We start from the raw sequence: 113,537 nt of genomic DNA on the forward strand, positions 1-113,537 counted from the left end.
CCAGCAGACCCACAACAAGGTCATCCGCGGCATCCACGGCGTCTGCGAGCGCGCCAACTCCCTGCTCAAGACCACCTTCAAGGCCCTGCGCCGGGTCAGTCTGGACCCCAGCCGCATCACGAAGATCGCCGCCGCAGCCCTCGTCCCGCTCCAGCTCGAGTACGACCGCACCATCTGAACGATCACGCAATGCCATGATCCGTTACTGGGAAAGGCTCAGTAGGTCCGACCGCACAGGAACCTGCGGGTCACTCCCAAGGCGCAACAAGAACCGCAGCACCATCGGCATGGCCGCGTTCATCTCCCTGATGCTGTTGAAAATGCAGTTCGTGAGCACCCGCTTGGCCTCTGGAGCGGCAACCGGATCAAGCAAGCCCTGCAGCAGCGCTGGGATCGCCGCAGGGCACTCCGGGAACTCGGACCATCGGACATCCTCACACCCCACGAGGGCGGGATGGCCATGGCCAGCAACAACCGCCTGCGGGTAATCCCGCAGGAATCGAACTATCGCCGCCTCCTTGGCTGCCAGATCAGTACTGCACACCCGCCGATCCCCCGCTCTGCAGCGAGAAGCCCAGAACTCCCCGTCACTCGCACTCTTGCGCGACCAGGGATCCACACACAAGCGTCAAGCCGCGCCCTTTCTGTTCGACTCCCCAAACGCCCACAGAAGCCGACTTGACGAGTTACGCGCCTGAGGTGTCTACCGGCGCGCCGACCTGCTGGCGGCCCGCCCGACCTGCTCGGCGCACATCACACCCGGCGGGTTCGTCCTGGACCGCCATATCGAGGTGCGGTCCGACGGCGGTGTCCTCGTCGTGGATCCGGCGACGCGCGAGGCGGTGGCGCGGGTCACCGATCAGTTCTCGCGTGCGTTGGGGGGCGCCTCGAAGCCTCGTACGGCGGAATTCGCGGCCGTCGGCCCGGTACACGGCTGATGGGCCTGGCGCGCGCACGCCGTACCGCCGTACGGCATGCGCGCGCCAGGGGTCTGTCAGCCGACCCGCGTGAGCGTCAGCGTCTGCTCGCCGGCCGTCCGGCCGCCGCCGACCGCCGAACCGCTGCTGTCGGTCCAGGCGCGGACCGGAGTGGTCTCGGCGGCGCGGCCTCCGGCGCCCGAGAGCCCGATGACTAGGCCGCTGTACCGGTTGACCAGCTTGAACGTGCCCGTCGGCGCCCCGGAGACATCCTTGCCGGGGATCACGAACCACTGCTGGCCGACGGTCGGGCCGCCCTTGGGCGCCGCAGACACGGTCGGCTTCGCCGCCCAGGCCCGGCCCGCGTTCCTGGCCGAGTCCACGCCGAGCAGCCGGCCGCTCGCGGCGTTGGCGATGCGGTACGAGCCGTCGCCGTTGGACGTGAAGGTCCACTTGCTGCGGTCCGAGCCGTCGGCGGCGGGCAGCGAGGTGGTGGCGCTCGCCGAGGACTGGGCGAGGACCCGGCCCGCGGCGTTCGCGAGGGTGTACTGCGCGCCCGACGCGACGGGTGCGGCGGGCGAGTCGGTCTCGATCGCGGTGTTGTAGTACTCACCGCTGCCGCCGCCCGAGCACTGCCAGGAGCAGTAGTTGCGGAAGTTCTTGCCGACGATGGTGGAGCCCGTCTTGTTCACCGAGTCCAGCATCCACCGGTACCAGGAGCCGGACTTGTAGGCGCCGGTGTCCCCGATCAGCTTCCACTTCTGCGTGGCCAGGTCGTCGGTGACGTAGAAGCGCTGCGGCTCGCTGCTGTCCTGGACGACCGCCTCGGGCGTGCCGATGTACAGGCCGAGGTACGCGTTGTAGGCGATGTTCATCGTCAACAGGTCGGACTTGGCGGGCAGTTCACCTGCCGCCACCTGCTCGGCGACATTGCCGTCGTTCGCCGGGTCGTAGTCGTTCGCGACCGGCGTGTATCCCTTCGGGTTCTCGGCGGTCACCGGCTCCATGTTGCTTTCCTTGCCGCCGACCCCGGGCTGCGACCAGGCGCCGTCGTACCACTTCTGCCAGGAACCGGGCGCCATCTTCGCGGACATCGGGGCGCGCGCCACATGGCCGCGGCTGCCGTCGGTCCAGCCGCCGGAGACCCCGCCCTTGGGGATGGCGCGGGAGTTGTAATAGACGTAGAAGTAGCCGGAGGCGGTGTCCACGAACAGGCGCGCGTCGCCGTTGCCGTAGTGGTAGAGGTCGTGCGGGAAGGCCGCGGTGTCACCGCGCTTCGTGCTGTACGGCGAGGTCAGGACGTGGTCCTTGATGTCCCAGGTCCTTCCCTGGTCCTTGGAGACCGCGTAGTCGATGGCGTCGTAGTGGAGCCCGTCGTCGAAGGGGCTCGGCGTGAACTCGTTGTGTACCAGGCCGTAGTAGTCGCCGGTGTCCGGGTCGATCCACACGCCCATCAGGTCGCAGTAGTTCCGCTGCGAGTAGTGCGAGGTGTCCGGCGCGTACGTGGACTCACGGCCGGTCGGGCTGTTGTTGCAGCGCCAGGTCGTGTCGTCGTTGCGGTCGAGCGCGTTGGCCGGGTTCACCGCGCTGCTGACCTTGGTGTCCAGCTTCGCCGTGTCGAAGTCGCTGCCCGTGTAGAACGACCACTTGCGAGGGTCGTTCGCGGCGTACAGGGCGTGCGCCGACTGGTAGTGGAACGTGCCGTCCTTGTCTATGTACGTGGCAGCGGGGGTGTCGTCGGGGTTGGTCCACTTGCCCAACTGCCCCACGTTCACGGTATAGGCGGGCTCCGCGCTGTCGTCGGCCGCGGCGGGCGACGACAGGGCCGCGCCCGCCATCAGGGCGGCTACCGCGGCGAAGGCGCTCGCGGCTCGTGCTCTGGAACGGGATGGCACAGGTACTCCTCGCTTCAGGAGACGGAGGTGGGGGACGCGAGCGACACACGCCTGCGGGCGGGTCGCCATTCGAGGACCGCCCAGCCGCGGTGCGGCAGTTCGGCCTCGAGTTCTGGGTGGCCGTCGACCTGCGTCATGGAGGTCGGGGCCGGTTCCGCGAGCGGCGCGAGCAGCGTGGCCCGCACCGCGTGGGGGGTTCCGGGCAGGCTGGGACGCAGCCGGCCGGGGTCGGCGCTGCCGTTGGCCACGGCGAGCCGGATCAGGTCGCCGCTGCGGGCGGCGTGCGGGATGAGATGCGGGGAGCCGGACACCAGGGGCAGCCGGGGCTGGCCGCCCTCCAGGAAGCGCACCGTGGCGTGCAGGAGCCGCTGCCCCAGATCGCTGCGGGCGAGGTCGGCGGGTGCCGTGGCGGCGAGCACCGCGACCCGGCCGCCGAGCGCGTTGACGAAGTGGCTGCGCCCGGCGCCCCAGGGCCGGCCGTCCGGCGTACGGATCCGGGTGAGGACCTGGGCGCCCGGCTCCTCTTCGAGGCGCGCGAGTGCGGGCTGGACGTCGACGCTGAGCTGCTCGCCCTGCTCGGCGGCCGAGTGGCGTGCGGCCTGCGCACCTTCGCCGCTCACCCGCTCCATGGCCTGCGAGCCTTCCTCGGTCAACTGCTCGACGGCATACGGTCCTTCGGAGTGCTCGGCGTCACGCCTGTACACCCCCGCGGCCCGTACGCCGAGCAGGGCACCGAATCCACGCTCGGTGAGCCGCCGCGCGGCCACCCCGTCGAGGAGCAGCCCGCCGGCCAGCATCGCGCGCAGCGCTTCGTCGTCGAAGGCGTCGGCGCACCGGCCGAACAGTGCCTGCACCGGGGCCGGTCCCGAGATGACCGGAACGCCGTAGCCGAGCAGATAGTCCGCGGCGGGCGCGGGGTCCACGGCGAGTTCGCGCAGCGCACCCTCGCCGGTCTGCACGTGCGCGGCGGTGTCCGGCCGCCAGGGCAGGCCGACGCCGATCGGTTCCGCCTGTTCCGTGCGGTGCCCGGCGAGCCAGTCGAGCGCGGGCCGCGAGCGCCGCAGCAGTGCGTCGATCCGCGGGAAGCGGTCCGCGTGCCCGGCCGCGCTCGGGTGCACGTTGAGCAACAGGGCGTCCGCGCCCGCGAGTTGCGCGGTCACCATCTCCGACCAGGTCTGCGTGTCCGACTTCGACCAGGCCGTGTGCGGCCAGTTCTCGATCTCCGGCTCGACGGCCACATGCGCGGGACGCAGCACCCGCTGCGCTTCAAGTGACCATAGGGAAGAGGCCAGTTGTCGGGCCGGAACGTCCGAATAGGGCGCGAAGTGCGGGCGCTGCGTGACGCGTCCGCCGATGGACAGGGCCCCGAAAAGGGCCTCCCAGTCGCGCCCTTCGACCGAGTGCAGGGCCGGCGTGGAACTCATCAGGCCGAGCCGGGCGGCTCCGGCCGAGTTCTCCCGTACGGCCGCGGCGAGACCCTCGGCGACTTCGAGCTGCGCCGTACGCCAGACCTGCTGGAGCAGCGCACGCCACGGATGCGGAGGCCCGGGCCGCGTGACGGCGGCCACCACCTCCGGCCGCGTCACCTGCTCTCCCACGAGCGCGGAGAGCCGCTCCATCATCAGCGGCTCGAAGCCGCCGCCCCAGTCCAGCGGGGCGTGGTTGTGGAAGCGGAAGTCGTCCTCCACCCACAGCACGCGAAAGCCAAGGCGGGCGAAGCGCCCGTAGTGCGCGCACAGCCAGTCACGCCAGGCGGGACAGGCGAACGAGGCCTGGGCCGTGGCCGCCTTGCCCGTCGGCGAGACCATGGGGGCGAAGCCGGGCCGGCCGGTCCTGCCGCGGTCCGCGTGCCCGACCGTCACCCACGGGTTGAGGCTGACGTCCAGGCCCGCCTCGGTGAGTACGGAACGGGCCTCGGAAGCCGCCGCGAACCAGCGGTCCTCCTCGGCACCGAGGAGATGTCCGGTGTACTCCTCCTCCGCGCCGAGCAGCAGAACGACCTCACCGACCCCGTTCTCGTCGCACACCTTAGCCAGCGCGGCGGCCCGCTGCGCCAGGTCGGCGCCGGGCCGCAGCTGGTAGCGCAGGTGGTAGCGCGCCCGGGGCCCGCGGATCCCCGCGGGCACGCCGTCCGGCCGTCCAGCTCGTTCCCTTACCACGTGCTCAGCGCCTCCAAGTGGGACCCGTCTTTAATTCGGCTAGGATCCGAAATTAGTAATGCCTAGTCAATAGGTACGTAAGAGATTGTTCTTGCGATCGGGCAGGGCCCCTCGCCGCGCCGGTGACCTCTCGCGTACGTTGACCTGCAGCGCGAGCGAGGACGCGAGGAGAGACCGAGTGACGGCAGATCAGCGGGGACCGGGTGTCCGCACCCCGGGCGGCGACGGACCGCACAAGGCAGGCGGCCGCGCCTCCCTGCGCCGGACCAACCTCGGCCTGGTGCTGCGGCTGCTGCGCGACGCCGGGCCCCGGCCCCGTACGCGGATCGCGGCGGAGACCGGGCTGCCCAAGGCCACGATCACCAATCTGGTGGCCGAGTTGATGGAGCGCGGCCTGGTGCGGGAGGGAGAGCCCACCCGTGACGGATCGATCGGGCGGCCCAGCCGTACCGTGGAGATCGACGGGCGCGCGATCTGCGGCATCGGCGTCGAGATCAGCGCCGACTACCTCTTCCTCATCGCACTCGACCTGCGCGGCGAGGTGGCCGCCGAACAGCACATCCCGCTCGACGTCCGGGGCCTCGGCGCGGACGAGGTGCTCGACCGCGCGGCGGAGGCGATCCGTGACACCCGCCGCAGGCTGCGCAGCCGGGGCATGCACACCGTGGCCGTGACGGTCGCGGCCCCCGGCGTGATCGAGCACCGCAGCGGAGTGGTCTCCTACGCGCCGAACATCGAGTGGCGGGACGTGGACGTCGTCGGCATCCTGACCCGGCGCCTGGGCCCCCGGAGCCCGCGGATCGACCTGGAGAACGATGCCAAACTCGGCGCTCTCGCCGAGTACTTGATCGCGGCCGCGGCCGGCATCCACGACCTGATCTACGTGACCGGAGAGACGGGTGTCGGCGGCGGCATCATCACGGAGGGACGGCTGCTGCGCGGAGCGGCCGGATACGCCGGCGAGATCGGCCATATGCGGCTGAGCCCCGACGGGAAGCTCTGCGCCTGTGGGCGCCGCGGCTGCTGGGAGACCATGGTCGGCCTGCACGCCCTGCTCGACCACGCCGCCGCCCCCGGCGATCCCGTACGGGACGCGACGGTGGACCTGGAGCTGCGGCTCGCGGAACTGCGGCGCCGCGCCGACGCGGGCGAGCCGGCCACCACGGCCGCACTGGAAGCCATCACGGATGGGCTCGCCCTCGGGCTCGCCGCCCTGACGGACATCCTGAACCCGCGGGCCATCGTCCTCGGCGGCTACTTCGCCTATTTCGGCGACCACTTGATCACCCGCGTCCAGAGCGAGCTGACCGAACGCGTGATGGCCCCCGACGCGGGCGGCTGCACCGTCCTCGCGTCCACGCTCGGCTTCAGCGCGGCGGCGCGGGGCGCGGCTTCGCTCGCGCTCGATGTGGTGTACCAGGATCCGGGCGGAACGCTCACAGCCTCGTCGTAGGCACGGGCGGTTGCGCATTTCTGCTCACTGAGCAGCTGTTTCACACAAGACCGCGCAAGAGATCTTGCCCTGGGCGACAAACCCGTGCCAGCCTTCGGGTGCCCGTAGAGAGCCTCCGACCGGCTCGAAACAGCCATGTCCTCAACAGACTCGGGCCGACGTGCGTCCACGTGCAGGGCACTTTCGGCGTGCCGATCCGCGCCGCTTTCCGCGGATCCTCCGCCGCACCCCCAACCCCACGAGGAGGGAACGGTCATGCCCATCAGAGCCGGACGGGCAGGGGCCATGCTCGCCGCAGGAGCCCTGTTCGCCCTGTCCGCGACGGCGGGCCCCGCCCGGGCCGAAACCCCGGACCCGCAAGCGGACGGCACCGTCGTCGACGGTGATGCCCGCTTCCACGTGCTCACCCCCGCATTGATCCGCCTGGAGTACGCACAGGACGGGAAGTTCGAGGACCGGCCCACCGTCAACGCCGTCAACCGCGCCTTCGACGCGCCCGCGTACCCGTCGGAGGTGGAGGACGGCTACCGCGTCATCCGCACCGGCGAGTTCACACTGCGCCACAAGCTGGATTCCGGGCCGTTCACCCAGGACAACACCGAGGTACGCCTTGAGGCCGGCGACCGGCAGGTCACCGGGCATCCGCAGTTCGGCGAGCCACGTCCACCTGCGTGTTCGGTGCGGTCCGCGACACCGAGTTCGGTGTCCTGAGCGGCGGCGCCGAGTACAACTTCCCCGGCGGCACGACCAAGGCGTACGGCCGCGGCGTCACACAGGGTTACGAACAGGAAGGCGCCCGGTCCACGGTCCGCGTACGGGGCGTGCCCGCCGACGGCACGTACACGCTGCGGCTCCGGTACGCCAACGCCCAGGCCTCGGACGGCGGGACGAAGGACCGCAGCCTCTCCGTCGAGGCGGCCGGCACGGCACAGCAGGTCACCATGGAACCGACCGGTGACTGGAACGCGTACGGGATATCGAAGCCCGGTCAAGGTCGACCTGAAGCGCGGCGTCAACGACATCACCGTCGCCCAGCGCGCCGGCGACACCGGCCGCGCCAACATCGACTCCTTCGCCCTCGCCCCGGACGCGGACACCGCCTACCCGACCCCCGCGACCAAGGGCAACACCGCCAACCTGGGCGGCTGGACGCGCGGGCTCGACAACACCCCGGCTGCGCCGTACCAGTTGAACGACGGCGTCCTGTCGAAGGACGGCTGGTATCTGCTCGACGACTCGGCGACCGCGCTGAGCAACGGGGACAGCAAGCACCCCACCCCGCGTACGGAGCGGGCCGAGGACGCGTACCAGGACGGCTATCTGCTGCGCCGCTGGGGCTGCACCCGCATCACACCCCGCGACCTGTCCCGGCTCCTCACCCATGCGCAGTGTTGGATCGGGCTCGGCGCAGACGAGCGGCCTGTGGCCCTGGTCTGCGCCGGGCCCGTCACCCGGGAGCCGGGGATCGTCGACCTCGGGCGGCAGGTCGTCGACCACCGTCAGCGCCAGGGCATCGGTACGGCTTCGGCCTGCCAGGCCGCCCGCGTCGCCCGCGTGCGCCGAGCCCCCACCCTCTCCGCGTTCACCCAGGCGTCCAACGTGCCCATGCTCCGGCTCCTCGACCGGCTCGGGCCGACGTCGCACACCCGCGACGGCCCGTATGTCGAGGTCCGCGTCGCCTTATCAGCTGGCGCAGGCTGCCGCCGAACGCGATGCGAAGCAGACCGTCGCAGCCGCCGTGCTGGAGCCGATCGAGGCCGCCGCTCCCCGACAGGTGTCACCCCAGCTTGCGACGAGGGACGTCGCGGCCCTGCTCGCCATCGCTCAGGGCGCCAAGCTGCACGAGCACCTCGTCACCCACCGCCTCGCCGTAGTAACCCCCACGCGCACCCGTATCTCCTACGCCCAGCTCCAGCGCCTGGAGGCGATGGGCCTGGTGGCGCGCGACAGGGCGCATCCCGTGCAGGCCGGGCAGCCCGTGGCCCTCACCGATATCGGCCGCGCCGCGCTGACCACGCCCCGCCCCTCCGGCCCGCCCGACGCCACACCCGCGCCTGTCCCGCCAGCCTTCCCCGCCGTCTCACGAAGCCGCCGCTGAACCGCGGTCACCTGGGGCATCCCCGGTGAACCGCAGCTGGTCGCCCTACATCTGAAGCGCGACCTGGCCGCGCGTACTTTCCAGTTCGGCCACGCGCAGCTACCGCTGCTGTCCATGGCCCAGTCCTGGCTGATCGCCCGAGGCTGCCCGGAAGCGAAGATCCTCGTGCCCGAAGGCATGGGCACTTCCCCCGCGAACGAGGCCACCCGCGCCCTGGAGAAGCGGCTGCGCAGCGACAGCGACCACTTCGCCTACGGCATCAGCTACACCGAAGACAGCGGCCCGATCCAAACGACCGTAATGCTGCGCGCCCTGGATGAGAAGGCAGCACTGCCCTTCCGCGTGCTCCTCGAAGAGGTCGACACGACCGCATGGACGCACACCCTGCGCGAGGGCGGCTTCCCGACCTTCGAGGCCGCCACCCAGTGGTGGGAAGCGCACTGGGACCGCGACAAGCCCCAGCTGCCGACGGCCTCGCCGGCGACCCGCGCCACCGCCGTCCCCGGACTGCCGGCGCGGCCCGCGCCTCCGCGCGGCCCGAGCCGCTGAACTCCCATTTATCCAAGGGCATTTGAAATGCCGTCCAGCACGTAATGCCTTCTGCCGGGCCGGATGCGGTGCGGAACATAGCACGCAATCCCCGGTTACCGAAACCGGGGATTCTCCGGACTCTTGTTCTCAGCCCGCACGGCATCCGCCTGGGGCTGCTTCCGCATTCTCTCTCCACGCCGTAACGCCAATCCCCTATTTCCTGCTGGCATGCCCGAATAGAAGGGAGCTACTTCGTGCTCGATTACAGCGAAGACGTCATGGGCGTCATCACCGAGCGGATCGAGGACCGATTCCAGATGCCGCTCGCCGACCTGCGACGGGCAGTCGCAGCGGCACCCCAGGCAAATCCCGACGCCACCACCGTCGTGCACTGGTACGGCCTGCTCGCCGAGACGCAGCAGGCGCTCGACACCGCCGAGGACGCGCTCGTCAAGGCACTCGGCACGCAGCCGGGCGACGTACTCGACGACCCCGCCATGGAGTTGGCCCACCAGGTCAACGCCGCTGTCGCCTCCCGCGACGGCCGCGCCATGGTCGTGAAGTACCTCCTGGACCCCAACGCTCCCGGCAAGCGGGGACCCGGGGTATGGAGCGGTGCGGCCCCAGCCGCCCGTCGCGCTCCGGCCCTGCCCACCTCCCCGCCCACGCCGCCCAGCGTGCACAACACCGCGGTGCGCGGGGTGACGCGGTGAGCGTCATCGACAAGTCCAGCAGCCGCGATGCGGCGCTGCAGGAAGCGTTCGGCTCCGACGTGTCCGAGCTGTACGCGCAGGCGGCCCGCGCCGAGGCCAACACCGCCCTCCAGCGCGCGCTGGAACTGCGCAGCTTCCTCGCCATCGCCGAGGAGCAGGTGGCCCGGGTCCGAGACCGTGCCCACGCCGCGACGGGACCTGACGGGGGCATGGGCGACCTGTCCGCCGAGGACCTGCGGTGGGACGCGGACTGGCTGGAGGCGGCTCTGGCCAGCCGGGACGGCTACACCACCGCACTCGACCAGCTGCTGCGCACCATGCCGGCGCCGAACCGAGCAGCCGTACCACGCGCCGGGTTGAGTCCCAAGATCGCCGCCACCGCACCGCCCGCCCCGGCCCCATCCCGCGCCGCGGTGATGCGGACCCGACATCTCTGAAAGACCGCCGATTGCCCCAGCCTGACACCCCGTCCCCCGCCGTTTCCCAGCTCGTCGCCCAGCGCATCGAGGCCCTGTACGGACAGCCGCTCGCTGAACTCGAAGCCCTCGCCGACGCGACCCCCGAGACCACGCTGCTCGCCGCCCTGACCGGCTCCCACAACGACTTGGCCCTCGCCGAACGCAACATCGCCTTCCAGCTTCAGCGACTGCGTGAACTCACCGCCCCTGACCGGGAGATCGGCCGGTTCGCCGCCGGTCACATCCTCGACTGCGCCCGCCGCATCGCCGAGTCCGTCGCCACCCGCGACGCCTACGCCAAGAGCACCAGCGCGGTCCTGGGCGGTCTGCGCCGGGTGTCCGCCCCGGACACCCACCCGCCGGCTGCACCGCTCCCGGCCACGCCGACGGCGACCACCTCCCGCACCCGCTGATCCACCTGTACCGCTTGAGGAGCCCCTTCTTGGCCACCACCGCGCCGTCGCCCACCACACCGAACGATCTCTTGGGCGTCACCAAGACCCTGGACCTGCTCGCTCCGCGCTGGAGCGTGTGGGTGCCGATGACCGTCTCCTCCCAGCCGCTGCGCTACGCCGAGTTCAAGCCGCGGCTGCCGTGGCTGGCGGACGGCCAGCTCCACCCCCGGCTGCGTCACCTCACCAACGCCGGCGTCATCGAGCGCACGGCCTACGCCCCGCGCCACGTCACCTACGGCCTCACCAGCCGCGGCGCCGCGCTGCTGCCCGTCCTCACCGTGATCGCGTCCTGGGGCGACACGTATCTGGAGAAAGAGCTGGTCGCCAACAAGCACACCGGAGCCATGGAACCCGAGCGGATCGCACCGGCCCAGAACATCGACGACGCCGTGGCACTGCTCGCGCCCCGACATGCCACACCGATCCTGTTCTCCCTGCAGGCCCGCGGCACGGCGACCGCCAGGAGCCTGGCGGCCGAGGCCATGCCCGGCTACGGGCTGACCGCCGTCTACAAGCCGCTGGAACGCCTGCTCGCCGACGGCCCCGTCACCGCCAGCGGAACCGGCTACCAGCTGACCGCGAGCGGCCGGGCGCTCACCCCTGTCTTCGAGGCGATCTCCGCTTGGGCCACTGCCTCTGCCCCCCCTGACCCTGCCGGCCTTGATCCGCCTAGTCACCGAGATCGACGACAACGGCCCCATCAGCCACCAAAAGGGCAGCCTGCAGAGCGCCTTCGGCGACCTCACCCCCGGCCAACTGCGCTATGCCATCGACGTCGCCCGCGACCTCGGCTTCGTCCACGCCGACGAGCAGGCCCCGACCGCTACCGCCTCACCGCCAGCGGCGAGGCTCTGGCCGAGGTGTACGACACCGCGGCCCGCTGGGGGCGCGCCCGTCAATTCCCCGACACCAGCAGCGACTTCGTCACCCGCGTCCAGCACACCCTCCAGCTGTCGCGCCGCAGCCCGCAGGCGACCGGTTCGAGCCTGGAGCCGTCGGCACCGCACCAGGTCCTAGCCGAGTTCCTGCAGGCGTACCCCCGCGTCCAGCAGCACGCCGACGCCCGCTCCGTCCAGGAGCGGGCGGAAGCGGGGTGCGCTGCGTGAGAGATCCCGTGTTGGACCGCAGCATGCCAGCCGCCCGGTCCCCACCATGCTGCGCGGCATCTACCTGCCGCGCAGCATGGATGCCGGCGCGTTCGCCATGACCACGTACGGCATCCCCTTGCTGGTGTTCGCCACCACCAACTCCGCCACGCTGACCGGCCTCGCGTTCGCGCTGGAGTGGATCCCGCGGCTCGGCGCCTTCGCCCTCGCCGGGACGATGACCGACCGCTACGGCACCACCCGCGTCTTTCGTCTCGCCTCCGCGATGCGTGCCGTCGTCGTCCTGGCCGCCGCGCTCGCCCTGCCCGAACTGCGGGGCGGACTCAGCACCACGATCACCGTCATGGCGCTCGCCGCCTCCACCGGCGTGCTCACCGAGTTCTCCTACATCGCCGCCGAAACCGCGGGCGGCGTGGCCAGCCGGGCAGCCGGCGAACGGGCCCACCGCGTGCAGTCCGTACTGCTCGGCATCGACCAGGTCGGCACCCTGGCCGGCCCCGCCCTCGCCGGACTCCTCCTAGAGCGGGCCGGAGCATCCGGGATGCTGACCACGATCGCCGCCTTCTCCCTGCTCGCCTGCGCGTTCGCCCCCCGGCAGTACGCCCGGCAGCGGCCTGCCGCCTCGGAGTCCGTCCTCAAGGGGCTCCACACCGGCTGGACCACGCTCAAGTCGCTCCCCGCGCTGGCCTGGCTGATCACTGGGCTGACCTTGTCGAACCTGGCTGTGGGCCTGCTTCAGGCCGCGGCCCCGATGGTCGTGGTCAAACAGCTCGGACACTCCAGCGCGGATGTGGGCGTGGTCTGGTCGGTCGCCGTCTGCCGACGTGCCATCGACCGATGGGGTCTATGGCCGGTCGGCGCCCTCTCCGCCGGCATCGCCGCCAGCGCATGCCTGGCCGTCTCGCTGACCCGCACCTACACCGCCTACCTCGTGCTGATCGCGGTGCTCATGGCCAGCGAGGGCGGCATGACCGTCGTGCTGCGCACCCTGCGCTCGAACCTCATCCCGGCCGCGGTGTCCGGCAGCACCCTCTCGCTGACGATCCTCCTGCTCCTGCTGCCTTTCCCGGTGGCCGGCCTCCTCATTGCCGCTGTACCCGCGACGCTGCTCGGCCACGTGATCACCGGCTGCGCCGTCCTCCAGGCCCTTGGCCTGTTCATTGCCTTCGCGCGTCTGCGCACCCTGCCCGGCCTGCGTGCCTCCTTCGCCTGATCCGCCGGCTGCCGCCCGCCCGTTCATCTTGGAGATCCAACCGATGCACACGACCCATGCCCCGGTGACCCAGGCCGTACTGCCAGTGTTTCGTCCCTCGCTCCGTGCCGGTTCCCGCCCCACGCTCGCCGACCGGTTCCTGGCCTACGACGCGGAGCACCCGTACGTCTACCGGGCCCCCTCGAGGAGGGTTGGGCGCGGGCTGGCTGTCATTGGGGGAGGCGCTTACGGCGTCGAGCATCACAGTCCCTTGGGTGCGCATCGGGCAGTGCATCTTCGGCGGTGCGTTACTACTGCCACGTATCGCGCACGGGACACCCATGCTCCAGAGCATCTCCGATTTCCGTAGTCGGGGTTTCGCCGCTACGTGCGATCGATTCGGCTGGCGTGCTTGCCCATGTGCCCCGCGCCAGAGCCGTGACCTGCAATTTCATGGCCCGCCTCGCTCGATCTCCATCGAGACTCGGCGGCATGCCGTTGGTGTGACCAATGGCATTGCGGTGGGATTGATGGCCCCAGGGGCGGTTATCCTTGCCCTATCCATGTACTTTGCGGCGCCGCATGCGCCGGACGGCGACAAGGCCGGATCCGGACCGCGGTGCCTTCGTCGTGTCTGCTCGCCGTCCACCACCCCGGACTGCCGCAGGCGTGGCGCGTATCACTGCAAGGGAGCGACCGACCGCCGTGAAGAGGATGTTCGTGGCTCCGGACCCGGGGCGCCTGCGGCTGCGGAATTCGACCCGCGCCGTCATCGGCGTTGCCGCAGCCGTCGCCGTATCCGAGCTGTGCGGGCTCTCGCTCACCGCGTCGATCACCGGAGGGCTCGCGGCGCTGCTCGCCCTCTTCACCGTCACCGACGCGACCGTCCGCGACCAGCGAATCACCACCGCACTGCTCCCCCTCGCCGGGTTCCCGGTACTGACGCTCGCCACCACTTTGCACGGCGTCACCCTGGCCCGCGACGCCGCGTTCATGGCCGTCGTCTTCTGCGGGGTCTACGCCCGCCGCTGGGGCCCGCGCGGCCACGCGCTCGGAATCTTCGCGTTCATGAACTTCTTCATCACGCAGTTCCTGCACGCAGTCCCCGCCCAGTTGCCCGAGCTGTACGCCGCGGTGAGCCTGGCCCTTCTGACGGCCGGCGCCGTACGTTTCGTGCTCTGGCCCATCGAGCGACGTACGCCGCCCGCCGCAGCCCCGCCCGTACTGCCCGGCGCCGGCTTGGCGCGGCTCACCACCCGGCAAGCCTTCCAGGCCACTGCTGCCTGCGCGCTCGCGCTCTCCGTCGGGCAGGTGCTCTCCGAAGACCGCTGGTACTGGGCCGTCGGCACCGCCTGGTGGATCTTCGTCAACACGACCTCCCGCGGCGAGACCCTGGTCCGCGGCTTCCGCCGGGTCCTGGGCACTCTGATCGGTATTGCCGTCGGTCTGCTCGTCGCCATCCCACTGAACGGCGCGCCCGCGCCGACAGCCGCACTGGTCGCCGTCTGCGTCTTCGCGATCTTCTACACCGCCGCCGTCTCGTATTCCTGGATGATGCTGGCGGTGACGGTCATGGCCGGCCTCCTCTACGGCCTGCTGGGCGTGCTGGACGCAGGACTGCTCGCGCTGCGTCTCGCGGAGACGGGCGTGGGGGCGACATGTGCCGCGCTGGCCGTGCTGTTCGTGCTGCCGGTCACCACGCACGCCACGAACGACGCCTGGATCCAACGGGCACTGCACTGCGTGCACGCCGCCACAGCCGAGGCGGCGGCCCGCCTTGCCGGCGACCTCAAGGCCGACCCGACCCCGCACGCCGCCGAGCTGGAACTGCTGCTGGGCCGGGTACGGATGTCAGTCGCCCCGCTGGTGCACCCGTTGAGCCCCTTCCGTGCCCGAAAGGCACGCGCCCGTCACGTCATCGCACTGCTCGACGACTGCGCCTGCGAGGTACGCGGTCTGGTCTCCGTCGCCGCCGACCCGACCGCGTCGCATGACGCCCGCCTGGCCGCCGCCTGCTGGCGGGTCGAGGCCGCCGTAGAGGCACTCACCGTCGGCGAGATGCGCAGCAGCCGGGTGGCAAACGACACCCGCGAGGCGCCTCCTCGGTCGGAGACCGAGTCGGCCCTCGTCCATCTGCACGGCCTGGAGAAGGCCCTGTCGGAACTGGCGATGCCACTGGGGACGTCGCCGCGCTCTCCACTGGTCGGTTCCTGAACCGCGGGGCAAGCGCACCACGCGAGGTAGAGGCTGACGGGTGCGACGCCTCTGATGGGCGGGCGCTTAAAGCCGCTCGTTGAGGATCTTGGCTGCCCTCGTGAGGGAGCCGGGCAGGAGATGCCGATAGATCCGGTAGGTGACCTCGATTGATTTGTGCCCCATCCACTCGGCGACATCGGTGATCGGAATGCCGTGGGTAAGGCAGTTCGATGCGAAGTAGTGGCGAAGGGAGTACAGCTTGTACGTGGTCCCCGCATCTGCCCGTTCGAGACACCTCCTCCAGCGCCACCGCAGGGTCTGGTCCCCGTAGAAGTAGCTCTGGATGTGCGGGCTGCCGGCCCCGTTTCCCCTGACGAGAAGGTAGCCGTTCCTGTCCGCTCCGTAGGTATCGGCGAAATAGGAGATGAACTCGTGAGTCTTTCTGGGCAGGGGGACTTCGCGGAACTCTCCGCGCTTGCGGTGCTTCAGCTGCGCGGGCTCGACCCTGTTGCCGTGGATCTGCTCATTGATCCGGTAGACGTCGCCGGCCACGATCGACTTGATGTTCGCGGCGTGGGCCTCACCATTCCGGTGACCGCAGCCGGACATGAGCTCAATGACAAGTCGTAGATCGTCACCCTCGGCCGCATCGCGAAGGGCGTTCAGCTCCGCGAGGGTCGGAATGGTCACCTCGGGTGGCATGTAGTCGGGAGGCGCGACGTCCAGGAAGGGGTCCATCGCTATGGCACCGCGATGACGTGCCGCATCGATGACGAGTTTCAGGACAAGGTACGCGCTCCTCTGGCTGGCCGAGCCGACCTTGTCCAGTTCCATGCCGTTGAGCCAGTCCTCGATCACCCCAGGTGTGAAGGTGCCGACGCGGCGGCTCCCGAGACGGGGGTAGATCTGGGTCCTGAAGCTGCCTTCGTACTGGTCGACGGTGTTGGACGTCAGGCCGCGCTTCCGGTTGGAGATGTAGCGGGTCGCGAAGTCCTTGAACCGCATCTCGGCTATCTCCTGGGCCTCCGTGTTCCCGTCCTTCGCCGGGCCCTTCTTCGCCTGGTGGATCTCGACGAGTCTGGTCGCCGCCTTGTCCTGAGTGGCGTAGCCGGCCTCTTCGCGCTGCCGGCCCGTGGTGTCCCGATACCTGATCTTGTAGGGGTGGGGACACTTGGACCATCGACTCTGGGAGCGCTCGCACTCCTTGAAGAAGGTGCCCATGCCGTGGGGGAAGATCTGGCCGGCCATCGCTTGGAATCTCTCCATGGGTGTGGGAGCAGTGCGGGTGGGAGGGAGGGCGGTCGCGCAGAACCGAGCAGCCCAGAGGGGCGCGATTCGAGCGGCTCGCAGGTGCCTCATCGGCGGCGGAAGCCGTCAGGGACCACGGTCCGCGGGATCCCCGATTCTCATAACCGGGGAACTCCTGCTACGAGTGCGCGCCCGTGGGTCGACGCGGCGGTGCGCCTGTCAAACCGGGGTCGAACCCTCGACCCGCGCAGGACCAATGCTGACTTTTTGCTGACCCTTTCCCATCCGATAGCCGCCTGACCTGCGAAAACCGCTGCTTCACAGCATTCATGATGTTCTTCGTCACCGTGATGGTGGGCCTGCTGTACGGGCTGATCGGCGTCCTCACCCCGGCGCTGCTGGCCCTGCGGGTGGAGGAGACGGCGATCGGCGCGGTGAGTGCGGCGCTGGCGGTCGTCGTCATCCTGCCCGTGACCACCCACCAGCTCACCGACGCCTGGAGCCGCCGGGCCATGGACTGCGTACGGGCCTGCGCCGGGGCCGCCGACCGCGGGGAGCGGGAGGAGGCCGCCGACCGGCTCGCGGAGTACCAGGCGCTGCACGCGGCGCTGGCGGCGCTGGAGCCCCCACTGGACAGCCGGCCGCGGGCACCGTTCGTCCCGGCTGCCTGACCGGCTCTCGTACGTCCCCGCGTACCGCGACCGGCCGCGTGCCGGAGATCCCTGGGCGCGCCGATCGCCTCCGCTAGGGTCGCGGCACCACGCAGCGAAGGGACGGAACAGACACATGACCGCACGGCGAGCCCGTATCGGCTCCTTCACCTCGGAGGGCGGGCGCGGCATCATCACCGCCTCCGTCGAGCCGGGGACCGGCGCGCTCCGCGAGCTGAGCGTCAGCGAGGCGGTGGCCGACCCCTCGTTCCTGGTCGTCGACGAGGCGAGCGGGCTGCTCTACACGGTCGGCGAGCACGCGGACGGCCGGGTGGCGGCGCTGCGCCTGGCGCAGGACACGGTGGAGCCGCTCGCGCCGCCCGTCCCCGTGGACGGCGACGACCCCACCTACCTCGCCCTCGCCGACGGACGGGTCTTCACCGCCAACTACGGGTCGGGCAGCGTCAGCATGCTCGCCCTGGACGAGGCGGGGGCGCCGGTGGGACCGCCCGCCGTGCTGCAGTTCACGGGCAGCGGGCCCAACCGGGAGCGGCAGGAGGGCCCGCACGCGCACTGGGTGCAGCCCGACCCCTCCGGGCGGTGGCTGCTCAGCGTCGACCTGGGCTCGGACCGGGTGCGGGTGTGCAGGCTGGTGGACGGCGCGCTGAGCGTGCACAGCGAGGTGGAGCTGCGCCCCGGCTCCGGCCCGCGCCATCTGGCCTTCCACCCCCGCGGCGGCCACGCGTACCTGGTCAACGAACTCGCGCCCACGGTGACCGTGCTGGCCTGGGACGACGAGGCCGGGAAGCTGACCGCGCTGGGCGAGACGGACCTGCTGCCCGTCGGCGCCGAGGACGCCGCGGACTCGCTGCCCTCGGGCATCGCCGTCGCACCCGACGGCCGCCACCTCTACATCGCCATCCGCGGCCACGACAGCATCAGCGTGCTGTCCATCGACGAGACGGGCGGCGAACTGCGGCTGCGGGCGAGCGTGCCGTGCGGCGGCGACTGGCCGCGGGCGATCTCCCTGGACCCCGAGGGCCGCCACCTCTACGTGGCCAACCAGCGCGCCGGCGGCGTCACCTGGTTCACCCTCGACGCGGCCACGGGCCTGCCCGCACCGGCCGGCTCCCTGCCCGCCCCCGCCTCGTCCTGCGTGGTCTTCGGCTGACGGCGCTGCCGATACCGCCGATACCGCCGATACCGCCGATACCGCCGACACCTCCGCCAGGCCCCACGCCAGCCGGAAGGGCCCGCGGCCCGTCAGTCGGGCCGCGGGCCCTTCGGGCACCGTTCACATGGAGCTAACGCCCCACCCATCATGCCTGCGCGTGCACGGCGAGCTGCGCGCTGCGGATGCCCAGCGCGCCCGCGTACTGCGTGAGCACCAGCTTGCCCACGGCCGGGTACGCACCCAGCGGCTCGGCCGCCGTGCAGGCCGCCTCGCGCTCGGCGGCGCCGAGCAGGCCCTCCGGCAGCTCGGGGCCGATCACGTACGGAGCCAGCGCCAGCTGCGTCGCACCGGCGGCGCGCAGCTGCTCGGCGATACGGGCCACGGCGCCGACCGAGTCCAGCGCGGCGGCCATCACGGGCACGGCGAGCCGGGCGGAGAGCAGCATGCCGGTGATACCGGCCGACTGCACGGCCTCCTCGCCGCCGGAGGTGGCCAGGATGATGCCGTCCGCGGCCGTCGACACGGTGAACAGGCGGGCGCGGTCGGCCCGGGAGAGACCGGCCTCGGAGAGGCGCACGTGCACGCCCTCGGCGAGCAGCGGGTGCGGGCCGAGCACGTCGGTCAGCTCGACCGGCGCCTTGCTGTCGGCGATGGCCTGCGTGATCCGGCGCGTCACGGCGGCGTCCGGGCCGGGAAGCAGCGGCACCACGATCGCGGACGGTCCGTCGGGCAGCTCGGCGCCCGTACGCTCGGCACGCTCCGCGCGGTCGGCGGTGACCCACGCGAGCACGGCGGCGAGCGAGGGGAAGTCCTCGCCCTGGTCGGCCTCGGCGTCGATGTAGCCGATCCAGGCGTTCAGCCCCGGCATCTCGGAGCGGGCGATGCTCACAACCTCCTCCGCGAGGCTGCGGACGGAGGCGTCGGGCGTGCCGGGCACCGCCAGCACGAGCGCGGGCGCGCCCTCGGGGGCGACCAGCTGCTCCGGCTTGCGGTGGCGTCCCGGCTGGGGGGAACGGGGCATTCGTTGGGGCAGGCCGTGTGCGAGGCCGTCGGCAGTGCTCATGGCGCCGCATGCTAACGGGTCCGTCGGACAGACCGCACGGCCGGGGGTGTCTGGACAGGATCTGCGCCGATTCGTCCAGGGGTGGTTCGGGCCTGTCCGAAGCCGCTCGGATCCGTTCGCATACGGTTCGTTTCCGGACTGCTACGAGAGGTGCAGGAGGCCGTGCTGCTGTACGGGCAGGCGCAGATCGTCCACCGCCAGTGCCTGGGCGATGCGCACCGCGCCCAGGAGCGGATCGCCGTCGGCGGTGTGGAGCACGGCGTGCGGCAGCCGGGTGCGCAGGGCGCTGTCCAGCGGCCCGAGCAGCGGCGCGCCCAGCTTCAGCAGCCCGCCGGTGAGGGCGACGGTGCCGCCGTCGGGGCAGACCGCCGCGGCCGAGGCGGCGATCTCACCGGCGGCCTCCGCGAGGATCGCGGCGGCGACGGGGTCGGCGGGGCCGCCGGACGGGCCGGGGGCCGCGCAGGCGGCGACCTCGGGTGCGAAGGAGGCGAGCACGGCCGGCCGGTCCGCGCGCGGATAGAGCAGGCCGGGCAGCCGCGGCGCCGGTCCGAAGACGGCCTCCAGTCGGCCCAGCAGGGCGGCCGAGCCGCCGGTGCGCCCGTCGTGGGCGCGCAGGGCCGCTTCCAGGCCGGCGCGCCCGATCCAGGCCCCGCCGCCGCAGTCGCCCAGCAGATGCCCCCAGCCGTCGGCGCGGCGCCAGCCGCTCCCGTCGAGTCCGGTGCCCAGGGCGATCAGACCCGTACCGGCGGCGACGACGGCACCCGGGCGCTGGCCGAGCGCCCCGGCGTACGCGGTCACGCCGTCCGCGGCGAGGGCGAGACGCCGTACCCCGAAGGACTCGGCCAGCGCGGCCGGCAGCCGCTCGCGCAGCTCACCGCCGAGGGTGGCCATCCCGGCGGCGCCGACGCAGGCCGCCTCCAGCCGGGGGACGCCCAGCTCGCCGAGCAGCTTCCCGGCGAGGGGCAGCACGCGGTCGAGCAGGCTCGCGGCGTCGATACCGCCCGCTCCGGTGACGGCCGGGTCCGCCAGGGAGGCGGTCGCCACCGCCCTCCCGGCCTCCCCGCCGCAGGCGACCCCGGCGACCGCCACCCGCACCCCGGACCCGCCGGAGTCCACCCCCAGCACCCAGCGCCCACGCTCATCGGTCATGGGCCCGAGGCTACCGACGCCCTGCCGGTCAGGGGACGGGGCCGCCGGTGAAGATCCGGCCGCGATCCGAGGACCGCCCCCGACGCCCTTCCGCACGGCGTCAGTCGACCGGCCCCGCACCCCGCCGCCTTACGGGAGTCGCCAGTCGACCGGCTGCGCGCCCTGCCGCTCCAGCAGCTCGTTCGCCCGGCTGAACGGGCGCGAGCCGAAGAAGCCGCGGTCCGCCGACATGGGGGAGGGGTGCGCCGACTCGATCGCCGGGACGTCGCCCAGCAGCGGGCGGAGGTTACGGGCGTCGCGGCCCCACAGGATCGACACCAGCGGCGTGCCCCGCGCCGCCAGCGCCCGGATCGCCTGCTCGGTGACCTCCTCCCAGCCCTTGCCGCGGTGCGCGCCGGGAGAGCGCGGCGCCGTCGTCAGCGCCCGGTTGAGCAGCAGCACCCCCTGCCGCGTCCACGGGGTGAGGTCGCCGTTGGACGGCCGGGGCAGGTCGAGGTCGGTGTGCAGCTCCCGGAATATGTTCTCCAAACTGCCGGGCAGCGGCCGCACTTCGGGCGCGACGGCGAAGCTCAGGCCGATAGCGTGACCGAGCAGCCCGGGGCCGCCTCCCCGCTGGAGACCCTGACGGCCGCGATACCCCCGCGCTACCGAGACGCCGCCGCCGACCACCCGCAGGTTCTCGCCTGGGCCCGCGAGGTCGCCGAGGCGGCCATCGCCCCAGCCAGGGAGCGCGCCGGCAGGTCACGACCGGCCCCAGCCTCCTGATGGCCGGCGTGGTCGGCGCGGGCAAGACCCACCATGCGTACGGAGCCGTCCGCCAGGCCGCCGCCACGCCCATGCAGTCGCTGCGCGAGCGGGGCCGCGCGCTGCCGGAGGCGGAACGCCGCGCGTACGAGGCGACGATCCAAGCATCCCTGTTGGAGGAGCGGCACCGACCGTACAGCTCACCCACGAAGACCGACGCGCTGCCTCAACCACCCGCGCGAACTGGCCCTTCGCGGCATCCCCGTGACGTGCTCGCCCGGCAGTGCCCGCCGCGACCGGCTCCTCCTCAACCACGCCCGCAACGTCTGGATCATCTGCCGCTGCAGCCACCAGTGGCTCGAACCCGAACTCACCCGAGCCGACTTCGACGCCCTGGTCGCCGCCCAGGGGGCCGGAACGACCTACCCCGCAGTCGCCCGAACGCTCGCAACGCCCGGTTTCGACGGCGTGCTCGCAGGGGCCTGCCTGCAGTAGGGCTACCGCCCTCCGCGTCCTTCCCCGCACCGATCCACAAGTCCTGAGCATCGCTCGGCTCGGACCAGGGCGTTGGAATATTTCCTGCGGGCCGCCGTCGACAGCGCAGGTCCAACGCGGCGCTGCGCAGATCCACGGATGCGAGGGTGCCGCTGCCCGTCGACAGCAGGGGCTGCTTCATGGCCATCCACGAGGTGCCATCCAAGCGTTGCCGGGCCCGCTGATACAGAGTCGCGCTACTGACAAAGGTATGAACTGCTCCTAGGATCGCGCCACTTATTGGAACAGATGTGCGCAGGAGGGGAAATGAAGAGGACTCATGTCCTAAGGCGCTTACGGGAGACGGCGATCCTGCTGTCACTCGCTCTCCCGCTGGGGCTGCTGAGCCTGCCGCCCACGTCGGCGGCCGCCGTCGAGCAGGTCCAGGTGCCACCCGCCGCGTGTGCGGACATGGCGCCGCCGAGTGAGGACGGCAACTCGATCGACGACGAAAACCACGCCGCCATCCGACTTGAGCTGCCGGCTCCTGGCGCGGAGGTCCCGGTCGACGCGGAGGGCAAGGTCGACCTCAGCGGCTTCCTGCACAAGCAGGCGAGCATGGTCGACATATCGGTCGGTAATGACATGGTGACGACCGATTTCGGCTTTGGCCCGCCCCCGACCGGCGAGTCGAACTGGGCGGCATCCTGGACCACGCGGTTCCGCCCGCCGCAGCTGGGCGAGACGCTGGTCTGCGTCCGCGCCGAGCGAGACCCCAAGCGGTTCGCCCGGGTCCTGCGCGAGTTCACGTTCGTCGACAAGATCGCGCCGAGCAACGTGACCGGGCTGACCGTCGGCGCTATCACCCACAACTCGGCCCGGGCCAGCTGGAATGCCGCTACCGACAACTACGGCTTGGCCGGCTATGAAATCCGGGTCGACGGCGGCCCGCCGATCCGCACTGACGCTGCCACCCGCTCCTACACCATGAGCGGCCTGCCGCCCGAGACCGAGCACACCATCTCCGTCGTCGCAGTCGACCTGGCCGGCAACGAGTCCGCGACGCCCGCCACGGAGACCTTCCGCACCGTGGCGACACCTCCCGATCCCGATCCCGAGCTGACGCTCAAGGTGGAGGAAGGCGGTGCCCTGGCCAAGTGGCAGCCCGATCCCAACGGCGACTACACCTACCGCCTCTTCCTCGACGGCCGACTCTACGAAGAGTTCCCGATGGCGCAGTACTGCGTGGATGCTTCGGGCAACCCGGCGGACCCGTGCACAGCCGAGAGCGTCATCGAGTACCCGATCGAGCCTCTCGAAGCGTCTACGCCCTACACGCTGCGCGTTGATGCGGTTCAGGAGGACGGCGCGGCGTGGCGGGACTTCGGTGGCGGTTTCATAACCGACGCGGTCACGCCCTCGGTGCCTGAGGAGGTCACGCAGAAGGCCTCCAGCGACAGTTCGCAGTGCGCTGCCCAGGGAGGTGACTTCTACGTTGCGGAGAGTGTCCGCTCTTCCGTGACGGTGCCGGCGGGCAGCACCGAGGTCTTCACCGGTTGCTACAAGGCCGCCGACGCCAGCTGCGTCGAGGAGCACATGCCTCCCGACGAGGATGAGAAGTTCGACTGCTCGGACGACGTCACCGCGATGCTCCGCGATCTGGCCTCGCCCGGTGGCGGGCCTGCGCTCTCACCGCTGAGCAGCTCCACCGGCGGCATGCAGCCGCTGTTCGATCCCGGCAATCCCATCCAGCCCCTCGTCGTGTGCCTGGAGAGCCGGGCCTGCACCATGCTGCTGGCGCCGCCCGCCACCGCGGCGGCGGCGGCCGTATCGGCGAGCACTATCTCCGTGGTCGTGTACTGGCTGGCGGTGATCGCCGGGGCGATCGTCATCGGGGTCGCGCTGGGCCTGATATGGGCGATCATCGACGCCAGCCCGATAGCCATCGGCGGCATCCTGGAATATCCGATCAAGTACACCGACGACTTCAACACCTACGACGACTGGGGTCTGGAAGACGGGCGGTGGTACCACAGCCTGACGGCGTACGCTCAGACCATCAGGACGACCAAGGATCTGACTGCGAAGTACAACCTGCCGTTCGCCTGGACCAGCCTGGATGACTCGGACCTACGAGCAAACATCGATCAGGCGTGTGCTGCGCAGAAGCAGGCGAGCAGCACCAGCGCCCCCTGCGATGACGACGTCGCCTTCTACGTCCCGGGCGGCCGGAACTACAAGTTCAAGCCGATGCAGGAGACCGGCAAGCACATAGTGGAGGCCATGGGCGACGGTCGCTGGCCCTCCGGCGGGCGGGTCAAGTGGTTCGGCCCGGCACGCAGCATCAACGGCCAGGCGGCGATCAACGCCGGCTACGACCGCAACTGGTACTACAACGATCCCCGTTTCACGCCGAACGCCTGTCAGCCGCGTCCGCTGCCCGGTTCAGGGAAGACGTGTGACGAGTTCCCGTTCTGGGCCACCGACCAGGCGGTCAACCTTTCGGGCATCAATGCGGATGTGCGGCATGTGCCCACCTCGGAGTCGCTGCCACAGGGCAGTGACATCTCCGCGTTCAGCAGCAAGTGCAAGGTGGACGACGGAGAGCGGTACATCGTGCTGCCCATCAAGCCATGGGTCGCGGCACAGGCGCCGAGCTTCGGCTTCCGGATCAACGGCAGCGGGGCCAGCGTCTGCATGGAACCGTCGCTGTAGCGGTGGGAGGGCCCGGAATCCTTCGAGATTCCGGGCCCTTGCCGGGGTTCGGGCCCTTGCTGGGCCCGGGCCCGTCTACGGTGCTCAGGGAAACTCCTACGCAGGGGGCTGGCCATGCTGGACGACATCTCCGTACTGCGTGTCGCCACGGCTGGATACCGGGCGGCGGCGACCGCCGCAGGCCTGCCCTGGCCCGACCTGGCCACTCCACCCCCGGTGGTGGACCCGCCGGAGCAGGTCCACCGCATCTTCGCCGTGGAGCGCATCCCCGAGCAGCTCACCTGGCTGCACAGCCAGGGCTGGCAGGAACGCCGGCTGCTGCCGAACGGCGGCTGGCTGCTTCCCTGGCCGACCGACCCCGACGAGGCGCTCGGCCAACTGTCGCTGTCGGTCGGCGTCCCGTTCCCCTGGCGGCAGCAACTGCCGCTGTTCCACTTCGAGTTCCTCATCTACACCTTCGTACTAGGTGGGGAGCACGAGGGGCAGATCTGGCGGTACGAAATCTCCCCGGACGCCTGGGACGCGGTACGCGCCGCCCCCAGCCTGGCGGCGCTGTTCACCGAGTGGACCAAAGGGCTCGAGGTAGGCGTGGTCTACCTCAACGACCTCGACGGCTGCCTCGCCGTGGGCGAGCCCGGCCGCCGGGCCATCGATACGCTCCTCGAACACACCCCGGGCCTCGACCCGCTGGCCTTCCCGGTCTCGATGCCCGAGCAGCCTGTGCTGCGACAGCGGCAGACCGAATGCGGGGTCGATATGGACCGCGTTGGTCCCGCCCAGGGCTTCGAGAGCTTCGAAGCCCTGGGCGAGGAGATCGAGGCGGTACGCGCCACGCTCGACCTGTGAGGCCCATGGGTCGGAGTCGCCGATGTTGAGACGCTCTTTGAAATGCGATGATCTGCGCCGTGGTGTGGTCGCGTAGCGAGTGGCGTGGGAGAGGTGAGGTTTGGCCCGGGCGGCTTCCGAGAGCGGACCACCGGGGTTGAGGCGGACCCCCTGCCCGCCGATGTTGATCTTGCGGGACTTCTCCCAGTGCTCGCGGACGGTGGTGTCCTGAAGGTAGACCTAACGGACTGTCATCTGGCGAGTCGTGATCAAGGATGCGGCGTACGACTTGCTGCGGGACATCCTGGTTGATCATTCGGGGCCCAGGGTGTGACGTCACTGGTGCGGGGCGCAGTGCATCGGGCAGCCATGCGTATTCGACGTTCTTCGCCGGGCGGGGATAGAGAAGCCGGTTGGCATCGGATCCACCGGCTGCGGTGTCGTGTCGATTGGACGGTTGGTGGCTGCGTTCCGAGCGCGAGATCCGGGGCAAGCTGCTCGTTCCCGTTCGGCGTCGGTTCCGGTGGCGGCGGAGGGCGCGCTCATACGCGAAAGGGGCATGCGGACTCCGGGGAGTAAGCCGGGACGAGTGTGGCGGGGGCGGCGCGCGAGGCGCTCTGCACCTGGTCATCGAGGGAGCTCCGGTTCTGGACGGAATTGGTGGAAGGGGTTATCGCGTACGGGAGGCGCGCGCCGGGGGAGTGCTCACCGCGGCGGCCGTGGCGTTGGCTGCGAGCGACGTCCGTGCGGCAGTGGCGGTGGCGTGCGGCCCCAACAGGTGCGAGGCGTCCGCCGAGTCGTCGACGTACAGGGCGGAGTCGAGGGCCACCTCGTAGCGCGCGGCGCGCAGCATCTGGGCCGCGTGGGTGGACATGGCGGCGCGATGCCGCTCGGGGGTAGTGGAGTGCAGGCGCCAACGCAGCCCGTATCGGTCCTCGATCTGCTCGAAGCCGGCATGCCGCAGGAGCCCCGCCGACAACACGTCGCGGGCCCCTTCGGCACAGACACCGCCCAGAGGATCGGCGGCAATGGTGATGTGCGGGGCAGACACGTACGGATCTCCTGGAGTGCGGGGTTGGAGCGGGAGCCCGGAGGGCCGGGCCGCCAGGAGAGGATCCACGCAATTGTCGACTTGGGTCCGCCGAAGATCTCTGCTAGACGCTGCTTATCTCGGGTCTCTATGGGCTGCAACCGAACCGCCGTTACTGGGCGTCAATGAGGGTATGTGCTCCTGGGTGGGGAAGGACCGCAGGAATGAGTGCTCTCGTACGCAAGCTGAACGCTATCGTCCGGACGGTCGGTACCAAGATCCTCCCGGCCGGCGAGGTTTGCATGATCCAGCTCAGCTACACCTACGAAGCTGAACTCACCGAAGTGTGGGATGCCCTCACCAATGCCGAGCGGCTGAGCCGCTGGTACGGGCCGATCCAAGGCGATCTGCAGCAGGGCGGTACCTATCGGCTCTTCAACGACGAAGGCAACAGCAATGAACGCGGCAAGATACTTCTCTGCGAGCCGCCCTACGCCTTCAAAGTCCAATACACCGCCATTCCCACTGTTTCCCGCTACTCGAAACCCTGCTATCCCGAGGAATTCGCCGCGCAAGTGGCCTATGCGGAAGCACACGACGATGACATGTGGATCGAGGTGCGCCTGGAGCGCGTCGGAGATCGCACCACACTCGTCCTGCAGTTTCTTTACGCTGCGCCCGACGAGCAGGATCTAGCGAGCCTGTTCGGCCCTTGCTGGATTGGCTATTACGTGGATGCCTACGTGCTCTCGCTCGACCGACACCTCCGCGGCAAGCGATTGATCAAGGGATGGGAGAACACCGCTGCCGGCAAGCGGGCAGCGGTCCTCAGCGCGCAGGAGTGGGGCAAGGCTTCAGTGGCGGCTGGCTTCCCCGCGGACGAGGTGGCCGAGCAGGTGGAAGGCCTGATCTTTATTATCAACGACAAACTGACGTCAGAGGTCATCGATGCCGTATTCGGTGCCATCTTTGAAGGCATCGATGCCACTGAGTCGAGCTCTTAGACCGTGCTGCGAACGGACGGCGGGTATACCCAAGACCAGTGGTTTGAACGCCTTGCTGTCATGCAGATTCGCCCCTGACACCGCACCGCTAGCGGCAGGCCCTGGGCCTCGGACAGCACGTGAAGTTTGCTGCCTTTCTTCCCATGATCGACCGGATTCGGCCCGGTCGGCGAGCCGCCCCTTCTCGCCCGCACCGACGCGGCATCGATGATCGCGGACGACCAGTCCAGCTCACCTCGGGCACCGAGTTCGTCCAGCATCGCCCGGTGCAACTTGCGCCACAACCCGGCCTCGGTCCACACCGTGAACCGGCGATGTGCAGTGGCCGGCGGGACGCCGAACGACTCCTGTGGACGATCACGTAATTCCCCAGGGCCGAGTTCACGTTATTCCCCAGGGGCTGCCCGCTTCATCGGTCGATCGACCACGCTGCGCTGGCGGGTGGGGTGCCCGCGGTGATGATGTGGTGGACGATCTGCAGTGCTTCTGCCAGGGGCGCTGTGTCCTCGTCGGGATACTCATCGTGCTGGCCGTTGGCGAGGATGAAGCCTGCGCTGTGGCCCTCGGCTTCGGGGGTGATGGCGTGCTCGCCGGGATCGTCTTCGTCTTCCAGGAGCATCACCATCGCGCGTTCGGTGTTGGTGATCACAGCGAGTGCGCGGCCTCGGGAACTGGTCAGCCACGTCTCCAGCTGTCCGTCCGCGATGCGTTCACGGAGCAGGGCCAGTGCCGCTGTGGGCGACGCCGGCGCCGTTCCGTCAATGAATGTCCAGGACTCAAGCATGCGCATGACCTTCTCACATTCGCATGCGGTCGCGATGGTTCTAGCTGGTTGGAGGCTTGTCGGTCGGATTCTTGGGCCGCTTGTTCGGCCGGTAGCTGGGGCCGTTCATGATGACCTGGCGGCTGGTGTTGATCGGCTGGTCCAGGAGGGACTCGGCGACGACGAGGTTGGGGAAAAGGGGATACCAGTCGCTGGGCGCCCGGTTGCTGGTGATGATCAGGGACCGGCCCTGCCGTTCGGGTTCAAGAAGTTCCCCGGGATCGCAGCACACATCGACATGATATGGCGCAAGACCAACGTCGACTGGGGCAACCGCAACGGTGGAAAGCCGCTCACTTTCCTGGACGAAAAGCTGTCCGCTGACGGCGCCAGCTAGACGCAGCAGTACCGCAACCGTCAGGTAATACGCGGTAGAAAATGGACAAAGTGCCTGGGCGTCGGCCTGTTCAGTGGCATGTGGACGCGGGCGCGCCGCGTACCGACGTGGAAGGCTGCGACGAGTTCGCCTTCGCCAACGCCTAAGCGCCTGATGGAGGACGACGACTACTGGGTCGGCCTCGACGGATTCACCGTACCCACTCCGTAACCGGACCATGAGAAGTGCCCCCCGACCGTTCTTCGGTTCCGGGGGGCACTTGCGTTTCGCGATCTCACCGCCTCACGACCAGACAAGTCGCCCATCGACAACGGAACAGATCGGATAGTCCCCCGCGCCGATCCTCGCCAGCGTCTCCGCCACGGAGTCGAAGTAGTGAGCCAGTGACGCGTACTCGCCGGTGATCGTGGGCGCACCCACGAACCATCTGCCGATACGTCCGTCTCTCGCGTCGATGAACTGTCCCATCCAGCTGTCCCGGTCCGACTGGAACGGGATCCACTCCTCGCGCCAGTCGCCCCCACCGGACAAGGGGTGATTCGCGTAGAGCCTCTCCATCGCCCGGATGCCCAGGAAGAAGCTCCCCTCGTCCGGGAATCCAGCGTAGCCGCAGCAGGCGACGTCGTCGTCCACATCGTCCTCGGGAAGATCCAGGTTGTTCTGCAGCAGCCACGCCCGCAGGTCCTGAGGCAATGAGACACCCATACGCTCCTCGGCGGCCGCGAGTATCCGCTCCGGGGCCGGGCCGGGCAGGTCCGCGTGATCGGCCGGAGCGTGCTCTTGGAGGAGATTCATTACGCGGGACCAGCTCTCCACCACACTCATTCCCCGCTGCCCCCCTCTGCACAGATTCGCTATGCCACTCAACGGACTCACCTACTGTACAGAGCCACGGTCGGACTGAATGGCCGCGTCGCGCCGCCGGCTGGCCGCATGCTGTTCGGCGAGGGAGGGCATTCCGGCGATGGCTTCGGTGGCGCGGCCATGCCGGATGAGCAGCTCGGCCACTTCCGACGGCCGCAGTTCGGTATCCGCCCGCAGCAGCATGAGAGCTTCCTCAAGGCGCCCCATCTCTTCCATGATCCATGCCTTGCTGACCGTCAGGTCGTACGTGTCCGGTGGCAGCGTCTCAGCGTAGGCGAGGGCCTCCTCGTGCCGGCCGGCCTCACCCAGCAGCCATATCCGGTTCGAGCTGAACCAGGATGAATGCTCCTCGACGAACTCAGCACTGCGTTCGTCGAGGAGCGCCAGGGCGTCGTCCGGCCGTCCGGCTTCGTGTAGCAGGTGGATGATGCCTTCAAAGAGGCAGGCATCGTGGTAGTCGAACGTCGGGCGACCCACCTCGACGGCTTCCTCGATCCGGCCTTGGCGGCCCAGCAGTTCGATCAGGGGCCAGCGGAACCGGTCCGGATACTCGGCGGTCGCGATGAAACGCCGCAGCGCGGCCTCGGCCACATCTGCCTGTCCGTCGTCTTCGAGTGCCCGCGCGTAGTACGCGAGCGCCTCACCCGCATGCTTGCCGGTGCCCAGTACGCGCAGTTCCTCCAGGCGCCCGTGGCGCCGCAGGAGCTCGGCGTAGGCGATCAGTGTGTTCTGGACCAGGAAGTGCCCTGCTGCGATGTCTGCCCCAAGCATCCGTACGGCCTCGTCGGTCCGGCCCGCGCGCTCCAGGACCTGGGCTTGGAGATCTTGTGCGTTGCTGGGGTGGAAGCTCCATCGCTCCTCGCCGCGGGCGCTACGGGCCCGCTCAGCGTGGGGTGCGATCAGCTCCAGGACCTGTTCATCACGGCCCTGGTCCACTGTCAGCTCGACGAGGGTGGACAGAATCCACTCCCTGTCCAGATGCGGCGTGAGTACGGTGATCGCCTCGTTTAGCCTGCCCGCCTTGGCCAGCAGTTCTGCGAAGTCGTGGCACACCCACTCCGAGGCCAGGCCCTCCTCGTCCGGGCGTACGGCGTCCAGTGCCTGCTGCACCCTCCCCGCCTCGAGCAGGACCTCGGCCTTCTCCCAGCGCGCCCGGTTCCACCCAGCCTCGATGAACGGCTCCAGCACGCCCAGGGCCCGCTCGACCTCGCCTGCCCGGGACGGCTCGCGAGCCGCCGCCTGGGCACAGAACCACTCCCCCCGCTCCGACGCGGCCTGAACCAGCAGCTCCACCTCACCCCGCTCCACGAGCATGGTGACCAGGCGGGGAGGTATTCCGCCGAGTGTCCGTGACTGCCATTCAAGATCGTCAATGTTCACGGGCCTGAGCGTACGGGCAACTACTGACAGGCTTCATCGACCAGCTGCCAGAGCCCACTAGCTCTATGCCGGAAATACAGGCTGGCAGACGGGTTCCCCCGTCAGACTCCTGGCAGATTCCGCGAACCCGCGTGCTTCGAGTGGGAGAGGCCGATAGCCGAGTCAGCCCATGGGATGGTTGTTCGACTGATCGATGTTCGACCTACACTCGATCGGATGCGGCCTGAGAGTTCACACGCCCCGCTGGAGGCGGCCTTCCCCAGGGCGCTGCGTGACGACGTCCAGGTGGTGCTGCGGCTCCTGCCGCCTGCCCGGTTCTCGTCTTCCCCATCATTCTCGGCGACAGTCCAGGGGGAGGACATCGCCATTCCCTACCGTCTGTACAACGATGAGCCGACAGGGAGTGCGGACGCGGCGCTGACGCCAGTCCAGTCGGCGATCCTGCACTGCCTCTACACCCGGCACCACGACGGTGTGGTCCGGCAACGGCATCTGGAACGGGTCGTCGGTGTCGCGGAGCCCTGGATTGCGCCCTACGTCGTCCAACTCGTCGGGGAGTACGTCGTAGAAATCGTGGTGGCCGCCCGGAAGGGGCTTGTCGACCTCGATGCCCCGGACAGCCGTCAGCACGCCGTCTACGGCGCGTTCGTCGCGGCCAACCGCACACTCTTCGACACCACGCAGCGCCGGGCGGTGAGCTACTGGAGTTGCTACTACCGACACCGCTACGAGACCTTCCAGAGTTACCCGGGCTGTGGACTCCTCGACTCTCTCTGGAACGCGGCGACGCACCGTACGGGCCAACCCAGATCCCGACTTATCCCAGTTACCCGTGCCAGGAGCCTCCGCGATGCGTGAACCCGTTGACGATCATGACTGCCTGCCCTACGTGTACCGCGTCACCAAGTACGATCCGGCCGACCGCGATGGGTGGGGCCGCTATACCGGTGCCGAAGACAGCGACAGTGACCACGGGCCCGTCGAGGCGGCGTACCTTCAGGCGGTACGTGCTTTCGCGGAAGACAGCGGGGTCGACCGCCTGGAGATCCGAGAGCCGGCGCTGGCCGGGTTCGTCCACTTCGAGCTTGAACCGCCGGCCGAGGGCCATGGCCTGGCCGGACTCTTCCCCGACAGCCTGGCCGGCTACCACGACGGCGCAGAAGTGTCACTCGCGGTCGGGGTGGACCTGGTGAGGGCCATGCTGCGGGGCGCCGGAGCATGGTGTCGACTTGAGGTAGCGGGAGCGTTTCGCGTTCACGTCGGATGGGACCAGTACGTCTACGTCAGTAGCGCTGCCCCGTGTGAACGCGCGCTGGCGCACACCCGGACCCTCAGCCTCTTCCCCGAACGGCTGGACGCCTCCCCCTACGACGCGGCGTCCGACGAGGAACCGGGCGAACAGCGCCCCGCAGACGACGACTTCTGGGACAGACTGAGGTACCTCGCAGGCTACGGTCCCCTCCTCCTCGAAGAGGGCCACGTTCTCAACTCCTCTCGCTGGCACCGGATCACGCAGGCGAACATCGACACTGTCCGAACCGGCCTCGCGCCCCGAGCCCGACTCTTGGTGTGGCCAGACCTGACTGCGGATATTGACTCCGTACGCTCCCGCCTGCGCGAAGAGGGGTCGTGGGAGCTGGTGTGGGAAGACGCGGACGGGCGGATCTCCAGCGCGGTTGTCGACGACGAAGAACTTGCCGCAGTCGACGACGCGCTCTCCACAGCGCGAGCCGCAGCAGTGCATTCCATCATCATGGACGAGTGCCACCCGCTGTTCAGCGCTGTCCTGCCCGATGCGGACGGCGTACTGCGCGCCCGCTGGAGGACCAACCCCTGCCCAGGTGACCAGCGCTGGGAACAACTCAAGGCGTTCCAGGTCGGCGAGGTCCTGACCGGCACGGTGTCCGAGATCGCGAGTTTCGGCGTGGTGTTCGTCGACCTCGACGGCGTCCAAGGACAGATCAACATGCCGGAGTTGTCCTCGCGGCAGTTCAGCCACCCCTCCGAGATCGTGTCCGTAGGGGAGGAGCTCACGGTCCGGATCCTCGACGTCGATCTCGTACGCGAACGCGTGGCGCTCTCGTTGCGATCGCTACCCCTGTCGACATCGACGCGTTAGGGCCGGGCAGCGCTCATCCGGCTCTGCTCGTAGCTGGCGCTGCCACTGCGGAACGGAACCAGTCCACTGTCGTCGCGATTCCCTTCTGGATCGGCAGTGCTGTCAGCGTCGGGAACAGCGCTCGCAGGCGGGCGTTGTCCGCCTGGGAATGGGGGACGTCACCCGTGCGCGGAGCCCGGTGCTCGCGGTGGACGGGTTGCCCGGTCGCGGATGCGATCTCCTGGATCAGGTCCAGCAGGGAGGTGCGGGTTCCGAAGGCCAGGTTCACCGGGAGGGGGGTTGCCACCCGGCGCAGGAGGGCGTCGGTGAGGACGCGGCAGACCGTTCCCACGTAGGTGAAGTCCCGTGTCTGGCTGCCGTCGCCGTGCACGGCCACCGGGCGGTCGGCGAGGGTGGCGCTGATCCACTTCGGGATGACGGCGGCGTAGGCGTGGTCGGCGCGCTGGCCGGGGCCGTAGACGTTGAAGAGGCGGAAGGGCAGCACCGGCAGGTCGAAGCTGTGGTGGTAGGCGCTCAGGTACGCCTCCGTCGTGAGCTTGGTGACCGCGTACGGGCTCATCGGGGCGGAGGGGAGGTCCTCGTGCTTCGGTAGACGGGGGTTGGCGCCATAGACCGAGGACGAGGAGGCGGCGATCACGTGCGGGCCGCCGGCGCGGCGGGCCGCTTCGAGGACCTGGAGGGTGCCGGTCGTATTGGCGTGGTGGCTGGCCAGGGGATCTCGCAGGGAGCGCGGTACGGAGGGAAGCGCGGCCAGGTGGACGACGGCGTCGGCACCCCGCAACGCCCGGTCGAGGAGGGCGGCGTCCTGGACATCGCCCTCGTGGAAGTCCACGCTGAGGCCGGCGAGGTTCGCCCTGTCCCCGGTGGAGAGGTTGTCGACGACCCGGAGTCGGGTGACCTGGGGCTGCTCGGTCAGGGCGCGGACGAGGTTGCTGCCGATGAATCCGGCACCGCCGGTGATCACGATCTGCACGTGGTTTCCCTTCAGAGAGAGTCGACATGGGCGCCGGTGAGCCGGCGGCGGCAGTCGAGGATGTACGGGGCGTGCGCGCTGATCAGGGGGTAGTCGAAGGCGTCGTGGTCCGCGAGGAGGACGACGGCGTCGGCCGCCGCGAGGAGGCGGGGAGTCACGTCGATGCGCTGGAGTTCCGCCAGGCTGGCGGCGCGGGGGTGGGCATCGTCCAGGACGTGGGGGTCGGCAGCCTGGACGAGGGCGCCCATGGCGGTGAGGAGTTCGGCGATCCGGGCCGCCGGTGTCTCGCGGGCGTCCCCGGTGTTGGCCTTGTACGCCACGCCGAGCAGCAGGATGCGCGAGCCTTTGAGCGGCTTCCCGCGTTCGTTCAGGCCCGCTGCGAGACGCCGTACCACGTAGTCGGGCATGTGGTTGTTGACGTCGTTGGCCAGCTCGACGAAGCGGAAGTTCCGCCCCAGGGTCCGCTCGACGCGCCACGACAGGTACGAGGGGTCGACGGGCAGGCAGTGGCCTCCGACCCCGGGGCCGGGGGTGAAGCGCATGAACCCGAACGGCTTGGTGGACGCAGCGTCGATGGCAGCCCAGATATCGATGCCCAGGTCGTGGGCGAAGATCGCCAGCTCGTTGGCGAGGGCGATGTTCACATGCCGGAAGGTGTTCTCCAGGAGCTTGGTCAGCTCGGCTTCCTTGCAGCCGGCCACGGGCACGACCGTGTCGACGATGGACGCGTAGAAGTCGCGGACCGCTTCCATGCAGGCCGGGGTGAGGCCCGAGACGACCTTCGGCGTGTTCTCCAGCCGCCAGGTGGGGTTGCCCGGGTCGATGCGCTCCGGGCTGTAGCCGAGGTGGAAGTCGCGGCCGGCGCTCAGCCCGGAGCCGCGTTCGAGGAGCGGGCGGAGCACCTCCTCGGTCGTCCCGGGGTACGTGGTCGACTCCAGGACGACGATCGCGCCGGGGGTGAGGTAGCGGGCGAGCGTCCGCGCTGCGTCCTGGATGTGCGACAGGTCCGGCGCGCCGTCGCACAACGGGGTCGGGACGGTGATGATCGCGATATCGAAGCCGGCGCAGTCGGACTGCTCGACGGTCGGTCGGTAGGCCCCGGCGGTGAGCAGCGGCGCCAACCGGGCGCCCGGGATGTCCTCGACGTACGACTCGCCGAGCATGAGCCGCTTGATCCGCCGGACGTCCGTGTCGAGGCCGACGACACGGTGTCCGACCTCGGCGGCCCGCACCGCCAGCGGCAGCCCGACGTATCCCTGCCCCACGACGACGACGCGCAGCCGACGGACCTGGCGATTGCTGATCATGCAGTCCACCTTGTCGAGGTCGAGGAGGGATAAGAGGGGTGATGTCCGTGGTGGGTGGGAGCCGTAAGATGGTGGGTGCCTCGGCCGTTCGGGACTCGCTTGGCCGCCTGTCCTGGACGGCCGAGCGTTTTACGGGAGCGGCAGTCGCGGGGGAGTGGCGGGGCGGGAAAACCCGTGGGCCGGTCGGCCTTCCGGTTCGATACGATGCCGGTGGCCTGCAGTCCCGTTCCGTCACCGTGTGTGACGTCGACGTGCGATCGGAGCGATCGCGGTGACTGCGGCCTCCCGACCTGGGCCCGCCGTGGCAGCGCCATCGGCGCCGTACGTACGAAATGGAGCATCCAAGGATGGCTCGACACCTGGTAACCAGCGCGCTTCCCTACATCAACGGGATCAAGCACCTGGGCAACATGGTCGGGTCGATGCTCCCCGCAGACGTCTACTCCCGCTATCTGCGCCAGCGCGGCCACGACGTCCTCTACATCTGCGCCACCGACGAGCACGGCACGCCGGCCGAGCTGGCCGCCAAGGCGGCCGGGCTCTCGGTCGAGGAGTTCTGCGCCCAGGCGCATGACGCACAGCGGGCCGTCTACGAGGGATTCGATCTGGCCTTCGACTACTTCGGGCGCAGCTCCTCGCCGCAGAACGTGGAGATCACCCAGCACTTCGCGCGCAAGCTCCATGAGAACGGCTTCATCGAGGAACGCGCTATCCGCCAGGTCTACTCGCCCGTCGACGGCCGTTTCCTGCCCGACCGCTACGTCGAGGGCACCTGCCCGCACTGCGGGTACGACAAGGCCCGCGGTGACCAGTGCGAGAACTGCACCCGCGTCCTGGACCCGACCGACCTGATCAACCCGCGTTCGGCGATCAGCGGTTCCACGGACCTGGAGGTCCGCGAGACCAAGCACCTCTTCCTGCTGCAGTCGAAGCTCCAGCACGAGGTCGAGGAGTGGATCGCCACCGTCAGCGACCAGTGGCCGCACCTGTCCACGTCCATCGCCCGCAAGTGGCTGACCGAGGGCCTGAACGACCGCGCCATCACTCGCGACCTCGACTGGGGCGTCCCTGTCCCGGCCGACACCTGGCCCGAGCTCGCGGCCGAGGGCAAGGTCTTCTACGTCTGGTTCGACGCCCCGATCGAGTACATCGGCGCGACGAAGGAGTGGGCGGACGCCGCCTCCGACGGCGAGACCCGCGACTGGAAGTCGTGGTGGTACGAGGCCGACGACACCGTCCGGTACACGCAGTTCATGGCGAAGGACAACGTCCCCTTCCACACGGTGATGTTCCCGGCCACCGAGCTCGGCGTGCGCGAGCCCTGGAAGAAGGTCGACGTCGTCAAGGGCTTCAACTGGCTGACGTTCTACGGGGGGAAGTTCTCCACCTCGCAAAAGCGCGGCGTCTTCACCGATGCGGCCCTGGAGATCCTGCCCAGTGACTACTGGCGCTACTTCCTGATCGCCAACGCCCCCGAGTCCGACGACTCCTCCTTCACCTGGGAGCACTTCACCGCCACGGTCAACAAGGACCTGGCCGACACCCTGGGCAACTTCGTCAACCGCGTCCTGTCCTTCTCCCGCAAGCGCTTCGGCGACGACGTTCCGGCAGGCGGCACCGCCGGCGAGGCGGAGGCGAAGCTGGGCGAGGAGATCGCGGGCCTGCTGGCCGAGTACGAGGAGCAGATGGAGGCGCTGCAGTTCCGCAAGGCCGCCGCCGCCCTGCGCGCCCTGTGGTCGGCGGGCAACTCCTACCTGGAGGAGAAGGCCCCCTGGCTCCAGGTCAAGACCGACCCCCAGGACGCCGCGCTGACCCTGCGCACCGCGATGAACCTGATCCACCTGTACGCGGTCGTCTCCGAGCCGTTCATCCCGGCCACCGCCGCCGCCATGCGCGGGGCCTTCGCCCTGGCGGACGACACCGCGACCTGGGTGAGCGCCGAGCAGGCCAGGGCCCTGGACGCGGTCCCGGCCGGCACCGCGTTCACCGTGCCCCCGGTGCTCTTCGCGAAGATCACCGAAGAGGACCTGGAGTCCTACCGCGAACGCTTCGGCAGCGCCCCGGACGCCTGAGAGGCCCTCCCGCGCCCGTACCGTCCCGCCCCTCATCGGGCGGTACGGGCGTCGAGGAGACCGGGCAGCTCCGCAGGTGCGGCGTTCATCAGCCGCACGCGCGGTGTCGGGCCGCCGACCTCCACCCGCGTGACCGCGGCCGAGCCGGGTACGTACGAGAGGTAGCGGTCGAAGCCGCTCCCCGTCAGCCACAGCAGCAGGCAGGCGATGCCCCCACCGTGCCCGACGAGGACGGTCGTTCGCGCCGCCCCCGCGCAGACCTCGTCCCACAGGCCCACGTAACGGGCCTGGACGTCCTCGGACGACTCGCCGCCCGGTGTGCGGAGCCGGTGGATTGGCACACCGTGGCGAGCGGCCTCGGCGGCGGCGAGCTGTTTGGGTCGCCCCCCGAGGTAACCGCTGTCCTTGGCGGCCAGACGCGCATCGACGCGGACATCGGCCGGAGCGAGCGCGGCGGTGAGAATCCCGGCCGACTCACGGCAGCGGGACACCGGGCTGACGAGCATCTGCTCCACGGCGACCCCGGCCCGCGCAAGGACGGATCCGACGAGCCGCGTGTCGGCGCGCCCGCGCTCGCTGAGCCGGCCGCCCACCGCGCGGCCCTGGTGGATGCCCTGGAGATTCTCCTCCGTCTCACCGTGCTTGACCAGGTAGATGTGCTGGGTGCCCAGGGCGTCGTCTCCCCTCATTTCGGTCAGTCCCAGGGGCGGACGTCGACGTGGGCGCAGACGGCGGCGGCGACCTGCTCGTGCTCGGCCCGGCTCATGGCGGGGAAGCGGTCGTGGTGCCACTCGACGTAGAGGACGGAGACGAGGTCGATCGTCCCGTCGGCGAGCAGCTTGGTGAGTACGGGGTACTCGGCGCCCTCGATGTCCATCTTCACGACGACGCGGTCCTGCGGCGTGGCGGTCCGGCGAAGCCAGGCACTGAAGTCCACCGCGGGCACGGGCACGGGCGATTCGTAGTCGATCTGCTGGTCGTACACGGGTGGGACCCGCTTGCCGGGCATCACGGTGGAGCTCTCGTGGTGGCCGAGGAAGAGGTCGACCGTCCCGTCCTCGGTCCACACCGCGCTGGCAGAGACCTCGACCAGGCCGGCGTGCCGGGCGCGCTTCACGTTCGCACGGATGGAGGGGAGCAGGCTCGCGTTGGGCTCGAAGGCGTAGAAGTCGTGGTCCGGGAGGTCGTGCATGAAGCGCCGCAGTACGGTCCCGAGGTTGGCACCGCAGTCAACGAAGATCTTGCGCATAGGGTGTACTCCTGTCGAGGGCCGGAGGGTTGAGGTCGATCTCCCGTACGACGTGATCGGCGAGTGTGACGAAGTCGCCGGTCCGGGGGAGGTAGCAGCGCTCCACGTAGCGGACGGTGATACGGCGAACGGGCTCCTCGCCGCGGTAGGCGGGCAGATCGCCCCACCGGTAGAGCTGGCCCCCGGGTGCCTTGAGATGACGCAGCCACCGGGGGAGGGGGCTCTTGGGAGTGCCGGTGTTGAGGCGGGTGAACATGGCGGCCAGGAAGGCGACATGCTCACCCGACCGTTCCTCGTCCCGGTGTGTGCGGCCGTAGGTCTGCTTGAGCGCGCGCAGTTGGTCCCGGTCACTGCCGGCCTGGACGAGGAGGTCGCGACGTCGCAGGTCCCAGACGATTCCGAGATGGCCGTGGAGGATTGCCTCGTCCGTCAGGAAGTAGCCCTCGACGCGGCCGAACTCGCGCTCGTACGGGCACATGTAGTCGTTGTAGAGGCCCCGCGTCGCGCCGGAGACGGTCTCCACCTGCCAGTGCATCCGCGCGGTGAAGGGCGAGTCCCACCAGCCCAGGTGCCAGGGCTGCCACAGCAGATCGGCGGCGCTGAGGACGATCACGCAGAGCGCGATCAGCGCGGCGGGCCAGCCGAAGGCGCTGACACCTCCCGTATCGCTCAACAGGCCGACACCGACCGCGAGGCCGAGGTTGGCGGTGGCGTTCTCCCAGAAGAGGATGCCGGAGGCGAGGGCGATGACGACGTGGAAGAGCGCGGTCGCCACCAGGGTCGCGATCAGCAGTCGGCGGTCGAGGAACACGACGAGCCCGGCAGCCTCCACGAGCATCGTGAGGATGTTGACGGGACGGTCGAGGACGCGGGCTCGGCGCAGGAGGCGCGACACCCTCCGGGAGGGCAGGAAGCGCGCCCAACCCCAGGAGTACGCCGAGGCCATGAGGTAGTGCGTGCGGTTGTGCCAGGCCCACGACCAGGGCCGAGGCCCCAACCGGGCCTTGCTCCACGCCGGTTTGACGTAGTGCGACAGCGAGACGCAGCCGAGGACCAGCACCAGAGCGGCAGCGGAGTCGTGAGGCGACGGGGCGAAGAGAGCTGACACGAGGAACCAGGCGAGGTACGCCTTCAGCAGGCGCACCGGCATCATCGCGTGATGCTGCCAGCTGCGCAGCCTGCCGCAGCACACGGCGATCCACGCCAACAGGGCCGGAGTCCACAGACAGGAGGCGACCGCGAGGAGCAGCAGGAGCAGCTTGCTTCGACGCTGGGACGCGAGAGGGGCCGTGACGTTGTAGTCGCTCGTCGCGCCGCGCCAGGTCAGCAGGGCGATCACGGAGGCGATGAACCAGTGCAGCGGCCCGGGGACGGGCGGCGGACGGAGGGCCAGCGGGGCGATGACCGCGACGGACGCGCCCAGCACCACAGGCGTGGGGCGGCGGGCGAGGGCCCGTACCGCCGGGGAGACGCCGAAGCGGTAGCACGCCACGACAGCGGCCACGACCGCAGCGGTCGCCACGTACGAGGGAAGCGGGGGGGTGGCCATGGCCGGCCTACCCCGCGACCGGAGCGGGCATCGGCCCATCGATCGTCGACCTGCTCTCCAGGTACGCGGCGATGCGCTCCCGGGGATCGGCCAGGAGGTGCAGGTCACGGTGGCGCACGACGTTGTCGCGCAGCGACCGGGCGCGCGCGAGGAAGTCCAGGACGCTCTGCGCTTCGATGCGCGGGGCCGACGTACCCAAACCGGCCTCGTCCACGACCTGGGCGCACCAGTGCTGGTCGTACGTGGGTAACGGGACGAGGTGGACCGGCTTGCCGAGGACGAGGGCCTCGCTGATCAGGTTGAAGCCGGCGTTGGAGAACACGGCCTCGGAGCGGGCCATGTCCGCGATGAACGCCTCGCGATCGAAGGCGCGGACCTCCACCCGGGCGTCGGCGTACCCGCGCAGCGACCTCAGTTCCGACGGCTGCGTGTAGATCCGTAGCTTCCGGTCGGGGACGGACTGGCGGAAGATCGAGGCCAGTTGGCGGACTGACTCCTGCGGACCGTGGTCGAAGTAGCGGGAGAAGTAGGCCGTCGCGAGGGGCTCGATGGTGGTCGGCGCCGACCTGACGGCATCGGGAACGACCGGGGCGATGAACTCCACCTGCCGCCCCTCGGCGTCCAGCGGGACGTAGGAGCAGATGAAGGACCGGTCCACGCGCGGAGCGAAGTACCGCAGCCGCTGCTCGTCAGCCGTGCGGGCGTAGCGGCCGACGACGGGAAGGTCCAGGTGCCGGTACTTGCTCTGCTGGTCGATGGAGATGAGCGGCCTGTCGAAGTGATAGGCGAGACGCGGGGTGTTGGGCTCGTAGTCGGTGACGAACACGTCCGGGACGCCGCTGTTGCGGACGGCCCGGCGAAGTTGGAGATGGCGGAGGAGGCCTGCGGGTGCCTGCCGGAGGTTCGCGCGCACGGCGTCGCGCGCGTGGATCCGATCGCCGCGCGCGAGCAGGGTCGGCATCCAGGCGTCCCAGGCGGTAAAGCCGAGGTCGCGGAAGTACTCGGCTCGGCCGACCCCGTTGGTGACGATCCGGACGTGGTGCCCGCGGTCGCGGAGGAACTGGGCGATCACGCTCTGCCGGACGGTGTGCCCCATGCCGATGCCGTTGACACCGATGATCACGCTGAGCGGCCGTACGTTTGCGTTTCCGAACACGACGATCCCTTCGGTCAGGAGAGCCGGGTGAGGACGTTGCGGGTGACGGTGGCGACCCGGGGGTCGGTGGCAAGGAGGCGGGCCCAGTCGGTGGTGGCGGCGGTGAAGACCGTCCCGCCGGCGGTGAAGAGGCCGAGCGTGGCCGCGCGGAGGCTGGGCGTCGGCTCCCGGGCGGCGAAGTTCCAGTCCGGGGGGAGTTCGGCGATGCCGAGGATCTCGAAGTCCTCCGGGGTGCCGTCCCGGCCGGTGGGACGGGGGTGGCCTGCGTCGTCGTACTCGTAGGCCGCGCCGTCGCATTCGTAGCCGATCAGCGCCCCGTCGCGCCCGAGGACGTCGCCGGTGCTCAGGCCCGTACCGGAGAACACCCAGTGGCCCGCGTCCGTGACGGTGAACCCCGCAGGCCTACGGGCGCCGTCCCAGTGGCCGCCCCCGTTGCGGTAGCTCACGCCGAGCAGCGCGTTCTCCGGATCCGACTCCCACCAGTGGTTCGGGCATCCGTACGAGCGGTCGGGGTCGGTGCCGGCAGGGGCGCCGGGCGGGAACTTGTCGCAGGACAGCCCGGTCCCGTCCGGAGCGACATCGACGCGCCACCAGCAGGTGTTGGCCCCGAAGTTGGCGAGGTGGCCGCCGGCGTCCCGGAAGGTGGTCACGTGGCGTCGCAGGTCGGCGCTCCAGTACTCGTCGTGACCGGCGGCGACCAGGAGGCGGTATCTGTCGCGCAGGAGTAGACCCTTGTGGAGGTCCAGGTCGGTGCAGTAGTCGGCCTCGATCCGGTTGCGCTCCAGCCAGGCGATGAACAGGGCGTCCCAGTGCGCGAACGTCTGCCGGGGCGACGAGGGGTCGTACGCGTCCGAAAGCCCCTTCACCGGCCCGCCGACACCGCCTCCGGGGCGGCGCGTCGTGACCTGGGCGGCGCTGTACAGGCACCCGCCGCCCGCCGTGTTGTACGCCTGGTAGGTGAACGTCGGGACCTTGTACAGGACCCTGCGGCCGGAGGGTGCGGAGGGGGTGACGACCAGGAGGATGCGCCCCTCCCGGGCATCCAGCGGCGGCACCCCGGACGCGCGCTCTGTGCCCAACACCGCGATGTACACCCCGGAACGCCACTGCCGAGGAACGAGGAACTCGTATACGGGCCATTGCCAGTCCGCATCGAAGCGTCCGGGAGCGGCAGCGCGACCGGGCCACTCGACGTGCCCCATATGCTGCGGCACGGCTCCCCAGCGGTAGAAGTCGATGTGGAAGTGCGGGGCGCTGGTGGCGATGTGCAGGTGCGCCACCTCGCCGGCGCGGACACTCGGCCGGGACGCGTAGCCGTTAACGGTGGTCACGCGCCCTCCCGGGGACGGGCCACCCCGGACAGGTGGAACGCGTCGACCGCCTCGACGCGGGCGTCCCAACCCAGGTGGTTCAGTTGGGAGGTGAGTGCGGCGGCGCTGCGGAACACCTTCACGGCGAGGTGACGGGAGCCGTCCGAGAGAGTGCGCTGCACGGTCGGTACGGGAGTCTCGTACACCGTCTCCTCGATCTCCGCCTTCACCGGCGAGTCGTCGAGGAATACCACGCGACCGCCGGGGGCCAGTGCGGATCCGAGTACGTCCCAGAAGCGCTTCATCTCCACGGGCGGCACATGGCTGAGCCAGAAGGCGAAGAACACGGTGTCGTACCGCCGGTCCGCCTCCCAGCCGAAGACGTCCGCCTCGACGAAGCGCGTCGCGGTACCCCGCATGCGATCTCGGGCCCGGCGGAGCATCTCCGGCGCCGCGTCCACTGCGGTCAGGCTGCGAGCCCGGGGCGAAAGCAGCCGGGTCCACTGCCCCGTACCGCAGGCAAGCTCCAGGACATCGCCACCGACCGGCAACGTGTCAACGACCTTCGCGAGGCGCAGCATGCCCATACGGCTGCCGTACGCGTCGTCGTACTCGGCGGCCCGCGCCCGGTAGTAGGCGATCTGCCGTGCGGACCAGTCATCCGGACCGATGTGTTCCTTCGTCCCGATCACGCTGCGACCATCCCTTCGTGCAGCATGGTTTTGTGCATGGCGAACTCCGATCTCTCTGCCTGTAAGGGGGAGGGTGGGCCGGACGGGAGCCATAGCCAAAGCCGGTGGATTCGAAGCGAGTTGTGCGCATCCTCCGGCGGTGTTCTCGGTCTGCTGCGACAGTAGCCAGAGCGCCCGGGGACACCCCGGAAAAACCTTCCGGGGTCCACTTCGGCCACGAGGTGATGCTCAGACCATGCGAGGGATGACAGAGAACCTGACCACCGGCGAGCGCGTCGCCTGGTACCGGCGCCGCCGCGGCCTTTCCCAAGAGGTCCTGGCCGGCCTCGTCGGACGCACCACGGACTGGCTGAGCAAGGCGGAGAACAATCGGATCGCGTTGGACCGCCTCTCCGTCATCACCGCGCTCGCCGAAGCCCTCGACGTCTCCCTCGGAGACCTGCTCGCCGAGCCCACCCTCATGGAATGGTCGACCGACAGCGGCCACCGCACAGTCCCCGCGCTGCGCGCAGCACTCATGGACTACAAGCAGCTCACGCCCCTGCTGGGAGGTGCAGGGGATGAGGAACCACCCGCTCTGCAGGACCTTCGCGCGCACGTGGGCGAGGTCCTCGACGCCTACCAGGCTTCCCGCTACGGCCTCGCCACCCGACGCCTCCCCCTCGTCCTGGCCGACGCACTCGCCGCATCCCGCGCCTACACGGGCCGCGAGGGGGAGGAAGCCCATGCACTACTCGCCCTCACCTACCACGGCGCGGCCATGGTGCTGGGCAAGGTCGGTGAGAGCGAACTGGCGTGGATCGCCGCCGACCGCGGTCTGGCAGCCGCGCAGCACAGCGGCCGAAGCGAGGTCACCGCCTCCCTCTTCCGCGCGGTCACGCACTGCCTCCTGGCCACTGGACGCTCCACCGCAGCGATCCAGATGGTCAACGACGCGGCCGCTGTCATGCAGCCCGAACTGGGCAGTGCGAGCGACGAGTACCTCTCGGTGTACGGCGCGCTGTTCCTCACCGGCGCGATGGCCGCCGCACGATCGGAAGACCGGGCACACACGCGGACCTTCCTCCGCGAGGCCGACGAGACCGCACAGCGACTCAGCACCGACGCCAACCACCTGTGGACAGCCTTCGGTCCGACCAACGTGGCCATCCACCGCGTAGCCGCCGCCGGCGAACTCGGCGACATCCAGATCGCCGCGGACCTCGGACCACGGATCGACACCAGCGGCATGCCGGTGGAGCGACGTGCGCGGCACAGCCTCGAAGTCGCCAGAGCGCTGAGCGCCTGGAACCGAACCGACGAAGCCCTGACTATCCTGCTGGAAGCCGAACAGGACGCCCCCGAGCAGGTTCGCCACCACTACATGAGCCGAGAACTGGTCATCGGCTGGATACGCGGTACCAGAGGACGCCCGTCGCGCCCCGTGGCAGACCTGGCCCGCAGACTCCGCATCGTGGCCGGCGGCTAAAGTCCCACCCGTGAGCGACAACGAGCACGAAGCGAAGATGGCCCACCCCCGCATGGCGGCCGGCGCTCTGTTCTTCGACGAGGCGGATCGGGTCCTCCTCGTCGAGCCGTCGTACAAGGACTACCGCGAGATCCCCGGCGGATACGTCGAGCAGGGCGAATCGCCCCTCCAAGCCTGCGTACGCGAAGTCCACGAGGAGCTGGGCATCAAACCCCCCATCGGCCCCCTCCTCGTCGTGGACTGGGCCCCCCATCCGCGCGAGGGAGACAAGATCCTCTACCTCTTCGACGGCGGCCGCCTGAGCACCGACCACCGCCAGCGGATCACACTGCAGGCCGACGAACTCCGCAGCTACGACTTCCACCCCACCGACCAGCTCCCGACCCTCACGATCCCCCGCCTCGCCCGCCGCATCACCGCCGCAACCCACGCCCGCGCGAACGGCGTGACCCTCTACCTGGAGCACGGGGAATCCGTTGCTGATCTTGTGACTGGTTGTCGGGCCATCGCAAGCGGCCAGGAGAGAGGTCAAGACAGAGAGAGGTGAGACCCGGTAGCGTTGTGATCTTCGGTTGGCGGAAGCCGCCTGGAGTCCCACCGAGGCTGTGCCGACAACGATGAACCTCGACGACACTCCCACGCGGCTGCGACTCGATCGTGCTCTGGACAGCTTGGACGTCACCTTTCGCGGAATGACCGCCCGCAGCGACGAGATCCAGTGCGACTGCCACTGGGGCAGCGAAGAAGAGCTCGCGCAATTGAAGGTCCCGGATGTGGTGCTCGACCCTGACCTTCTGCGGCGCACCTGGGCCGCCCCCGACTGGAACGACCACGGCGCGGTGTTACGCCGTATCCTGCCGCAGTTCGCCAGGGCGCTGGTCAACGGCCTCGTGGAACCCCTGTTCGGCATGCATGAGGTCGGGCGTTCGTTCGCTCGCGGCCACTGGCAGCAGTGGCCCGCGCACCAGAGCGCGGCGGTGTGGGAGTTCCTGCGCGCCTGGTGGGCTCACGCCCTCGCTGAATCGGATCCCGCGGTCCCGGTGCATGAACTCCTCGCGCTGTGTGCCGAGGCATCTGCCACGCTCAGCCCCTGGCTCAACACCTGGGAGGCGCTCGAACACCGCGTTGCCGACCGGCACCTGGCCGAAGCGGCTGCGCACTGGGAGTACGACCTGCTGGGTGATCAACTTCCGTGGGATGCCTGGGATGACGCAGCTTCCCTGCGCACCGAGCTTGCGGCCTGGCTGGTCCGCCACACCCCTGCGCGGCTTCAAGCCCAGGGCGTTCCAGAGGAACTGCTTCACCGGATACGGCTCATCGGACTCACCGGCTCCGCCCGCTGGGAGGACCCACACTGGCCCAACCACTGCTACTGACATCCGAGGTGCTTCAGTTTTTGTGAACACGGCGGTGTCTGAAGACGGTCGTCCGTATCGAACAGCTCCCGCTCGACCGGATGGAGGACGTGCTGGGTGACGAAGCTCCTGCCTGCGACCTTCCACAGCCCGCGGCCCTTGGTCAAGGCGGCCACGGCCTGGGTCTCGACGCCGGTGAGGCCCAGCAGGGTGGCTGCGGTGGTGAGTTGGTCGGGTTCCTGGCGGTAGATGATGCGGGTGGAGCAGTCGGCCAGGAGGCCTTCGGCGAGGACTCGGCCGCGTGAGCCGGCGTCGCCTGCGCTGAGGAGGTCGCTCAGGCGGTGGATGATCATCAGGTTCGCGATGCCGAGTCCTCGGGAGAGTTTCCACTGGGACTGCATGCGCTCCAGCAGGCCGATGTGGCGCATTACGCGCCACGCCTCGTCGTAGATCACCCAGCGCCGGCCGCCGTCGGGGTCTGCGAGGGCGCTTTCCATCCAGGCCGAGCACAGGTCATGGCCAGGACGAGGGCGGTGTCGTCGCCGGTGTTGCCGAGGCGGGAGAGGTCGATGGACAGCATCGGCGTGGTCGGGTCGAAGGTGACGGTGGAGGGGGCGTCGAACATGCCACTCAGGTCACCGTGCACCAGGCGGCGAAGGGCGTGCGCGAGATCCTGCGCGGCGCTCCCCATGCGCCCGGTCTTCTCGCCCAGGGCTCGGTCGAGGCGCTCGGGTGAGGCGAGGGCGTACGCGATCTCGCCGAGTAGCGGAACCGTCCCACTGGCATCGGATTCGGCGACGACCAGGTCCATGGCGAGGTCGAGCGCCGTGTGCTCCATCGGCAGCAGGTCGCGCTTGAGGACCGTACGGGCCAGCGCGGCCAGGAGCAGGAGGCGCCGCTTTCGGACCTCCGCGGCAGTTGGCAAGGACGATGACGGTCACCAGATCGGCTCGTCTGTGCCGTAGTTCCACCCGCCTTCAAGGTGTGACCCACTGTCCGACTGGAGGGTCATGCGATCGCGGTCCGCCTCTTCCGAGGCGCGAGCTCGGGTGTAGCCCAGCAGGTTCGTGATGTCCTCGACGCAACGGTCGTGCAGTCCTGTTCGGTTGATGCGGTCGCATAGCGCCCTGCGAGTGCGGGAGGCGATGTCTTCCGTGCCTGGGTGGCGGCATCGAAGGCCGCGGGAATGGCGATTTCCGTCTTGTACAGGTCGGCCATGTCCAGGACGAAGGACCGTTCGTGGCCGGAGTGGACGAAGCCGAGAGTGGGGAAGCAGCCCAGGGCGGGCACGACGGAATGGGCGACGCCGTACATGCACTGGGCGGCGGCGGTGGTGGCTGGTTGGGCGGATCGCCTGCCGTGAAGTCGTCCTGGTGGTACTCCCGACGGTGTCAGCGGACGCCGGTGCGGACGGACTCGCGGCGGTAGCAGTCCTTGAGGCGGTGGCCCTTCATGCTGAGGAGCTGTTGCCGGGATCGGCTGGCAGGGTCCTTGTCGGGAAACCTGAGGCGGTACATTCCGCGAGCGACTTCCAGACGTGTGCGCATTCGCCCATGCCGATGCCTGGGCCTCGGCCAGCCTGGACGATCGGGTCAGTGCGGGTCCGCCTGCGTAGAACCGCACGCCGTGTTTGCCGATCCAGGCCACGCCGGCGCCGCATTCGCCCAGCAGTGCCATGGCCTGGTGGGTGACCCGTGTGCCGGGTCCCAGGAGCAGAGTGCCGATGGCAGCGGAGGGGACATGGGTCACACCGTCCGCGTCGGTTGCCGTGATGGCGTTGTCGTCGCGGTGAATCGTGCACCGCTCCAGATAGACGAAGGACAGACGGTCCTCGACTCTGGTGAGTTCACGGGGAGTGGAGGCCGGCCGGCGGCCGGCGGTGCTCACCGTGTGCTCACCGGGGTGAGCGTCATCAGTCCACATCCGTAGGCCTTGGCTTTTCCGAGTCCCTGCGTGAGCGTGCGCCGGAAGACGTCCGCATCCGTGATGCGCAAGCGTCCGTCGTACGTGACCCGTATCAGACGGACGTCATTGCGTCGCTGATTCTTGATGCTCCCGCCGAACTGGAGAGGACGTTGATCGCGGACGATCAGTTCGTGCTCGTCCCCTGATTGCGTCAGTTGTTTGTCGGCCGGCTTGCGGAGCACCTCGAAGCCTGATTTCCCCTCACGCTCCAGCAGCCATCGCATTTGGTAGTGGGGTGTGACATGCGCGGTGCGGCGGGTGCGGTCTCCTGGCGCGTCCTGCGGAAGACGGATGTTGTGCACCGGGTTGGCCGTGAGCCGGAAGGCCCACGTGTCGCCTGTGCCGAGCGCTTCGAGGAACTCTCCGTAGGTGAAGGTGGCCCAACCTGGCTCGTCAAGGGTGGGCCAGCCCGCCTGCTCGACGAGATGTGTCAGGTCAGGGCGGGAGGGGCTGACGATGTAGAGCTGGGTCTGGGTCTGATTGTCGCGGTCGACGCGCCACAGCACGCGGGGGCCTTGGGCATCGCGTGCAGGCAATTGGGGGAACGACATGTTCACGGCGCCGTGCAGGAGATGAGGCGACCCCAGTAGCCGCCGCGCGCCGGAGCGAGCGGTGTTGAAGCGGAATCGGGTGAGATACATCAGTAGATCCTCGGGAGTCCAGATTCCGGTGAGGTGGCGTTGGTGATCCCCGGAGACGGGGGCCCGGGAGGTGGATCTGTGGCCGGCGGGAGCATGCCTGTCGGGTCATGTGGCGGGGCGGTTCGGCTGCCCCGCACGCCGCGCGGCGCGAACCGGCGGTGGCGTGGGTCGAAGCTCAGTGGTGTGTCGCGCAGGGAGACGTCGGGTGCCTCACTGGGCGCGCAGTCGATCAGGATGTCCAGGTCCTGGCCCGCCGCGGGTATTCCGGGAGTGGAATGTGTGCCCTTCTGGCTGGCGTACCAGTCGGCCGCCTGCCATTCGGTCTCCCGCAGGGCCTGTTCTAGGGTGGTCTCCTGGGGCGGGCCCACGGTGATGGGCCGTGACGGCGGGCAGGAGCGGCGGCCGAGGTACGGCAGGAAATACGGTGAGAGAAGCGCCTCGTAGAGTTGCTGGAGTAGATGTGCTTCGCCTTCCACCGCTGCGAGGAAGACCGCGTCCGCGAGGTAGAACCGCTCCGACAGGGGCATGGCCTTGCCCGAGTCGGAGTGGTGGGCTGTGTGGAAATCGCGTATCCGTGTGCCGGGTTGATCGATCCGCACTCCGAACCTGAGTGACACCAGGTCGGAGACGTCCTCGCTCCGGGCCCGGCCCAGTGTGGCGGCGAGCATGCCGATGACGCCGCTCTTGGTGGGCGCGTTCTCGGTGCTGCGACGTGCGAATCGGGCAGCGGACCCCCATGCCTGAAGGGGGCCGGCCAGACGCAGGAGCAGCACGGTCACGACGTGGACCCCTTCGCATTCAAGCGGGCGGCGACGGTGTCCTCCACGGCTTGCATCAGCACTTTCAGGGTCACCGCCTCGCCGAGGCCTTCGAGTGCCTGCGTCTCCGCGCCGACGCGGAAGACCCAGCTCGGTTCGGCGTCGGGAACTCCGTACTGGTGCTCCAGGTCGGGTACGTAGGCGGCGAGACGACGGCAGCTCTCTTCGACGTAGCCTCCGTGCTCTCCTCGGAGCACAGGCTTCTCGAAGGCCCCGACGAAGCTGATGGGGCGCTTGGAGCGGATCTTGACGATCACTGCCGCCGGCAGCGTGTGGTGGCCGAAGCTGTTGATCTTCCCAGTCGGCAGCGAGGTGATGAACGCTTCGAGGAAGGCGCTCGCCGCCTTCTGCACCGGGGTGGTCAACTCCATGTCCTCCTGGAGCCCGGAGCCGAGGTTCCTGTGCAGCTCGTCGATGTCGACAGCGGCGTAGCGGTAGAACGTCGCCGAGTTGAAGTCGATGGAACCGATCATTCCCGCGCCGGACTCGTCTTCCCTGTTCCGGTCGTCCACGGCGGTGTAATAGTCCGATTCGAATTCCGATTGGTGCACGCTGAGGGCGTGAGCCACCTGGGTAGCACCCTCGATGTTGAGCCCCGGCGAGTCGGCGACCATGCGGCCGAAGAGTGCGATATCCACGGAATGACGACTGTCGACGGCCTGACGGACGCGTGTCTTGAAATCGGTCTTCTTGGCGGCTTCTTTGAAGGACTCCGCGTCACCTTCAGGGGCTTTCTCAAGAGCGAGGGAAGCGAGGCTGTCCAACTGCCTTTCGCTGAGGAACATCAGGTACGGAGATTCGGGACTCGGGCCCTGCTCATCGCCCGAAACGGACTTTCCACGTCGTTTCGGTTCCTCAACTTTGGAGCCGGTGGCGGCTCGCATCACCTCGGCGGCCAGCTCCAGAACTGCGGTGCTCTGATCGCGCAAAGATGGTTGCAGCGCGGTAATGTGCTCCGCCAGCGCCTCGGCGACCTTCTTCGTGCGGACGCCGAGTTCCGACGGGGGGAGTAGATCACTGAACGCCGTGCGCGTCGCGCGCTTCCACGCCTGACTGGAGACCCGAGCGCGGCGGACCCCACCGAACAGGGCGGACTTGGGTGTTCCGGTGTCGTCGCGGTTTAGGTTGCTGGGCGGCACGGACTGTAGAATGTGCACGTCGAGAATGGTGCGGGTCAACGGAATTCCCCTCGGGATCGGTTCTTGGAGCTGATACGGGAGAGCACAGATGAAAGGCCCGAGACGGCCTGCTGGCGCAGGATGAGGACTCGGCCCGGGCGGCTCTACTCCTCGGAAGCGGACTTACCCCCGGTGCTGTAGCGAGCGGACACGTGAAAGTCCCGGCCCCAGGCACGGCGAACCTCCGCCTGCCGGGAGACGTCCTGCCATGCACACACCTGATCGGCCAGGCGGGCGTAGTCCAGAGGGATACGGGCGTCCCGTAGCAGCAGCACGACCTCACGCAGTCTGAGGCTGAGCATCTCGAAGGAGGTGGAGGTTCCGATGCGCACGAACCGCTTGCGCAGCGTCTCGTTCATCTCCAGAGCGGAGACGGTCAGCGGACGTGCCTCCGTCCCCTCGGCCTGCGGCCGTCGTTCCTGGATCAGTTGCCGGACCGACCGGCCCAGCCCCCAGGCATCCGCGTGCATATTGTCATCCTTGACGGACTGCTGGTGGACAGCCCACAGGGTGACGGCGAGGAATACCGCCTTCTCCTCCTGAAGTTGGCGCTGCTCGCTCATTCGCGTCGTCCTGGAGGACGGGGAGGGAACCTCGGCGAGGTTCCCGGGCTCAGTTTCGCGGAGGGAAGCCTCCTGCTCGCGGATCGTGGCCAGTTCTTCGAGGCCATCGGTGCCCCAACTGTCCGGAGCCTCGTGTGCCGTTTTCCCGACACCCCGGCGAAGACGGGCAAGCGCTGCTACGGCGCTGGACTCATCACGCCGATAGCGAGATTGCAGACGCCTGATACAGCTTGCCGTCGCCAGTCCAGAGGTACGCAGAGGCGGTCGGCGCAGACCGCTGTTCGAATCGTCGCGCGGGGCGGTTTCGGGTGGTGGTGCGCTGGTGGGTGACACTCAGTTACCCTCCTTCGAGTTGTGAGGCGGTGGGGGCAGCACGCGATGGAGGTGACGCCGGAACCAGACCTCCGCGCGGGCGTCATTCACCCACCGGCGTCCCATGCCAGGAATATCGGCGATTCGACCCTCGGCGACGGTGCTTCCCGCGGAGTCCAGCAGAGCCCGGCTGAGCCCGGCGACCTCGTTCCGGACAATGCTCTGCCAGCTCTCGCGGGCCTGGTAGGGGTCGACACCCGGAACAAGGGTCACAAGCCATTTCCGGTAGAGGCCGTCGAGCGCCCCGAAACCCAGGTCGCGAGCTGTTTCGCCGGCCGGATCGGGCTGGGAACCGACAGCGCGGGCCAAATTTCCTGCCAATTGACTCAACGCCGTCACCGCGCTCTGTGCGTCGTGCACGGCGGCGACAGCGGTGGCGGCGAAAGCCGGATTCTCCTCGTGCAGCAAGACCGCGGGTAGGACTACCGAGTCATCCACGACCTCGTCCACGACTGACTGCTGAGTGCCGTAGACGACGCCTACCAGCCGCAGCCGAATCATTGACCTCTGATCGATGGCACCTTCCGTGATGAGCATCGAATACCAGGACACGATGCCCGCCGTCAGGGACTCGGGAATGCCGCGTCCCGTGTCCTCGGTACCGGTGCGTCGCGCCGGAAGCAGAGCCCCCAGACCCCGCCAGGCCGACTGGCTCGGATCATGCTGACGCGGCATGTAGATCACCGGTCTGCCCTTCTTCTTTTCCTGTGCCGCGCTGCGCCTCCAGCCCGACATGGGCTCCAGCTTCCAGTGCGCTTGCGCGGTCAGCGGATCGCCGTATCCCAGCACCACTCCGGTCACGGCCTCGCCGTCCGTCTGCAGACGGACCCGCCGTGACTGCCAGGTGTACAGGTCGCGCAGGCCGGCGGGCCCGCGCGCAAGGCGCGCTTCATCAGCCGCGGACGCACTCGCCGGAGGTCGCCGCCAAGCCGGCACGTCGTGGTCTCCGGGCTGACCGCTGTCGACGATGCCCTCGTCCCGGGCAATCAGATTGAGCAGCAGCGTCTCATGCAGGGTTCCTCCCTCAGCGAAGAGGCCGCCGAGTCCGCCTGCCGAGCCGACACCGAGCGGGTACACCTTCCCGGCCTTCGCCCGGGAGTCACCCACCATCCCGGACTTGATCCCAGACGGATCGTAAGCATGCGCGTGAATGAGCCAGCGCGCCGCCTCGGCGCAGGAGAGGCGATCGACGCCGGAACTGCGCATGGTGAAGAACGGATCACCATTGGGGACATCTGCCACGAGCCTGTTGAGAGAAGCGATGTCGTCCTTCGCCGTTCGGAGTCCCGCAACCTGGAAGAAGGGCGCTTCGGCGTCGAACAGATCGAAGCGGCCTGCTTGCTGCTTGAGATATGTGCGGACCGGGGCGAACGGATCGTCCGACTCCCACAACTGTGCCCAGTCGTCCAGTTCTTCTGGTCCATCCAGAGCATCGTGGAGGATCGCGAGAAGCACTCTCAGCAGGGCGAAGTCCTGGGTCGGCAGATCGCCGACGAGACGTTGGACCTCGCGAGCCTGGTCGAACAGCTCCGCAAGCGACATCTCGACCAGGCTTCCGTCCAGCCGCTGGACCGGAAGCCACGGGGACGTGACGAGATTGAAGGACGGCGGCCCCGGCGGAACGGCGGGCTCAGCGCTCACCGCCTGCTCACCCCGCTCCGAAGGCATTGCGAGACCCGCGTGAGCCGCTGTTCCCTCATCTGGTGCTCCCATCGTCTCCTTCGGACCCGATGGCGACGTGGTGGTACGGGAGGCTCTCCGGCCGCTCTGCACGCGCAGACCATCGGCCTTGCTGTACACGAGATCGAAGCCTGCCAGACGGGTCTGACAATCCTCATCGAGAATCAGCAGCAACTCGCCTGCCAACCACGGGCATTCCTTCACCTGCCAGGCCGGCACCAGGAAGCGTTCCAGCTCTTCGATGGTGCGGTCGATCACCCCCGGATGGGTGAGCAGTCGAGGAAGGGTGAGCGCACTTGCGGCCACCGCTTCCGCGGTGTGCCGGTCCGGAGGAAAGTCGAGATGTAGCGCCAGGCCGCCCCGCCCACGCGTCAGCCACGGCACCGTAGTGAGCGAGCCGTCTCGCAGCCGCTGTACGACCAGCACTTCCAGACTCTCCATGCTGTCTCGCACCTGTGCTTTGCCCGTCCGGTCGTCCTCGGCGTCGCCCGCGTTGGGCCCGAGCCAGCCATAGACCGGGCGCCCCGCCCGTTTCACGGGTCCGAGCAGGAACGCCTCCGCCTTCTGGCGCTTGTCGGCCAGGAACGTCAGGTGCTCGATGCGAGCTGATTCGAGGGCCTTGGCCCAGGTGAGTTCGCCGACCTGTGTTTCACCGTAGGCGGTCTGGACGAGCGGGCTGATGTGGTCGGGAAGCAGCAGTGGCGTGCCGTCCAGATGGGGGCCGAGTACGGCCAGGGACCGGAGGAGGGCGTGGCGGCGGTACACCGCCACGGAGCCGCGTACGGGCTGCGGCAGATCGCCCTCCCAGTCGACTCCGGTCACCAGACACTGGGCGGAGGCCAGGCGGGGCGGTCGCGTACGTGGATGACGGTGCAGTCGTCCGAGTCGCTGGAGTATCAGGTCGACCGGTGCCAGATCGGTGACCAGCAGGTCGAAATCGACGTCGAGCGAGACCTCCACGACCTGGCTGGCCACTACGATGTGCGGACCTTCGGGCCGTTTTCCCGTTGGGCCGAAGACATCTCTGAGTTCCGCGTCTCTGGCTGCCCGGTCGGCGGCCAGGAAACGCGAATGCGTGACGGTGACGTGCTCCGCTCCGAAGCGGTTCCGTAGCACCTCCGCGGCATCGAGAACACGCTGCACGGTGTTGCGCACCACCAGTGCACAACCGCCTTCCCGAAGCTCCTGCTCCAACCGGTCGGCAAGATGATCCAGACCATCGTCCAGCCGCTGTATCCACACTTCCGTGCGGCGTCCCGAGGCGGCGGGAGGCTGCGCGTACATGACCGGATGCCCCGGCGCGACAGCAGTGATCAGCGGATAGGCGCCGGGAGGCGTTTGTACCGCGTCGACCGCCGGGGCTACACCCGCATAGCTGGCCGCAAGCGAGCGCCGGCGCTCGGCGGGAAGCGTCGCTGACAATATGACTACCGGGACACGGTAGGCCGCCAACCACTCCAGAACACGGTCGAGATAACGGCCCATGTACGCGTCGTAAGCGTGAACCTCGTCGATGATGACGACCTTCCCGGCCACTGCCAGGTGCCGCAGTGCCAAGTGCCGGCTCTTGAGACCGGCGAACAGCACTTGGTCGACCGTCCCCACCGCGAACGAGGCAAGCAAGGACTTCTTGCGGCCACGCAGCCACTGGTGGGCCTGCAGCGCAGCGGGCTCGGCGCGGGATGAGCGCACACCGCTTAGTTTCTCCGACCGATCGACCTCGACGGCGGCGATCGTGCGCCGCCCGCGACGCAACAGACCCGACCACACCTCATCCAGAGCCGCCTTAGCGTGAGCCAGTACCACCGACCTGGACCCTTCGGCGGGCTGATGCTCCAGCCATTTCAGAAGCCGGGGAAACATCGCGTCGCCCGTGGCGCGAGTGGGCAGCGCTACCAGGCACCCGCCGGCTCCGCTCCGCGCGGCCAGTATTTCCGCGACCGCGAAGGCGGCCTCGGTCTTCCCTTCCCCCATCGGTGCCTCGATCATCAGCAACCCCGGAACCGGCATCTCCCGTGCCAGCCGCACAGCCTCGGTCTGCACCGGTCGGATCTGTGAGTCGGGGGGGAGGTCGAAGCGTTCGGCGAACAGCGCCTCCGCAGTCTGCGACGGCATCGCGGGGGCCCACGGTCCGGGGAGATCCAGACCTTCCCACGCCGCGCGAAGACGCCGAGCCTCCCCGGTCGGTCCGGCAGGGGCCCAGGAATCCGGATCGTAGGGGAAGAGCTCAGCGGAACTGGCTATCCAGTCCGACACGATGGTGATCGCGGTCAGGAGCACCTGCACCGGTTGAGTCAGGCGGACGGAGGCCCACTGATCCAACGAGTTTGTGACGCCAGCCAGTTCGGCGCACCCGTCCAGCAGCTCCTCCTGGACAGAACGCCATACGTCGTCCGCGGCCCCCGGGTGGCGCAGTAGCCAAGGCCTGACTTGCAGATCGTGGATCTGCTGATGGTCCGGGGGCGTACCGTGATGCCCTCCCGCCACCACCGCGAACTGACCCGACACTCGTGATGACATTCCGTACCGTGCTCCGAGCCACTCCTGAAGCAGGAGCTGACCCGCAAGCCCATGTGGCGCCAGGCGGCGGTCGGCACCGTATCCGGCGGCAGATCGCATGTCCAACCCGGCGTCGCGCATACCCTCGGCGAGGTGATCAACTTGGCAGGCGAACGCGCAGGTTGCCTTGCCGATGTCGTGAACTGCGGCGAGGAAGCCAACCAGCCGCCGAGCACCCTCTGCACCCCCCGGTGCTCCCTCGGCGATCAGTGATTTGACGTTGGCGGGCAGCCACTCGTCCCAGAGCTTCCCTGCGACTCCGGCGCTGTCTGCCATGTGCCGCCACAGGGGCAGCCAATCGTCATCGTCCCGATTGTGCTTCGCCCATGCGGTCCGGGCTGCCGAGGACAGGTGAGCGAAGGTGGTTGCCTGGGTTGCTGTTCCTCGAACCGCGTCTGCATCAGACATATCTGCCCCCTTTCGGTGACCGGCCGTCAGGTTGGTCATCGGTGGCGAGCGCGCATCGACGCCGCCTGGCTCGTCGGCAAGCCCAGCCGGCCGACGCCGCAATTCGCTCACGGCGTCGGCGAGCTGGATCAGTCAGCAGCGGGCTTGAGTCTCGGTGCGACCAGCACCACGACGATCAGGACCCCGCCCCACGCCAGCAGTGTCTGGGGAGACGGGGAGGTCGGGCAGGACGCGACGATCGCTGCGACCACCGCATACAAGGTGGTGGGCGACTCGGAGGAGCCCCCTGAGCTGGGGCTATTTGCTACCATAGGTGGGTTCCTTCTGGTTCGTTAGCCGGTAAGGACAGGCCGGGTTCGCCCTCCTCGCGCACACGAGGATCCATGGCGGGCCCGGCCGTTTTTAGTGTGAGCTGTCCGCCATGCAGGAGCAGCGTAGCCCTCCATGGAGCTGCCAGGTGACGTCATCGAGATACTCATATGACAGCCCCTCCTCGACTTCAACTCCAATCGTTTGGATTAGGGAGCCCGCGAGTCAGCATCCTGTCGAACTCTGGTCCGCGGATGGGATCTTGCGGAGAGTTGTAAAGGTGTGAGGACGTCAACCTCACGACTCTGATGCATTTTCGATCTTGGATGACCGTACGTCGGCCTGAATAAACCCCGCATGTGCAGGGACCACGGTGGGGGCTCTGGGCGCCTACCGCTCCAATCGGGGTCACCCCCGCATCCGCGGGGACCGCACTGTGCGCACAACCGAAGGGCGCAATTTAGGGACCACTTCCACACGCGCGGGAACCACTCTATGGCCAGGGCTGAGCCTACCTCTGCGGCGGGACCGGGCGGTCCCTCACCGGTCAACTGTGGCCGAGATCCAGCCTCGCCGACTGGCAGAGTTGACCAAGACGCGGGAACTGGTGACCAGGCGCCTGACCTCGGAAACCGAACGGCTCCTCTCCGATGCCGCAGCGGCTTCGGAGAGGGAACGGAAGGGCGAGAAGCCCAAGGAATCCTCCGAGCATCTCCGCCGCAAGGCTGCCGAACCGGACATACGTCTTCATAAGCGCCTCGCACTGCTCGACCAGCAGCAGTAGATGTCGGCGAAGCCACCGCGCATCCTGACCGCCGCGCTGATGCTGCCCAGTTCGCATGTCAGAGCAGCCCAGTAGGGTGAAGATCATGGCAGCACAACCATTGAACGCACTCGTCGAAGCCGGATGGGCCGACGCTCTCGCACCTGTGGCCGGGCGGGTCGCCGCCATGGGTGACTTCCTGCGCGCGGAGATCGCCGCAGGCCGTACGTACCTGCCCGCGGGGCAGCATGTCCTGCGGGCCTTCCAGCAGCCCTTCGAGGAGGTACGGGTCCTGATCGTGGGTCAGGACCCGTATCCGAGCCCGGGGATGGCCATAGGCCACAGCTTCGCCGTCGCGCCGGACGTGCGCACGCTGCCGGGGAGCCTGGAGAACATCTTCCGCGAGCTGCAGTCGGACCTCGGGGTGCCGCGTCCGTCCAACGGGGATCTGACGCCCTGGACCCAGCAGGGCGTCCTCCTGCTCAACAGGGCTCTGACCACCGCCCCCCGCAGTCCGGGGGCCCACCGGGGCAAGGGATGGGAGGAAGTGACCGAGCAGGCTATCCGTGCCCTTGCGGCGCGGGACAAGCCGCTGGTGTCGATCCTGTGGGGGCGCGACGCCCGTAACGCACGTCCCCTGCTGGGGGATCTGCCGGCGGTCGAGTCGGCGCACCCCTCCCCGATGTCGGCGGACCGCGGCTTCTTCGGGTCGCGTCCGTTCAGCCGGGCGAACGAGTTCCTGGTCCGGCAGGGGGCGCAGCCGGTCGACTGGCAGCTCCCCTGAGCGCAAGCTCCTCCGCACGCTAAGAGCGGGAAGCCTCCGCTCGTGCGGAGGCTTCCCGGACGGCTACCGCCCTTCCTCCTGGGCGGCTTCGTCCAGCGCCTCCAGGAGTCGGTGCAGCTTGTCGTCGGGGAGATCGGGTGCTCTACGCGTCCAGTGGTCCACCCACTCGTGCGCCGTCATCATGACTGCTAGCATTCCGTTCCGGATACAAAGATCTTGGAACTCGCGCGTGCCCTGGAGTGGGATACGGGTCCTGGCCCACGACGAGGACCCGTACCTCGTCGAAGGGCTGTTGGAAGGCGCGTAGGACGTGTGCGCCGGCCGGCAGGTATGTGCGGCCCGCGGCGATCTCCGCGCGCAGGAAGTCGCCCATCGCGGCGATGCGCGGGGCCACCGGGTCCAGGGCCTTCGCCCAGCCCGCTTCGACGATCTCGTGCAGTGGTCGTGCCATGGTCGTTGACCCTAACGGCTTGCTCCGACAGTCCGGTGCGGGCGGCGGGACTCAGACGGCCGCGGCCCGTACGCACAGCACGTCCGGCAGGTGGGAGGCGAGCTGCTGCCAGCTCTCGCCGTCGTCGGCGCTCGCGAACAACTCCCCGTTGCGGTTGCCGAAGTAGACCCCCGCCGGATCGCAGTCGTCCACGCACAAAGCGTCGCGCAGCACCGTGCCGTAGTGCTCCTCGTCCGGGAGGCCGGCGCCCAGCTCCTCCCAGGTCGCCCCCGCGTCCTGCGTGCGGTACACCCGGCAGCGGTGCCCCGCCGGGACGCGGTCGGAGTCGGCCTCGATGGGGAACACGTAGGCGGTGTCGGCCCGGTGGGGGTGCGCGGCCATCGCGAAGCCGAAGGTGGAGGGCAGGCCCGCGCCGATGTCGGTCCACTTCTCGCCGCCGTCGTCGCTGCGGTAGACGCCCCAGTGGTTCTGCAGGTACAGCCGGTCCGGATCGGCCGCGTCCTGCGCCACCTTGTGCACACACTGGCCGAACTCGGGGAACTGGCTGCCCTCGGGGAAGAACACCGCCTTGACGCCCGCGTTGGACGGGGTCCAGCTCGCACCGCCGTCCTGCGTGCGGTACACCCCGCCCGACGACACCGCCACCGTGACCCGGCCGGCGTCCCGGGGGTCCGGCACCACGGTGTGCACGGCGAGGCCGCCGCCGCCCGGCTCCCACCGCTCACGCGTCGGGTGCTCCCACAGCGGGCGCACCAGCTCGAAGCTCTCGCCGCGGTCCTCGGAGCGGAACAGCCCGCCCGGCTCCGTCCCCGCGTACACCACGCCCGGCGCGGCGGGGCCGCCCGGCTGCAGCTGCCAGACGCGCTCCAGCGACGTGCCGGTGTCCTTCGGGTACGCGACGGCGGGCCGGGCCGGCTCCTGCCAGCTCGCGCCGAGGTCGTCGGAGTGGAACACCGAGGGCCCCCAGTGCGCACTGTCCGCCCCGACCAGCAGGCGCGGGGCGGCGCCGCTCGTGTCGATGCCGACGGAGTACACCGCCTGCGCGTTGAAATGCGGGCCGTCCAGCTCCCAGCGCCCCTCCCGGCGCCGGGCCAGGAACAACCCCTTGCGAGTACCCACGGCGAGCAGCACATCCGACATGGCGATCCACCTCCAGGACCGGGAGGACAGCGTCGACACCGCTGTCCACGTGCCCACCATCGTGCACCCACCCACTGACAACGGGTCAGATGCGGGAGAAACGCCCAGGTCAGGGCGGACTCGCGGGGGAGTGAGCCCGGTTGACGGCGGGTCGGCGGAGAGCCGGCGGCCCCAGGCGGAGAGCCGGCGGCTACAGCAGCCCGCGCATCCGCGCGATCTCGGAGGTCTGCTGCGCCGCCACGTCGCCGGCCATCTGCTCGACGGCGACGTTGTTGCCCTTGCCCAGCACGTCGGTGGCCATCGCGACCGCCCCCTCGTGATGGGCGATCATCAGGGTGAGGAAGAGCTTGTCGAACGCCGCTCCGCGCGCCTTTCGCAGTTCGTCCAGCTGCGCCGGTGTCGCCATTCCGGGCATCGAGGAGTGGGCGTGGCCGTCGTGCCGCTGGAGGCCGTCGTTCTGCTCCAGCCAGCCCTTCATCGCGCGGATCTCCGGCCCCTGCGCGGCGGCGATCCGGGAGGCGAGCTTGCCGACCTTCGCCGCGGAGGCGTGCTCGGCGGCCAGTTCGGTCATGACCAGCGCCTGCTCGTGGTGCGTGATCATCATCTGGACGTAGGCGTAGTCGGCGCTGTTGGGGGTGTCGTCGTGGCCCTCCTTCGCCGCCTCGCCGGGGGAGAGCGTCCGGCTCTTCTCGCCGGGCTTCCCCGGCTGGACGACGGACCGTCCGCCCTGTCCCTGCGTGTCCCCGGATCCCGCGTCGTCCGTACACCCGGTCACGGCGAAGGCGAGGGCGGCCAGGGCGGCGAGAGCGGTCAGCGGGCGCGAGCGAAGCACAGGGGCCTCCAGGGGGCGTACTGCGTGGACAGCACGTTCCTAGCACGATGCTCCCACCGGTGGTTCCTGATCTTTGATTACAGATTCGTTGCCAACTGCGGAAGAGCGGTTGAGTTGTACACGCAATAAGCAAATACTGCAGGGGCTACCCCCCACCAACTCCTAGTGGAGACAAGGGAGGACGACGTGACGTCGTTGCACACACCCCGCGTGCGGCGCAGGCGACTCGGCGTGGCGGCAGCCGCGATCGGGCTGTTCGCCTCGCTGCTCGCCGCCGGCCCCGCGGTCGCTGTTCCGGACCCCGGTACGCCCAAGGCCGGCGGCGCGCTGAGCGCGACCGAGAAGGCCCAGGCCAAGGCGGCCATCGCGGCGGGCGAGATCCCCGGCGTGGACGAGGTCGTCCACAGCCCGAACGTCAAGCATGTCGCGAACATCCCGCAGCACGCGCTGACGAGCCTCAACACGGACATCGCCTTCCAGGGGAAGTACGCGTTCGCCGGCAACTACAACGGTTTCACCATCTACGACATCACCAGGCCGTCGAGCCCGAAGATCGTCACCGAGGTCCTCTGCCCCGGCTCGCAGAACGACATCTCGGTCTCCGGCGATCTGCTCTTCCTGTCCACCGACTCCTCGCGCAGCGACAACTCGTGCAACAGCACGAGCCTGCCCGCGACGGAGAAGGCGGCCTGGGAGGGGCTGAAGATCTTCGACATCAGCGACAAGCGCGACCCGAAGTACGTCTCCTCCGTCGAGACGGCCTGCGGTTCGCACACCCACACGCTGGTGCCGGACGGCCGCGACATCTACGTCTACGTCTCCTCGTACTTCCCGAACGCGACGTTCCCGGACTGCCAGCCGCCGCACGACGGCATCTCCGTCGTCAAGGTCCCCCGGGGCGCGCCCCAGGACGCCGCGGTGGTCGACTTCCCGGTGCTCTTCCCCGACGGCGGCAACCCGGGCCCCGGCCCGGTCACCGAGACCAGCGGCTGCCACGACATCACCGTGTTCCCGTCGCAGAAGATCGCTGCGGGCGCCTGCATGGGTGACGGCATCCTGCTGGACGTCTCCGACCCGGCGGCGCCGCAGGTCATCGACCGCGTCCAGGACGACGAGAACTTCGCGTTCTGGCACTCGGCGACGTTCAACGAGAGCGGCACCAAGGTCGTCTTCACCGACGAGCTCGGCGGTGGCGGCGGCGCGACCTGCGACGAGAAGACCGGCCCGACGCACGGCGCGAACGGCATCTACGACCTCGTGGACCGCAAGCTGGTCTTCAAGAGCTACTACAAGATCGACCGGCACCAGGCCGCCAACGAGAACTGCGTCGCCCACAACGGCTCGCTGATCCCGGTCGGCGGCAACCGCGACATCATGGTGCAGGCCTGGTACCAGGGCGGCGTCTCGTTCTGGGACTTCACCGACTCGGCCAACCCCAAGGAGATCGGCTACTTCGAGCGCGGCCCGCTCTCGGCCACCGAGGCGATCGTCGGCGGCTCCTGGAGCGCCTACTACTACAACGGCTACGTCTACAGCAACGACATCCGCAAGGGCTTCGACGTGCTGCGGATCGACGACGCGCTGACCGACAGCGCCAAGTCCGTCCGCCTCGGCGAGCTCAACGTGCAGACCCAGCCCGACTACCGCTGAGCTGCTCGCGCACACCACCGCCGCCCACGGCTCCGGCCGTGGGCGGCGGTACGCGTCCGCGGGGCTGTGCGCTCCGGGCGTTCTAGAGCTTGCGCCCCACCGCGCCGTAGGCGTCGATGTGGACGGCGTCCCGCGCCTCCTGCTCCGAGGGGCGCCACCGGGTGATCGGCACCATGCCCGGCTCGGCCAGCTCCATCCCGGCGAAGCACTCGCCCAGCTGCTGCGGACTGCGCAGGATGTACGGCACCCCGCCGGACTCCACCAGCTTCTCGCCGCCCTCCACGACGGCCTCGCCGGTGTCCGTGCCGTCCCACAGCACCAGACGGCTCCCGGCGGGCATGGCCGCCATCACCGTGGCGACGATGGACCGCTGCACCGCGTGGTCCGGCTCGTAGCCCAGGACGCCCATGAACATCACGGCCACCGGCCGGCTGAGGTCGAGCGTTCTGGCGGCCTCGGCGACGATGAACTCCGGGTCGTGGTAGTCGGCGTGGACGTACGTCGTGACGCCCTCGGGGGTGACGGCGCGCAGCAGCGCCTCGGCGTGCGCCAGCACCAGCGGGTCGTTGTCGACGTACACGACCCTGGAGTCGGGGGCGATGCCCTGGGCCACCTCGTGGGTGTTCTGCATGGTGGGCAGGCCCGTCCCGATGTCCAGGAACTGGCGGATGCCCGCCTCGCCGGCCAGATGGCGCACGACGCGGACGAGGAACCGCCGGGACTGCACGGCCATGGTGACGATGTCCGGGTAGACCTCGGCGACCGCGTCGCCCGCCTCGCGGTCGGCCGGGTAGTTGTCCTGGCCGCCCATCCAGTAGTTCCAGATCCGCGCGGCGTGGGGCGTTGCCGGATCGATCGGGGACACTTGATGATCGCTCACAACTGCCTTTCTGATCAGGTGGGTTGAAGAGTGGATCAGCACAGCAGAATCGAACGTGGCGCGCAATCCCCGCCGCGGGGCCGGGCGGCGGGGCGGCTGTCCGGTACGGCGGGAATCCCCCCGCGGTCGATCAGCGGCCCGTATACTTTCCGGGGCTTTGGGGGACGGCGTACGACTGATGCCCTTTGTTCTCGGTGGGGTCCGGGCGGAGCGGGGGACCGCCCGGACCCCACCGGCCCCTCCCCGCACCCGGGAACCACCCGGCGGCGCCGCCCGTTCCCCGTACGAGGCCCCGCGTCCCCCCGTCGCGGGGCCTCACCAGTCTCCGCGGGGGCGCGGGAGAGGGGCGGACGGCCGAATGGATCGCACCGAGACGCTGCTGGCGCGCTTCCTCACCGAGCTGCGCGCCGCCGTCGCGCTCGACGCGCTGTGGCTGCACGGATCGCTCGCCCTGGGCGACTACCAGGAGGGCGCCAGTGACATCGACGCGGTGGCCGTGCTCGCCGCGCCCCTCTCCCGCCCGCAGCGCGGCGCCGTCGTCGCGCTGCACCGCGGGCTGGAGCGGGAGGGCCCGCTGGCCGGGAGGCTGCACTGCAACTACGTCGTCCGCGACGCCTGGGACGATCCCGCCCGCCCGCATCTGAACTGGTCCTACAACGGCCTGCGCCCCAAGCCGATCAGCCTTGTCTGGCGGCGCGAACTGCTCCTGGGGGAGCACGCGTTGTACGGCCCGGGCCCGCGCGGCATCGTCCCGGAGGTCGCCGACGCGGACCTCGCCGCGTACATCCGCGCCGACGTGCGCGACGTCCTCCTCCCGGCCGCCGGCAAGCGGCGGCTGTGGCTGCGCGACATGTGGGTGGACTACGGGCCGCTCATGCTCGCCCGCGCCTCCGTCACCCTCGCGGACGGCCGCCTGATCACGAAAAGGGCGGCCCTCGGCGTGCTCGCCGACCTGGCCGCCCCTCCCGAACTGGTCGAGGACATCCGCCGCCGCCGCTACGAGGCGCCCGCGCCCGCCGGTCCGCGCTGGCGGCTGCGCCGCGCGCGCCTGGCCCGCGCCTTCCTGCGCGAGGGGATTCCGCGCGTTCTGGCCCGGCCGTCCCCCTGACCGGCCCTCAGTCCAGCTGCGCGAGCACCGGGCGCAGGCCGTCCGGGCGGTCCTCGACGGGCAGGTGGTCCACCGGCAGGTAGCGGCAGCCGGCCGCCACCGCGCCGCCGTCCTTGCGCCGCTCGTCGCCGACCATCAGCACCTCCCGCGGCGCCAGGTCGAGCTTGGCGCAGGCCAGCTGGAAGATCCGCGGATCGGGCTTCACGAGGCCCACCTCGTAGGAGAAGACGTGGGCGTCGAGGTACGGGTCCAGGCCCAGCGCCGTGAAGACCGGACGCCAGTCGAAGCCGACGTTGCTCACCACCGCGGTGCGCAGCCCGCGTTCGCGCAGCGCGCCGAGCACCTCCAGCGCGTCCGGGTACAGCCGCCAAGCGTCCGCCGTCATGCTGCGGTCGTAGATCTCCCCGACGTCGAGGCCCGGCCAGGGCAGTTCGACCTCGCGGGCCAGCCCGGTGAACGCCGCGCGGTGCTGGGCGGGGCTCTCGTCGCGCGCCTCCCACACCTCCGCGAGAGGCGCCGGCACCACCTGGGGCGGGGTGCCGCCGGGGATGGCGCCGGCGGCGTCGAGCCGCTGGGCGCAGGCCCGTACCTCCTCGTCCGCCGCCGCTATGCCGTGGCGGTCGAGGAGCGCCCGCAGCGCGCTGAGCGCGGACTCGATGCGCAGCAGGGTCCCGGACGCGTCGAAGAGCACACCTTTGATGATCGTCATGGCGGCGACTCTAACGAGCGGCCCCGCCCTGCCGGAAGGGAGCGCCCGTACGTCCCGTACAGGCAGACGGAGGCGCCGGCGAGGAGGGCGCCGAGCAGCCAGCCGCCCAGGACGTCGCTCGGCCAGTGCACCCCCAGGTAGACCCGGGTGAAGCCGACCCCCACCACCGTGCCGGCCGCCGCCCCGCGGGCCAGGTGCCACGTGCGCCGCGTGGTCCCGTACCGCCGCAGCAGCCACAGCAGCAGCCCGCAGGCGACGGCGGCGGACATCGCGTGACCGGAGGGGAAGGCCGCGTAGCGGGCGCTGTCCACCGGGTCGGGCCAGTACGGGCGCTCGCGGCCGACGGCGGCCTTCAGCCCCTGCTGCAGGAGCGTGGCGAGGAGGCCGGTGGCGAACACCCAGGCCGCCGTGCGGCGTTCACCGCGGCGCAGCAGCCAGACCACCGCGACGAGCAGCGCCAGGCGCATCGTCCACGGATCCCACACCCAGTCGGTGAACACCCGTGCGGTGTGCGTCCAGGTCGGGGAGGACACGGCCGAGCGGTGGAGCGCGACGGCCACCCGGCGGTCGGCGGCCATGAGCGGCCCCCAGCCGGCGGCGACCAGCACCAGCAGCACGGTGAAGCAGGCCGCCGTCGCGGCGAGCAGCAGTCTGGCGGGCTTCGCGCAGGGGAGGGCGGGCGCCGGGGGGAGGAGGGTGGGCGGGGGCATCTCCCCGATGCTGCCACGCCGCCCAGGAGCGCTAGCCCAGCGCGCTCAGGCCCGGTGCGAACGTCACCAGTACGGGCACCGCCGCCACCAGCGCGGCCGTCGCCGTCACCCCCAGCCGGGTCTGCCACGGCAGCCGGGGCACCTGGGCGAGCAGCCGGTCCACGCGCTGCGGCACCTGGGCCGGTCGCGGCGGGCAGGGGCCGAAGACGCCCCGCTCCTCGTTCAGTTCGACCAGCGCGGTGGCGATCGTCAGCCGCCCGAAGCGGCGCGAGGCCACGTCGTCCGCGGCGAGTTCGCACAACCGGTGCACCTCGTCGCGGAAGCCCGCGAAGACCGGAACCCCGGGAAAGCCCGTCGCCAGTGCCCCCGCGCAGTAGACCAGCCAGTGGTGGCGGGCCCGGGAGTGCCCCTGCTCGTGCGCCAGTACGGCGTCGAGCTGACGTCTCCTCAGCCGCCGCAGCGCGCCGGTGGTGACCACCAGTTGCGCGGCCGGCCCGCCGGGCAGCCACCACACGCCCGCCCGCTCGCCCTCCAGCACCAGCAGCCGCACGTCGCCGGGCTCCTCGCCGGGCAGCCGGGGCGCCCGCGCCCGCAACCGCGCCCGCTGCCTGCGGCGCCCGGCGCGCGCCTCCCGCAGCTCGCGGGCGAACATCAGCCCCGTCCACGCCCCGCCGCCGGCGAGGGCCACCGCCAGCGCCCCGGCCCACGGTCCGCCGCCGGGCAGGCCGTAGGCGGCGACGACACCGCCGGGCGCGGGGGCGAACACCGAGCGGCGTACCCCGTACCAGGCCGCGGCCGCGCTCAGCAGCATCGCGAGCAGGCAGCACAGCAGCACCGCCGCGACCAGGCACTGCCAGACCAGCAGGGCGAGCACCGGCTCGCGATCGGGCCAGGCGGCCCGCCGCAGCAGCCGGGGGGCGAGGGCAGCGGTGAGACCGCCCAGGACCAGCAACGCCAGCGCGATCACCATGCGGCCAGCCTAGGGAGGGCGGCCGTGCGCGGATACAGCGGGCAGGGCGAAGTGACGCAGCCCTCACCGCGTTTGCGGGAGCCGGCGCCCCTCGCATCCCGAGGCCGCTCTCACATCCCGAGTAGCATCGCCAGCATCCCCACCCCCATCGCCACCCGGCACCCCGCCGCCAGCTCCGGCCGCTCCCGCCATCCGCCCGCCGCGACCGCATGGCCGCCGACCGCCACCAGCCGTACGCCGGAGGCCAGCACGTAGGCGAGGAAGTACGCGAGCAGGGCGGCCGTGAGCAGGGGCGGTCCCAGTGGGCCGTGGCCGCCGGAGGTGCCTGCGCAGAGCGCCATGTAGACCATGGCCAGCGCCCCCACCGCGTGGTGCAGGTGCGCCGCCGTCCGGTGCGGGCCGAGGAGGGCGTGCAGCGCCGCCCCGGCGAAGACGACGGCGAGGGCGACGGCCGCCCACGGCCGCGGCGCCGACACGGGCGCCGGGAGCGCCATCACCGCCATGCCCAGCCCCATCAGCGCGTCCCCGCCGGCCGCCCGCCGCTCCGCCGCGCCAGCGGCGGACGCCGCCCGCGCCAGGCAGTAGGTGCCCACGCTCGCGCTCAGGGCGACCAGCAGCCAGCCCGTGAGCGGCGGTCCGTGCATGACGACCCCCTGGAGGATGCCGGCCCTGGAGCGCGCCGGAGAGCGAAACGGTCCGGCGGGAGGATGCCCGGACAACTCGCCGCCTACGGGGGCGCACGGGGGTAGAAGGGGGAGCGCGCACGGCAGTCGACCGGGCGGGAACCGGGAGGGAGGCGCCGGCGGACGCTTGTTAGGCTCGGGGCGTGGATCCCGCCGAAACCTCCCTGCGCCTCGCCACGCCCGACGACGTGCCCGCGCTGGTGCGCCTGATCGAGTCCGCCTACCGCGGCGAGAGCAGCCGCGCCGGCTGGACGACGGAGGCCGACATCCTCGACGGGCGGCGCACCGACGAGGCGGCCGTGCTGGCCGTCGTCAAAGCCCCCGGCAGCCGGATGCTGGTCGCCGAGCGCACGGGGGGCGCGGCGGGCGGGATCATCGCCTGCTGCCAGCTCGAGCACCGCGGGGAGCACGCCTACTTCGGCATGTTCGCGGTCAGCCCCCTCCTCCAGGGCGGCGGACTGGGGCGGCTGGTCCTGGCGGAGGCCGAGCGCCACGTGGTGGCCGCGTGGGGCGTACGGGACATGCACATGACGGTGATCTCGGTGCGCGAGGACCTCATCGCCTGGTACGAGCGGCGCGGCTACCGCCGTACGGGAGAGATGAGCCCCTTCCCGTACGGCGAGGAGCGCTTCGGCCTTCCGCGCCGCGCCGACCTGCGCTTCGAGCTGCTGGTCAAGCCCCTCGCGCCCTGAGCCCCCGCCGGGCGGGCCGCCCCCGCGTCACGCCGTGTAGCGCGCCGCCCGCCTGATCTCCGGCAGGTCCGTCACGATGCCGTCCAGCGCCAGCCCCTGGGCGATCTTCAGTTCCTCCGGGGTGTTGACGGTCCAGGCGATGACCTTCAGACCGCTCGCGTGCGCCTTCGCCACCACCTCCAGCGTCAGGCGGCGGATGTCCAGCGAGAGCAGGTACGCCCCCACGGCGTGCGCCCGCTCGACCACGTCCAGGCCGTAGAACTCCGCGACCAGCGCGGTGCGCGCGGTGGGGAGCAGCCGGCGGATCTCCGCCAGCGCCTCGTCGTGGAAGGAGATGACCTCCACCCGGTCCAGCAGCCCGCGCTCGGCGATCACCGCGGCGAGTACACGCGCGGCGGCCGCGTCCTTGATCTCGGCCTGCAGCGGGGCCCCGACCGCCGCCACGACCTCCTCGAAGACGGGGACGCGCTCGCCCCCGCCGGCGTCCAGCTGGCGCAGCTCGGCCAGGGTGAGGTCGCTGACCAGCCCGCTGCCGTCGGTGGTGCGGTCCACCGCCGCGTCGTGCATGACCACCAGGTGGCCGTCCTTGCTCAGGTGGAGGTCCAGCTCGATGGCGTCCATGGGCTCGCGGTCGGCACGGATGAAGGAGCGCAGGGTGTTCTCGGGCTCGATGCCCATCAGCCCGCGGTGCCCGATGCTCAGAATTGACACGGTCGTCTCGCTTCCGTCTGCGGTGGCGGCTCCGCTCGCAAAACGGCGGCGCAGGGGCCGTTTCACGGGCACCCCCCTACCGTTCCCCGTCCTCGGGCGGCCACTCCTTACCGTACGGATCAGGCCCGCCGGATCCCAGAGCGGGGACGAACGGGATGCGGGCGCGGCGGTCGCGGGCGGCCCCGACGGGAAGATCGGCGCCCGTGTGACCTGATCGCAGCGGAATCTCCACCGGCTCCACTTGAGGGAGATCGTCGAACACCGTTACGGTGGTCATACGAGAAGTTCTCCTTGGAGGGGTCGGTAATGACGGAAATCCTTGTCCCTGAGCGTACTGGCGGCGATGTTTCGCCCGTCGGGCGTGTGGTAGACCACCCGGCCTGGCCCCGGCTGAAGTCGACCGTCGAGGAGATCCGCGCCTGGCAGTCGGCCGACGGCTCGATCGACCTCACCGCCGAGGGCGCCCCGCAGCGCCCCGCGGTCGAGGACGCCGTGGGCCGCGTCGTCGCCGCCGTCGGGGAGCTGGCGCCGCTGCTGCCCCACGACGCCGCCTACTTCGAGGCCCTCGTGGCGGACCTGGACGCCTGGGCGAAAGGCGGCTTCGCCGTCCCGGACTTCCTGGACTCCCTGATGGCCTTCCAGCCCGCCGGGCAGCGCGTCGACGGCCGCCAGCACCTGGTGGTCTTCCCGATGTACACGCAGAACGGCAACCCGGACCGCAACCTGGAGGCCGTCGTCTTCCGCCTGGTGTGGCCCGACTGGCTGGCCGAGCTGGAGGCCGACCGCTACGACAACCCGCTCTTCCTCGGCATCACCTTCGAGGACTTCACCCCCGGGTACGACACCAACTCCGCCGTCCTCTTCCCCGAGACCGTCGCCGTGCGCGAGGTCCCGGAGCGCTTCAGCTGGGGCGCCATCTTCTGCGACCGCGAGGCGGCCCGCTTCCGCAAGGTCATCAAGGAGACCGTCGAGGTCACGGGCCTTCAGCTGCCCGCCGACGCCGACGGCCTGCTGGACGACCAGGAGCGCGCGGAGAAGACCTTCGTCCTGTGGGACCTGGTCCACGACCGCACCCACAGCCGCGGCGACCTGCCCTTCGACCCCTTCATGATCAAGCAGCGCCAGCCGTTCTGGATGTACGGGCTGGAGGAGCTGCGCTGCGACCTGACCGCCTTCCACGAGGCCGGCAAGCTCGCCGACGAGGGCCTGGCGCGCGGCCGCGACGTGCAGTACACGGTGCTGCTCGACCGGATGTTCCGCTTCCCCGTCACCGGCGACCGCAACCGCAACTACGACGGTGTCGGCGGCCAGCTCCTCTTCGCCTACCTCCACAAGCACGACGCCCTGCGCTGGACGGACAACCGCCTGAGCATCGACTGGGACCGCGCCCGCGAGGTCACCGACATGCTCCGCCGCGAGATCGAGACCCTCTACCGCGAGGGCATCGACCGCCCCAAGCTGGTGCACTGGTTCAAGGCGCACGAGCTGGTCGCCGCCTACCTCGCCCCGCACCCGGGCTCCGTGTGGGCCAAGGGCCCCGACGCCCTCGACCTGTCGCAGCCGCCCCGTAAGCTCGTCGACGAGGTGCTCGCGGACGAGTTCCCGCTCAGCATGTTCTACGAGGCCCTGTCGAAGAAGCTGCGCGGAGTGATCGCCGCGACCAAGGGCATCACCGCGACCTCGGAGCAGGCCGCCGCATGAGCGGGGCGTACGGGCACAGTGGACAGACAGCGGACGGCACCGCGGCCGGCCGCGGCGGAGAGGCAGAGAGTATGACGGACGTGGAGAGCACTGGCGGTCCCCTGCACGGCGCCGTGGTCGCGGTCGCCGGGGCCGGCGGCCCCGCCGGCAGCGCGGCGCTGCGCGCCCTGGCGGCGGCCGGGGCGAGCGTCGTGGGCTGCGACGCCGACGCCGAGCGGCTGGGCGCCGCGGTGGCGGCGGCCCGCGCCGCCCACCCGCAGGCGTCCGTCAGCGGCGAGGTCGTCGACCTCCTCGACCTGGACGCCACCCGCGACTGGGCCGCGCGCATCGAGGACGAGCACGGCCGCGTCGACGGCCTGGTGCACCTGGTCGGCGGCTGGCGCGGCTCCAAGAACTTCGCCCAGACGGACCTGGCCGACTGGGAGCTGCTGCACAAGCTGCTGATCCGCACCGTGCAGCACACCTCGCTGGCCTTCGAGGGCGCCCTGGAGCGCAGCGGCGGCAACGGCCGCTTCGTGCTGGTCAGCGCGGCCGGCTCGGCCAAGCCCACCGGCGGCAACGCCGCCTACGGCGCCGCCAAGGCCGCCGCCGAGGCGTGGACACTGGCCCTGGGCAGCGCCTTCAAGAAGGCCGGCGGCGAGGCGGGCCCGCAGGCCGCCGCCGTCATCCTGGTCGTCAAGGCGCTGGTGAACGACGCGATGCGCGCCGCCAACCCGGAGGGGAAGTTCCCCGGCTTCACCGACGTGGAGGACCTCGCGGTGTCGATCACCGGGCTGTGGTCCAGGCCCGTGGCCGAGCTGAACGGGACCCGCCAGTGGCTCACGCCCGAGCAGTGAGGGACACCCTGATGAAGACCACCGGGAGCACCCCCCGCCAGACGGACGCCAAGCAGCGCCACAGCACCGAGGTCCGCGGTTTCGCCAGCGACAACTACGCCGGCATCCACCCGGAGATCCTCGCGGCGATAGCCCTCGCCAACGGCGGCCACCAGGTCTCCTACGGCGACGACGAGTACACCGACCACCTCCAGCAGGTCTTCCGCAGCCACTTCGGCGGCCTGGCGCAGGCCTTCCCGGTCTTCAACGGCACGGGCGCCAACGTCGTCGCCCTGCAGGCGCTGACCGACCGCTGGGGCGCGGTGATCTGCGCCCGGAGCGCACACATCAACGTCGACGAGGGCGGCGCCCCCGAGCGCGTCGGCGGCCTGAAGCTCCTCACCGTCCCCACCCCGGACGGCAAGCTCACCCCCGAGCTGATCGAGCGCGAGGCCTGGGGCTGGGAGGACGAGCACCGGGCGATGCCCCAGGTCGTCTCGATCACCCAGGCCACCGAGCTGGGCACGGTCTACACGCCCGACGAGGTCAGGGAGATCTGCGACTTCGCCCACGAGCGCGGCATGAAGGTGCACCTCGACGGGGCGCGGATCGCCAACGCCGCCGCCCATCTGGACGTCCCCATGCGGGCGTTCACCAACGTCGCCGGCGTCGACGTGCTCTCCTACGGCGGCACGAAGAACGGCATGATGCTCGGCGAGGCGGTCGTCGTCCTCAACCCCGACGCGGTACGCGCGATGAAGCACCTGCGCAAGCTGTCGATGCAGCTCGCCTCCAAGATGCGCTTCGTCTCGGTGCAGTTCGAGGCCCTGCTCGCCAAGGACCTCTGGCTGCGCAACGCCCGCCAGTCCAACGCCATGGCCAGGCGCCTGGCCGCCGGGGTCCGCGCGGTGGACGGCGTGGAGATCCTCTACCCGGTCCAGGCCAACGGCGTCTTCGCCCGGCTGCCGCACGACGTCTCCGTGCGACTGCAGAAGCAGTTCCGTTTTTACTTCTGGGACGAGTCCGACGGCGTCGTGCGCTGGATGTGCTCCTACGACACCACCCCCGACGACGTCGACGCCTTCGTCGAGGCGGTGGCCGAGGAGATGGGCCGCGCCTGAGGGCGTACGAAACGAACAGGCGGGCCCCCGACCGGATCATCCGGTCGGGGGCCCGCCCGCGTGCCGGCTCAGGACGCGGCCGGCTCAGGCCCCGGCGGGCTCGGGCGCCGTGCCGCCGAGGTGGCGCGGCAGCCACCAGCTGTCCTGCGGCCCCTTCGGGCGGTCGGGGTAGGCGTGCTGCGCGGCCTCCAGCAGCTCCTGCATCCGCTCCTTCAGCCGCACGGTGAGCGCGTCCGGGGTCTCCTGCGCGGACGTCTCCAGCGCCTCGCCCACCCGCAGCGTGACGGGCAGGTGGTCGCGTCCGAAGTTGCGGGGCTGCCCCTTGGTCCAGATCCGCTGCGTTCCCCACAGCGACATCGGGATCAGCGGTACGCCCGCCTCCTGCGCCAGCCGGGCCGCACCGTTCTTGAAGCCCTTCAGCGTGAAGGACTGCGAGATCGTCGCCTCCGGGAAGACACCGATGATCTCCCCGGAGCGCAGCGCGTCGAGCGCGTGGGAGTACGCCTGGGCGCCCTGCGAGCGGTCGACGGGGATGTGCTTCATCGCCCGCATCAGCGGACCGGAGACCTTGTGCCGGAAGACCGACTCCTTGGCCATGAACCGCACCAGCCGCTTGGCCGGGAGCGCCGCGTAGCCGCAGAGGATGAAGTCCAGGTAGCTGATGTGGTTGCTGGCGAGCACCGCGCCGCCCCGCGTCGGGATGTGCTCCGACCCCCGCAGGTCGATCTTCAGGTCCAGGGCCTTGAAGAGGCCGAGGGCGGCCCCGATGACCGGTCGGTACACAAGCTCTGCCATGGTGTGGTGAATCCCTTCTCCGTCCCGGAGGGGGACGCTCCTGGTGGAGGTTACGCGCGCGTAGGTTCTGTCGTCCGATCCTTTCCCATCCGGTGCCCGGCGCCAAGTGGGGCGTACGGGGGCGGGGGGAGACCTTTGTCACGCACCCGTCCGGCGTACTGCATCCTGGGGAGATGGAGAAACGGCTGACCGCACGGGAACTTGGTATCCGGGAGCTGGGGGAGCGCGCCACCCTGGTGCAGTTCTCCACCGCCTTCTGCCAGCCCTGCCGGGCCACCCGCCGGGTGTTGGCCGAGGTCGCCGCGCTGGTGGCGGGGGTGGCGCACGTGGAGGTGGACGCGGAGGCCCACCTGGAACTGGTACGTCGGATGGCGGTGCGCTCCACGCCCACCGTGCTGCTCCTCGACGCCGCCGGCCGGGTGGTGCGGCAGGCGGTCGGCCAGCCGCGCAAGGCGGACGTGATCGCGGCCCTCGGCGCGGCTCTCGACCCGGGCGCGGAGGCCCCAACACGGGCTGGCGCAGGCCGAGTCGAGTGACGGGGGCCTGCGTAGGGAAGGTCACAGTCCACCGGCCTTGAAACCCCGGCCGCAGGTGGATGTACTGGCGAGTAATAATCTGGTCGGACCCTTGCACGGCCCGCCCGGAGGCAGCCCGCGAGGGCACTTATGCTGCCAGCAGGGCAGTTTTGAGGACGAGGCGTAGGAGAGACCAGCGTGACGTTGAGGATCGTTGTCTGTGTGAAGTACGTGCCGGATGCCACGGGCGACCGTGGTTTCGCGGAGGACCTGACCACGGACCGTGAGTCCGTCGACGGTCTGCTCTCGGAGCTGGACGAGTACGCGGTGGAGCAGGCGCTCCAGCTCGCGGAGGCGGCCGACGACGCCGAGGTCACCGTGGTGACGGTGGGCCCCGAGGACGCGCGCGACGCCGTGCGCAAGGCGCTGTCGATGGGCGCGGACAAGGCGGTGCACGTCGAGGACGACGAGCTGCACGGCACCGACGTGATGGGCACCTCGCTGGTGCTCGCCAAGGCCGTCGAGCAGGCCGGCTACGACGTGGTCGTCTGCGGCATGGCCTCCACCGACGGCACCATGGGCGTCCTGCCCGCGCTGCTGGCCGAGCGCCTGGGCGTGCCGCAGGTGACGCTGCTGTCCGAGGTCTCGATCTCCGACGGCACGGTCACCGGCCGCCGCGACGGCGACGCGGCGACCGAGGAGCTGTCCGCCTCGCTGCCCGCCGTGGTCTCCGTGACGGACCAGTCGGGCGAGGCCCGCTACCCGTCGTTCAAGGGGATCATGGCGGCGAAGAAGAAGCCGGTGGAGTCCCTGGACCTCTCCGACCTGGACCTGGACAGCGAGACGGTGGGCCTGGCCGGCGCCTGGACCGCGGTGGACTCCGCGGCGGCGCGTCCGGCGCGCACCGCGGGCACGGTCGTGAAGGACGAGGGAGAGGGCGGGCGTCAGCTTGCCGAGTTCCTCGCGGGCCAGAAGTTCATCTGAGCCCCGTCCCGCTCGCAGGTCCCCCCTTCTTCCTCGTTCTTGGAGTGAATCGTCATGGCTGAAGTTCTGGTGTACGTGGATCACGTCGGCGGCGCGGTGCGCAAGCCGACCCTGGAGTTGCTGACGCTGGCACGCCGCCTCGGTGAGCCGGTGGCCGTCGCGCTCGGCGAGGGCGCCGAGGCGACCGCCGGTGTGCTGGGCGAGCACGGCGCCGTCAAGGTGCTGACCGCCGACGCCCCCGAGTTCGCCGACTACCTCGTGGTGCCGAAGGTCGACGCCCTGCAGGCCGCAGTCGCCGCGGTCTCCCCGGCCGCCGTCCTGATCCCCTCCTCGGGGGAGAACAAGGAGATCGCGGCCCGCCTCGCGCTGCGCCTGGGCTCCGGTGTGATCACGGACGCGGTGGACGTCGAGGCCGGCGACGAGGGCCCGGTGGCCACGCAGTCGGCGTTCGCGGCGTCCTTCACCACGCGCTCGCGGGTCTCGCACGGCACCCCGGTCATCACCGTCAAGCCGAACTCCGCCCCGGTGGAGGCCGCTGCCGCCGCCGGCGCGGTGGAGGCCCTCGCGGTGGAGTTCTCCGACGCGGCGCGCGGCACGAAGGTCGTCGCCCGCACCCCCCGCGTCTCCTCCGGGCGTCCCGAGCTGACGGAGGCCGCGATCGTCGTCTCCGGTGGCCGCGGGGTGAACGGCTCGGAGAACTTCGCGATCATCGAGGCCCTCGCCGACTCCCTCGGCGCGGCCGTGGGCGCCTCGCGGGCCGCGGTGGACGCCGGCTGGTACCCGCACACCAACCAGGTGGGCCAGACCGGCAAGTCCGTCTCCCCGCAGCTGTACATCGCGGCGGGCATCTCCGGCGCGATCCAGCACCGGGCCGGCATGCAGACCTCGAAGACGATCGTCGCGATCAACAAGGACGCCGAGGCGCCGATCTTCGACCTGGTCGACTACGGCGTGGTGGGCGACCTGTTCGCCGTCGTGCCGCAGCTGACCGAGGAAGTCACCACCCGCAAGGGCTGACACGGCACCTCTGCGGTACGGCCCCCCGCGCACCCTCGCCGGTGCGCGGGGGGCCGTCCGTTTCACGGGCCGTTGACAGCCGCCGGGCCACCGGTAACGTTCCGCCGCAGGACCCGTCGACGAGAGGGAGTGCGGCCGTGCACGACAGTTTCGCCGCGACGACGTTCGACGCGTCCGTACGGGCCGGGATCGAAGAACGGCTGGCACCAATCGACGCCGAGCTGGCCCGCCGCTACCCCGGCGATCCGGGGACCCGCCAGCCCGTGCACACGGTGTACGTCCCCGCCGACACCTGCGCCGCCGGCACGCCCCGCTCCTGGGGCGACCAGGCCCTCTCGCTGCTCGACGAGCACGCCCCGGACGCCGCCGCGCTGGCCGCCGTCCTCGGTCTGGACGCCCCGCTCGCCGACCAGGTGTACGAGCGGCTGCGCGCCAAGCTCCGGCGCGAGCCGGTGGAGGACCTGCGGATCGACTTCGAGGACGGCTACGGACGCCGGCCCGACGCCGAGGAGGACGGGGCGGCCGTCCGCGCGGCCGCCCTGGTCGCCGGCGGCGTGGCCCCGTACGCCGGAATCCGGATGAAGTGCCTGGAGGCCGCCGTGCGCGAGCGCGGCATCCGTACCCTCGACCTCTTCCTCACCGCCCTGGTGAACGCGGGCCCGCTGCCCGGCGGTCTGCGCCTCACGCTGCCCAAGGTCAGCCACCCCGAGCAGGTCGCCGCGCTGGCGCGGCTGCTGGAGCGGTTCGAGGGGGCACACGGGCTGGACGCGGGCGCCGTCGGCTTCGAGATCCAGATCGAGACCACCCAGGCCGTCCTGGGCGCCGACGGTACGGCCACACTCGCCCGCATGATCGACGCCGCCGGGGGCCGCGCGACGGGGCTGCACTACGGCACCTTCGACTACTCCGCCGCCTGCGGCGTCAGCGCCGCCCACCAGTCGCCGGACCATCCCGCCGCCGACCACGCCAAAGCGGTCATGCAGGTCGCCGCGGCGGGTACGGGCGTGCGGCTCTGCGACGGCTCGACCAACGTGCTGCCCGTCGGTCGCACCCCGCAGGTGCACGAGGCATGGCGGCTGCACTACGGGCTGGTGCGGCGCTCGCTGGCCCGCGCGTACTACCAGGGCTGGGACATGCATCCCGGCCACCTGCCCACGCGGTACGCCGCCGTCTACGCCTTCTACCGCGAGGGACTGGAGCGGGCGACCGGGCGGCTCGCCGCGTACGTCGCGGGGAGGGGCGGCACGCACCTGGACGAACCGGCCACCGCCCGGGCCCTGGCCGGCTACCTGCTGCGCGGCGTCGACTGCGGGGCGGTGGACGCCGACGAGGTGACCGGGCCGACGGGTCTGGAGCGGGCCGCACTGGAGGAACTGGCCGGCCGGCGCGCTGCCTGAGAGGCAACAGCCTCTCAGGGCGCCGGCCGGCTGCGGTCAGCTCTGCCGCAGCGGCGGCATCGGCAGCGGGACGCCGTAGTGCGCGGCCCCCGCCCCTACCCCTCCTTCGCAGGTGTGGGGCGGCTGGGTGCCCAGACCGCGGGTGGAGGGCTTCTCGGCGGCCCAGAACATGTAGCCGAGCATGCCGCTGCTCGTCCCCGCCCCGTTGGGGGCGGTGTTCTGCACGAAGTCGCCCGTCAGGTTCTGCAGGGACGCGGCGAAGTCGGTGCACTCGGGCAGCGTCCGGCTGCCGTAGCCGATGTACAGGCCGCCGGTGAACTTCGCGGGCGCCAGCGGCGGTACGGGCGGCGCGTACTGCGCCTTGCCGTCCACGTGCTCCTGCCAGTTGGCGATCGCGCTGCTCACGGAGGGCTGGCGGGCCGGGACCATCGCGTTGGCGTAGTCCAGCACCGGGGTGTCGGTACGCAGCCAGTCGCGGGTGGCCTTGCGGTTGATGTCGATCAGCCAGCGGTCGCCGGGGGCGGTGTCGATCGTGAGGCGCGCCGGGTGGCGGGCGCCCGAGGCGTCGTAGGGGTGCACCGAGCGGTAGGCGTCGATGAACGACTGCAGGCCGGTCAGGTTCGGGTTGGTGTTCTGCTCGTAGTCGATCTCGATGCCCACCCCGAGCCGGCTCGCCGTCTCGGCGGCGTTCAGGCCGAGTTGGTGCGCGTTCTCCGCGAGGGCCGCGTCCCATTCGTCGGTGTAGGTGATGCCGCCGATGGAGAGCTGGACGCGGATGCCGCGGGAGGTGAAGTAGTCCACGATCTCCGGGGTCATGCCGCGCGGGACGCCGTCGACCGTGCCCGCGTCGTTGGTTTTGTGCAGCAGCTTCAGGGGTTCCACGAAGCTGAGGACGACCAGGTTGACCGAGGGGCGTCCGTCGCCGCGGTCGACGAGCCAGTGGTTCTTCGAGTCGAACTCGGCCACCGGGCGCTCGGTGGTCCAGGTGCAGTAGTCGTCGCCGCAGTGCCAGGCGCCGTAGATCTGCGGTGGGGTGGGTACGGCCGTGGCGGTCGTGGCCGTACCGAGGGGCAGGACGAGGCCGAGGAGCAGGCCGAGGACGGGTAGGAGTCGGAGCCGCACGCTACCTCCAGTGGGGGAGTCGCACCGTGGGGGGCGTGGGAATGGTATGGACCAATCGTGGTGAGGGCAAGAGGGCCCGGGGCTCTCCGCCGGCCCGCGATGCGATCATGGGACCCCGCCGCGGTGGTCCGGGAGGCCGGTCCGCCGCCTGCGCCGTGACCCGCCCCGATCGTTTCTGGAGTACCCCGCATGAGTCAGGACCTCGCCGCCGCGCTCGACATCGGCGGCACCAAGATCGCCGGCGCGCTGGTGGACGCGCGGGGGCGGCTGCTCGTACGGGCGCAGCGCCCGACGCCCGCCGGCGACGGCCCGGCGGTCATGGCGGCGGTGGCCGAGGTGCTGCGGGAGCTGGGCGCGGCGGGGGAGTGGGAGCGCGCCGCCGTGCTCGGCATCGGCAGCGCGGGACCGGTGGACGCCTCGGCGGGCACGGTCAGCCCGGTGAACATCCCCGGCTGGCGGGACTTCCCCCTCCTCGCCGAAGTGCGCCGAGTGGCGGGGGAGTTGCCGACGACGCTGGTCGGCGACGCGGTGGCGATGGCCGCCGCCGAGCACTGGCGGGGCGCCGCCCGCGGACACGACAACGCCCTGTGCATGGTCGTCTCGACGGGCGTGGGCGGCGGCCTGATCCTGGACGGCAGGCTCCGCCCCGGCCCCACGGGCAACGCCGGCCACATCGGCCACATCAGCGTCGACCTCGACGGCGACCCCTGCCCCTGCGGATCGCGCGGCTGCGTGGAGCGCCTCGCCTCCGGTCCGAGCATCGCCCGCCACGCCCTGGCGCAGGGCTGGCGCCCGGCCCCCGGCGGCGACACCTCCGCCGCCGCGGTGGCCGCGGCGGCGGCCACCGGCGACCCGGTGGCGCTGGCCTCCTTCGACCGGGCGGCGCGGGCACTGGCCGCCGGGATCGCGGCGGCGGCCACGCTGGTGGAGCTGGACCTCGCGGTGGTCGGCGGCGGCGTCGCGGGCGCGGGCGAGGTCCTCTTCGCCCCCCTGCGCGCCCACCTCGCCTCGTACGCCGCGCTCTCCTTCGCCGCTCCGGTACGGGCGGTGCCCGCGCGGCTGGGCGCGGACGCCGGCCTGATCGGCGCGGCGTCGGCGGCCGCGGAGGCGCACGGACTGTGGGCGGCGCCGGGAAGGGCGTAACGGCCGGGGCGGAGGGAGCGGCTCCGCGTTTCCCGGGGGGCTTGTTCCGGGCACCCTCTGGGGGCGACGGCGGAGGGGGACACGTGGAACGCGTGATCGTATGGCTGAACGGCGCGGACGCTGCCGGCGCGACCGCGGTGGCGCGTGCGCTGGTCGACCTGCTGCCCGGCAGTCTGCTGTACGAGCCGGAGGTCGTCGCCGACGGCCTGCGCGCGCTGCTCACCGGCAAGTCCACCGAGGACGCCGCCGACTGCCGGGAACTGCCCGCCTGGCGGCGGCTGTTCGTCGATACCGCCGCCGCGCTGCTGGGCGAGGTCGACGGGCCGCTCGTCGTCCCCTTCGCCCTCCTTGAGCAGCGCCACCGCGACGAGGTCTTCGGCGCTCTCGCCGCTCGGCGGATAGCCGTCCGGCATCTGCTTCTGACCTCAGGCGAAACGATCCTGCAAGAGGCCGGCCCGACGCAGGGCCCCCCGCAGACCCCCGCCTGGCTCGCGGCCGAGGCGTATCCCGTGGAGACCGCCGGCCGCTCGCCGCGCGAGGCCGCCGGGCATGTGGCCGACGTGCTCCGTATCGGCGGGGGAGCCTGCGCGATCGTGCAGACGCCCGAGCCCACCGGCGAGACGCTCGCCGCCGGGGTGCTGCTCTTCGACGACCGCGACCGCGTGCTGCTCGTGGACCCCACCTACAAACCCGGCTGGGAGTTCCCCGGCGGTGTCGTGGAGCGCGGCGAGCCGCCGGCCCGGGCGGGGATGCGGGAGGTCGCCGAGGAGCTGGGCCTGCGGCTCGACGTCCAGCCCCGGCTGCTGGTGGTCGACTGGGAGCCGCCCGAGCCGCCCGCGTACGGCGGCCTGCGACTGCTCTTCGACGGCGGCCGGCTCGACGCCGGGCAGCGCGCGGCCGTACGCCTGCCCGGGGCGGAGCTGCGGGCCTGGCGGTTCGTCACCGGCGACGAGGCGGCCGGACTGCTGCCGCCCGTCCGCGCCACGCGCCTGCTATGGGCGCTACGCGCCCGCGAACTCTCCACCGTCATCAACCTGGAAGCCGGGGCACCCGTCGGTCAGGGGCTGATCTGAGTTCCCTCGTCGCGCCGCGGCGAGCAACTCGAAGCAGGGCCCGGTGACCGCCCGTCAGCCGTTCACCGCAGTGCGTGCCCCATTCAGCACACTCCACAGCGTGCGCGTGGCGGGGGGTGCATAGCGTCGGGGGCATGTGGCGACGGGCTCCCGTCGTGCTCCCCGACGGATACCAGGAGTTCCGATGCGCACCATATCCACCGTCCTCGCGGCGTCCGCCCTCAGCGTGCTGGCCGTCGGTGTCACCGCACCGGCCACCGCGCAGGGGTCGGGCGGCGACGTCACCTCGTTCGGGTTCACCGTCACACCCAAGGCGGTGAAGCCCGGAGGGCAGGTGAATCTGACGGCCACCGACTGCGAGCACGAGGCGAGAGCGTCATCGGGGGTGTTCGACTCGATTCCGCTGGGTATCGCGGGCGATCCGATGCAGAGCGCGTCGGTGACCGTGGACTGGGACGCCAAGCCGGGCGCCGAGTACACGGTGACGTTCATCTGCGGACCGGAGTCCGGCCGGGCCAAGCTGCGGATCGCCGCCACGTCCGGTACGTCCCGGCCCAGGCCCGGTCCGTCCACGACCAGTGCGCGGCCCTCGCAGAAGCCGGGCAAGTCCGCCTCGGCCTCAGCTTCGGCCTCCGCTTCGGGCTCGGTGCCGGCTTCCACGCCGGCCTCCGCAGCGGGCAAGGAGAAGGGGTCGGCGGCCGCGACCGTGCGGACGAAGCCCTCGACCACCACCTCGGTGAAGCCTACGGCCGCGAAGTCCGCGACCGTGAAGCCCACCGCCTCCCAGCCGGTCAGGCAGCTCCCCGGAGCCGTCACCCCCGTCACCCCCGTCAAGCCGGCCCATCCGGCCCGCGGCGGACTCGGCGGCTCGCAGACCGGGGACCCCCTGCTGCTCGCCTCCGGCACGGCGCTGACCTGCGCCACGCTGGCCGGCGCAGTCATCCTGCGCAGGCGTCGCAGCGCCTAGCGGCCACCGCGGTGCGGTGCGTACCCCACGCACCGCACCGCGCGGGGCCGCCCCACCTCCACGACCGACGCCAGGGGAACCCCTTGACCCACCCCACCCCCAGCAAGGCGCGTGCCCGGATCAGCACCGCGCTGATCGTCCTCGGCTTCGCCGCGGGCATCGCCATGATCTGCTTCGGGCTGTACGGCTTCGGCCCCCCGGCCCCGGACGCCGAGGACGCCCTGATGGACGGCGCGCCGCCCGGCCGCGCCCCGCTGAGCGCCTCCGCGCCCGAGACCGTACGGATCCCCGGTATCGAGGTTGCCGCCCCGCTGGCGCGCGTGGGGCTCGACCCCGAGGGCTGGGTCCAGGCGCCGCCGGCCGAGGACCCGGACACCGCCGGCTGGTACGCGGGCTCGGTGACCCCCGGGGCGCGGGGCACCTCCGTACTCGTGGGGCACGTCGACAGCGAGAGCGGCCCCGCGGTCTTCTACCGGGCGGGCGAGCTGAAGAAGGGCCGCCGCATCGAGGTCGCCCGCGCCGACGGCAGCACGGCCGTCTTCACCGTCTACCGCGTCCAGCTCTTCCAGACCCGGGACTTCCCCAGCGAGGGGGTCTACCGCGACACCCGCCACGCGGAGCTGCGCCTGCTCACCTGCGGCGGCACCTACCGCCCCGGGCGCGGCTACTCGGGCAACACCGTGGTCTTCGCCCGGCTCACCTCGGTGCGGTGAGCCGGGCGGCACCCGTCACACAGGGGCTCAGCCGCGCGAGTCCGCGTACCCGCGCAGGAACAGCGCCTCCGCCAGCGACAGCCTGCGCAGCTCCTCCGGCGAGACGCTCTCGTCCACCGCGTGGATCTGCGCCTCCGGCTCGCTCAGCCCGATCAGCAGGATCTCCGCCCGCGGATACAGCGCGCCCAGCGTGTTGCACAGGGGGATCGAGCCGCCCTGGCCGGCCGCCTGCATCTCCTCGCCCGGATAGGCGGCCTCCATCGCCGCCGCCATCGCCGCGTAGGCGGGGCTGGAGAGGTCGGCGCTGAACGGCTGCCCCTCACCGGCCTGTTCGATCCGCACCCGCGCACCCCACGGGGTGTGCGCCCGGAGGTGCGCGGTGAGCAGCTTCGTCGCCTCGGCCGCGTCCACGCCCGGCGGCACCCGCAGCGAGACCAGCGCCCGCGCGCTCGCCTGCACGGACGGCGTGGCGCCGACCACCGGCGGGCAGTCGATGCCCAGCACCGTGACGGCGGGCTTGGACCAGATCCGGCCCGCGACACCGCCCGAGCCGATCAGCTCCACCCCGTCGAGGACCTTGGCGTCCGCGCGGAAGTTCTCCTCCCCGTACGCGATGCCCTCCCACTCGGCGCCCGCGTCCAGGCCGTCCACGGTCGTCGAACCGTCCGGCGCGCGCAGCGAGTCGAGCGTACGGATCAGGGCGCCCAGGGCGTCGGGGGCGGCGCCGCCGAACTGGCCCGAGTGGAGGTTGCCCTCCAGGGTGTCGACCTGCACCGAGAGCATCGTCATCCCGCGCAGCGTCGAGGTCACCGTCGGCACCCCGACGCGGAAGTTCCCCGAGTCGCCGATGACGACGGCGTCCGCCGCGAGCAGCTCCGGGTGCGCCTCGGCGTACCGCTGCAGACCGCCCGTGCCCATCTCCTCGGAGCCCTCGGCGATGAACTTCACCCCCACCGGCACCCCGCCGTGCTCCTTCAGCGCCCGCAGCGCCGTGAGGTGCATGACGATGCCGCCCTTGCAGTCGGCCGCGCCGCGTCCGAACCACCGGCCGTCGCGCTCGGTCAGCTCGAAGGGCGGCGTCGTCCAGGCCGCCTCGTCCAGCGGGGGCTGCACGTCGTAGTGCGCGTAGAGCAGCACCGTCGGCGCGCCCTCGGGGCCGGGCAGGTACCCGTAGACCGACTGCGTGCCGTCCGGGGTGTCCAGCACCGCGACGTCCTGGAAGCCCTCCGCCTCCAGGGCGCCGGCCACCCAGGCAGCGGCGGCCTGCGACTCGCTGCGGGGGAACTGCTGGAAGTCCGCCACGGACCGGAACCGCACCAGCTCCGCGAGCTCGCTCAGAGCCCTGGGCTGCAACGCGGCGACGGTGTCCGCGAGCTGTTCGTGCTGCATGGGGAACGCTCCTGGGGGGTACGCCGTTGTGTTCGTGGAACGAACGGGGATGCCGACGATCATCCCACAGGGGTGGGGCACCGTCCTTGTCGGTCCTTGTCGGCCTTTCCGCCAGTGCACCGGTCAGCCAGTGCATCGGTCAGCGGCCCCGGTCCCGCCGGGGCCCAGGCGAGTGGAGCATGAGGGACGTGAGCGAGGGAAGCACGCCTGCGGAGGCGGAAGCGGTTGTCTGGGACGTCATCGTGGTCGGCGCGGGACCCGCGGGCTGCGCCGCCGCCCGCGCCGCGGCGCGGCTGGACCGCAGGGTGCTGCTGCTGGAGAAGGCGGAGCTGCCCCGCTACAAGACCTGCGGGGGCGGCATCATCGGGCTCTCCCGAGAGGCGCTCCCGGAGGACTTCGACCTGCCGCTGCTGGACCGGGTGTCGGCGGTGACCTTCACCTACCGCGGCCGGCTCGGCCGCACCCGCCGCTCCCGCCAGCCCCTCTTCGGCCTGGTCAACCGCGCGGAGTTCGACGAGCGGCTGGCCGAGTCGGCGCAGAAGGCGGGCGCCGTGCTGCGTACCGGCGCCTCGGTCGCGCGGGTGGAGCAGCACGGGGCCTCGGTGCCCGACCGGCGCAGCGTGGCGGTGGTGCTCGCCGACGGCGAGACGCTGCTGGCGCGGGCGGTGGTCGGCGCGGACGGCAGCGCGAGCCGGATCGCCCACCACGTCGGGGTGGAGCTGGAGCAGGTCGACCTCGGCCTGGAGGCGGAGATCCCGGTGCCGCCGCAGGTGGCGGCCGACTGGCGCGGGCGGGTGCAGATCGACTGGGGCCCGCTGCCGGGCAGTTACGGCTGGGTCTTCCCCAAGGGCGACACCCTCACCGTCGGCGTCATCGCCGCGCGGGGCGAAGGAGCGGCGACCAAGCGCTACTTGGCGGACTTCATCGACGGCCTCGGCCTGGCCGGCTTCGAGCCGAGCGTCTCCTCCGGCCATCTGACGCGCTGCCGTACGCACCACTCGCCGCTCTCCCGCGGCCGGGTCCTGGTCTGCGGCGACGCGGCCGGGCTGCTGGAGCCGTGGACGCGCGAGGGCATCTCCTACGCCCTGCGCTCCGGGCGCGTCGCGGGGGAGTGGGCGGTGCGGGTCGCGGAGGCGCCCGACGCGGTGGACGCGCGGCGCCAGGCGCTCAACTACGCCTTCGCGATCAAGGCGGGGCTGGGCGTGGAGATGGCGGTGGGGCGCGCACTGCTGGCCGCCTTCTCCCGCCGTCCGGCGCTCTTCCACACCGCGCTGACGGGCCTGCGGCCGGCATGGGTGGTGTTCACGAAGCTGACGCGCGGTACGACGACGCTGGCCTCGATCGTGCGCAGCCATCCGCTGGCGCACCGGGCGCTGTCGATGGTCGCGCCCGCGAAGTGAGCCCGCCGGCGCGGACCACCGGTAGCCGCCCGGGCGGCTACTCCGCAGGGAGTAGCCGCAGGGCCCGCGCCGGGCGGACGCGGCGGGCGGGGGAGGCGGTCTAGCGTGGCGGGCATGAGGTGTCCGCGGCCCCCGTGGGGCGATCAGAGCGAGGACCGGTCGGCGCGTTGGCCCCCGGGCCTGTTCCGGGAGGGCTGGTGGTCCGACCCGCGCGGGCGCCTGCCCTGGCGCTCCACGCTGCTGATCGCCGTGTTCACCGTCATCGGTACGCACGGCGCCGGGCGCGACCCGCGCGGGCGCCTGGAGCCCGACACCCTCGCCTACGTCCTCGCGCTCGGCGCCGTCGCCCTGCTGCTCGTACGCCACCGGCACCCCCGTATCGCCGTCTACGGCACCTGCGCCGCGACGCTCGCCTACTTCGCCCTCGGCTACCCCTACGGGCCGATCATCATCGCCCCCGCCGTCGCCGCCTTCGCGGCCGTCGTCGCGGGGCAGCGGTACACGGCCTGGATCGGGCTGGGCACCCTGCTCGTGGGGCACACGCTCATCGGGCACCTGCTCCACCGCTGGCTGCCGGGGGAGCTGGGCGCCGCCTCGTGGGCGCAGGAGCTGTTCGCCCTGGCCTGGGCGAGCGCCGTGCTCGCCGGCGGGGAGCTGGTCCGTACCCGCCGCGAGCAGTGGGCGCGCGCCGGGGCCGAGCGCCAGGCGGCCCGCGCGCGCCGCGCCGACGAGGAGCGGCTGCGTATCGCCCGCGAGCTGCACGACGTCCTCGCGCACAGCATCTCCGTGATCAACGTCCAGGCCGGCGTCGGCCTCGCCCTCCTCGACGAGCACCCCGAGCGGGCCCGCGAGGCGCTGACGACCATCAAGACCGCGAGCAAGGAGGCCCTGGGCGAGGTGCGCCAGGTCCTCGACGCCCTGCGCGCCCCCGGCGGCGCCCCGCGCGCGCCCGCCCCCGGACTGGCGCGGCTGGCGGAGCTGGCCGGGCACTTCGCCGACGCGGGCCTGAGCGTGGCGGTCAGCGGCGAGGGGCCGCGCACGCCGCTGCCCTCCGGTACGGACCTCGCGGCCTTCCGGATCGTCCAGGAGGCCCTCACCAACGTGGTCCGCCACTCCGCCTCCCGCACCGCCCGGGTGCGCGTCGAGCGCGACCGCACGGCACTGCGCCTGCGCGTCGACGACGACGGACCGGCCGCGAGCGGCCCGACCACCGGCGGGGGCAACGGACTGACCGGCATGCGCGAGCGCGCCGCCGCCCTCGGCGGCACCGTGGAGGCCGGCCCGCGCCCGGACGGCGGCTTCAGCGTGCTGGCCGTCCTGCCGCTGGGGAGTACGGATACGGTGTCCGCGAGTGCGGCCGACGGGGGGAACCTGTGATCCGAGTACTGCTCGCCGACGACCAGGTGCTGGTCCGCGCCGGGTTCAAGGCGCTGCTGGACGCCCAGCCGGACATCGGGGTCGCCGGGGAGGCGGCCGACGGGGAGGCGGCCGTGCGGGCGGTGCGCGAACTGCGGCCCGACGTCGTGCTGATGGACATCCGGATGCCGGTGCTCGACGGTCTCGCCGCGACCCGCGCCATCACCGGCGACCCGGGGCTGGCGGGGGTGCGGGTGGTGATGCTGACCACCTTCGAACTGGACGAGTACGTCTTCGAGGCGCTGCGCGCGGGCGCCTCCGGCTTCCTGGTCAAGGACACCGAACCGGAGGAACTCCTGCGCGCGGTGCGGGCGGTGGTCGACGGCGACGCGCTGCTCTCCCCGGGCGTGACGCGCCGGCTGATCGCGGAGTTCGCCGCGCGCTCCAAGGAGCCCGAGGAGACAGCCGGGCTGCGGCAGTTGACGGAGCGCGAGCGCGAGGTGATGGCGCTGGTCGGCATGGGCCTGTCCAACGAGGAGATCGCCCGCCGGCTGGTCGTCAGCCCCCTCACCGCCAAGACCCACGTGAGCCGCACGATGGTCAAACTGGGGGCACGGGACCGGGCCCAACTGGTCGTGATGGCGTACGAGTCGGGCCTGGTACGCCCCGGCTGGCTCGGCTGAGCGGGTCGGCGCCCGTACGCCCCCGGGCCCCGTACGCACCCGGGCCCCGTACGGCTACAGCCACCGGTACCGGTGCACCGGCCGCCCCGTCCCCCCGTAGCGCAGGCTCAGCTCCGCCCGGCCCGTCTCCGTGAAGTGCTCCAGATAGCGCCGCGCCGCCACCCGGGAGATCTCCGCCCGCGCCGCGCACTCGGCGGCCGACAGCCCCTCCGGATGTGCCCGCAGCACCCGCTCCACCAGGTCCGCCGTGCGCGGGTCGAGCCCCTTGGGCACCAGGCGCGAGACCGTCGGGCGCGAGCCGAAGACCTGGTCGACGTCGGGCTGGCCCGCCGCGCCGCCCAGGGACGCCAGCCGGGAGCGCATCGTCGCGTAGTGCCGCAGCTGCTCGTGCAGGGCGGCCTGGGTGAAGGGCTTGATGACGTAGTGGAGCGCCCCGCCGCGCACCGCGCCGCGGATGGTCTCCGCGTCCCGCGAGGCGGTGATCATCAGCACGTCCGTCTCCGGAAGGCCCGCGGCCCGCAGCGCGCGCAGCACCTCGATGCCGTCCATGTCCGGCAGGTGGACGTCCAGCAGCACCAGGTCCGGGCGCAGCCGCTGCACCGCCTCCAGCGCCTCGGCCCCGCTGTGCGCGACCCCGGCGACCTCGAAGTCCTGCGCCGCCGCCACGTAGCGGCTGTGCAGCTTGGCGACCATGAGGTCGTCGTCGACCACCAGTACCCGGATCACCGCGCCAGGCTAACGCGCGCCACCGACACCGGGTACGCCACCGGGCCGCCGTACGACCCAGGCCCGGCGGTGGGCAGGGGGCGTACGGCGGCCCGGTGGCGGGAGCGGTGCGGCGCTCCCGGCGTGCTCGGTTCCGGTGTGCTCAGTCCCGGCGTGCTCAGTCCCGTGACGAGACCGTCTCCTTGGCGGTCTCCTGCGGCTGCCCGGCGGAGGAGGCCACGACCAGCGAGCGGCCCGCGGAGCGGCGGCCCGAGCGCAGGCCCAGGCCCGTGACGAGCAGGCCCAGCGCGGCGATGCCCGTGACGACGTAGAGCCCGGGGCGGTAGCTGTCCAGGACGGCCTGCGGGGAGGCGCCCGCCTCGGCGCCGCCCGCGGTGACCACGGCGGTGACGACCGCCAGGAAGACCGCGCCGCCCACCTGGACGGAGGTGTTCAGCAGGCCCGCGACCATGCCCTGCTCCTCGTCCCTCACCCCGGCGGTGGCCTGGATGTTGAGCGAGGGGAAGGCCACCGCGAAGCCCGCGCCGAGCAGCAGCATCGACGGCAGGATCACCGCCGCGTAGGCCGGGTCGAGGTCGGTGCGCAGGAAGAGCGCGTAGCCGACGACGTGGAAGGCGAAGCCTAGGACGATCATCCGGGGGGTGCCGTAGCGGTCGATGACCGCGCCGACCCTGGTGGAGGAGAGCGCGACCAGCGCGCCGGCGGGCAGGAAGGCCAGCGCCGTCTCCAGCGCGGACCAGCCCAGGAGCTGCTGGAGGTAGAGCGTGACGATGAACTGGAAGCCGATGTAGGCGCCCATGAAGGCCGCCGCGCCGACGTTGACCTGGACCTGGCTGGAGGAGCGCAGCACCCCGAGGCGGATCAGCGGCTGCTCGGCGCGCAGCTCGATGGCGACGAAGGCGGCGATCAGCACGGCGGCGAGTACGAAGGAGAGCAGCGTGCGCGCCGAACCCCAGCCGGTCTCCGGCGCCTCGACGACGGTGAAGACGAGCGTGAGCATGGCGGCGGTGACGGTGATCGCGCCGGGCAGGTCGTAGTGGCGGCGCCCCTCGGGGCGGGGGCTGCGCGGGATGAGCTTCAGTCCGGCGACGACGCCGGCCAGGGCGATCGGCGCGGGCAGCAGCATCGTCAGGCGCCAGCTGAACTCGGTGAGCAGGCCGGAGAAGACCAGGCCCATGGAGTAGCCGGTGGCGCCGCAGGTGGTGTACAGCGCCAGCGCCCGGTTGCGCATCGGGCCCTCGGCGAAGGTGGTGGTGATGATGGACAGGCCGGCCGGCGCGGTGAACGCGGCGCTCAGGCCCTTGACGAAGCGGGTGGCGATCAGCAGCGGGCCGGAGTCCACCATGCCGCCGAGCAGCGAGGCGGCGGCGAAGGCGCCGAGGGCGATGAGGAAGACGCGGCGGCGGCCCAGCAGGTCGGCCGCGCGGCCGCCGAGGAGCAGCAGGCCGCCGTAGCCGAGGATGTAGCCGCTGACGATCCACTGCAGCGAGGAAGTGGTCAGGTCCAGGTCGGCGCCGATGGACGGCAGCGCCACCCCGACCATGGAGACGTCGAGGGCGTCGAGGAAGAGGGCGGTGCACAGCACGATCAGGGTGCCCCACAGGCGCGGGGTCCAAGCGGACTCGGTGGTAGGGGAGTTGGGCGATGAGGTCATGACCACGAGACTTTCATGCACGCGCATTCAATGCAAGCGCATTTAATTCAGATGCATGGATTTCACGACCCTGGTACCGTGCGTTCATGGCTGCCACCCGTACGGAGCAGCAGGTGGTGCGGGAGTGGCGCGAGATCCGCGCCACGCACGCCAGGACCGTCTGCGAGCTCGACCGTGAACTGCAGACCTTCGGGCTCGGCGCGAGCGACTTCGAGGTCCTCGACCTCCTCGCCGCCGAGGAGAAGCTGCGGATGCAGGACCTCGCCTGCCAGGTCCACCTCAGTCAGAGCGCCCTGTCCCGACTGGTCGCCCGGCTGGAGAAGAGCGGCCTGGTCGAGCGGGGGATGTGCCCGCTGGACCGGCGCGGCGTCTCCGTCTGCCTGACCGACGAGGGGCGTGGGCTGCACGCGCGGGCGCTGCCGGTGCAACGGGCCGTGCTGGAGCGGGCGTTCGGCTCCTCCTGAGTCTCGCCGGCCGGCGTCAGCCCAGCAGCGCGTACACCGTCGACGCGCGGGCGGCCGGCTGCGCCGCGCCCTCGGGCGTCATGGTGATCTCCGCGAAGGCCATGCGGCGGCCCAGCTTGGTCAGTTCGACCGACACCGCCACGTCCGCGCCGACCACCGGGCGCAGGAAGGACGTCGACTGCTGCACGGTCGTCATCGGGACGAACCCTCCGCGCGCGGCGCTGACCGCGATCACCGTGGCCGTGTCCGCCGCGGCCATCAGCGCCTGCCCGCTGAGCGCGCCGCCTTCCCGGGCCAGGCGCTGCGACCAGGGCAGCAGCAGCACGGTGCGCTCCTCGTCCGCCCGTACGACCCGCAGGCCCAGCTCCAGCACCCAGGGGGCGAAGTTGTCGGCGAGTACCGTGGCGGCGTCTTCGAGGCTCAGGGTCACTCGGCCATTGTGGCGGCGCGTCGGCGCCCCGCACAACGGGACGGGGCGCCCGCTGCCGGGTGCGGCGGTCGATTGTCGGACCCGCCTCCTACCCTCGCCCCATGGACGATCGACGCACTGGCGGGCAGCCCGAGCCCTGGCGCTGCGGTGGGCTGCGCTGGGCGCCCGAGGGGCCGGGCTGGTCCTGGTGGCAGCCGGGCGCCCCGGGCGGTGGCGGCTCCCCGGGCGGGGGAGCGCGGCAGGGCGGGCGGCTGGTGCTCGGGGAGCGGGTGGCGCTCGCCGTGCCGCAGGGCGCCGAGCGGCGGTGCGCCGGCGTGTGGCGCGCCGGGCGACGACTGCCTTGCCCGCAGGGGGAGTTGATCGCCCCCGAGGCGCGCCGCGAGCAGTGCGCGGGCTGCGCCGCGCTCGACCGTACGCAGTCCGTCGCCGCCGACACCGTGCCCGACGACCCGCGGCCCTACACCGTCTATCTGGCGTGGTTCGCCCCCGGCCTGACGAAGATCGGCATCACCGCCGCCGAGCGCGGCCCGCGCCGGCTGCTGGAGCAGGGCGCCGTCTGCTTCACCCGCCTCGGCGAGGGCCCGCTGATGTCCGCCCGCCGCGCGGAGTCCGTCCTCGGCGCCGCACTGGGCATCCCCGACCGCGTGCACGCCCCGCGCAAGCGCGCCGGGCGCCTGCGCCTGCCGCCGCGCGAGGAGCGCCTGCGCGAGCTGCGCGCCGTGCACACCGCGGCCCACCGCGTCCCCGGCTGGCGCGACACCCTGCGCCCCGCGCCCTGCGCACCCGTCGACCACGCGGCCCTCTTCGGCCTGGAGCCCCGCCCGCCGCGCCCCACCGCCGAGGTCACCTCCCTGCCGCCGGGCTGCGCGATCCGCGGCGTCCTGCTCGCGGCGGCGGGCGGCGACCTCTATCTCGCCACCGGGCAGGGCGAGTTGCTCCTCGACTCCCGCCTGGCCGCGGGCTGGCCCCTCATCCGCCCCGACCCCGCTGACTCCGCCGACCCGGCCGGCCCCGCCGGCCGACTCCCGCCGACCACCGCGCCGCCGCCGTCCGCCCCGCCACCGGAGAGCCTCTTCTGACCCCGGCGCGCGCGGGCGCCCCGGCCGCTCGACCCGCCCGCGTACGAAGCGGGGAGCACGGCGCACCCCCGCCCGTACTCCCCGGGGAGCAGCGCGGGTGCCGCTGGCCGTAGGACGATTTCGCGAGCCGGAAAGCGGAGCCTCGTAAGCGAAGGGAAAACCCCGCCGCTACCGAGGAGATGACGACGATGAACACCCTGGCGCACACCTGGAACGACGGCGGCCCGGGGCCGTGGATCCTGCTCTTCCCGCTGATCTGGGCGCTGGTCATCGCCGGTGCCGTCCTGCTGCTGCGCCGCACCCTCTGGCGCGGCCGCGGCCCCTGGCAGCACCGCGCCTGCCGGGGCGGGGACACGGCGCTCGCCGCGCTCGGCCGCCGCTACGCCGAGGGCGGGATCGACGAGGACGAGTACCGGCGCCGCTACTCCGTACTGTCCGAGGAGTACCGGGGCGGCCCCAAGGACGGCGCCGTATGAGCGCCCCGGCTCCCGTACGGACCGCGGCGGCGGCCCGCGTCACCGACGCCGTGAAGGTCTACGGCACCGGCGGCACCGAGGTCCGGGCGCTCGACGGAATCACCGTCGAGTTCCCGGCCGGCCGCTTCACCGCGATCATGGGCCCCTCCGGCTCCGGCAAGTCCACCCTGATGCACTGCGCCGCCGGCCTGGACACCCTCACCTCGGGCAGCGCCTTCGTCGGCGGCACCGACCTCAGCGACCTGGACGACCGGCGGCTGACGCTGCTGCGCCGCGAGCGGATCGGCTTCGTCTTCCAGGCGTTCAACCTGCTGCCGACGCTGACCGTCGCGGAGAACATCACCCTGCCCATGGACCTCGCGGGCGGGAAGGGCGCCGCCGGGTCGCGCGAGTGGGTCGACGCCCTCATCGACACCGTCGGCCTGCGCGACCGCCTCCACCACCGCCCCGGTGAGCTGTCCGGCGGCCAGCAGCAGCGCGTCGCCGTGGCCCGCGCCTTCGCCGGCCGCCCGGACGTGGTCTTCGCCGACGAGCCGACCGGCAACCTCGACTCCCGCTCCGGCGAGGAGGTGCTGGGGCTGCTCGGCCGCACCGTGCGCGAACTGGACCGCAGCGTCGTCATGGTCACCCACGACCCCGTCGCCGCCGCACACGCCGACGAGGTGGTCTTCCTCGCCGACGGCCGCCTGGTCGACCGGATGACGGCGCCGACCCCGCAGCGCGTACTGGACCGGATGCGCCACCTGGTGCGCGAGGCCCCCGAGCCGACAGGGAGCGCCCGGACATGAACGCCACCGCCCGCCTCGGCATCGCCTCCCTGCGCGCACAAACGCCGCTTCGCCGGCACCTTCCTCGCCGTCTTCCTCGGCGTCGCCTTCCTGGCCGGCACCCTGGTCATGGGCGACACCCTCAAGGCGGCCTTCGACACCATGTTCGGCCGCGCCACCAGTGGTACGGACGCCGTGGTCCGCAGCGCCGACGCCATCACCACCCCCGACGACAACGTCGGCACCCGCGCGCCCGTCGACAGCTCCCTGGCGCGGCGGATCGCCGCCGCCCCCGGCGTGGCGGCGGCCGTCCCGAACATCCAGGGCCGCGGCCAACTCCTGGGCGCCGACGGCGAACCCGTCGGCGGCCAGGGCCCGCCCACCCTGGCCGGCAACTGGATCGACGACCCCGACCTCAACTCCTACCGGCTCGCCGAGGGCCGCCTGCCCCGCAGCAGCGGCGAGGCCGTGGTCAACCGCGGCGCCGTCAAGGCAGGCGGCCTCCACCTCGGCGACACCACCGTCCTGCGCACCCCCGACCCGGTGCGGATCACCATCGTCGGCATCTCCACCTTCGGCGGCGAGGACGGGATGGGCCAGGTCACCTTCACCGGCCTGACCCTGGCCGACGCCGACCGCCACCTGGCGCCCGAGCCGGGCCGGGCCGCCTCCATCCAGGTCCGCGCCGACAGCGGCACCTCCCAGCAGGAGCTGGTCGACTCCCTCGCCCCGCTGCTGCCCCAGGGCGTGGAGGCCGTCACCGGCCAGGAGACCGCCGAGGAGAGCCGGGACCAGATCGCCGGCGCCTTCCTGTCGATGTTCACGATGATGCTGCTGGTCTTCGCCGGGATCGCCCTGCTGGTGGCCACCTTCACCATCCACAACACCTTCGCCATCGTCGTCGCCCAGCGCACCCGCGAGAACGCCCTGCTGCGCGCCCTGGGCGCCACCCGCCGCCAGGTCCTCGCCCAGACCCTCACCGAGGCGCTCGCCGTCGGCGCGCTGGCCTCGCTGGCGGGACTGGCCGGCGGGGTCGGCATCGCGGCGGGGCTGCAGGTGCTCTTCCCGGCGGTCGGCTTCCCCTTCCCCGACGGGGCGCTGGTGGTCACCGCCGTCCCGCTGGCGGTGCCGTTCCTGGTGGGGCTGCTCGTGTGCACCGGTTCGGCGCTGCACCCGGCGCTCAAGGCGGGGCGCACCGCGCCGCTGGCCGCCCTGCGCGAGAGCACGCTCGACACCTCCGCCGCCTCGCCGCTGCGGGCCCGGCTGGGCGCCGCGACCACGGCGACGGGTACGGCACTGACCGCGTGGGGCGCGCTGTCCGGCCCCTCCGCCGCGCTCACCGGCCTGGGCGCGGCGCTGACCCTGGCGGGCTTCGTGGTCCTGGGCCCGGTCGCCTCCTCGTACGCGGTACGGATCCTCGGCGCCCCCCTGCGCCGCATGAACGGCCGCCTGGCCCGCCGCAACGCCCTGCGCAGCCCCCGGCGCACGGCCGCGACCGCCACCGCGCTGATGATCGGCGTCGCCGTGGTGGCGCTCTTCACGGTCTTCGCCTCCTCCCTGAAGGCGACCATGGACCAGACGGTCTCGCGCGCCTTCGCCGGCGACGTGGCGGTCCAGGCCTCCGGCTTCGGCGCGGGTCCCAACGGCCTCACCCCGAAACTGGCGCCCGCCCTCGCCGCGTTGCCCGAGGTGCGGACCGCCACCGGGCTCGGCCAGGGTGTCGCCCGCATCGACGGCGGGGGCCGCGCGCTCACCGTCGCCGACCCGGCGACGGTCGGCCGGGTGCTGGACTTCGGCGAGGTGCGGGGCCGCCTCGGCGACCTCGGTACGGACGGCTTCGCGGTCTCGAAGTCCGAGGCGGGCAAACGGGGTTGGCGCCTGGGCTCCACCCCGGAGTTCACCTTCGCCGACGGCGCGGTGCGCAGGCTCACCGTGCGCGCCGTCTACACCGAGAAGGGCGTCGCGGGCGACTACCTCCTCTCCCGCGCCGCCTGGGCACCCCACCAACTGCGCGACACCGACCGGCTGGTGGCCGTCTCCTTCAGGGACGGCGTCCCCCTCACCGAGGGAAAGGCGGCCGTGGCGGCGGTGGCGAAGGACTTCGGCAACCCCGAGGTGCAGACCCGCCAGGAGTACGCGGACAGCTCCGCCGCCGGCCTCGACATCATGCTCACGCTGGTCTACGCGCTGCTCGCTCTGGCCGTGCTGATCGCCCTGCTGGGCATCGCCAACACCCTCACCCTCGCCGTCCACGAGCGCACCCGCGAGCTGGGGCTGCTGCGGGCCGTCGGACAGACCCGCGCCCAGCTGCGGGCCATGGTCCGCTGGGAGTCGGTGCTGGTCGCCGCCTTCGGCACGGCGGGCGGCCTGCTGCTGGGCGCGTTCCTGGGCTGGGCGATGGTCAGGGCCCTGGACACCACCGGCGACAGCGCCTTCGCCGTACCCCCGCTCCAGCTCACCGTCGTCGCCCTGGTCGGCGTCGGCGCGGGCGCCCTCGCCGGCTGGCGCCCGGCACGGCGGGCGGCGCGGCTGGACGTACTGCGGGCCATCGCCGCCGAGTAGCGGCCGCGCGGGAAGAGCGGGGGAGCGGGGGAGCGGCGGCAAGGGAGCCAGGGGTCCGGACGGCCGCAGAACCGTCCGGACCCCCCTTTGCCGCCTTGTCGCCTTGTCCCCTTGTCACCGCTGTCGGCCCCGCACCGGGAGCTGTCTATGATCGAGAAGGCTTCGACCGGGGCCGACGTACGGCAGAAGGAGCGGCGCGGTGAGCAGCAGCGGCGTGCAGTACCAGGAGACAGGCGGCACCAGTCCCGTCGTACAGCCCCGCTGTCCGGCCCCGACCGTCGACGTGGACCGCAGCGACCCGCACTACCGGGCCTGGCTGAAGGAGGCCGTCCGCAAGGTCCAGGCCGACGCCAACCGCTCCGCCGACACCCATCTGCTGCGCTTCCCCCTCCCCGAGTCCTGGGGCATCGACCTCTACCTGAAGGACGAGTCGACCCACCCCACCGGCAGCCTCAAGCACCGCCTCGCCCGCTCCCTCTTCCTCTACGGCCTGTGCAACGGCTGGGTGCGCCCGGACAAGCCCGTCATCGAGGCGTCCAGCGGCTCCACGGCCGTCTCCGAGGCGTACTTCGCCAAGCTGATCGGCGTGCCCTTCATCGCCGTGATGCCGCGCACCACCAGCCGGGAGAAGACCCGCCTGATCGAGTTCCACGGCGGGCAGTGCCACCTGGTGGACGACCCGCGCACCGTCTACGAGGTCTCCGCCCGCCTCGCCGTCGAGACCGGCGGCCACTACATGGACCAGTTCACCTACGCCGAGCGGGCCACCGACTGGCGCGGCAACAACAACATCGCCGAGTCGGTCTTCGAGCAGCTGCGCCTGGAGCGCTACCCCGAGCCCGCCTGGATCGTCGCCACCGCCGGCACCGGCGGCACCTCCGCGACCATCGCCCGCTACATCCACTACGGCCAGTACGACACCCGCGTCTGCGTCGCCGACCCGGAGAACTCCTGCTTCTTCGACGGCTGGGTCGAGAACTCCGCCGAGGTCTCCTGCGACAGCGCCTCGCGCATCGAGGGCATCGGCCGCCCGCGGATGGAGCCCAGCTTCGTCCCGCTGGCGATCGACCGGATGATGAAGGTCCCCGACGCCGCCAGCATCGCCGCCGTGCGCGCCCTGGAGCAGGCGATCGGCCGCAAGGCCGGCGGCTCGACCGGCACCGGGCTGTGGAGCGCGCTGAAGATCGTCGCCGAGATGGTGGAGCGCGGCGAGCACGGCAGCGTGGTGACGCTGATCTGCGACCCGGGCGACCGCTACCTCGACAAGTACTACTCGGACGCCTGGCTGGCAGAACAGGGCCTGGACATCGGCCCGTACAGCGCCGCGCTGGACGGCTTCCTGGGAACGGGCCGCTGGCCGCGGCACTGACGCCCGAGGCCGCGCTTGGGTCCTGTACGGAGTCCTCCCGGGGAGGACCTAGTCCTCCCCGGCGCCGCCCGCCACGATCAGCCGCGGCAGCAGCCCCTCGATCCGCTCCCGGTCGCGCGGTGCCAGCCCCGCGTCCGTGACCAGCACGTCGACCGCCGACAGCGGGGCGAAGGAACTCAGGCCCACCGTCCCCCACTTGGTGTGGTCGGCGACCACCACGACCTGGCGCGCCGAGCGCAGCAGCTGCCGGTTGGTCTCCGCCTCCGCCAGGTTCGGCGTGGACAGGCCCGCCTCCTCGGATATCCCGTGCACGCCCAGGAGGAGCAGGTCGAAGTGGAGCGTGCGGATCGCCTGGTCGGCCACCGGCCCGACCAGCGCGTCCGAGGGGGTGCGCACCCCGCCCGTCAGCAGCACCGTGGCGCCCGCCTCGCCGCCGTGCAGCACGTCCGCCACCCGCACCGAGTTCGTCACCACCGTCAGCTCCGGCACCCGCAGCAGCTGCCGGGCCACGGCGTAGGTCGTCGTCCCCCCGGAGAGGGCGATCGCGCTGCCGGGCGCCACCAGCGCCGCCGCCACGCGGGCGATCTCCTCCTTGGCGGCCTGCTCCAGCGCCGACTTGGCCTCGAAACCGGGCTCGTGGGTACTGGGCTCCACCACCGGCACCGCACCGCCGTGCACCTTGGCGAGCACTCCCTGCCGGGCGAGCGAGTCGAGATCGCGGCGCACCGTCATGTCCGAGACGCCGAGCTTGCGCGTGAGGTCGCCCACCCGCGCCCCGCCGTGGCGCCGGACCTCGTCGAGGATCAGGGCGCGCCGCTGCTCGGCGAGCAGGTTCTGGTGGTCGTTCACCGCGACTGCCCTTCCTGTGGCCGAAAGCGCGCTCATGTACGAGCGCGGGCCCATCTTCCCACGGGTGTGCGGGCGACCGGCCCGGCCGGAGGTCGGCCGCGCCCCCGCCGGGCCGGTCGAGGGTCACGATTGCGCGGCTTTCGGCGCGCGCGGGCGGCCACCTGCCGGCGCAGGCACAACGCTGGTAGGCGAGACCCGCAGGAGAGCGCATGACAGTCGAGCAGCAGACCGTACCGGCGCAGCCGAACAGCGAAGAGCCGCAGTGCGCCCTGGAGTTGCTGGTGCACGGCGTCGGCGGGGCGACGCCCGAGCGGATGCTCGACGCCCCGCGCACCGTACGCGTCACCGGCGACGACACCGCGGGCATCCACCGGCGCCGCGGGGAGGAGAAGGGGGAGCGGACCTCCACCGTCGAGGAGCCGGTGGCGGAGGCGTACTGCTGGTCCAACCTGACCTCCGGCAACGGCGCCCGCGCGCTGTGGCTGGTCCTGCTGCCGTTCATGGTCGCCAACCTGGCCCACTGGGCGCGCCCGGCCGCCGCCCCCGCCCACCCCGGCCAGCGCGCCTACGACGTCCTCGTACGGCTGCTCGCCCTCAGCCTCACGGTGCTGCTGGTGGCGGCGGCCGGCGAGGTGACGATGGACCTGATCGCCTGGCAGTGCGCGGGCAGTTCCCACTGCGTGCAGAACAAGTCCTGGCTCGCCTTCATGACGGGGGAGGGCTGGTGGGCGCGCCCCGGGAGCAGGCTGCTGCTCGGCGCCGCGCTCCCCGCGCTGCTGACGGGGCTGCTGTGGTGGCTCTCGCACCGCACCTGGAGCGCCTACGAGTCCGCCGAGCCGCCCACGCCCCAGGCAGCCGGCCCGCAGTCCGGCCCGCAGTCCGGCCCGCAGTCCGCCCAGCCGTCCGGCCCGCGGGAGTCGGCGGAGCAGCCCATGCTCGCGCTGCCCGGCTTCTGGTACGGGCGCCGGCTCGTCGCCGGACTGCGCGCCGCGCACACGGCGGCCGGGCTGCTGACGGTGGCCGGCGTGCTGTGGGCCGCCGCCGCGCACGCCCACTCCGGCGGTGCGCTGGGAGCCCTGGGCTGGGCGCTGGGCGCCCTCCACCTGGCCTGCTGGGCGGCCGTCCTCACCGAGCTCTGCCGCCGGGGCCGCAGCGAGCGCCGACCCGACACGGCGAAGGACACCCCGACGGTGCGCCTCCTGCCCGGCGCCGCCCTCGCCCTCCTCGCGCTCACCGCCCTGCACACCGCCTGGCCGCGCCCCGGCTGGACGACCCGCGGCGCGCTGCCCACCCCGCACCTCTTCGGCGTACTGGCCGTCGTCCAGGGCGCATTGATCGCCCTCCTCGCGCTGACCGCCTGGTGGCTGCAGCGCGGCGCCGCCCGCCGCAGTGGCGGCGGGGAGGCGCCCGCGCTCAAGGGGCTGGCCGGTCCGACGGTGGCGCTGCTGGCGTGCGCGCTGGCCGGCGTCCTGTCCGGCGGCCTCATCCAGCGCCTCGCCGACTGGCTCGACCGGGGCGCCACCCCCGGCCAGGGCGCGCTCGCCGGGCCGCCGGTGGAGCTGAGCTGGCAGGCCACGATGATCCCCCTGGTGCTCCTCGCCGTGCTGGCCGTCGCCGCGCTGGCCGCCCTGCGCTCGCGGCGCGAGAGCCGCCGCCTCCAGGCCGACGTCCTGCGCTGGTACGCCGGTGAGGACTCCGCCAACCCGCCCCGCCCCGGCGACCCCCGCGCCCGCAGCATCGCCGGCGCCGTCTCCCGCGCCCGGCTCACCGACGTCGGCCCCACCGCCCTGGGCACCGCCGCGCTGATCGTGCTGCTGGTGGGCGCCGGCGCCGTCGCCGGGGCCTGGATGAGCGGCGAGGTGCCCGGCGCGGCGGCCCAGGGGATGCCCGAACCGCTGCCCACGCTGGCCCGGTTGGGCCAGGCGCTGGGCTCCTGGCTGATGGGCGCCGCCTTCGTGCTGCTGCTGACGCTGGGCCGGCGCGCGTACAAGGACCCCGCCGCGCGGCGCAGCGTCGGCATCCTCTGGGACGTCGGCACCTTCTGGCCGCGCGCCGCGCACCCCTTCGCCCCGCCCTGCTACGCCGAGCGCGCCGTCCCCGACCTGACCTGGCGCATCAGCAGCTGGATCAGGACCCACCCGCGCGGCCGGCTCGTCGTCTCCGGCCACTCCCAGGGCAGCGTGCTGGCCGCGGCGGCCGTCTGGCAGCTCCCCCCCGCCCACCGGCGCCGCGTCGCGCTGCTCACCTACGGCTCCCCGCTGCACCGGCTCTACGGGCGCTGGTTCCCCACGTACTTCGGCACCGCGCAACTCACCGCCCTGCGCGAGGCGTTGGGCGGGAAGGACGCGGGGACCTGGACCAACCTCTGGCGGCGCACCGACCCCATCGGCGGCCCCGTCCTCCCCCGGCCCGGCCCGGACCGCTCCGGCCGGTCACCCCGGCCCCCCGAGCCCCCGACCGTGGACCACCCCCCGCTCCAGGACCCCCTGGCCTACGGACGCACCGACCGCCACCCGCTGCCCGCACCGATCCTCGGCCACTCCGACTACCAGGCCGACCCCGCCTTCAGGGAGCAACGCCGCGCCCTGCTCCAGCGGTTGGCCGCCGGCCCCGCCCCGCACGGGCCGGCGGTCCCGGCCGTCACGAAAGCACCGGCAGGTCCTCCGGATGTAGGAGCGTGAGCTCGTCCGTACTGGGGGAGGCGACCTGCGCCACCCGCCCGGCATGGCGCTCGACCATCGACTCGAAGGTCTGGCGGGCGGTGCGCCCGTTGCCGAACGCCGGGCCCTTGGGCAGCGCCGCGAAGTGCCGCAGCAGCGCCTTGCGGGTGGGCTTGGCGAGCGTGTACTCGTGCTCGCCGGCCTGCTGCTCCACGATCCGCAGCAGCTCCTCGGGCGAGTAGTCGCCGAAGGTGATGGTCCGGGAGAAACGGGACGCCACCCCGGGGTTGGTGGTGAGGAAGCGCTCCATCTCGCTGGTGTAGCCGGCGACGATGACCACCACCTCGTCGCGGTGGTCCTCCATCAGCTTCACCAGCGTGTCGATGGCCTCCCGGCCGAAGTCGCGCCCGGCGTCCTCCGGCGCCAGCGCGTACGCCTCGTCGATGAACAGCACCCCGCCGCGCGCCCGGTCGAAGACCTCCTGGGTACGGATCGCGGTCGAGCCGATGTGCTCCCCGACCAGGTCCACCCGGGAGACCTCCACCATGTGGCCGCTGCCCAGCACGCCCAGCGAGGCCAGGATCTCGCCGTAGAGCCGGGCCACCGTCGTCTTGCCCGTACCGGGTGAGCCGGTGAAGACCAGATGGCGGCGCGCGGAGGCGGCCTTGAGGCCGGCGGCCTCGCGCTGGCGGCCCACCCGGATCATGTCGGTGAGGGTGCGGACCTCGCGCTTGACGCTCTCCAGGCCCACCAGCAGGTCGAGTTCGCCCAGCACCTCCTGGGAGGGGCGCACGTGCGGCACCTCCGTGGCCGCGGCGGTCGCCGGGACCGCGGCGGTGTCCGTCTGCTGGGCGGGCAGCCGCGCCCGGTCCTCGCCGCCGCGGGCCGCGGGCACGGCCGTGACGGCCTCCGCGCTCTCGTCGCTCGTGCACTCCGAGAACACCGGACCGCCCGCGCTCCCCGCGCCCTCCGAGCGGTCGAACTCGAAACCGCCGCGCGTACAGCGCTCGGTGCGGCAGCGCGTGAGGGTGCTGCGGCAGCCGTCGATGACGTGGAAGCCGTAGCCCGAACTCTCCGTCACCCGGCAGTCGGTGAAGGTGCCGCGCCCCTGCGCCGAGACGTACACCCCCGCCTCGGCGGGAGAGGTGATCGTGCAGTTCTCCACCGTGGGGTCGGCGCCCTTGGTGACGATGACGCCGGTCTGCACCGCGTCGACGGTGCAGTTGTCGAGCCGGCCGCCGCTGCCGTGGTCGCGGAACCAGGCGCCCGTCGCGGCCTCGCGGATTCGGCAGTCGGCCAGCTCCACCGCACCGCCGTCGCTCACCGAGACCGCCGTGTTGCGCACCTGCGAGATGTCGCTGGCCGTGACCTCCGCCCGCGAGCCGCGGTCCAGTACGAACAGGGCGTCGGGCACGTCGTGCACCCGGCACGACTCCAGCACTGCCTGCGCCCCGTCGCTCACCCACACCGCCGGGTAGTCGCCGGTGCTGTCGTGCAGTTCGCACTGGTCGGCCACCACGCGGGTGCCCGGGTCCCAGACCGACAGGCCGTTGCGGCCGAAGCGGCGCACCGTGGTGCGGCCCAGGGTGAGCTGCGAACGCGAGCGCAGGTCAACGGCGTTCTCCGGGATGTCGTGGATCTCGCAGCCGTCCAGGGTCAGTTCGGCGTCGGTGTCCAGGGTGATCCCGTCGGCCGTGGTGCGGTGCACCGTGCAGTCGGCGAGCACCCCCGTCCCCCGCGAGGTCACCTGCACGCCGGTGCCCTTGATCTCGTAGAACTCGCAGCCCAGCGCGTCGACCCCGCTGCCCTCGCCGGTGACCGACAGGCCCGCGCCGACGGTGTGGTGGACCCGGCAGCGCTCCAGGCGCGGATGCGCCCCGCCGCGCACCGTGATGCCGCTCTGGCCGGCGGCCAGCACCTCGCACTCCTCGGCCCGCCCCGTGGCGCCGCCGCTGAAACTGATGCCCGTCCCCCCGGGGTTGTCCACCGTGCAGCGCAGCAGCACCGGGGCGGCGCCCGAGCGCACCTCGATCCCGGCCGCGGAGTTCGTCACCACCCGTACGTCGGAGAACCGCGGCGCGCCCTCCTCCACCAGCAGCGCCGGGGCCGAGCTGTCCTGCCCCTCCAGCTGCAGCCCCTCGATGACCGCGTCGCCGCGGACCGTCAGCGCCACCCCGTCGGGGGGCGCCACCCGCACCGAGCCCAGCGCCGCGTCCCCGCGCAGCGTCACCTGGCGCTGTACGACCAGGTTCTCCCGGTACGTGCCGGGGGCGATGGCGAGCACGTCGCCGTCGGCCGCGGCCGACAGGGCCTCGCTCAGCGTCTCGTACTCCCCGGTGCGGCGACGCCACCGCGAACTGCTCGTGTGCGTCACCTGTACGGAGCCCTGTGCCATGGTCGCGCTCTGCCCTCGTCGCTCAGCGGTCGGCGGTCGGTGCTACACCGTAGCGTCTGCGACGGGGGAGGACGGGGAAGCTCTCAATAGCCGCGTCCGCCGTACGGCTGCTGCTGGTAGGGGCGGCCGTAGGGGTCGGTGTGCTGCTGCGGGGGCTGCTGCTGGTGCTGGGGGTAGGGCTGGGGCTGCTGGTACTGCGGTTGGGGCTGCTGCGGGACGGCGGCCGGGCGCGGCTGCACCGGCCGCATCGCCTCGTAGCCCGTGGTGACCGTGCTCGGAGCAGAGCCGCCGCCGGGGCCCAGAGCGAGCCGGGACTGCTGCGGCTGCGGCGCGTAGCGCGAGCCGGCCGGCTGCTGCTGCGGGACGAACTGCTGCGGCGCGGGCGGCTGCGGAGCCGCCGGATAGCCCCCCTGCGGCATGGCGGACTGCGGCATGGACTGCGCGGCGGGCTGGTACGCCGGCTGGTAGCCGGACTGGTAGCCCTGCTGCGGCATGGACGGGGCGGACGGCAGCGCGGGGCGCGCCGCCGGGAGCGCGGGCAGCCCGCCGCCCGCGTCGTAACTCTGGACCCGGATCGGAGCGATCTGAGGGGTGCCCCGCTCCGCGACCAGGGAGTCGTAGATCGGGGTGTCCGGGAAGGATGGCGCGTAGTAGCCGCCGCCATACGTGCGGGGGGAGGTCATGCACCCTAAGTTAAGCCCACCGTGTGCTCATTGGGGAGACCGATAAGAGGGTTGTTTTACGGGTTCGGAGTGACCGCCCGTCATCAATCCGAAGGAATCTCCGGAAAACGGACCTTCTGTCAGGTTGAGATCAGGTAAACACCGTGATCTTGCGGCGGAGGGGCGCGGTGGGGAATACCGTGGTGGTCAGGGGTTCTTACAGGCTGTGAAGGGGAGGGGCGCATGTCCATGCGCAAAGGGGAGAACGCGGCGGTCACCGCACCGTCGGTGCGGGTGGAGCTGGGCTGGCGGACCGGCCCGGGAGTGCCGGACGTGGACGCCTCCGCGCTGCTGCTGACCGACGGCCGCGTCCGCGACGACCGCGACTTCGTCTTCTACAACCAGGCGTCCCACGCCTCCGGCGCCGTCCGCCACGAGGGCAAGCGCCCGGCCGGCGGGGAGAGCACGGACGTGATCGCCGTCGAGTTGGGCCGGGTGGAGCCCGGTGTCGAGCGCGTCATCCTCTGCGCCTCGACGGACGGCGGCGACTTCGGGCGGGTGCCGGGGCTGCGGATCCGGGTGCTGGAGGCGGCCGGTGGCGCGGAGCTGATGCGCTACGAGGTAGCCGACGCCGGAGTGGAGAAGGCGTTCATCCTCGGTGAGTTGTACCGCCGCCAGGGCGCGTGGAAGTTCCGCGCGGTCGGCCAGGGCTACGGCAGCGGGCTGGAGGGCCTGGCCACGGACTTCGGCATCACGGTCGACGAGCCGCAGGCGGCGCCGCCCGCCCCGGCCGCCCCCGTCCTGCCGCCGCAGCGCACCACCCCGCCGCCGACACTGGTCACGCCGACCCCGCCGCCGGCTCCTACGCCGTCGTGGCAGCCGCCGTCCGCGCCGACGCCGCCGCCGGCTCCCGCGCCGTCGTGGCAGCCGCAGGCCGCGCCCACCCCGCCGCCGTACGTCCCCCCGGCGCAGCCGTACACGCCGCCCACCCCGCCGCCGGCGCCGCCCGCGCCCGCCGGGCCCACCCGGGTCACCCTCACCAAGAGCGCGCCCTCCGTCTCCCTCACCAAGCAGGGCGGCGTCGCCGGCGCGATGCGCGTCAACCTCAACTGGCAGGCGTCCGCCGCCGGTTCGGGCTGGGGCGCCAAGCGGGCCCGCGCCCGCGCCGCCGGTGTCGACCTCGACCTGTGCGCCCTCTACGAGCTGTCCGACGGCAGCAAGGGCATCGTCCAGGCCCTGGGCAACTCCTTCGGCTCGCTGCAGACGCCGCCGTTCATCCACCTCGACGGCGACGACCGCACGGGCGCGGTGGCCAGCGGCGAGAACCTGACCATCAACCTCGACCACCGCCAGTACTTCCGGCGCATCCTCATCTACGTCACCATCTACGAGGGCGCCGACAGCTTCGCCGGCCTGCACGCCACGGTCACCCTGCAGCCGCAGAACGGCGCCCCCGTCGACTTCTCCCTCGACGAGTGCACCGTCCCCTCCCGGGTCTGCGCACTGGCGCTTATCACCAACACCGGCAGCGAGTTGATGGTCCAGCGCGAGTCCCGCTACCTGATCGTGCCCAACGGCATGGGCCCCAACGGCACCATCGACCAGGCATACGGCTGGGGATTGCAGTGGACCCCGGGACGTAAGTAGCGCGATCCGGATCAGGCGTAGGTGCGGCCCTTCCAGGCCGCGCCTCGCCCCCGGTAGTGCTGGCGTGCGGAGTCCAGTGTCATCAGGAGGTAGAGCACGGCCGTGAAGGGCAGCAGCAGCGCGTCCCAGGGCGCGAGCCCGTAGTAGCGCAGCATCGGCAGGAAGCTCAGCGTCATCAGCGCCCACGCCGCGCCCCCCGCCGCCAGTGCCGGGAGCGGGCCGCCGAGCAGGCCCGCGAGGACCGCGAGCGGCGGCGCCACGTACACCAGCAGCAGCCCCAGCACCGTCCCGGCCAGCAGCAGCGGGCTGTGCAGCAGCTGCGCGTAGGCGCTGCGCGCGACCATCCGCCACAGCTCCGCCAGCCGCGGGTACGGGCGCACGCTGTCCACGCCCGTCGCCAGCCCCAGCCAGATCCGCCCGCCGTCGCGCTTGACCGCGCGGGCCAGGGACACGTCGTCGATCACCGCGTGGCGGATCGACTCCGGGATGCGCGAGCGGACCGCGGCCCCGGTGCGCAGCAGGACGCAGCCGCCGGCCGCGGCAGCGGTGCGGGCGCCGGGCCGGTTGACCCAGCGGAAGGGGTAGAGCTGGCTGAAGAAGTACACGAACGCCGGGACGATCAGCCGCTCCCAGCCCGTCGCCACCCGCAGCCGCGCCATCTGCGAGACCAGGTCGTAGCCGCCGCCGCGCGCCGCGCCGACCAACGCGCGCAGGCTGCCCGGGACATGGGCGATGTCGGCGTCCGTCAGCAGCAGGTACTCGGCGTCCATCCGCTCCCGCGCCAGCGCGACCCCGTGGCGCACCGCCCACAGCTTCCCCGTCCAGCCCTCCTCCGGCTCCCCGGGCGAGGCCACCGTCAGCTCCGGCCCGCCGTGCCGCTCGGACAGCTCCCGCGCCACCTCGGCGGTGCCGTCGCTGCTCCCGTCGTCGATCAGGAAGACGCGCACCTCGCCCGGGTAGTCCTGCGCCAGCAGCGAGGGCAGGCTCAGCGGCAGTACGTCCGCCTCGTCCCGCGCCGGTACGACCACCGCGACCGCCGGCCAGCGCTCCGGCGGCGCGTGGCGCGGCAGCCGCACGTCGGTGCGCCAGAAGCGGCCCTGCCCGAGCAGCAGCCACAGCCAGGCGGCCAGCGAGGCGAGCGCGGTCCAGGTGAGCCAGTGCGTGTCGGTCACCGCCGCAGTGTCCCGCAGCTACCGGGCCCGCGCGCGCGATCATCTAAAGTGACCGCGTGCCGACGAACGCCCAGCAGACCTCCCAGCAGACAGGCCGGCAGGCCGCGCCCACGAACGACGGGCGCGCCCCCGCCCCCACGATCGCCCTGGTGGACTCCGGGATCGGGCTGCTCGCCGCGGCGGCGGCCGTGCGCCGGGCCCGGCCCGACGCGCACCTGGTCCTCTCCGGCGACCCCGACGGGATGCCCTGGGGCCCGCGCACCCCCGCCGACCTCAGCGCCCACGCCCTCGCCTGCGCCCGCGCCACCGTCGCGCACCGCCCCGACGCGCTGATCGTCGCCTGCAACACCGCCACCGTGCACGCCCTGGACGCCCTGCGCGCGGAACTGGAGCCCGCCGTCCCCGTGATCGGCACCGTGCCGGCGATCAAGCCCGCCGCGGCGGCCGGCGGACCGGTCGCGGTCTGGGCCACCCCCGCCACCACGGGCAGCGCCTACCAGCGCGGCCTCATCGCGGAGTTCGCCGGCGGCGCGCAGGTCACCGAGGTGCCCTGCCCCGGACTGGCCGAGGCGGTGGAGCACGCCGACGAGGCGGCCGTACGGGCGGCGGTGTCCGCCGCGGCGGCCCGTACGCCGTCCGACGTACGGGCCCTGGTCCTCGGCTGTACGCACTACGAACTCGTCGCCGGGCAGATCCGCGCGGCCGTCCAGCCCGCCGGCGCCCCCCCGATCGCCTTCCACGGCTCCGCCGACGCGGTCGCCGCGCAGGCGCTGCGGCGCATCGGCCTGGCCCCCGACCCCGGTGCGCAGCACACCGGCGGCCTCACGGTGATCCACAGTGGCCGCCCGGCGCACCTGCCCGAGGAGGCACTCGCCTACGTCGAGGGCCGCTCGCTCGCCGCCGCCTGCCTGCCGGGCTGACGCCCCCGTTCGTACGGCTGCCGCACTTCTGCGCCCAGGCGGCGCGGCGGGCGTAGGCTGCCCCCATGAGGGTGCATCCCCCCGGCGACACCGCCGTCCCCGCCCGTGCCGAGACCTGGACCGGACGGGCCACCAACCGTGTGCAGTGGCTGCTCGCGGCCGCCGGCGGAGCCTGCATGGCGCTCGGTATCGAGCTGGCCGTCGAATCCCCCTGGACCTCGGGGCTCCTCCCCCTGGTGATGTCCGCCGTCGGCTGCATCGCGGCCGGACTGCTGGTCCTCTTCGGCACACTGGCCTTCGTGCACGTCGCGGTACGCGTCGACGACACCGCGCTGGAGGTGCGCTGCGGCCATCTCGGCGTGCCGCGCCGCCGCATCCCGCTGGAGCAGGTCGCCGACGTGGAGTTCGTCGCGGAGATCACCCCCCGGCACTGGGGCGGCTGGGGCTACCGCTGGCGCCCCGAGCGGGGCACCTGCGTGGTCGTGCGCCGCGGGGAGGGACTGCGGCTGCGCCTGGACGACGGCCACTACTTCACGGTCACGGTGGACGACGCCCGAAGCGCCGTGCAGGCGATCCGCGAGCGGCTGCGGCCCTTCTCCACCGGCGACTGACAGCGGATCACCAAGGCGATCACCGGCGATCACCGGCGATCACCGGTGAGCGCCGTTGCGTACGCTGGGACGCATGGCGACTCCCGAATACATACGCGAGCTGCGCGACGCCGGTGTCGGCCGGAGCCTGCTCTTCCTTCCCGGCGTCACCGCCGTGGTCCTCGACGGCGCCGGACGCGTCCTGCTCGGACAGCGCGTGGACACCGGCCGCTGGGCCCTGGTCGGCGGCATCGCCGAGCCCGGCGAGCAGCCCGCGCTGACAGCGGCCCGCGAGGTACTGGAGGAGACCGGGGTGCGCGTCGTCCCCGAGCGGGTGGTGTCGGTGCAGGGGATGCCGGAGCTGGAGTATCCCAACGGCGACCGGTGCCAGTTCATGGACATCACCTTCCGCTGCCGCCCCGTCGGCGGCGAGGCGCGGGTGAACGACGACGAGTCCCTGGCCGTGGGCTGGTTCGCGCCGGACGCGCTGCCGAAGCTGGACGAGGCCACCCTGCGGCGGATCGAGCAGGCGCGGGGGGAGGGCCCGGCGTGGTTCGAACCGGCGGGGGAGTTCGAGGCGTAGGACCGGCCCGGGGGCGGCGGAGCCCGCGACGCGCCGCGGTCCTCCCGCAGGGCATGGGGCGACGCTCCAGAGGAGTGCCGGTGAATGTGTGCCCGGCCCACATCCCCCGGGCGCGGCCCGCTGCCTAGCCTGCCGTCATGGCGCATACCCCCTCCACCGCCCCGCAACCGCCCGCCCCCTTCGGCGACTCCGCCCTCGACCTGGCCGGGCGCACCGCGCTCGTCACCGGCGCCGCGGGGGGCATCGGCCGCGCCTGCGCGCTGCGCCTCGCCGCCGCCGGGGCGACGGTCCGCGGCGTCGACCTGGACGCGGGCGGCCTGGCCGAGCTGCGCGAGGCCGCCGCCGGGCTGCCCGGCACCGTCGAGGCCCACCCGCTGGACCTCACCGACCTCGACGCCGCCGAACGCCTCGCCGCCGGCACCGACGTGCTGGTCAACAACGCGGGCCTGCAACTCGTCAGCCCCATCGAGGACTTCCCGCCCGAGGTCTTCCGCACGGTCCTCACCGTCATGCTGGAGGCGCCCTTCCGCCTCGTACGCGGCGCGCTGCCGCACATGTACGCCCGCGGCTGGGGCCGTATCGTCAACATCTCCTCCGTCCACGGGCTGCGCGCCTCCGCGTACAAGTCCGCCTACGTCGCCGCCAAGCACGGACTGGAGGGGCTGTCGAAGGTCACCGCGCTGGAGGGCGCCGCGCACGGCGTCACCTCCAACTGCGTCTGCCCCGGCTACGTCCGCACCCCCCTGGTGGAGAAGCAGATCGAGGGCCAGGCCGCCGCCCACGGCATCCCCGCCGAGCGGGTCGTCACCGAGATCATGCTCGCCGACTCCGCGCTCAAGCGGCTGATCGAGCCGGCGGAGGTCGCCGCGGCGGTGGCGTACCTGTGCGCGCCCCAGTCGTCCTTCGTGACCGGTACGTCCCTGGTGATGGACGGCGGCTGGAGCGCCCACTGACTGGCGCCGCCCCTTCCCCGCGCGATAGTCCTGTACCCATGTCCCCGTCCCTACCGGAGCCCCAGCCCGTGCCCGCGCAGTCCCCGGAGAGCCCCTACCTCGAACTCCTCGCCCGCGGCGCCCCCGCCGGCGAGTTCGAGCAGCCGGTGCTGCGCGCGCGGGCCGCCGGCGCGGCGCCCGACCTCCTCGCCGCCCTGGAGCGCGGCCGGGAGCTGGCCCTGGGCGTACGGGCGGAGCTGGAGAAGCGCCGGCGCCGCGAGGCGGAGCTGTCCGCGCTCAACGCCACCGCCCACGACCTCGCCGGCCTGCGCGACCTCGACGCGGTGCTGCGCGCGATCGTCCAGCGCGCCCGCGCCCTGCTGGGCACGGACGTGGCGTACCTCAGCCTCAACGACCCCGCCGCCGGCGACACCTACATGCGCGTCACCGAGGGCTCCGTCTCGGCGGCCTTCCAGCAGCTGCGCCTGGGCATGGGGGAGGGGCTCGGCGGCCTGGTGGCGCAGACCGCGCGCCCGTACGTCACCGAGAACTACGCCACCGACCCCCGCTTCCTGCACACCCGCACCATCGACTCCGCGGTGGGCGACGAGGGGCTGGCCGCCATCCTGGGCGTGCCGCTCTCGCTGGACGGCGAGGTCATCGGCGTGCTCTTCGCCGCCGACCGCCGCCCCCGCGTCTTCGAGCGCGAGCAGATCGGACTGCTGGCCACCTTCGCCGCCCACGCCGCCACCGCCATCGAGACCGCCCACCTGATCGAGGAGACCCGCGCGGCGGTGGCGGAACTCGAGTCCGCCAACGCGACCATCGAGCGCGCCGCCGAGGTCCACGACCGGCTCACCGAACTGGTCGTGCACGGCGGCGGCGTGCACGACGTCGCCGCCGCGCTGACCGAAGTCCTCGGCGGGAAGGTCGAGTTCACCACCGACGTCACCGACACCGCGACCTCCTCCCGCGGGCGCGCCGACGGCTGGGTGACCCCGGTGGCCGCCGGCGGCGAACTGCTGGGCGCCCTCATCCTGCACGGGCCCCCCGCCGCCGGCCCGCTCGACCCCGTCGACCAGCGCACCCTGGAGCGCGCCGGCATGGTGACCTCCCTGCTGCTCCTGGCCCGGCGCACCGCCGGCGAGGCCGAGCAGCGGGTACGCGGCGAACTGCTCGACGACCTCCTCGACGCCCCCGCCCGCGAACCCCGGCTGCTGCGCGAGCGCGCCGCCCGGGTGGACGCCGACCTGGACGCCGTCCACGTGGTGCTGGCCGCCGCGGCCGACACCCTTGCCGAACGCGACCAGCCGGCCGGCCGCCAGCGCCTGCTGGCCGCCGCCGCGCACCTGGCCACCACCCGCCGGGGCCTGGCCGCCGCCCGCGACGGCGGGGCGGTGCTGCTGCTGCCGCTGGAGGCGGGGGAGACCCCCTCCGCCGCGGCCGCGCAGACCGCCAGGCTGCTCGGGGCGGCCGTACGGGGCGGGGTCACCGTCGGCGCCTCCGAGCCGGTGACGGCGCCGGCCGCGCACCCCGTCGCGGTGGCGGAGGCGTACCCGGAGGCGCGGCGCTGCGTCGAGGTGCTGAAGGTGCTCGGCCGCGAGGGCCAGGGCGCGGCGGCGGAGGACTTCGGCTTCGTCGGCCTGCTGCTGGCGGGCACCCGCGACGTCGAGGGCTTCGTCGCGCGCACGATCGGCGGCGTGGTGGACTACGACCGGCGCCGCGGCACGGAGCTGGTGCGCACCCTGGAGGCGTACTTCGCCGCGGGCATGAGCCCGGCGCGCACCAAGGACGAGCTGATGGTGCACGTGAACACCGTCGCCCAGCGCCTGGAGCGCATCGGCCGCCTGCTGGGCCCCGACTGGCAGCACCCCACCCGCGCCCTGGAGATCCAACTGGCGCTGCGGCTGCACCGGTTGGCGCGCTGAGCGCGCCGCCTGCCGCGCCGAGCGAACCGCCTGCCGCGCACCGTGCAACGCACCACGAGGAGGACGAGGCCCGCACAAGGGGCAGCCCCGCCGATCGATCGGCGGGGCTGCCCCCTGCGTCCGTACCTACCCGGCGTCAGTTCGCCGCGGCGACCGGCCGCGGCCGCTCGTCCGCCGGCTCCGGCGCGCCCACCGTCGACAGGTCGCTCTCGCGGGTCTCGCGGGCCGCGAGGATCGCCACCAGGGTCAGCGCCACCGCCACCAGCAGGTAGACCGAGATCAGCGTCGAGGTGCCGGTCTCGTCCAGCAGCGCCGTCGCGATCAGCGGGGCGGGCGCCCCGGCCAGGACGGAGGCGAACTGCGCGCCCATCGAGGCGCCGGAGTAGCGCATCCGGGTCGCGAACAGCTCCGAGAAGAAGGCGGCCTGCGGCCCGTACATCGCACCGTGGAAGACCAGGCCCACCGCCACCGCGAGCAGCAGCATCCCGAAGCTCCTGGTGTCGACCAGCCAGAAGAACGGGAACGCCCAGGCACCCACACCCAGCGCACCGATCAGGTACACCGGCCGGCGCCCGATGCGGTCGGAGAGCGCGCCCCACATCGGGATCACCGCGAGGTGGACCGCGGAGGCGATGAGCACCGCGTTGAGCGCGGTCTGCTTGTCCAGCGCGGTCTTGTTCACGGCGTACACCAGGATGAACGCGGTGATGACGTAGTAGGAGATGTTCTCCGCCATCCGCGCGCCCATCGCGATGAGCACGTCGCGCCAGTGGTGGCGCAGTACGGCCAGCAGCGGCGTCTTCTCCACCGCGTCCTGCACCTCACGGGTCCTGGCCTGCGCCAGCGCGGCCTTGAACACCGGCGACTCGTCGACGGACAGGCGGATCCACATGCCGACCAGGACCAGTACGCCGGAGAGCAGGAAGGGGATGCGCCAGCCCCAGGAGAGGAAGGCGTCGTCGCTGAGCAGCGCGGTCATCGCGGAGAGGACGCCGGTGGCGAGGAGCTGTCCGGCGGGGGCGCCGGTCTGGGGCCAGGAGGCCCAGAAGCCGCGCCGTTTGGCGTCGCCGTGCTCGGAGACGAGCAGCACCGCGCCGCCCCACTCGCCGCCCAGGGCGAAGCCCTGGACGAGGCGCAGGGCGGTGAGCAGCAGCGGGGCTCCGGCGCCGATGGCGGCGTGGGTGGGCAGCAGGCCGATGGCGAAGGTGGCGCCGCCCATCAGCAGCAGGCTCAGGACGAGCAGCTTCTTGCGTCCGAGGCGGTCGCCGTAGTGGCCGAAGACCAGCGCGCCGATGGGCCGGGCGGCGAAGCCGACGGCGTAGGTGAGGAAGGAGAGCAGGGTGCCGACGAGCGGGTCGGAGTCCGGGAAGAAGAGCTTGGGGAAGACCAGCGCGGCGGCGGCGCCGTAGAGGAAGAAGTCGTACCACTCGATGGTGGTGCCGATGAGGCTCGCCGCGACGATGCGCTTGAGGGAACTGGGGGGAGTTGGAGCGGTTGCCGAGGCGGCCATGGTCACCACTTCCGAGCGGGGGGTACGGGGGACGTTTACGTGTTGCCACACCGTAGAAACCCGCAGGTGACAGGCGTATGTGCGGGGACACCATACTTCGCTTCGGTGAAGTGAGTCAGCTCACTATGAGGTGGTGTTCCCGGCTCGGACGAGGAGCCGGCACAGGGCCGGACAGTGGGAGAGGGGGGTGGGGTCGGCGTTGGTATGCCCACCTCCCGCGTCGTGCGAGGGGCGGCCTCGGCCGCCCCTGTCCCCTACACGTCCCCGTACGGCAGCGGCTCGGGTCTGACCGTTCTCAGGTTCGCGTGCCGGCGCAGGTGCAGGCAGCGCAGGGCCGCCTCCAGGGCGAACCTCACCCGGGTGTCGTTGATCCGCTTGCCGTAGACCTGCTCGATGGCCCGCAGCCGGTAGCGCACCGTCTGGGGGTGGACCGTCAGCTCCTCCGCCATCTCGGCCGCCGTCCCGCGCGAGGTCAGCCACACCCGCAGCGTCTCCGTCAGGCGTTCGCAGCGGCTGGGGGCGAGCGCCGTGAGCGGGGACAGCTCGCGGGCGGCGATCTGCTCCGCCAGCGGGGGGTCGCTCATGAGCCAGAGCGTGAGGAGGTGGTCGTCGCACAGGACCAGCGGTCCGGAGCGGATCACGCCCACCTCCGCCAGGCGCAGCGCCTGGCGGGCCCAGCGCAGGGAGTGCGCCGAGCGGTGCAGGACCACGGCCGGCCCCACCGCGGCCGGAGTGGCGCCCAGTGCCCGGGTGAGCATCGCTCGGCGCTCGGCGCTCAGCGGGCCGGGGAACAGGGCGTGGGGCTCGGGGGCCTCGGTGTCCAGGAGGACGTCCTCGTCCAGCTCGGGCGCGCGTATCGCGGCGCCGGGCCGCAGCGCGATCGAGGTGAACAGCTCGGGGACCGTCCAGTGGACCTGGCGGGCCAGCTCGGTGATCGCGTCCATGGCGACGGGCGCCTCGGCGACCACCAGTCGCAGCAGCCGGCGCCGGGCGCTGCGCATCTCCTCGGAGTTGCGCGCCAGGGCCTCCAGATAGCCGGCGCGGGCGTGGGTGGCGAGTTCGTCGACGTAGGCGAAGAGGGCGTCGGCGAGGACCACCATCAGCTGCGGGTCGATACGGCGCTCGGCGCCCACCTCCAGGGCCCGGTGCCAGGCGACACGTCCGCCGATGCGGTACGCGGTCTGCAGGGAGTCCAGCGGGCGCCCCTGGAGCGCCTCCAGGCGGCCGAGCCGGTAGTGGACCCGGGCATGGGCGTCGCCCTTGGCCTGGGGGGAGGCCACGCGCTGGGCGAAGCCGTCGAGTGAGCGCTCCACGCTCTGCCGTAAGGTCCGGTCGTAGGGGGTGCCCTGGGCGTGGGCGTACTCGGGCAGGTCGCGCCGGATCTGGTCGGTGATCTCCCGGAAGAGCCGGGGGAGTTCGGGTCGTATCACGGTGGCGAACTCGGCGGGCAGTTCGGGCGGGCTCGTCTGCCTTGCTCCCCGGGCGGCTGACG

General features: G+C 71.7%; 99 protein-coding genes and 6 pseudogenes (1 of these 105 running past the window's edge). 56 read left to right on the forward strand and 49 right to left on the reverse strand.

The window, feature by feature from the left end; translation table 11 throughout:
* Nucleotides 1-178 (forward strand): transposase family protein (locus tag ACFQLX_RS05305; RefSeq protein WP_386412849.1); only part of this gene is annotated, 178 nt, incomplete at its 5' end.
* Nucleotides 179-994: 816 nt separating this feature from the next.
* On the opposite strand, the gene ACFQLX_RS05310 is transcribed toward ACFQLX_RS05305, so the two are convergent.
* Nucleotides 995-2,812, reverse strand: coding sequence for an RICIN domain-containing protein (locus ACFQLX_RS05310; RefSeq protein WP_386412502.1), 1,818 nt, complete (start codon nt 2,810-2,812; stop codon nt 995-997).
* A gap of 14 nt (nt 2,813-2,826) precedes the next feature.
* Nucleotides 2,827-4,938, reverse strand: coding sequence for a hypothetical protein (locus tag ACFQLX_RS05315; RefSeq protein WP_386412504.1), 2,112 nt, complete (start codon nt 4,936-4,938; stop codon nt 2,827-2,829).
* A 211-nt stretch (nt 4,939-5,149) separates the two neighbouring features.
* On the opposite strand from ACFQLX_RS05315, the gene ACFQLX_RS05320 reads away from it, so the two are divergent.
* From ACFQLX_RS05320 to ACFQLX_RS05365, 10 genes are all read left to right on the forward strand, one after another.
* The gene (locus tag ACFQLX_RS05320) at nt 5,150-6,424 is read left to right on the forward strand and encodes an ROK family transcriptional regulator (protein WP_386412506.1); all 1,275 of its coding nucleotides are present in this window, start codon (nt 5,150-5,152) and stop codon (nt 6,422-6,424) included.
* 255 nt (nt 6,425-6,679) lie between these two features.
* Nucleotides 6,680-7,135 (forward strand): hypothetical protein, encoded by a 456-nt coding sequence (locus ACFQLX_RS05325; protein WP_386412508.1) that lies wholly within the window; start codon nt 6,680-6,682, stop codon nt 7,133-7,135.
* A gap of 949 nt (nt 7,136-8,084) precedes the next feature.
* Nucleotides 8,085-8,522 (forward strand): hypothetical protein, encoded by a 438-nt coding sequence (locus ACFQLX_RS05330; protein WP_386412510.1) that lies wholly within the window; start codon nt 8,085-8,087, stop codon nt 8,520-8,522.
* 177 nt (nt 8,523-8,699) lie between these two features.
* Entirely contained in the window at nt 8,700-9,071 is a 372-nt protein-coding gene (locus ACFQLX_RS05335; RefSeq protein WP_386412512.1) for a hypothetical protein, read from the forward strand.
* A 236-nt stretch (nt 9,072-9,307) separates the two neighbouring features.
* On the forward strand, nt 9,308-9,766 hold the full coding sequence (locus ACFQLX_RS05340; RefSeq protein WP_386412514.1) for a hypothetical protein: 459 nt from the start codon (nt 9,308-9,310) through the stop codon (nt 9,764-9,766).
* The gene (locus tag ACFQLX_RS05345) at nt 9,763-10,203 is read left to right on the forward strand and encodes a hypothetical protein (RefSeq protein WP_386412515.1); all 441 of its coding nucleotides are present in this window, start codon (nt 9,763-9,765) and stop codon (nt 10,201-10,203) included. The genes ACFQLX_RS05340 and ACFQLX_RS05345 overlap by 4 nt, the downstream gene beginning before the upstream one ends.
* 11 nt (nt 10,204-10,214) lie before the next feature.
* Nucleotides 10,215-10,637 carry a hypothetical protein gene (locus ACFQLX_RS05350; RefSeq protein ID WP_386412517.1) on the forward strand — a complete coding sequence of 141 codons (423 nt, stop codon included), beginning with the start codon at nt 10,215-10,217 and terminating at the stop codon, nt 10,635-10,637.
* A 29-nt stretch (nt 10,638-10,666) separates the two neighbouring features.
* Nucleotides 10,667-11,785 (forward strand): winged helix-turn-helix transcriptional regulator, encoded by a 1,119-nt coding sequence (locus ACFQLX_RS05355; protein ID WP_386412520.1) that lies wholly within the window; start codon nt 10,667-10,669, stop codon nt 11,783-11,785.
* Nucleotides 11,786-11,831: 46 nt separating this feature from the next.
* Nucleotides 11,832-12,998, forward strand: coding sequence for an MFS transporter (locus ACFQLX_RS05360; protein ID WP_386412522.1), 1,167 nt, complete (start codon nt 11,832-11,834; stop codon nt 12,996-12,998).
* Nucleotides 12,999-13,691: 693 nt separating this feature from the next.
* Nucleotides 13,692-15,191, forward strand: a complete 1,500-nt coding sequence (locus ACFQLX_RS05365) for an FUSC family protein (RefSeq protein WP_386412851.1) — start codon at nt 13,692-13,694, stop codon at nt 15,189-15,191.
* A gap of 66 nt (nt 15,192-15,257) precedes the next feature.
* Here ACFQLX_RS05365 and ACFQLX_RS05370 read toward each other — a convergent pair whose 3' ends face one another.
* Entirely contained in the window at nt 15,258-16,421 is a 1,164-nt protein-coding gene (locus ACFQLX_RS05370) for a tyrosine-type recombinase/integrase (protein ID WP_386412524.1), read from the reverse strand.
* A gap of 329 nt (nt 16,422-16,750) precedes the next feature.
* On the opposite strand from ACFQLX_RS05370, the gene ACFQLX_RS05375 reads away from it, so the two are divergent.
* Together ACFQLX_RS05375 and ACFQLX_RS05380 are read left to right on the forward strand one after the other, a co-directional pair.
* On the forward strand, nt 16,751-17,092 hold the full coding sequence (locus ACFQLX_RS05375; protein WP_386412526.1) for a hypothetical protein: 342 nt from the start codon (nt 16,751-16,753) through the stop codon (nt 17,090-17,092).
* Nucleotides 17,093-17,207: 115 nt separating this feature from the next.
* Nucleotides 17,208-18,242, forward strand: a complete 1,035-nt coding sequence (locus tag ACFQLX_RS05380; protein ID WP_386412528.1) for a lactonase family protein — start codon at nt 17,208-17,210, stop codon at nt 18,240-18,242.
* 148 nt (nt 18,243-18,390) lie between these two features.
* On the opposite strand, the gene ACFQLX_RS05385 is transcribed toward ACFQLX_RS05380, so the two are convergent.
* The 3 genes and pseudogenes from ACFQLX_RS05385 to ACFQLX_RS05395 form a co-directional block, all read right to left on the reverse strand.
* On the reverse strand, nt 18,391-19,308 hold the full coding sequence (locus ACFQLX_RS05385; RefSeq protein ID WP_386412531.1) for a sirohydrochlorin chelatase: 918 nt from the start codon (nt 19,306-19,308) through the stop codon (nt 18,391-18,393).
* A 141-nt stretch (nt 19,309-19,449) separates the two neighbouring features.
* The gene (locus ACFQLX_RS05390; protein WP_386412533.1) at nt 19,450-20,457 is read right to left on the reverse strand and encodes an N-acetylglucosamine kinase; all 1,008 of its coding nucleotides are present in this window, start codon (nt 20,455-20,457) and stop codon (nt 19,450-19,452) included.
* Nucleotides 20,458-20,586: 129 nt separating this feature from the next.
* Nucleotides 20,587-21,045: pseudogene (locus tag ACFQLX_RS05395) on the reverse strand (uracil-DNA glycosylase); the annotation flags it as partial.
* Between ACFQLX_RS05395 and ACFQLX_RS05400 the strand changes: the two are divergent.
* From ACFQLX_RS05400 to ACFQLX_RS05415, 4 genes are all read left to right on the forward strand, one after another.
* Complete coding sequence (locus ACFQLX_RS05400) at nt 21,040-21,222, forward strand: hypothetical protein (RefSeq protein WP_386412875.1); 183 nt, start codon at nt 21,040-21,042, stop codon at nt 21,220-21,222. The pseudogene ACFQLX_RS05395 and the gene ACFQLX_RS05400 overlap by 6 nt on opposite strands.
* Nucleotides 21,223-21,465: 243 nt before the next feature.
* On the forward strand, nt 21,466-21,696 hold the full coding sequence (locus ACFQLX_RS05405; protein WP_386412535.1) for a hypothetical protein: 231 nt from the start codon (nt 21,466-21,468) through the stop codon (nt 21,694-21,696).
* A 306-nt stretch (nt 21,697-22,002) separates the two neighbouring features.
* On the forward strand, nt 22,003-24,390 hold the full coding sequence (locus ACFQLX_RS05410; RefSeq protein ID WP_386412538.1) for a fibronectin type III domain-containing protein: 2,388 nt from the start codon (nt 22,003-22,005) through the stop codon (nt 24,388-24,390).
* A gap of 114 nt (nt 24,391-24,504) precedes the next feature.
* A complete protein-coding gene (locus ACFQLX_RS05415) occupies nt 24,505-25,236 on the forward strand; it encodes a hypothetical protein (protein WP_386412540.1) in 732 nt (243 codons plus the stop codon).
* A gap of 649 nt (nt 25,237-25,885) precedes the next feature.
* Here the strand turns inward: ACFQLX_RS05415 and ACFQLX_RS05420 are convergent.
* Nucleotides 25,886-26,266 (reverse strand): hypothetical protein, encoded by a 381-nt coding sequence (locus ACFQLX_RS05420; RefSeq protein ID WP_386412543.1) that lies wholly within the window; start codon nt 26,264-26,266, stop codon nt 25,886-25,888.
* 281 nt (nt 26,267-26,547) lie between these two features.
* On the opposite strand from ACFQLX_RS05420, the gene ACFQLX_RS05425 reads away from it, so the two are divergent.
* Entirely contained in the window at nt 26,548-27,249 is a 702-nt protein-coding gene (locus ACFQLX_RS05425; protein WP_386412853.1) for an SRPBCC domain-containing protein, read from the forward strand.
* Here the strand turns inward: ACFQLX_RS05425 and ACFQLX_RS05430 are convergent.
* From ACFQLX_RS05430 to ACFQLX_RS05450, 5 genes and pseudogenes are all read right to left on the reverse strand, one after another.
* Nucleotides 27,229-27,590 (reverse strand): annotated as a pseudogene (locus ACFQLX_RS05430) (transposase); the annotation flags it as partial. The gene ACFQLX_RS05425 and the pseudogene ACFQLX_RS05430 overlap by 21 nt on opposite strands.
* 68 nt (nt 27,591-27,658) lie before the next feature.
* Nucleotides 27,659-28,039: a hypothetical protein gene (locus ACFQLX_RS05435; protein WP_386412545.1), complete on the reverse strand. Its 381-nt coding sequence runs from the start codon at nt 28,037-28,039 to the stop codon at nt 27,659-27,661.
* A gap of 34 nt (nt 28,040-28,073) precedes the next feature.
* Nucleotides 28,074-28,628, reverse strand: coding sequence for an ATP-binding protein (locus ACFQLX_RS25790; protein WP_465270543.1), 555 nt, complete (start codon nt 28,626-28,628; stop codon nt 28,074-28,076).
* Nucleotides 28,629-28,691: 63 nt separating this feature from the next.
* The gene (locus ACFQLX_RS05445; RefSeq protein WP_386412548.1) at nt 28,692-29,234 is read right to left on the reverse strand and encodes an SMI1/KNR4 family protein; all 543 of its coding nucleotides are present in this window, start codon (nt 29,232-29,234) and stop codon (nt 28,692-28,694) included.
* 51 nt (nt 29,235-29,285) lie between these two features.
* A complete protein-coding gene (locus ACFQLX_RS05450) occupies nt 29,286-30,653 on the reverse strand; it encodes a tetratricopeptide repeat protein (RefSeq protein ID WP_386412550.1) in 1,368 nt (455 codons plus the stop codon).
* 216 nt (nt 30,654-30,869) lie between these two features.
* Here ACFQLX_RS05450 and ACFQLX_RS05455 point away from each other — a divergent pair, with 216 nt between their 5' ends.
* The gene (locus tag ACFQLX_RS05455) at nt 30,870-31,511 is read left to right on the forward strand and encodes a hypothetical protein (protein WP_386412552.1); all 642 of its coding nucleotides are present in this window, start codon (nt 30,870-30,872) and stop codon (nt 31,509-31,511) included.
* Nucleotides 31,504-32,772, forward strand: a complete 1,269-nt coding sequence (locus tag ACFQLX_RS05460; protein WP_386412554.1) for a S1 RNA-binding domain-containing protein — start codon at nt 31,504-31,506, stop codon at nt 32,770-32,772. The genes ACFQLX_RS05455 and ACFQLX_RS05460 overlap by 8 nt, the downstream gene beginning before the upstream one ends.
* A 13-nt stretch (nt 32,773-32,785) precedes the next feature.
* Here ACFQLX_RS05460 and ACFQLX_RS05465 read toward each other — a convergent pair whose 3' ends face one another.
* Both ACFQLX_RS05465 and ACFQLX_RS05470 read right to left on the reverse strand, forming a co-directional pair.
* Nucleotides 32,786-33,745, reverse strand: coding sequence for an NAD-dependent epimerase/dehydratase family protein (locus tag ACFQLX_RS05465; RefSeq protein ID WP_386412555.1), 960 nt, complete (start codon nt 33,743-33,745; stop codon nt 32,786-32,788).
* Between the two features lie 11 nt (nt 33,746-33,756).
* The gene (locus ACFQLX_RS05470; RefSeq protein WP_386412558.1) at nt 33,757-35,052 is read right to left on the reverse strand and encodes a nucleotide sugar dehydrogenase; all 1,296 of its coding nucleotides are present in this window, start codon (nt 35,050-35,052) and stop codon (nt 33,757-33,759) included.
* 347 nt (nt 35,053-35,399) lie between these two features.
* Between ACFQLX_RS05470 and metG the strand changes: the two genes are divergently transcribed.
* Nucleotides 35,400-37,124, forward strand: coding sequence for a methionine--tRNA ligase (gene metG / locus ACFQLX_RS05475; RefSeq protein WP_386412560.1), 1,725 nt, complete (start codon nt 35,400-35,402; stop codon nt 37,122-37,124).
* A gap of 32 nt (nt 37,125-37,156) precedes the next feature.
* Here metG and ACFQLX_RS05480 read toward each other — a convergent pair whose 3' ends face one another.
* From ACFQLX_RS05480 to ACFQLX_RS05505, 6 genes are read right to left on the reverse strand one after another with little or no spacing between them, the layout of a single operon-like run.
* The gene (locus ACFQLX_RS05480; RefSeq protein ID WP_386412563.1) at nt 37,157-37,813 is read right to left on the reverse strand and encodes a histidine phosphatase family protein; all 657 of its coding nucleotides are present in this window, start codon (nt 37,811-37,813) and stop codon (nt 37,157-37,159) included.
* Between the two features lie 5 nt (nt 37,814-37,818).
* Nucleotides 37,819-38,373 (reverse strand): FkbM family methyltransferase, encoded by a 555-nt coding sequence (locus tag ACFQLX_RS05485; RefSeq protein WP_386412566.1) that lies wholly within the window; start codon nt 38,371-38,373, stop codon nt 37,819-37,821.
* Nucleotides 38,354-39,922 carry a hypothetical protein gene (locus tag ACFQLX_RS05490; RefSeq protein ID WP_386412568.1) on the reverse strand — a complete coding sequence of 523 codons (1,569 nt, stop codon included), beginning with the start codon at nt 39,920-39,922 and terminating at the stop codon, nt 38,354-38,356. Before ACFQLX_RS05490 ends, ACFQLX_RS05485 begins: the two co-directional genes overlap by 20 nt.
* Before the next feature lie 7 nt (nt 39,923-39,929).
* Entirely contained in the window at nt 39,930-41,078 is a 1,149-nt protein-coding gene (locus tag ACFQLX_RS05495; RefSeq protein WP_386412570.1) for a glycosyltransferase family protein, read from the reverse strand.
* Between the two features lie 14 nt (nt 41,079-41,092).
* The gene (locus tag ACFQLX_RS05500) at nt 41,093-42,409 is read right to left on the reverse strand and encodes a N,N-dimethylformamidase beta subunit family domain-containing protein (protein ID WP_386412573.1); all 1,317 of its coding nucleotides are present in this window, start codon (nt 42,407-42,409) and stop codon (nt 41,093-41,095) included.
* Entirely contained in the window at nt 42,406-43,080 is a 675-nt protein-coding gene (locus ACFQLX_RS05505) for a class I SAM-dependent methyltransferase (protein WP_386412575.1), read from the reverse strand. The genes ACFQLX_RS05500 and ACFQLX_RS05505 overlap by 4 nt, the downstream gene beginning before the upstream one ends.
* Nucleotides 43,081-43,324: 244 nt before the next feature.
* Here ACFQLX_RS05505 and ACFQLX_RS05510 point away from each other — a divergent pair, with 244 nt between their 5' ends.
* The 3 genes from ACFQLX_RS05510 to ACFQLX_RS05520 all read left to right on the forward strand — a co-directional run bounded on the left by ACFQLX_RS05510 (nt 43,325) and on the right by ACFQLX_RS05520 (nt 45,924).
* Nucleotides 43,325-44,548, forward strand: coding sequence for a helix-turn-helix domain-containing protein (locus ACFQLX_RS05510; protein ID WP_386412577.1), 1,224 nt, complete (start codon nt 43,325-43,327; stop codon nt 44,546-44,548).
* A 10-nt stretch (nt 44,549-44,558) separates the two neighbouring features.
* Nucleotides 44,559-45,095: an NUDIX domain-containing protein gene (locus tag ACFQLX_RS05515; RefSeq protein WP_386412580.1), complete on the forward strand. Its 537-nt coding sequence runs from the start codon at nt 44,559-44,561 to the stop codon at nt 45,093-45,095.
* Between the two features lie 70 nt (nt 45,096-45,165).
* A complete protein-coding gene (locus tag ACFQLX_RS05520; protein WP_386412582.1) occupies nt 45,166-45,924 on the forward strand; it encodes a hypothetical protein in 759 nt (252 codons plus the stop codon).
* On the opposite strand, the pseudogene ACFQLX_RS05525 reads toward ACFQLX_RS05520, so the two are convergent.
* The 7 genes and pseudogenes from ACFQLX_RS05525 to casA form a co-directional block, all read right to left on the reverse strand.
* Nucleotides 45,918-46,813: pseudogene (locus ACFQLX_RS05525) on the reverse strand (ATP-binding protein); the annotation flags it as partial. The gene ACFQLX_RS05520 and the pseudogene ACFQLX_RS05525 overlap by 7 nt on opposite strands.
* Before the next feature lie 27 nt (nt 46,814-46,840).
* Nucleotides 46,841-47,790: pseudogene (cas1e, locus tag ACFQLX_RS05530) on the reverse strand (type I-E CRISPR-associated endonuclease Cas1e).
* On the reverse strand, nt 47,787-48,509 hold the full coding sequence (cas6e, locus tag ACFQLX_RS05535) for a type I-E CRISPR-associated protein Cas6/Cse3/CasE (protein ID WP_386412584.1): 723 nt from the start codon (nt 48,507-48,509) through the stop codon (nt 47,787-47,789). The pseudogene cas1e and the gene cas6e overlap by 4 nt, the downstream one beginning before the upstream one ends.
* Nucleotides 48,509-49,288: a type I-E CRISPR-associated protein Cas5/CasD gene (cas5e, locus tag ACFQLX_RS05540; protein ID WP_386412586.1), complete on the reverse strand. Its 780-nt coding sequence runs from the start codon at nt 49,286-49,288 to the stop codon at nt 48,509-48,511. Before cas5e ends, cas6e begins: the two co-directional genes overlap by 1 nt.
* Nucleotides 49,285-50,505 (reverse strand): type I-E CRISPR-associated protein Cas7/Cse4/CasC, encoded by a 1,221-nt coding sequence (gene cas7e / locus ACFQLX_RS05545; protein ID WP_386412588.1) that lies wholly within the window; start codon nt 50,503-50,505, stop codon nt 49,285-49,287. Before cas7e ends, cas5e begins: the two co-directional genes overlap by 4 nt.
* 104 nt (nt 50,506-50,609) lie before the next feature.
* Complete coding sequence (gene casB, locus ACFQLX_RS05550; protein WP_386412591.1) at nt 50,610-51,401, reverse strand: type I-E CRISPR-associated protein Cse2/CasB; 792 nt, start codon at nt 51,399-51,401, stop codon at nt 50,610-50,612.
* On the reverse strand, nt 51,402-56,087 hold the full coding sequence (gene casA, locus ACFQLX_RS05555) for a type I-E CRISPR-associated protein Cse1/CasA (protein WP_386412593.1): 4,686 nt from the start codon (nt 56,085-56,087) through the stop codon (nt 51,402-51,404).
* A gap of 862 nt (nt 56,088-56,949) precedes the next feature.
* Between casA and ACFQLX_RS05560 the strand changes: the two genes are divergently transcribed.
* Both ACFQLX_RS05560 and ACFQLX_RS05565 read left to right on the forward strand, forming a co-directional pair.
* A complete protein-coding gene (locus ACFQLX_RS05560) occupies nt 56,950-57,180 on the forward strand; it encodes a hypothetical protein (protein WP_386412596.1) in 231 nt (76 codons plus the stop codon).
* Nucleotides 57,181-57,265: 85 nt separating this feature from the next.
* The gene (locus tag ACFQLX_RS05565; RefSeq protein ID WP_386412599.1) at nt 57,266-57,943 is read left to right on the forward strand and encodes a uracil-DNA glycosylase; all 678 of its coding nucleotides are present in this window, start codon (nt 57,266-57,268) and stop codon (nt 57,941-57,943) included.
* Between the two features lie 226 nt (nt 57,944-58,169).
* Here ACFQLX_RS05565 and ACFQLX_RS05570 read toward each other — a convergent pair.
* The 3 genes and pseudogenes from ACFQLX_RS05570 to ACFQLX_RS05580 form a co-directional block, all read right to left on the reverse strand.
* Nucleotides 58,170-58,394, reverse strand: a pseudogene (locus ACFQLX_RS05570) (uracil-DNA glycosylase); the annotation flags it as partial.
* Nucleotides 58,395-58,445: 51 nt separating this feature from the next.
* Complete coding sequence (locus tag ACFQLX_RS05575; RefSeq protein WP_386412601.1) at nt 58,446-59,534, reverse strand: WD40/YVTN/BNR-like repeat-containing protein; 1,089 nt, start codon at nt 59,532-59,534, stop codon at nt 58,446-58,448.
* Between the two features lie 190 nt (nt 59,535-59,724).
* Nucleotides 59,725-60,366 (reverse strand): DUF305 domain-containing protein, encoded by a 642-nt coding sequence (locus ACFQLX_RS05580; protein ID WP_386412603.1) that lies wholly within the window; start codon nt 60,364-60,366, stop codon nt 59,725-59,727.
* A gap of 186 nt (nt 60,367-60,552) precedes the next feature.
* Here ACFQLX_RS05580 and ACFQLX_RS05585 point away from each other — a divergent pair, with 186 nt between their 5' ends.
* Nucleotides 60,553-62,016: an LVIVD repeat-containing protein gene (locus tag ACFQLX_RS05585; protein ID WP_386412605.1), complete on the forward strand. Its 1,464-nt coding sequence runs from the start codon at nt 60,553-60,555 to the stop codon at nt 62,014-62,016.
* A gap of 82 nt (nt 62,017-62,098) precedes the next feature.
* On the opposite strand, the gene ACFQLX_RS05590 is transcribed toward ACFQLX_RS05585, so the two are convergent.
* Nucleotides 62,099-62,896: an SAM-dependent methyltransferase gene (locus tag ACFQLX_RS05590; RefSeq protein WP_386412608.1), complete on the reverse strand. Its 798-nt coding sequence runs from the start codon at nt 62,894-62,896 to the stop codon at nt 62,099-62,101.
* Nucleotides 62,897-63,254: 358 nt separating this feature from the next.
* On the opposite strand from ACFQLX_RS05590, the gene ACFQLX_RS05595 reads away from it, so the two are divergent.
* Nucleotides 63,255-64,004: a nucleotidyltransferase domain-containing protein gene (locus tag ACFQLX_RS05595; protein WP_386412610.1), complete on the forward strand. Its 750-nt coding sequence runs from the start codon at nt 63,255-63,257 to the stop codon at nt 64,002-64,004.
* A 7-nt stretch (nt 64,005-64,011) separates the two neighbouring features.
* Here the strand turns inward: ACFQLX_RS05595 and ACFQLX_RS05600 are convergent, their stop codons facing one another.
* From ACFQLX_RS05600 to ACFQLX_RS05615, 4 genes are all read right to left on the reverse strand, one after another.
* Nucleotides 64,012-64,713 (reverse strand): HAD-IA family hydrolase, encoded by a 702-nt coding sequence (locus tag ACFQLX_RS05600; protein ID WP_386412611.1) that lies wholly within the window; start codon nt 64,711-64,713, stop codon nt 64,012-64,014.
* Nucleotides 64,710-65,423, reverse strand: a complete 714-nt coding sequence (locus tag ACFQLX_RS05605) for a phosphatase PAP2 family protein (RefSeq protein WP_386412613.1) — start codon at nt 65,421-65,423, stop codon at nt 64,710-64,712. The genes ACFQLX_RS05600 and ACFQLX_RS05605 overlap by 4 nt, the downstream gene beginning before the upstream one ends.
* A 31-nt stretch (nt 65,424-65,454) precedes the next feature.
* The gene (locus ACFQLX_RS05610) at nt 65,455-66,393 is read right to left on the reverse strand and encodes a M56 family metallopeptidase (protein WP_386412615.1); all 939 of its coding nucleotides are present in this window, start codon (nt 66,391-66,393) and stop codon (nt 65,455-65,457) included.
* 110 nt (nt 66,394-66,503) lie between these two features.
* On the reverse strand, nt 66,504-67,037 hold the full coding sequence (locus tag ACFQLX_RS05615) for a DUF5134 domain-containing protein (RefSeq protein WP_386412617.1): 534 nt from the start codon (nt 67,035-67,037) through the stop codon (nt 66,504-66,506).
* A 182-nt stretch (nt 67,038-67,219) separates the two neighbouring features.
* On the opposite strand from ACFQLX_RS05615, the gene ACFQLX_RS05620 reads away from it, so the two are divergent.
* Entirely contained in the window at nt 67,220-67,768 is a 549-nt protein-coding gene (locus ACFQLX_RS05620) for a GNAT family N-acetyltransferase (protein ID WP_386412618.1), read from the forward strand.
* Nucleotides 67,769-67,795: 27 nt separating this feature from the next.
* Here ACFQLX_RS05620 and ACFQLX_RS05625 read toward each other — a convergent pair whose 3' ends face one another.
* Both ACFQLX_RS05625 and ACFQLX_RS05630 read right to left on the reverse strand, forming a co-directional pair.
* On the reverse strand, nt 67,796-68,479 hold the full coding sequence (locus ACFQLX_RS05625; protein ID WP_386412620.1) for a glycerophosphodiester phosphodiesterase: 684 nt from the start codon (nt 68,477-68,479) through the stop codon (nt 67,796-67,798).
* Between the two features lie 76 nt (nt 68,480-68,555).
* Nucleotides 68,556-68,756 (reverse strand): hypothetical protein, encoded by a 201-nt coding sequence (locus ACFQLX_RS05630; RefSeq protein WP_386412623.1) that lies wholly within the window; start codon nt 68,754-68,756, stop codon nt 68,556-68,558.
* A 29-nt stretch (nt 68,757-68,785) separates the two neighbouring features.
* Between ACFQLX_RS05630 and ACFQLX_RS05635 the strand changes: the two genes are divergently transcribed.
* The 3 genes from ACFQLX_RS05635 to ACFQLX_RS05645 all read left to right on the forward strand — a co-directional run bounded on the left by ACFQLX_RS05635 (nt 68,786) and on the right by ACFQLX_RS05645 (nt 72,116).
* Nucleotides 68,786-70,180 carry a DUF6421 family protein gene (locus ACFQLX_RS05635; RefSeq protein ID WP_386412625.1) on the forward strand — a complete coding sequence of 465 codons (1,395 nt, stop codon included), beginning with the start codon at nt 68,786-68,788 and terminating at the stop codon, nt 70,178-70,180.
* A gap of 71 nt (nt 70,181-70,251) precedes the next feature.
* Nucleotides 70,252-71,016: an SDR family NAD(P)-dependent oxidoreductase gene (locus tag ACFQLX_RS05640; protein ID WP_386412628.1), complete on the forward strand. Its 765-nt coding sequence runs from the start codon at nt 70,252-70,254 to the stop codon at nt 71,014-71,016.
* A gap of 11 nt (nt 71,017-71,027) precedes the next feature.
* A complete protein-coding gene (locus ACFQLX_RS05645) occupies nt 71,028-72,116 on the forward strand; it encodes a threonine aldolase family protein (protein ID WP_386412630.1) in 1,089 nt (362 codons plus the stop codon).
* 84 nt (nt 72,117-72,200) lie between these two features.
* Here ACFQLX_RS05645 and ACFQLX_RS05650 read toward each other — a convergent pair whose 3' ends face one another.
* Nucleotides 72,201-72,911 (reverse strand): lysophospholipid acyltransferase family protein, encoded by a 711-nt coding sequence (locus tag ACFQLX_RS05650; RefSeq protein ID WP_386412633.1) that lies wholly within the window; start codon nt 72,909-72,911, stop codon nt 72,201-72,203.
* 173 nt (nt 72,912-73,084) lie between these two features.
* Here ACFQLX_RS05650 and ACFQLX_RS05655 point away from each other — a divergent pair, with 173 nt between their 5' ends.
* The 4 genes from ACFQLX_RS05655 to ACFQLX_RS05670 all read left to right on the forward strand — a co-directional run bounded on the left by ACFQLX_RS05655 (nt 73,085) and on the right by ACFQLX_RS05670 (nt 76,824).
* Nucleotides 73,085-73,447: a TlpA family protein disulfide reductase gene (locus ACFQLX_RS05655; RefSeq protein WP_386412636.1), complete on the forward strand. Its 363-nt coding sequence runs from the start codon at nt 73,085-73,087 to the stop codon at nt 73,445-73,447.
* 177 nt (nt 73,448-73,624) lie between these two features.
* Nucleotides 73,625-74,410: an electron transfer flavoprotein subunit beta/FixA family protein gene (locus ACFQLX_RS05660; protein ID WP_386412638.1), complete on the forward strand. Its 786-nt coding sequence runs from the start codon at nt 73,625-73,627 to the stop codon at nt 74,408-74,410.
* A gap of 54 nt (nt 74,411-74,464) precedes the next feature.
* Nucleotides 74,465-75,427, forward strand: a complete 963-nt coding sequence (locus ACFQLX_RS05665; protein WP_386412641.1) for an electron transfer flavoprotein subunit alpha/FixB family protein — start codon at nt 74,465-74,467, stop codon at nt 75,425-75,427.
* 137 nt (nt 75,428-75,564) lie between these two features.
* On the forward strand, nt 75,565-76,824 hold the full coding sequence (locus ACFQLX_RS05670; RefSeq protein ID WP_386412643.1) for a DUF6986 family protein: 1,260 nt from the start codon (nt 75,565-75,567) through the stop codon (nt 76,822-76,824).
* Nucleotides 76,825-76,860: 36 nt separating this feature from the next.
* On the opposite strand, the gene ACFQLX_RS05675 is transcribed toward ACFQLX_RS05670, so the two are convergent.
* The gene (locus ACFQLX_RS05675) at nt 76,861-77,946 is read right to left on the reverse strand and encodes a hypothetical protein (protein WP_386412646.1); all 1,086 of its coding nucleotides are present in this window, start codon (nt 77,944-77,946) and stop codon (nt 76,861-76,863) included.
* 189 nt (nt 77,947-78,135) lie between these two features.
* Here ACFQLX_RS05675 and ACFQLX_RS05680 point away from each other — a divergent pair, with 189 nt between their 5' ends.
* The 4 genes from ACFQLX_RS05680 to ACFQLX_RS05695 all read left to right on the forward strand — a co-directional run bounded on the left by ACFQLX_RS05680 (nt 78,136) and on the right by ACFQLX_RS05695 (nt 81,842).
* A complete protein-coding gene (locus tag ACFQLX_RS05680; RefSeq protein WP_386412648.1) occupies nt 78,136-79,089 on the forward strand; it encodes an ROK family protein in 954 nt (317 codons plus the stop codon).
* Between the two features lie 92 nt (nt 79,090-79,181).
* Nucleotides 79,182-80,162, forward strand: a complete 981-nt coding sequence (locus ACFQLX_RS05685; RefSeq protein WP_386412856.1) for an NUDIX domain-containing protein — start codon at nt 79,182-79,184, stop codon at nt 80,160-80,162.
* Between the two features lie 184 nt (nt 80,163-80,346).
* Complete coding sequence (locus ACFQLX_RS05690) at nt 80,347-81,129, forward strand: hypothetical protein (RefSeq protein ID WP_386412651.1); 783 nt, start codon at nt 80,347-80,349, stop codon at nt 81,127-81,129.
* 83 nt (nt 81,130-81,212) lie between these two features.
* Entirely contained in the window at nt 81,213-81,842 is a 630-nt protein-coding gene (locus ACFQLX_RS05695; RefSeq protein WP_386412654.1) for a class F sortase, read from the forward strand.
* Nucleotides 81,843-81,869: 27 nt separating this feature from the next.
* On the opposite strand, the gene ACFQLX_RS05700 is transcribed toward ACFQLX_RS05695, so the two are convergent.
* Entirely contained in the window at nt 81,870-83,231 is a 1,362-nt protein-coding gene (locus tag ACFQLX_RS05700; RefSeq protein WP_386412656.1) for a dipeptidase, read from the reverse strand.
* A gap of 179 nt (nt 83,232-83,410) precedes the next feature.
* Here ACFQLX_RS05700 and ACFQLX_RS05705 point away from each other — a divergent pair, with 179 nt between their 5' ends.
* The 3 genes from ACFQLX_RS05705 (at nt 83,411) to ACFQLX_RS05715 (ending at nt 86,670) form a co-directional block, all read left to right on the forward strand.
* Entirely contained in the window at nt 83,411-84,631 is a 1,221-nt protein-coding gene (locus tag ACFQLX_RS05705) for a geranylgeranyl reductase family protein (RefSeq protein ID WP_386412658.1), read from the forward strand.
* Between the two features lie 114 nt (nt 84,632-84,745).
* On the forward strand, nt 84,746-86,008 hold the full coding sequence (locus ACFQLX_RS05710; protein WP_386412661.1) for a sensor histidine kinase: 1,263 nt from the start codon (nt 84,746-84,748) through the stop codon (nt 86,006-86,008).
* Entirely contained in the window at nt 86,005-86,670 is a 666-nt protein-coding gene (locus tag ACFQLX_RS05715) for a response regulator (protein ID WP_386412663.1), read from the forward strand. Before ACFQLX_RS05710 ends, ACFQLX_RS05715 begins: the two co-directional genes overlap by 4 nt.
* Nucleotides 86,671-86,724: 54 nt before the next feature.
* Here ACFQLX_RS05715 and ACFQLX_RS05720 read toward each other — a convergent pair whose 3' ends face one another.
* Entirely contained in the window at nt 86,725-87,396 is a 672-nt protein-coding gene (locus ACFQLX_RS05720) for a response regulator (protein ID WP_386412666.1), read from the reverse strand.
* A gap of 157 nt (nt 87,397-87,553) precedes the next feature.
* Nucleotides 87,554-89,050 carry an MFS transporter gene (locus ACFQLX_RS05725; RefSeq protein WP_386412669.1) on the reverse strand — a complete coding sequence of 499 codons (1,497 nt, stop codon included), beginning with the start codon at nt 89,048-89,050 and terminating at the stop codon, nt 87,554-87,556.
* Nucleotides 89,051-89,136: 86 nt separating this feature from the next.
* On the opposite strand from ACFQLX_RS05725, the gene ACFQLX_RS05730 reads away from it, so the two are divergent.
* Nucleotides 89,137-89,514 carry a MarR family winged helix-turn-helix transcriptional regulator gene (locus ACFQLX_RS05730; RefSeq protein WP_386412671.1) on the forward strand — a complete coding sequence of 126 codons (378 nt, stop codon included), beginning with the start codon at nt 89,137-89,139 and terminating at the stop codon, nt 89,512-89,514.
* Between the two features lie 16 nt (nt 89,515-89,530).
* On the opposite strand, the gene ACFQLX_RS05735 is transcribed toward ACFQLX_RS05730, so the two are convergent.
* Nucleotides 89,531-89,944 (reverse strand): PaaI family thioesterase, encoded by a 414-nt coding sequence (locus tag ACFQLX_RS05735; protein ID WP_386412673.1) that lies wholly within the window; start codon nt 89,942-89,944, stop codon nt 89,531-89,533.
* 101 nt (nt 89,945-90,045) lie between these two features.
* Between ACFQLX_RS05735 and ACFQLX_RS05740 the strand changes: the two genes are divergently transcribed.
* The 5 genes and pseudogenes from ACFQLX_RS05740 to ACFQLX_RS05760 all read left to right on the forward strand — a co-directional run bounded on the left by ACFQLX_RS05740 (nt 90,046) and on the right by ACFQLX_RS05760 (nt 96,197).
* A complete protein-coding gene (locus ACFQLX_RS05740) occupies nt 90,046-91,023 on the forward strand; it encodes a DUF2797 domain-containing protein (RefSeq protein ID WP_386412676.1) in 978 nt (325 codons plus the stop codon).
* A gap of 188 nt (nt 91,024-91,211) precedes the next feature.
* Nucleotides 91,212-91,499 carry an SHOCT domain-containing protein gene (locus tag ACFQLX_RS05745; protein ID WP_386412858.1) on the forward strand — a complete coding sequence of 96 codons (288 nt, stop codon included), beginning with the start codon at nt 91,212-91,214 and terminating at the stop codon, nt 91,497-91,499.
* On the forward strand, nt 91,496-92,287 hold the full coding sequence (locus ACFQLX_RS05750; RefSeq protein WP_386412678.1) for an ABC transporter ATP-binding protein: 792 nt from the start codon (nt 91,496-91,498) through the stop codon (nt 92,285-92,287). Before ACFQLX_RS05745 ends, ACFQLX_RS05750 begins: the two co-directional genes overlap by 4 nt.
* Nucleotides 92,284-94,828 (forward strand): annotated as a pseudogene (locus tag ACFQLX_RS05755) (ABC transporter permease). The gene ACFQLX_RS05750 and the pseudogene ACFQLX_RS05755 overlap by 4 nt, the downstream one beginning before the upstream one ends.
* 214 nt (nt 94,829-95,042) lie before the next feature.
* Nucleotides 95,043-96,197, forward strand: a complete 1,155-nt coding sequence (locus tag ACFQLX_RS05760) for a PLP-dependent cysteine synthase family protein (RefSeq protein ID WP_386412861.1) — start codon at nt 95,043-95,045, stop codon at nt 96,195-96,197.
* Between the two features lie 48 nt (nt 96,198-96,245).
* On the opposite strand, the gene ACFQLX_RS05765 is transcribed toward ACFQLX_RS05760, so the two are convergent.
* Complete coding sequence (locus ACFQLX_RS05765) at nt 96,246-97,046, reverse strand: DeoR/GlpR family DNA-binding transcription regulator (protein ID WP_386412680.1); 801 nt, start codon at nt 97,044-97,046, stop codon at nt 96,246-96,248.
* Nucleotides 97,047-97,255: 209 nt separating this feature from the next.
* Here ACFQLX_RS05765 and ACFQLX_RS05770 point away from each other — a divergent pair, with 209 nt between their 5' ends.
* Nucleotides 97,256-99,727 (forward strand): hypothetical protein, encoded by a 2,472-nt coding sequence (locus ACFQLX_RS05770; protein ID WP_386412682.1) that lies wholly within the window; start codon nt 97,256-97,258, stop codon nt 99,725-99,727.
* Here ACFQLX_RS05770 and ACFQLX_RS05775 read toward each other — a convergent pair.
* Together ACFQLX_RS05775 and ACFQLX_RS05780 are read right to left on the reverse strand one after the other, a co-directional pair.
* A complete protein-coding gene (locus tag ACFQLX_RS05775) occupies nt 99,687-102,101 on the reverse strand; it encodes a right-handed parallel beta-helix repeat-containing protein (protein ID WP_386412684.1) in 2,415 nt (804 codons plus the stop codon). The genes ACFQLX_RS05770 and ACFQLX_RS05775 overlap by 41 nt on opposite strands.
* An 83-nt stretch (nt 102,102-102,184) precedes the next feature.
* Complete coding sequence (locus ACFQLX_RS05780; protein ID WP_386412686.1) at nt 102,185-102,784, reverse strand: DUF6643 family protein; 600 nt, start codon at nt 102,782-102,784, stop codon at nt 102,185-102,187.
* Nucleotides 102,785-103,006: 222 nt separating this feature from the next.
* Here ACFQLX_RS05780 and ACFQLX_RS05785 point away from each other — a divergent pair, with 222 nt between their 5' ends.
* Nucleotides 103,007-104,410 (forward strand): TerD family protein, encoded by a 1,404-nt coding sequence (locus ACFQLX_RS05785; protein ID WP_386412688.1) that lies wholly within the window; start codon nt 103,007-103,009, stop codon nt 104,408-104,410.
* Between the two features lie 11 nt (nt 104,411-104,421).
* On the opposite strand, the gene ACFQLX_RS05790 is transcribed toward ACFQLX_RS05785, so the two are convergent.
* Nucleotides 104,422-105,582, reverse strand: coding sequence for a glycosyltransferase (locus ACFQLX_RS05790; protein ID WP_386412690.1), 1,161 nt, complete (start codon nt 105,580-105,582; stop codon nt 104,422-104,424).
* Between the two features lie 140 nt (nt 105,583-105,722).
* Between ACFQLX_RS05790 and ACFQLX_RS05795 the strand changes: the two genes are divergently transcribed.
* From ACFQLX_RS05795 to ACFQLX_RS05815, 5 genes are all read left to right on the forward strand, one after another.
* Nucleotides 105,723-106,502 carry a glutamate racemase gene (locus ACFQLX_RS05795; RefSeq protein ID WP_386412864.1) on the forward strand — a complete coding sequence of 260 codons (780 nt, stop codon included), beginning with the start codon at nt 105,723-105,725 and terminating at the stop codon, nt 106,500-106,502.
* Between the two features lie 65 nt (nt 106,503-106,567).
* On the forward strand, nt 106,568-107,113 hold the full coding sequence (locus ACFQLX_RS05800) for a hypothetical protein (protein WP_386412692.1): 546 nt from the start codon (nt 106,568-106,570) through the stop codon (nt 107,111-107,113).
* Nucleotides 107,114-107,186: 73 nt separating this feature from the next.
* Nucleotides 107,187-107,675 (forward strand): NUDIX hydrolase, encoded by a 489-nt coding sequence (locus tag ACFQLX_RS05805; RefSeq protein WP_386412695.1) that lies wholly within the window; start codon nt 107,187-107,189, stop codon nt 107,673-107,675.
* 137 nt (nt 107,676-107,812) lie between these two features.
* Entirely contained in the window at nt 107,813-108,628 is an 816-nt protein-coding gene (locus ACFQLX_RS05810; RefSeq protein WP_386412698.1) for a 3-hydroxybutyrate dehydrogenase, read from the forward strand.
* A 38-nt stretch (nt 108,629-108,666) separates the two neighbouring features.
* Nucleotides 108,667-110,535: a helix-turn-helix domain-containing protein gene (locus ACFQLX_RS05815; RefSeq protein ID WP_386412700.1), complete on the forward strand. Its 1,869-nt coding sequence runs from the start codon at nt 108,667-108,669 to the stop codon at nt 110,533-110,535.
* A 136-nt stretch (nt 110,536-110,671) separates the two neighbouring features.
* Here ACFQLX_RS05815 and ACFQLX_RS05820 read toward each other — a convergent pair whose 3' ends face one another.
* Both ACFQLX_RS05820 and ACFQLX_RS05825 read right to left on the reverse strand, forming a co-directional pair.
* Entirely contained in the window at nt 110,672-112,045 is a 1,374-nt protein-coding gene (locus ACFQLX_RS05820; protein ID WP_386412701.1) for an MFS transporter, read from the reverse strand.
* A gap of 254 nt (nt 112,046-112,299) precedes the next feature.
* Nucleotides 112,300-113,537 carry the 3' portion of a PucR-like N-terminal domain-containing protein gene (locus tag ACFQLX_RS05825; RefSeq protein WP_386412703.1) on the reverse strand. Its footprint extends 4 nt past the window's final position, so the window shows 1,238 of its 1,242 coding nt (coding positions 5-1,242); its start codon lies beyond the right edge, outside the window; the stop codon is at nt 112,300-112,302.

The organism is Streptomyces polyrhachis (genome assembly GCF_042663125.1).
Lineage (GTDB): Bacteria > Actinomycetota > Actinomycetes > Streptomycetales > Streptomycetaceae > Streptomyces > Streptomyces polyrhachii.

What these genes read in the sequence shown, in the direction of transcription:
- cas6e (WP_386412584.1), bottom strand. Translation starts at nt 48,509, where the DNA reads ATGTATCTCACCCGATTCCGCTTCAACACCGCTCGCTCCGGCGCGCGG.
- ACFQLX_RS05360 (WP_386412522.1), top strand. Translation starts at nt 11,832, where the DNA reads ATGCTGCGCGGCATCTACCTGCCGCGCAGCATGGATGCCGGCGCGTTC.
- ACFQLX_RS05595 (WP_386412610.1), top strand. Translation starts at nt 63,255, where the DNA reads ATGGATCGCACCGAGACGCTGCTGGCGCGCTTCCTCACCGAGCTGCGC.
- ACFQLX_RS05390 (WP_386412533.1), bottom strand. Translation starts at nt 20,457, where the DNA reads ATGACCGATGAGCGTGGGCGCTGGGTGCTGGGGGTGGACTCCGGCGGG.
- ACFQLX_RS05415 (WP_386412540.1), top strand. Translation starts at nt 24,505, where the DNA reads ATGCTGGACGACATCTCCGTACTGCGTGTCGCCACGGCTGGATACCGG.
- ACFQLX_RS05375 (WP_386412526.1), top strand. Translation starts at nt 16,751, where the DNA reads ATGATGTTCTTCGTCACCGTGATGGTGGGCCTGCTGTACGGGCTGATC.
- ACFQLX_RS05785 (WP_386412688.1), top strand. Translation starts at nt 103,007, where the DNA reads ATGTCCATGCGCAAAGGGGAGAACGCGGCGGTCACCGCACCGTCGGTG.
- ACFQLX_RS05435 (WP_386412545.1), bottom strand. Translation starts at nt 28,039, where the DNA reads ATGCGCATGCTTGAGTCCTGGACATTCATTGACGGAACGGCGCCGGCG.
- ACFQLX_RS05470 (WP_386412558.1), bottom strand. Translation starts at nt 35,052, where the DNA reads ATGATCAGCAATCGCCAGGTCCGTCGGCTGCGCGTCGTCGTCGTGGGG.
- ACFQLX_RS05780 (WP_386412686.1), bottom strand. Translation starts at nt 102,784, where the DNA reads ATGACCTCCCCCCGCACGTATGGCGGCGGCTACTACGCGCCATCCTTC.
- ACFQLX_RS05770 (WP_386412682.1), top strand. Translation starts at nt 97,256, where the DNA reads ATGACAGTCGAGCAGCAGACCGTACCGGCGCAGCCGAACAGCGAAGAG.
- ACFQLX_RS05520 (WP_386412582.1), top strand. Translation starts at nt 45,166, where the DNA reads ATGAACCTCGACGACACTCCCACGCGGCTGCGACTCGATCGTGCTCTG.
- metG (WP_386412560.1), top strand. Translation starts at nt 35,400, where the DNA reads ATGGCTCGACACCTGGTAACCAGCGCGCTTCCCTACATCAACGGGATC.
- ACFQLX_RS05410 (WP_386412538.1), top strand. Translation starts at nt 22,003, where the DNA reads ATGAAGAGGACTCATGTCCTAAGGCGCTTACGGGAGACGGCGATCCTG.
- ACFQLX_RS05820 (WP_386412701.1), bottom strand. Translation starts at nt 112,045, where the DNA reads ATGGCCGCCTCGGCAACCGCTCCAACTCCCCCCAGTTCCCTCAAGCGC.
- ACFQLX_RS05565 (WP_386412599.1), top strand. Translation starts at nt 57,266, where the DNA reads ATGGCAGCACAACCATTGAACGCACTCGTCGAAGCCGGATGGGCCGAC.
- ACFQLX_RS05745 (WP_386412858.1), top strand. Translation starts at nt 91,212, where the DNA reads ATGAACACCCTGGCGCACACCTGGAACGACGGCGGCCCGGGGCCGTGG.
- ACFQLX_RS05690 (WP_386412651.1), top strand. Translation starts at nt 80,347, where the DNA reads ATGCGCACCATATCCACCGTCCTCGCGGCGTCCGCCCTCAGCGTGCTG.
- ACFQLX_RS05815 (WP_386412700.1), top strand. Translation starts at nt 108,667, where the DNA reads ATGTCCCCGTCCCTACCGGAGCCCCAGCCCGTGCCCGCGCAGTCCCCG.
- casA (WP_386412593.1), bottom strand. Translation starts at nt 56,087, where the DNA reads ATGTCTGATGCAGACGCGGTTCGAGGAACAGCAACCCAGGCAACCACC.
- ACFQLX_RS05750 (WP_386412678.1), top strand. Translation starts at nt 91,496, where the DNA reads ATGAGCGCCCCGGCTCCCGTACGGACCGCGGCGGCGGCCCGCGTCACC.
- ACFQLX_RS05365 (WP_386412851.1), top strand. Translation starts at nt 13,692, where the DNA reads ATGTTCGTGGCTCCGGACCCGGGGCGCCTGCGGCTGCGGAATTCGACC.
- ACFQLX_RS05635 (WP_386412625.1), top strand. Translation starts at nt 68,786, where the DNA reads ATGACGGAAATCCTTGTCCCTGAGCGTACTGGCGGCGATGTTTCGCCC.
- ACFQLX_RS05725 (WP_386412669.1), bottom strand. Translation starts at nt 89,050, where the DNA reads ATGACCTCATCGCCCAACTCCCCTACCACCGAGTCCGCTTGGACCCCG.
- ACFQLX_RS05655 (WP_386412636.1), top strand. Translation starts at nt 73,085, where the DNA reads ATGGAGAAACGGCTGACCGCACGGGAACTTGGTATCCGGGAGCTGGGG.
- ACFQLX_RS05425 (WP_386412853.1), top strand. Translation starts at nt 26,548, where the DNA reads ATGATCCAGCTCAGCTACACCTACGAAGCTGAACTCACCGAAGTGTGG.
- ACFQLX_RS05445 (WP_386412548.1), bottom strand. Translation starts at nt 29,234, where the DNA reads ATGAGTGTGGTGGAGAGCTGGTCCCGCGTAATGAATCTCCTCCAAGAG.
- ACFQLX_RS05325 (WP_386412508.1), top strand. Translation starts at nt 6,680, where the DNA reads ATGCCCATCAGAGCCGGACGGGCAGGGGCCATGCTCGCCGCAGGAGCC.
- ACFQLX_RS05730 (WP_386412671.1), top strand. Translation starts at nt 89,137, where the DNA reads ATGGCTGCCACCCGTACGGAGCAGCAGGTGGTGCGGGAGTGGCGCGAG.
- ACFQLX_RS05610 (WP_386412615.1), bottom strand. Translation starts at nt 66,393, where the DNA reads ATGGTGATCGCGCTGGCGTTGCTGGTCCTGGGCGGTCTCACCGCTGCC.
- ACFQLX_RS05800 (WP_386412692.1), top strand. Translation starts at nt 106,568, where the DNA reads ATGAGGGTGCATCCCCCCGGCGACACCGCCGTCCCCGCCCGTGCCGAG.
- ACFQLX_RS05575 (WP_386412601.1), bottom strand. Translation starts at nt 59,534, where the DNA reads ATGTCGGATGTGCTGCTCGCCGTGGGTACTCGCAAGGGGTTGTTCCTG.
- ACFQLX_RS25790 (WP_465270543.1), bottom strand. Translation starts at nt 28,628, where the DNA reads ATGGTCCGGTTACGGAGTGGGTACGGTGAATCCGTCGAGGCCGACCCA.
- ACFQLX_RS05705 (WP_386412658.1), top strand. Translation starts at nt 83,411, where the DNA reads ATGAGGGACGTGAGCGAGGGAAGCACGCCTGCGGAGGCGGAAGCGGTT.
- ACFQLX_RS05370 (WP_386412524.1), bottom strand. Translation starts at nt 16,421, where the DNA reads ATGGCCGGCCAGATCTTCCCCCACGGCATGGGCACCTTCTTCAAGGAG.
- ACFQLX_RS05630 (WP_386412623.1), bottom strand. Translation starts at nt 68,756, where the DNA reads ATGACCACCGTAACGGTGTTCGACGATCTCCCTCAAGTGGAGCCGGTG.
- ACFQLX_RS05680 (WP_386412648.1), top strand. Translation starts at nt 78,136, where the DNA reads ATGAGTCAGGACCTCGCCGCCGCGCTCGACATCGGCGGCACCAAGATC.
- ACFQLX_RS05385 (WP_386412531.1), bottom strand. Translation starts at nt 19,308, where the DNA reads ATGAGCACTGCCGACGGCCTCGCACACGGCCTGCCCCAACGAATGCCC.
- ACFQLX_RS05805 (WP_386412695.1), top strand. Translation starts at nt 107,187, where the DNA reads ATGGCGACTCCCGAATACATACGCGAGCTGCGCGACGCCGGTGTCGGC.
- ACFQLX_RS05640 (WP_386412628.1), top strand. Translation starts at nt 70,252, where the DNA reads ATGACGGACGTGGAGAGCACTGGCGGTCCCCTGCACGGCGCCGTGGTC.
- ACFQLX_RS05490 (WP_386412568.1), bottom strand. Translation starts at nt 39,922, where the DNA reads ATGGCCACCCCCCCGCTTCCCTCGTACGTGGCGACCGCTGCGGTCGTG.
- ACFQLX_RS05480 (WP_386412563.1), bottom strand. Translation starts at nt 37,813, where the DNA reads ATGAGGGGAGACGACGCCCTGGGCACCCAGCACATCTACCTGGTCAAG.
- ACFQLX_RS05510 (WP_386412577.1), top strand. Translation starts at nt 43,325, where the DNA reads ATGACAGAGAACCTGACCACCGGCGAGCGCGTCGCCTGGTACCGGCGC.
- ACFQLX_RS05700 (WP_386412656.1), bottom strand. Translation starts at nt 83,231, where the DNA reads ATGCAGCACGAACAGCTCGCGGACACCGTCGCCGCGTTGCAGCCCAGG.
- ACFQLX_RS05665 (WP_386412641.1), top strand. Translation starts at nt 74,465, where the DNA reads ATGGCTGAAGTTCTGGTGTACGTGGATCACGTCGGCGGCGCGGTGCGC.
- ACFQLX_RS05645 (WP_386412630.1), top strand. Translation starts at nt 71,028, where the DNA reads ATGAAGACCACCGGGAGCACCCCCCGCCAGACGGACGCCAAGCAGCGC.
- ACFQLX_RS05650 (WP_386412633.1), bottom strand. Translation starts at nt 72,911, where the DNA reads ATGGCAGAGCTTGTGTACCGACCGGTCATCGGGGCCGCCCTCGGCCTC.
- ACFQLX_RS05810 (WP_386412698.1), top strand. Translation starts at nt 107,813, where the DNA reads ATGGCGCATACCCCCTCCACCGCCCCGCAACCGCCCGCCCCCTTCGGC.
- ACFQLX_RS05605 (WP_386412613.1), bottom strand. Translation starts at nt 65,423, where the DNA reads ATGCCCCCGCCCACCCTCCTCCCCCCGGCGCCCGCCCTCCCCTGCGCG.
- ACFQLX_RS05380 (WP_386412528.1), top strand. Translation starts at nt 17,208, where the DNA reads ATGACCGCACGGCGAGCCCGTATCGGCTCCTTCACCTCGGAGGGCGGG.
- ACFQLX_RS05775 (WP_386412684.1), bottom strand. Translation starts at nt 102,101, where the DNA reads ATGGCACAGGGCTCCGTACAGGTGACGCACACGAGCAGTTCGCGGTGG.
- ACFQLX_RS05460 (WP_386412554.1), top strand. Translation starts at nt 31,504, where the DNA reads ATGCGTGAACCCGTTGACGATCATGACTGCCTGCCCTACGTGTACCGC.
- ACFQLX_RS05335 (WP_386412512.1), top strand. Translation starts at nt 8,700, where the DNA reads ATGGGCACTTCCCCCGCGAACGAGGCCACCCGCGCCCTGGAGAAGCGG.
- ACFQLX_RS05330 (WP_386412510.1), top strand. Translation starts at nt 8,085, where the DNA reads ATGTCGAGGTCCGCGTCGCCTTATCAGCTGGCGCAGGCTGCCGCCGAA.
- ACFQLX_RS05740 (WP_386412676.1), top strand. Translation starts at nt 90,046, where the DNA reads ATGGACGATCGACGCACTGGCGGGCAGCCCGAGCCCTGGCGCTGCGGT.
- ACFQLX_RS05600 (WP_386412611.1), bottom strand. Translation starts at nt 64,713, where the DNA reads ATGACGATCATCAAAGGTGTGCTCTTCGACGCGTCCGGGACCCTGCTG.
- ACFQLX_RS05615 (WP_386412617.1), bottom strand. Translation starts at nt 67,037, where the DNA reads ATGCACGGACCGCCGCTCACGGGCTGGCTGCTGGTCGCCCTGAGCGCG.
- ACFQLX_RS05455 (WP_386412552.1), top strand. Translation starts at nt 30,870, where the DNA reads ATGCGGCCTGAGAGTTCACACGCCCCGCTGGAGGCGGCCTTCCCCAGG.
- ACFQLX_RS05710 (WP_386412661.1), top strand. Translation starts at nt 84,746, where the DNA reads ATGAGGTGTCCGCGGCCCCCGTGGGGCGATCAGAGCGAGGACCGGTCG.
- ACFQLX_RS05485 (WP_386412566.1), bottom strand. Translation starts at nt 38,373, where the DNA reads ATGCGCAAGATCTTCGTTGACTGCGGTGCCAACCTCGGGACCGTACTG.